Source organism: Paenibacillus sp. Leaf72, from assembly GCF_001422685.1.
Lineage (GTDB): Bacteria > Bacillota > Bacilli > Paenibacillales > Paenibacillaceae > Pristimantibacillus.
The window spans coordinates 1-115,343 of sequence record NZ_LMLV01000005.1 but is presented as its reverse complement, the minus strand read 5'-3'; the positions used below and the strand labels follow the sequence as shown (position 1 = coordinate 115,343).

Below are 115,343 nucleotides of genomic sequence, written 5' to 3'. Positions count from 1 at the left end.
AGTAATGACGCTGTTGCTTGAGCTATTGATGATCGTCCCTGCGTTATTACCAACCAGACCCCCTACCGAGGTAGGATCGGTGAAAGAAAGGAGACCGCTTGCCTTGCTATCCGTAACGGTTGCACTCGATGCGGTGTAGCCGACCAAACCTCCGACATGCGCATTATTTCCTGTAGCCGTAATATTGAAATCGGCCAGCGTCATATTTTTCAGTAAAGCCCCGCTACCTAATTCTGAAAACAAGCCCACAAAGATATCCGCTGAATTCATATTCAGATTATAAATGCCAAAACCATTGCCGTCATAAATACCGCGAAAAGCCCCGAGCGGCGTCCAATTTCCAGTCAAGTGAATATCCCCTGTCTGCTGAAAATAAGCTCCTGCTCCCGGAATATTGACGTTGCTTAATTCCGCCGCGCTTGACACTTTATAGGGATTCGCAAGCGTGCCGTCTCCCCCTGAGAAATTCACCGTATCTTCGGCCGCATACACGACTTGGGGCATCCCCGTCGTCAGCAGCATGCCTGAGAGCATACTGATGACGATAAGCATAACCGCCGCTCTGTTCCATACTCTTTTATCCATTTTATGGCCTCCCGATTGCTTTTTTCTGTTTGTTAAAGAACGCGCCAAGAAATCAGCATCTTAATAGCGACGCCTTAGCGTATCCATATAATTATACTAAGATCCAATAAAAGAATAATAAAAGAATTTAGGGATAAAATGCGAAAAACCGCGGAGCACTAGGCTTTCGCGGTTTTTGTTTAATGGGGGATATTTTATTATTGGCGCTTCCCAGGCCAAATCCCCCCCATTATTTTCTTCTATAGAACTTTTCCCAATCGTAAATAATTTCTACGAGTGAAAATTTCGACTGGTATCGTTCATTTTTTTCCCATTCCCTAATTGCTTGTTTTCTTGTTTGATAAATTTAGCAGCTTGGCGTTTTGCCCAACGCGTTTCTGGAGTCGTATGATCGCTATTGACGCCCGCCATTTCCCCTGGAGCCTGCGTCCGATTGGGTTATCGCTTGAGCGGTAATGGCCTCGCATGAGGCAAGCACCAGGGAGCAGCTGAGCATAACGATAATTAAAGCAAAGCCATATCTTGTACTGCGCATCTTTAGCTCACCTCTTCCAGCTTATAATCGTTATCGGAGGAAATATTTTTTCCACCCATACTCATAAAAATCCTTAAAGCCCATGTAGGATAACACAATCAGCAATGGATACACGGGGTAGATATATCGGGACTTGATTTCCCATAACAAATAAAACCCGATGAATCCTAAAATGACGAGAATTAAAGAGGTTTCTTCGAATCGCTTGCCTTTAATTCCACCAAGCAATCGGATGAAAATCCCGACATACATTAGAAAGCTCATCACATACAGCATCCAAAGCAGCGCCGTTCTATAATTTGAATCAGCTTTAAACAAGTCCGTCGCCCATGTCGTATAGCTGTAGCGCTCCAGATTAAAGCTCCTTCTCCCTCCTGTATCGGACGAGCCATCGTTGCCCATGCCGTACCGCTCCATCTGGTACGTTCCTTCCGTCCACGTCCAGACGATCTTTTTAAAATACATTTCTGTTAAATCGCCTATACTCGCCTCGGAAAGCTTATTGCTAATCGACTCCTTAAACAGCACTACACTGTCCGCCTTATTATAGCCCGCGTCTCTTTGATAAATATTGTAGCTTTGCCGGCTGTCCCAAAACCCAAACGTGTTTTTGTTGATGCCCATATTCAGCCACATGTAGACAGGCGCAGAATTTTCAATGACCGATTCATTTACGACATTCGTCGCCTGCAATACCGCATTTTGCGTCCAAGCTGGAACATTAAACAGCGCCGCCATTAGGAGCATCGAGGCGATAGCCTTCTTCACTCCGATTTTCCTTATGTTGAAAATAAGGCTAAGCAGCACAGCGATCAGAAAAATAACGCCGATGCTTCTGAAATAGTTGCCAATGGCCAGCAAAATGGCAGCGAGGATGATCGTCTTAATCGATCTGGTTCGGATAAACCTCACAGAGAAATACAAAGCGCTGGTCAGAAAAGCGGTAGCGATCACATCGTTATAAATAAAATTGCTCATAAACAGTGCCGGAATATAGGTCGCGCCAAACACTAGAACGCCATAGTCATTTTCCTTGTACTTGGCATTCAGCTCTCTATAGAGCAAGTAAATCATTAGTGTAGTAACGAGCGTAAACATAATGTTAAAGATTTTGATGACCAAATAATTATCTGGAAATAGCTGCAGCAGTGTTTTTAAGTATAGGACGATGGAAAAGTTAAACGGAAACATATACAGATATCCGCCGGTCTGAAAGGTGGAATAATCCTTTTGATACAGCATATTCATCGCCAGAGAAAGCACCGTCTCGGAATCATCCGTAGGCAGGCGGGGAAACAGGAAAATGATCGCGATTTGGAGCGCACACGAAAGCAGCAGCGTGGCAGGAATAACGATTTTCCAGCTGTAATTGTTCAGCTTCAAGCAAAGCTTGTATAGAAAGATGCTTAAGGCGAGGACTGTCCCGATGATCAAAATAAATAAAACCAGCTGCTGCTTTCCCAAGTGTGGCGTATCGCCGTATTCGTAAAAATGATATTCCGCCCTCACAAAAAACGACGACGCGATAAAAAGTCCGATAAAACAAGCAAGCATCACATACAATATTTTTTGAATGCCCTTAACCATGGACAACCTCCTTTACAGCATGAATATAGAAGCATTATAAGTCCCTAATCTGAAAATCTCATGAATAGACAAAATAAAGACGCTCCAGGGGCAAGCTCCCGGGGCGTCTTGTTTGGCAGGTGTATGGAATTTGATTTGTGTTTCGAATTCGAATAATCGTTATTAATAAACTTCATAGATGAGCTCGCTTTCCATTTCAAGCTTATGATTAAAAGCCGCGTAAATGTATAGCTGCCCCGCTGGACTGTCGCCAGCATCGTAGCCTAAACGAAAAGTGCGGTCTCCGGCAAACTCCAGCCCGGACAAAACGAGCTCATTCACATCCTCATCAGGATGCATGCCGGCAATCAAACCCAGCGTGCTATCACATAGCTCCTCTAAATGCTCCCACGCTTTTTTTATAATGGGCGACAGCCGTTTCATGTCCGCTTTGGTGGCGACAGCCACACTTATGGCAAGCTCTTTCTCCTTATATAGAAGCGTGGTGGAATAGGATGTAAGCGAGACGTCGTATACGAAGGTTCCAACTCCTTTGATCGTGTGATCGGGCTCGACAATGAGATTGCTCGAATAATCCAGCCGCGCAAGCTTTGGATTATGGCTCGTATCCAGCTTCGAGATTTTATTTTCCGAGCAATAAAGCTCGGCTAAAAGCGCATTATGGCTAATATCCAAGTCTTTAATATGATTATTGAAGCATCTTAAGCTTTGCAGCGCTGGATTGTGGGTTACATCCAATTCCGTAAGATGATTGTTGTTGCAGCGAATTTCAAGCAGGCTCGGACAGTCCTTTACGTTCAAGCTTATTAAATAATTGTTTCCGCAATCAAGGCGTGAAAGCTGTATATTTTGATCCAAATTTATATTAAAAAGGGCATTGTAGCCGCAGTTTAGCTCCTCTAGCTTCGTGTTCTGATTGATTTGCAATTCCGAGAGGATATTCCAATAACAGTCCAGCTTGACGAGCATGGCGTTGCGGCTAATATCCAGCTCCCGAATTCGGTTGAACCCGCAATCCAGAACTTCCAGCTTCCTATTGCTCGTCAAATTCAAGGCATGAATCTCATTTTTGTTGCAGTTAAGCTTTCTCAGATTTAGATTGCTGCTGATATCTAGCTCCATCAGGTTATTGTATGAGCAATCCAGCTCTTCAAGAGACGTAAAATGTTCAATGCCCTTCAGACTTGAATATGTTTGGCTTGCGAGCTGCAGCGATACGATTTGCTCCACATCGCTCGTCTGAATCCATTCGCGATTTTCACAATAATTTTCTAAAATATATGTTTTGAATCGTTCATCTATAAAATCTTCTGTAATATTCATAGCGCTCCTCCTTGAGGCAAAATCCTAATGAATGTAGTCGATTAGTGGCTGCCAAAACTCCAATAGACAGACTAAATCTATCATAGCATAAATTTGGATATTTCCATTCCCAAAACTCGACAAAACCCGTCATTTGCTCCTTCTTCTCTACCATTTACAACGGTATTTTAATAGGATATATTGGAATGGTTAGAAATGTTAGCGCTAACATTAAGTGAGAGGGGATTGATGCGGACCGCTTCGAAAGGCTTAGTTTGTATCTAACTTAAGCTTTAAAATAATCCTTTTTTGAGAGGACGGACCTTTTATGAAAAAACTAAGCGCAAAATTATTCGTACTTGTTTTGGCAATGTCTCTTATGTTCAGCATGACGGCATCGGCCAGTGCTAATGTCGTAGCCTATGGAATGACCTATTCCGATACGCTCACAGCTGGGCAAACCTCTGCCTATTTTCTTTCTAATGCTAAAACATCTGGTACAAGCGTTAAGGTAACAGCATCGACAGCAAATGCCATTCAACTGCATTACTACTGGACCTACAACAATACAACATTGGACCTTGGCACATACGTCGTAAACAGCACAAATTACAATGGTGGTGCGGCTTACTACAGCCCTGGCACTTTGACTACAGTAGTAGAGCGCGTTCCAGGATCGACGACTCCTTTACCTTCCGTATCTTACTCCATTACTTTCAATTAATCGCATAAGTTAATAATCCATTTTTTGAGAGGACGGACCATTTATGAAAAAACGAAGCGCAAAATTATTCGTACTTGTTTTGGCAATGTCTCTTATGTTCAGCATGACGGCATCGGCCAACCCTACTATCATAGCCTATGGAATTACCAATTCCTATACGCTCACAGCTGGTCAAAGCTATACCTACATTCTCCCTAATGCTAAAACATCTGGATCAAGCGTTAAGGTAACGGCAACGGCAGCAAATGCCATTCAACTGCATTACTACTGGAGCTACAACAATACAACACAGGACCTTGGCACATCCATCGTAAACAGCACAAATTACAATGGCGGCTCGGGCTACTACAGCCCTGGCACTCTCATTACAGTAGTAGAGCGCGTTCCAGGATCGACGACTGCTTATCCTTCCGTATATTACTCTATTACTTTCAACTAATCGCACAAGTTAGCCATCCATTTTGGGAGAGGACGGACTATTTATGAAAAAACGGAGCACAAAACTATTTGTTCTCGTTTTGGCAATGTCTCTTATGTTCAGCATGACGGCAGCGGCTAATCCTGCTATCGTCGGCTACGGCGGTCTCTATTATAATACCCTTGCTGCTACTCAATCCTATGCCTACATCCTCCCTAATGCTAAAACTACAGGTACAAGTGTCACCGTCACTACAGCCGTTCCTAATGCACTTCAACTGCATTACTACTGGAGCTACAACAATACGACGCTCGATCTAGGAACGACCATCGTTAACAGCACCTATTACAACAGCGGTTCGGCCTACTATAACCCTGGCACTCTAATCACAGTAGTAGAGCGCGTTCCAGGATCGACAACAGCCTATCCGTCCGTATCCTATAGCATTACCTTCAAATAATAGGATTGGACATCGTCATCATTTCTAATTATGCTTGACTTTGTCATTGTAAAATATGGAGTCATACAAATGAACAAGAACACGCGGATACCATTGGGTACCTGCGTGTTCTTGTTTCCCACTCCATGTTCTCTAAATACCATTGTAAATAGAGCTATATCAAACCTCTCCTTTTTTAAGGTGTTGCTCGTATCCTCTGGACTCAAGTCTATCATTTAGGCTCTAAATGATTTCCCCCTTCCAATCAACAACGATTAATCGCTCCTTCTTGTGAAAACACCATTCAATAATTGTCTTTACTAATTCTGGTGTGATAATCGTATCCTCCCAGATTGGAGTCTGTACCCTCATCCAGCCTTGCCAACCGGATCTATCTAATCCTTCAAATTCCCGTCCCTTAATAACGATGTGGGGTGTTTTGGGATTCTTGGACTGACCGACTTCATATGAAACGATCCACTTTTTATCATCTGAAACGATATTTAGCTTTATTTGCCCACAATCGTCATAGTCCGGCTGGACATACCAATAAAATAATCTGGCGTTACATACAATCTTTCTTCTACCTTTTTTATTAATGCCCATTAATCACGCTCCTGTTATTCATGATTTGCTCATAAAGACCTTGCTTCATAGAATACCTCTGATTATTTATAATGAATCTCTTAAGTACTTTTCTTCACCTTTTCAATATGCTCTGCCCTACTATTTAAATCGGTAATGTTTAACCTTCTTACTTTCTCGTAGATAGTTTGTACGCTTTCCTTCGTCACATTCGCTGTCGGATTCTCGGCTTTTAGTCGATTTAATTTCCGGTTAATAAACTCAGATAATTCCACATCATATACAATCAGCTCGTCAGAATGAATTTTGCGCAGCTCGGGATCAATGCTGAATCGACATCTCATGGTAAAAGAAATCACTGAAATATATCTCAATGTTCCATATTCCTCTAAATGCGATTCCAATGCTTTCATATGCCCGTAGTTTTGTCTAAGAGGATTATACATTTTGAAACGATTGCTCACGCTCCAGTGCGTATCATTCCGCCCGCCCTTAATCTCCCCGTTATAGTTTTTCGTTTCAATGACGAATAGTCCATAGGGAGAAATAACGAGATGATCCACCTGGGAATAACCTGAGCGTGACTTAGGATTAGAGATTAGCAAATCACTTAAATACTTGCAGTCTTTTGGCAACTGATCCAATTGAATATTTATTTTATGCTCGCCTAATTCGCCAATACGAGTCGCTTCTATCTTTTTTCGCTGCGGTGGTTTAGACGATTTTCTAGGTACAACGGGCTTTTCAGACGACTTCTTTTTAAAAAAAGCCAAAAACTTATTTAACATTGTACAGCTCCTCTTATATATGACTCTCGGAAATTGACTTTAGGCTTTAAATCATCGATATCCAAGATATGTACATCACTTTATTTCGAAGCGCTAATCCCATTTTTAAAATTCCATTTATATGTATTATATCATCTTGCCTATACAAAGTTTTGTTTGCCTCCTTATACTGTGAGAGATTCTCAATAAGAAAACTGGAGAACGCCTAGAGTGACTCGTAATGTCCATGGAAGCGGTCTAAGCTTTTTAGCGAGTTCAGATGCAAGCTTGTATTAGGAGCAAAAAAAGAGAGGCTCGATACCCCTCTTTACGATTTACTTCAATACATCCCTATTTTATTGTCCTGCTCCACTAGCTGCGCCCTAATTGATTAACCTCTGCTCGGCACAACATCTGAAGTCATCCTCGATTCCCGGCTGGAATCTGTTTTCCCAGCTTCCTGCATTACAAGTAATCCAATTAACAAGGACACAACGCCGATAATGATCAGCAGCGCCCCCAATTCCTGACCGTAGGCTGTTAGCTCCCCCTCGCGAAAAGCCATCCCGCGGATGAGGCGGTTAAGCCAGTTCAAAGGCAATGCCCATGCGAAAATTTGAAAAGGCTCTGGAAACGCAAGCGGAGTCAGCTGAATTCCCGTAGCAAGAAACGATGGATACAACACCAAGCTGGTTCGTAAACTGATTTTGGACTGGTCTTTGGCAGAATAGCCAATCAACATTCCCACGAGTGACAAAGCAAAGGCATAAACAAGCAAGGGGATGATAAAAACATAGGGCTCCGCTTCAAACCGCATGGCCCCCACCTGTTTTAATAATCCATAGCACAGGAGCAGGGATAGGGAGCTCAGAACAGCGTAAGGTACACTGCGCATCCACAGCTGCAAAGGCGACTTTCCGTTGGCGAAGAGCTTTCCCTCCTGACGCAGGCGAGGTACAATCGAGCCAGCAGCACTTGTTGTAATCATTAAAACGACTATATTTACAAAGCCAAGCACCATAAAGCCGACATAGCTTGTGGTCGGATTAAACAGCATACGCTGCTGAAGGGACAACGGTGAGACGAGCCCTTTGGACGTTTCGGCATCCATCCCTTTTTGCAGCAGACGGGTCATGGAAACGGTCGTATTTTCCGTTACGATGACTTCCTGAATCGCGGTTCGGATGCCCGTTAGCCCGGAGGGCATCGTATTATCCATTAAAATGCCGATATTCGTTGATATTCCCTGCAGCTGATGCTGCTCCAACTGTTTGGGAAGCATGATGACCGCTACAGCCTGCTCATTAGCCAGCAATGCTTCTGGGGCCATACGGCTGGCGTACACGTTAGTGACTTTCATGTATGGGGAAGCATTTATTTTGGAAATGATCTGCCGGGAATATGCACTGTGATCCTCATCAATGACGACAATAGGCGATTCACTGATCTGGTTCTGCGAAAACATTAATCCAAAAAAGATGGCCGCAATTATCGGACCGATAAAGATCATGCGAGCATACTTGCTGCCCGCTACGTGCTTCCACTCGTCAATCAGCGAATTCATCAAGTCTCACCTCCGCGGTCATGCCCGGAAGCAAATCAGCATTTGATTCCATAGCTATTCGAACAAGGAACATGCTTAAATCAGCTTGCCCTTTCTCACGACTCATACGCAGGTTGGCAAATTGAGGCGCAGCTGCAATGGAAGCTACAACACCATCGATCTGAACTTGACGCTCCACATATGGAAAATGAACCTCTACCCTTTTATTGACCTCAAGCTTATCCATTTCACTTTCCTGAATGTATAGATCTGTATAGAAGGTATTCTTTTGCAAAATCGCAACTGGCATGCCTTGTGCCAGCTGTTCCCCCGGCTTTACAGCGACTCTGCTGATCAATCCGTCATCCGGCGCAAGCACATCGATTTCCCCTTCGCCAGCTGATTTAACCTTAAAGAGCACATCTCCCTGTTTTACGGAATCGCCTACAGTTGCATTAACCTTTACAATCATCCCTGGACTCTTGTCATAGAATAGGGTCGTTTGCTCCGCCTCAAGCACACCTTGCTTCCTGCTCTCAGCCTGACTGACAGCATCCTTTCCTTTCATCGCAAGAAGCGAACCTCCCACGATAAGCACCATCGCAATCCCGATATAAAAACCTGCTTTTATTTTCATTGTTGTATCTCTCCCATTTCAATTGTCGATATGCGGTTAAATCTGCTGCTCTTTTTTCCTCATCCACATTTTTGTGACCGCGTTTTCGGCAGCCTCCATAATCACTTCTCCCAATGTAGGATGGGGGTGAATCGTCATAGCCAAGTCTTCCACGGCTGCCCCCATCTCGATCGCAAGGGCAAGCTCCGATATAAGGGTGGATGCCTCCACTCCAACGATTTGCGCACCAATGACGATTCCTGAAATCGGGTCCGCCACCACTTTGACGAAACCTTCCGTTTCCTTCAATGCCAATGCTCTTCCGTTGATTGCGAAAGGGGCTTTACCGACAACAATCGGGATGGCTTTTGCCTTTGCCTCCGTTTCACTTAAGCCCACACTAGCCAGCTCTGGATTGGAAAAGACGACGAGCGGAATCGCTTTATAATCGACCTCGGAGGCATAGCCTGCAATCGCTTCGGCCGCAACTTTCGCTTCATAGGAAGCCTTGTGTGCGAGCGCCGGACCAGCCGTAATATCTCCAATTGCAAAAATATGCGGGATAGCCGTTCTGCACTGTTTATCCGTACTGATCAGTCCTCTGCTTGTCACTGGCAGGCCGATGCGATTCAGCCCTAACTCGCCGTCTGTATTTGGTTTTCTGCCGACAGTGACTAATGCATATTCCGCTGTAACCTGATGCTGCTCTTGATTTTTAGAATAATGAAGCGTAATGCTCGCGGAATTCTGTACCATTTTCCCCGCCGTCGCACCCGTTACGATATTTATCCCATCAGCCTTCAACTGCTTGACAACAGGGGCAGCAAGCTCCGCCTCGAATCCCGGCAGCACTTGTTCTCCTCCCTCCAAAATCGTCACCTTTGTGCCAAATTTGGCATACATCTGCCCAAGCTCAATCCCGATATATCCACCGCCGATGACCACTAAGCTAGCAGGAACCTCTGGGAGTGAAAGAGCCTCTGTGGAAGACAGCATACGCCCGCCGAACGGAAAGGCTTGCAGCTCAATCGGACGAGACCCCGTTGCCAGTATGGCGTACTTGAAAGAGATGAGCTGCTCCTGTCCAGCTTGTTTGATAAGTGCTGTATGTTCATCAACGAAACGAGCTTCCCCCTCCAAAATGCTCACATCGGCAGTCTTTAATAGATAACTAACTCCGCCTGCCTGCTTGTTCACAATTCCCTGCTTGAAAAGCTGAGCATTCTTAAATGACGCTGCCGCATCTGCATGATAGAACTCTTGGAGCAAATCATGGCGATGTGATTCTGCGATCAACGCTTTGGATGGAATGCAGCCAACATGCGTGCATACTCCCCCAAGCTGACTGCGTTCAACAATTGCCGTCTTCATTCCAAGCTGTGAACAGCGCAGCGCCGCCACATAACCTCCCGGACCTGATCCAATGACTAACGTTTCTACCGATTCAAGCTTACTCATATCGTGATACCTCCTATTGAAGTTGCCTCTCTAAATATGATGATCGTAATATATTATAATCATCATATTTTAAAAACGTCAACAGCCGCGTTTAGCCTTTTTGGAGCTAACCGCTAGCTTATCGCTAAATTGACAGGCTTAATTATGACGATTATAATATTTTAAAGGATGGCATGATGAAGTTAATGATGATGTTATGGGGTGATTACAATGCCGTATCCCAAAGGCCATAAGCTTAAAGTAAGGAATAAGATCGTTGAAAGTGCTGCCCAGGCTTTTCGCACCAATGGTATCCACGATGTAAGTGTTCCGTTCATTATGAAGGGGGCCGGATTGACCCATGGAGGGTTTTATTCGCATTTTGACAATAAAGAGCAGCTGGTCGCCGAAGCGTGCCAGTATGCCATTAGCGATACGATCGCACTGCTGCAGAACATCGCTGATCAGGAGCTTCAAAATCCCAAAATCAATACGGTCATTGATTATTATTTAAGTCCGTACCATCGCGACAAAACGGAGATGGGCTGCATTCTTCCTGCCCTTTCCAGCGAAATATCCCGTTCCTCCGAAGAGGTTCGGCAAGTATTCACCATTGAATTGGAGCGGATGATTGCTTTTATCTCCAATCTGGCGGAAATCGACCTAACCAAAGGCAGCGCCCTGCTGAGCACTATGGTCGGCTCCCTTGCTCTTGCACGTTCTGTTCACAATCCTGAAATGAGCGACAGCCTTCTCTCGGCAGGCAAACAGTATGCCAAAGCGTTGGTTATGGCCTAGACTTGTCCAAGCTGCTAAGCACAAAAAAAACACGCCCATAAATGGCGTGTTTTTTTGTTCAAGTAGTTGCTCCCGGCATTGAGGCGCACGGAAGCACTTAGACTCCAATTGGGAGCTTACCCTTTTACCCCGCCTACCATCATGCCTTTGACAAAATATTTCTGCAGGAAAGGATACACCATAATAATCGGCACCGAGGCAACAATCGTCATCGTAGCACGAACGGCCATAGGCGTAACCATATTTTGCTGTGCTCCGCTGGCTCCTTGAATCATCCCATCCATGCTCGATGTTCCGGTGGTCGTATTGGAGTTTTGCAGAATTTTCTGCAGTTCATATTGCAAGGTGCTTAAATTGCTGTCTGATGAATTATATAGAAATACGTCGAACCACGAATTCCATTGGTATACCCCGGAAAATAAAGCTACCGTTGCAAGCACGGGTACCGTTAACGGTAAAATAATACTGAAAAAGGTTCTGTAATCTCCTGCACCGTCAATTTTTCCCGATTCAAGGATGCTTTCCGGAAGATTCTCAATAAAGGAACGAATGATGATCAGGTTGAACACGCCAATGATTCCCGGAAGAATGTATACCCAGAAGCTTCCAATCATCCCCATATCTCTCATTAGGAGATAATTTGGAATTAGGCCGCCGTTAAAATACATAGTCATAATAAAGGCCACCGTGATGAATTTGCGGAGCACATATTCCTGTCTGCTGAGCGTAAAAGCCAGCATGGCCGAGCAGAAGACGGTTACGACAGTTCCTATGACCGTTCGCAGGACTGATATGAGAGTCGCATGAAAAATAGTCGCCTCTCTAAAAATGTAGCTATAGTTAGCGATTGTCCACTCTCGTGGCAGCAGGTATATTCCGCCTTTTATTGAATCCTGTGCACTGTTGAGAGAAACCGCAAGTACGTTCAAAAATGGATAGAGAGTAATAATCATCAAAAAAATCATGAAGCTGTAGTTGCAAATGACAAACAAGCGGTCACCGGTGGAAGAGCTCATTCGATGCTTAATCCGTTTATTCTTTTTGACAGCTACGATTTCCATTCGTGCTCCTCCTTTTCTAATACAGCCTGGCTTCTCCCATGCGTTTCGCGGCGTTATTCGCTATAAACAATAGGATGAAGCTGACCACGGTTTTGAACATGCCTGCTGCAATAGAAAGAGAGAAATTGCTCTGCGCAATCCCGTATTTCAGCACGAATATATCTATGTTCTCGGAATAGTCAACATTCATGCCGTTGCCCAGCAAATACTGTGGTTCGAATCCCGACTCCAGCAAATAACCGATATTCATAATTAGCAGTATGATTACAACAGATTTAATACCAGGCAATGTAATATAGATCATTTTCTTGAATCGATTCGCACCGTCAATCTCTGCAGCTTCATATTGCGTAGGATCAATCGTCGTCATTGCCGCCAGATACACAATTGTATTCCATCCTATGTCTTTCCAGATAGAGCTTGCTCCGAAGATGGTCCAGAAATACTCTGGAATGCCTAAGAACAAAATTTCATTGCCGCGATCAATAAATCCCAACCCGACTAACAATTGGTTGATTGTTCCGTCCGGCGACAAGGTCGTTTGGATAATGCTCGCTGCTACCACCCAGGATATAAAGTGTGGCAAATAACTCACGGTCTGAACGACGCGTTTAAAGGCGATATTGCGTATTTCATTTAGCAGCAAAGCAAGTGTAATCGCTGTGATGAAGCCAAAAATCAAATTAATCGAGCTCATAGCCAGCGTATTGCGGAGAACTCTGAGAAATCGGTCATCCCCAAACAAAAATTTAAAATGCTCAAACCCAATCCACGCTTGATCCATAAATTTTTTAGCCGGCTTATAATCCTGGAAAGCGATGGTCCAGCCCCATAGCGGTAAATATTTAAATATAATCAGCCATATTAAAAAGGGAACAGACATGATGGCGAGGGCACGCTGTTGAAACAGCTTTTTAAAGAAATGCCTGATTCGGTTCTCGTATTTATTTCCCTTGGATTGGGAAATGGCCAATACCGTATTTTTGTCCACCTGTATTCTCTCCTTCCAAAACCACACGGGTAAAGCAAACATTCAGAAAGGCCAGCCTCAACCGATGCAGTCTGGCCTTTCTCATAAAAGGGATTACTGGTTCGCCATCGCAACCTTCTGCTTCACTTGCTCCGTTGTCCATTTCTCATAGCCCGCAGTGTCCAGCTTGCCGAATTCCTTCATATACTCCTCCCATACAGCATCAAATTTATCCGGAGTTGCCATTACCATTTTCGGGAAGTATTTCTTCGTCATTTCATCCTTGCTTGCTTCCCATAGCTGTTCCGGTGAGTTTTGCTCCTTCGCAAATCCCCAGGCAGGAAAGTAAGGACGGCTGATCGGCTCAGCGTACAACTGGCTATAGGTTTGCACCCCATACTTCTCCAGAATGAATTTATCCTTCTCCGTCAGTGTCATTTGGAAAACCTCTGGCTGGCTGGCAACATTTCGCGCATTTCCGTTAGCCAGTGTAGAGGTAGCATTATACATTGGCCAGTTCCAGCTGTAATATTTGAAGCCAAAGCTCTCTCTGAACGTCTCATCAATTTTGTCAATTTGCTCTTGAGTTCGATAGTAGCGGCCTTCTTCATTTACTTCATAGGTTTCGCCCTTGATTCCCCATGACAACAGCGTCTGATTCTCTTCTGTCAGCATATTGTCAAAGTACTGGATGATTCGGACCGGGTCCTTGGCGCTGACCGTAATCCCGATTCCGCGGTTGGTTACTAGTCCGCCCGGAGGGTCCAGATAAGCATCCGGGGTATTTTCATCAAAGGTAATGGGCAGCGGGAAGTAATTATATCCGTCCAGGGAAGGATCCTTTCTTGCCGCATCCTTCAGGACATTAAGCGCATTATCTACCTGCCAGCGGTAATCGAAAAAGCCGAGTACCTTATGGGAAGTTAATTTGGCGATATACTGGTCGTAGTTGTCCACAAAGGACGCTTTGTCAAAAAGTCCATTTGCATTCAGTTTATTTAATTCTTTCAACCACCTCTTAGTAGCGTCAGAACCAGCATACGTTTTTGCTTCCCAAGTGCTGGTATCTACAGTAACGTTGCCGTCATTCGGGTAACCCATAAGGTGCATAGGCGGATTGGAGGTGGCAAAAAAACGCCAGTCATGTGTAAGTGATACTAATCCAGTCAAATTTTCGTCCTTATGCTTATCTCGGTAATTCGTGATTAGCTCGACGTACTGATCCAAAGTTTTGATCTTGGGATATCCGGCTTCCTCCAGCACACGACGCTGCACCCAGAAAGCTGCTCCGGCTTCCGGCTCAGGAATAAAATCGTTCACTTGCGCAGCAATAGGGAGGAAATAGATTTTTCCATCTTTAGCTTTCATTTGATTCAGCGATTTTCCATAAACCCGCTTGATATTCGGACCGTATTGCTCAATGAGATCATCGAGCGGTATAAAAGCGCCTGCATTCAGCACTTCTTCTATTGCTGCATCCGGGATTAGCACATCAGGGTAATCGTTAGCGGCAATCATCGTTCCAATCTTTGTATTTAAGTCGCCGACTACAAACTCCAGCTTGAAATTCACGCCGGTTTGATCCTCAAGGAGCTTGCCGATTGTAGTTTGATTGGTATTGCCATCCTTCGAACCGGCTACCCCGTTGAAAATTTTAAATGTTACTTTATCCTGCTTGGCTCCTGTAGTTGCATTGCCACTCTGCTCCGCCGTTCCTGTATTCTCCTTCGTATTATTGTTGCCAGAGCAAGCTGTAATCACAGATAATGATAATACTGCTGTTAAACAGAGAAGCCAAATTCTATTGATTTTGTTCATTGCTTTTACTCCCCCTTTTATATGAATGGTGTGTTACTCCCTTAGTATAAAAGCGTTTTCATTTCATCGTTACCCTTTAAATTATGGTTTATTCTTTGAAAACTATGGATTCGATGGAATTTTCAGCACGATTCGTGTTCCTTCACCAGGGCGGCTGTGTACTTCAAATACAATTCGGTCGCCATAAAGCATTTTGCCCCTGTAAATTACATTCTGTATCCCAATCCGGTCGCCAATAAGTTCTTCCGCCTTAAGGTAGTCATACAGCCTGCTGACCAGCTTCCCGTTCATGCCGATTCCGTTGTCTTTGACTGAGAAAACGACAAAATCCTCCTCAATTCCAATCCGGATATCAATTCTCCCGCCTTTTTTCAGCGGTTCAATCCCATGAATGCTAGCGTTCTCCACAAAGGGAAGAAACACCATCTTCGGGATTACACAGGCACGGGCTTCAGGCTCCACCTCGACATGGTATTTCAATTTGTCTTCGAAACGATATTTCTGTATTTCTAAAAAACACATGATAAAACCCAGTTCCTCCTCCACCGTTACCCATTCCTTATTCCAGGTTAAAGAGCTGCGTAAAATCATCGCCATACTTTGAATCATTTTGGCTGTCTCCTTCTCATGCTTAAGCAGACTTCGCATCCGTATCGTCTCCAGCGCATTGAACAGGAAATGGGGATTAATCTGACTTTGAAGAGCATTCAGCTGCGCCTTCCGCCGTTCCAGCTCAAGTGATTTTTTCTGGATAGCCGTCATATACACATCGTTAATTAATGTCTTAATCTGCATAATCATATTGTTGAATTCGAGTGTCAGCTGACCGATTTCATCACGGGCTTCCCCATAATTGATCATCTGAAAATTCTGTGTTTTTACTTTCTTCATATGCTTTAGGATTTCAATAATCCGTACGTTAATAGACCTTGTAATAATTAAGATGATTATAGTAGGAAAAATCATCATCACGCATCCGGACCAAACAATGAAATAGCGTGACTTCAACTCCTCCTTAATAATCTCATGCTCATTAATGGTACCCACGACCTTCCAGCCGCGCAGATAACTGATGCTGCCATATCCCTTCTCAAATTGAATGAGATTATCCGATTTCAGGGAGCTGTACAGATGCTTGGTATTCGCCTGCCAGTCGATTGCCCGGTTGGTTGTGTATTCTATTCGGTCTCCTGGACTCAGCAGGTACATATCTCCCTTTACATTCAAATTAGAAAAAATCTCCATGATATCAATCGTCTTGAAATCAAGTTTAATGAGCTTCTCCTTGGCCATCCGATCCGCAAAATAATCCATTCGCCGGAGCAGCGAAAAAGATTGAAATTGGCCCTCCGGGTCTTCGATGCGAACGAATACAGGCTGGGATGACGCATCCTTCAGCCAAAGCTTATACCATGCTTCTTCACGAACCTCATCGGATAATATGCCGATATTTCCTGAATTCAAAAGCGTGGGATTGTCTACATATATCGTTTTGTTCTGAAGAGAAGAAGAGAACGGAGAGTAATTGTTCAGAATCGATCTTAAATAGAGATCATAGGCCTCTACATAGTCTTCCGTATGCGTGAAATTCATATTTAACACTTCATTGGTTTTGTAATCCGCATAAAAAAAGGAGGATAACCCTACACCTTGATCAACCATTAACTGGAACTCATTTTTAATTTGCTCCACGGCACGGTCAATATCATTGATTCTTTGTTCTTTTACATTCTCGGTAATGATATTATAAAAAATCGCATTCGTCAGAATGATTGGAGCAATGACACCAAGGAAATATACCAAAAACATTTTGTTCCTCAACCGGATATTATTCAGAAAATGCATAGCTTCCCCTTCCCCCTCCTCGCTTTAGCGCTTGCCGATTCGGCTTCTATATTCCGTAGGGGTCATCTGTCCCAGCTTTTCAAATTGGGTCACGAAATAATCCGCATTTTTGAAGCCCACCTGCTCGGCAATTTCATAGATCCGCATGTCGGTCTGTCTTAGAAGCTTCTTGGCTTCCGTAATACGCAGCTGGAGCAAGTAGTCATTGAAATACATCCCATAGTTTTTTTTGAATATTTGTCCGAGATAGGCAGAACTCATGTAAAACTGATTAGCCATACTTTTCAGATTGAGATTTTCATGAAAATTTTTATCTACATAACACTTAATCTTATAAAGCCCGCCACTTCCATAGCTTTGATAGAGACTCTGAATCAACCTGGCAGCCTCCAGCGCAAAGGCTTCAAACAAGGCCCGGAGCTCGCTAAATGTGATGTTATGATCCTGCCAGTTCATGATAGGCATAAGACTTGCCAGCCGCTTTTCATCGCCTTCCATACTTCTAATCGTATTCAGCACACTGTGGACACATTGAATCGTGGCCGCTTTTATAGCTTCCTGCGATACAGCCTTTTCTGCAAACTCCGCAAACATCCGGTCGATAACCAAAACAAGCTTTTGCTCGTTGTTCTCTTCAATGGCTTCAATGATTGTACGGTACACCTCGTCCTTGATATGGACATAACGGAGATCCTTATCGGCAATATCGGAATGCAGCAGGATTCGCTGGGTGTGCCTGAAGTATTTATATTGCACGGTCTCCTTAGCGCTGACGTAAGAATGCTTCAATAGCATGAAGGAGCTTACCGTTCTGCCCACATAGGCTTGAAGGTCTAAGGAGAACAGATTACTGAGCTGAAGCAGACAATCTGCCATGAAGCTCCGGGCATCACCATTATGTCCTCTTAAGTAGAGATCAGGTATAATAAATCCGAATGCGCGCCGATGCTCGTGCACAATCGGGGTTTCCGAACAAAGCTGCTGAACCGATTGCTGGATTGCATTTTTGAATTCTGCCTTAGGAGGCATAAGCCTGTCTCCCCACGGAAACACATTATTAATTTCCAGCAATACGTACATAAACTCCTTCGCTCCCATTCCAGTCCAATGCTTTTCCCAGACCTCAAGAGCATCGTCCTTGGCTTCACCACGAATGAGCGTCTCAATCAGTTTCTCTTCCTCGTGAATAATAAGCCTCTCTTTTAGCTGTTTCTGTGCAGAAAACTTGTCGCGATATTTATGAAGCGCTTTCACAATTTCGTTCTCATTAATAGGCTTAAGCACATAATCCAGTACATCGTACCGAACCGCCTGCTGGGCGTAACGGAAGTCATTATAACCGCTGATAATAATAAATTCGGTTTCAAGCTTCGCCTCCGTTACGGCTTGAATTAGCCCGATTCCGTCTAAAATTGGCATACGGATATCCGTAATGACAAGATGCGGCTGCTGCTTGCAGATAAGATCCAGAGCGTCTTCTCCGTTGTCTGCCTCACCTATCACCTCAAAACCACTGCTTGCCCAATCCACCATTTCAATCAAGCCCTTGCGGACAAATAATTCATCGTCGACAATAATGATTCCGTACATCGTAATCTCACTCCCTTACTGAAGCTCATTCCAATTAGATACTAACTATAGAATATAATTTTCAAAAAGAATATCGTGAGTTTTCCATCGACTACTTGCTCAAAATCTTCCTCTATAGGTCGGAACATTTTCATATATGTACAGAATGAGCAGAACATAAAGCAAGACTGGGGTTATTATATCAGAGCGTACTAGGAGCACATAGTCTTTACATAAGAGAAGCAAAGGAAAGCAAAGGGTCATCTTTCCTTCCCTTTGCTTCAAAAATCGTGGCTTGCCAGGCTCTATACACTTGCGAACTTCGGCCTGATTCTGCCTAATATATGGTATCCACTTTCCGATTTTATTGGGCCCGGCTCACACGAAAACCCTGATCCGGGCCAATCCCATTTGCCTCAAACTTTCCCCGATAAGATAACTCGTTGTTTCTGACGTCGCCGATCCAACCGCCGCCCTTTACAACCCGGAAAGAACCACTCTCGCTATCCAAGTCCCCATCTCCGTACCAGTTCCAGCACCATTCCCTTACATTACCTGACATATCGTAAAGGCCTAGCTCATTGGGTTTATGGGCACCGACAGATTTTGTTTTATTTTTGTTGCTTTCTATAATAGTCCAGTTCCATTCTCCTGATAAGTATTTGTCTCCAGCGTTTTTCCAATACCAAGCTACTTCATCTACATTATTGCTCCCGCTGTAGGTGTAACTGTTGCTCACCTGGCCTCCACCTGCGGCGTATTCCCACTCCGCTTCCGTCGGCAATCGGTAACCACTCGCTCCCTCATTGATCGTTACTGTCCATTTTAGATTATCGTGATCACTCTTATTATTCGGATCTTTTTTATTTTTGTCTATCTCGTAATACGGTTTCAGGCCCTCTTTTATACTTCGTTTATTACAGTATTCAACAACATCATACCAACTTACCATTTCTACCGGTAAATTGTCGCCCTTGAAGCCCGAGGGGTTGCTTCCCATAACCTCAACCCACTCTTTTTGAGTTACCTCATATTTGTCGATATAAAAGCTCGATATAGTTACACTTTTTCCATAAAAGTTGGACTTCGTATTCACAAAAATCCCACCTTCTACAAAGACAAGATTATCATTGTTTTTATTGTTTTCATTATTTTCATTGTTTTCGGTCTTCTCAGCCTTCTCGGTCTTTTCAGGCATTTCTTGCGAGCAAGCAATGACTACCAATAATATTGCTGGCAAAAGGAAAATAAATCGTTTTCTCATTACTATTTCTCCTTTAAACGAATAGGAAAAGGATGCAGGCAAATATCTATTGTTGAAATAGATAAGGCCGCCAGCTGTGAGACCGGCAGGCCTTAGCAAGCAATATTTATAATGAAATGATGCCTGTTACCACACCGTTACATTAGAGCTGCCGCTGCTTTGATACCCCTCTGTCGCAAATACCTGGTAAGTCCAGCTGCTCCCCAGATACATTCCTTTACTTTGCCATGCATTAACGTGGTTGCTGAACGTGATCGCGGAGTTGACCCCAGTTGCTCTCTTCGACTGGCGGACACTCCAATACTGAGGGAAGGTTTGTGTACCGTCGATGGATGGCGCGTTGTATCGCATAGTCGTATAAATGTCATATGTGCCTCCGTCGCTGGACACGGTTCCTTTATACGTTCCGGTAGGACGATACGTGCCCCAACTGTCAACGACGTAATATTCAATTAGCGAGTTTCTTGTCCACCCGTAGAGAGTCAAATATCCATTGCCAGACGGCGCCCAGACGCCGGCATTATAGTTAACTGTCCGGTTTGGCGATCCGTTAATCCAGCCTTTTCCAACAACGAAATTCCCGACATTTGACCATGTAACACTATAATTGCCGCCGGATCCATTGACAGCATTTACTGTTCCGCCGCCATCAGTCCAATTTTGCCAATAGTCTGTCGCTGCACTTGAGGTTGCCGAAAACAAGCCCAAGCTCATAGAAGCTGCAAGGCATACCGTCAAAATTTTCTTATTCAGCTTTAATTTGAACATAAGATACCTCCTCATTTTTTATCGTTATTTGCCTATGTGTTATGGTTTCTTCTCTATGCAGCACAACACTTATCCTGTGTCATGTCTCGCCATCATCTTACTATCACCTCCTTCTTAAGGTAAATTATAGCAAGTAAGCGCATACATTAATACATTGTAAATTATAGGTTTTCCCTTCATTTTCTAAGCTTATTATTAACTGAGCAGGCTGTGTCGCCGATTACAGATCTGACCTCCATGCCCGTTGCCTTGCTTTTCTCGGTCGCCATGGCTATATGCGTTTTGTATCAAAAAAAAAAGGAGTCGGCACTTTAATGCCCTCCTTTTGCACCGTAAAACTACATTACTAGCCTCCCGATTTTTTGCGACGTTTCCAGTCCTGATAACGCTCCGTAATGATCGGCTCGATGATGTGATAGTTTTCAATCGAATCTTCTACATGGTAGATTGTCGGCAAGCCGGCCGCCAATCCATTTGTGAAATCAACGGCCGTATAGATGTCGTTTTGGATATTAAGATATTCGCGGGCAAACGCATCTGCCTCATCCGACAATTCGTTCGAGCTAAGCACGCCATCCCAGTTTTTACGATAAAATTGAGCTCCGGTCATCTCATCCCTTTTGACAAGCTCAATTTCCGCTGCATCTTCTTTGCGGCTTCGTTTGCTGAGCAGATCATTTTTGATTATCCAAGCTATGAACATGCCCGACGGAACGTAAGCTTGGTGGTGCTCCAACTCTTGCGGAAAATCGCCATCGTAATGCCATTTCGCTTTGTCGTAGACGTATTTTTCTTTTTCTGCGATCTGAAATAAAATATCTCGCGGTTCTTCCACAAAACCTTTATCCCTCAGTTCATCAGCCAATTCGTTCAGTCGATCGATCGCTTCCTGTTTGACGGGATACGGCTCGTATGTCGGGTTCATCGTCTTCTTGTCGGGATACAGCCGGCCTTTAATGATATTAAGAATATAAACTTCTATTCCTTCCGTAATCGTTAAATGCCGATAGTCTTTAAACGTCTTTCCCTGTTTGGTTAAAACCAGCTCGATCTTGCTCACCTTATCGATCACCTCATCATATTTCAGGTTGCTTCCTTGTCACAAAATGCTCAACCTTATTGACTCTTCCTATATCAATCCTACCTGCAACCCCCTGAAAACATCTATTCCTGTGGAAACATGGCATGTTTTTCAGAGCCTTCTAAATACCCTTGATTCTCAAATATGTTCCAAATTTCTTCTCTTTGGAGCGTCCAATATGTGCCGATTTCCTATCTCTCCTATTTTTTAAAATATGGTGATGACGAATTCCTCGAAGGTGGCTTCCTCTCTTGGATTGATGGATAAATTATCATCATGCCATATTTCAACAATAGCCCAATTATCCGTTATTAAAAAACCTACGGCATCTCCAGCAAAATTATCCCCAAACAATAACACATCCTTCAGTTCTGGATGCGAGTCCTCGTCGTAAAGATGGCCTAAAATTTCGTCCACCTCAACCAAACCGCTATAAAAATTAAAATCGTTACGGTTAACTGTCCCATAGCCAACTTCCCTTAGGAACGCAATATAATCTTCGGGGATGCCTTCTACTTCTAGCTCTCTTTTTATTTCAGCTTCAGATAAAGCTTCAAAGCTATGACTTGAGGCATTATCTCTAATTAGACTCTTAATGTTGTTATATCTCATAGGCTTATAGCTACCCCCTATAATTAGTTTTATTTATGAATCCATGTTGTAAAATAAGCATACCAATTCCCACCAAATTAATATATAAATAAGTCGGAAAATGAAAAAAAGAACCTCCTGTCCAGGAAGTTCCCCGATTACTATTTTGTTAATTCGAAATCTAATACCAATTCACTCGTGTGACCGAGAAAATGATAGTTATAGCTTCCGATTAATTTTTCCAGCTCTCCTGTGCCGTTAATGATTTGAGCGGGGCTATCAAGAGTACCGTTATCAAACATACCGTTTTCACAAGCTGTAAACGTTCCATAATGTCCATCGTAATGACCTTCAAAGTGCAGGAACCCCGCAATTTTGGATTTGGCCTTTTCAGCATCCTCCATATGACTATCTAAGTAATACAGCAAATATTCTAAAGTTGCTTTCCCTTCCAAAATACCTTTAATTTCGTATTCAACTTTTGCAGTATTAACGGGGAAGTTGCTAAGATTATTTTCAATGGGTTGTTCCTCCCACTTTGTTACAGTAAAAATGGCTGTTTTCATATCATCACTCTTTCCTCAAAATAGTATCATTAAAATTAGTTTGAAATTGAGACAAGACAATTCTTATATCTTCACAGAATGGCATTCATCAACTCATAGAAATACTTGGATTCCTGCGTCTTATTTAGACTATACCAGGCATCTAATGTTTCTGATGAAAACACATCGAGCGCTCTCAAGACATGTACAGAAAACTCCAATGGTGCTATACCAGATGCAGTGATCAGTTTTCCATCCGTTACAGCTGGCTCCATATTGTAATATTTTTCGCCCGTATAATTGGGACAGATCATTTTAAGATACTCCAAATCATTGCTTGTATGCCAGCGTGAATCCAACAGCCCCGTCTGGGCAAGTCCAATTGTAGCCCCACAAATCGCTGCCACTAATGTCCCTGCCTTTAAACACCTTTCCGCCGTTTCTAAAATGGGTTGGTGAAAGGTTTCTGTCCAGGTGTCTCCACCGGGTAAAATCAATGTATCCGTGCTTTCGATGCTGCACTCATCCAGTCTGATGTCTGGCCGTATTTTCAATCCGCCCATTGTCGTTACAGGCGTCTTGTCCATTCCCACAGTAATGATTTTGGATGGAGCCAGCCCTTTTTTATAATATCTTCCCGAGTTCAGTTCGGCAGTTAAATAACCGATTTCCCAGTCTGACATCGTGTCAAACACATAAAGATAGACCGTATTCGTCATTTGCAAGTTCCCCTTATTTTACAAGTCATCAAGGAATACCACCCATCCATGCATCGGCAATCCATGATTATCCTCATTATAAAATAGCTTCACTGACAGCTGCTGTCAGTGAAGCTATTAAAGCCGATAATATTCCATTAACTCCGACGCAACAGCAACAAGCCTGTCCTTCAAACTCTGTGGTTCGATGACTTTAATGGATTTCGCATAGGATAGCAGAAAATAAGGGACATGTGTCTGAATGGATGTTTCCTCAAGTAAGAAGATGGCTTGATTGGCTGTCCGCTCTTGCAGATGATGCCCCAAAAACCAATGCAAGCATAAGTCATCCAATGCCTCTGATCTGCCTTCAATCATTAAAGAAATCAACCCAGCCTTACCCACTAAATCCGGCAATAGATTTTGCATAAAAAATTCACGGGCCGAAAAAGCTTCGGGACGCTTAAAAAGAAGGGGAGTCCGCTTGATTTGCACAATCCGATCTGCCCGGAAGCTGCGAATCTCCTTCCTTAGATGGCAAAATCCAACCGTATACCATTTATGGTTCCAGTTAACCATTCCATAGGGGGCTATCACCCTGTTCTTAGGTTGATCTTCACGGCCTGTGCGATAATCGATTTCTACAGCGTATTCATTTGCTACAGCCTGCTCCAATTCCGCCAATATCGGCTGAACCGAAGGGTAGCCTCTGCGGTTTATCACTTCAAAACCGGCTAACTGGCGGCTAAGCATACTTTCCTGCTCCTCATTTGAATACATTCTCAATTTGGAGGTCGCATTGCCTAATGCCTCGCTTAAAGGGTATCCGGCCTCTTTGGCAAAAGCAGCCGCATGAAGGAGCGCCTTTTTCTCTTCCATATCAAATAGCAGAGGGGATCTGATAAATTGATTGAGCAAGCGATACCCGCCATTATGACCTGTGTCGGATATGATCGGCACTCCACTGGCACATAATGCATCTATATACCGATAAACGGTCCTTATATTTATTTCCAGTTTTTCAGCTATTTGTTTTGCCGTCATTTTCACGCCCGAATTCAGCATCCAGAGAATGGCCAGCATATTATCGTTTTTTGGCATAACAGGAACCCTCAGTTTCTATATAAATCTCAAAATAGTCTTACCATGCACCCCACATGTGCGGAGTACCACAACCCAATCAAAAAACTGCACCTCTGTCCGTTTCTTAATTAAAAGTATGGTGGAGCTAGGCGGAATCGAAGCGCCAACTAATCTAAGCCCCCGTGCTTATTCTAACTTCAAGTATTCATTTTTTTCTTGGGGAGTGTAACCAACCAGTTCGTCCTCCCATCATTGTTAGTTGCACAGCCCTAAATACTATTTCAGATCCTCTTTGATCTTATATCTGATGGCTATAAATGAAAATATAACTATAAAAACAATCGACACGCTAGCTACATGAACAAGATCATTTATATTATCAAAATCTCTTGCGCTTAAGATCGTATTAACTATTAAGAAAGAGGACAAATGAACGTCATCAATGATGGATTCCAAGACAGTTACAATCATTCCAAAAACATTCAACGATAGAACAAATCCAGCTACAATACTAGCAATCAAGCTTTTACTAATAATGGAGATGCATAAGATTACAATTGAAAATGCCCAATGAAGTAAAAATTGGCCGATCAACAATTTCGCAAAATAACCCCCATCTCCAATCATTGCATGGTTAAAGAAAATTGATCTTCCGATCATATCCGCAGCGATCATGACAATAAATGTAAGCAAAGTGAATAAGCCTGCAATTAATATTTTTGAAATAACAGTGTACATCCGCGCACGCTTCATCGAAATGTAATTTTTATAAAACCCAGAGTTATGTTCACTCATATAGAAGTAAACAACGAATACAGCAATATAAATCAGCGGCCACAATGGGATTTGAGACATCATGACTTGGATGAACTGACTTTCGTTCATCGAGCTGATCAGCATAACCCCACTTTCTCCGGGCTGCTCGTATTTTCCCAACATAAATATACCGAATATTTGAAAAGCAAAAAAAATTAACAGTAATATATAAATCATTTTATTTGATTTAAAACGGTGAAAGTCCATTTTGAGAATATTAATCACGGCTCCCACCCTCACTTTCTATCCGCGCCAAAAAATATTGTTCTAGGCTTTGTTTATGCTTGATAATCGAATGAACAGTTATGCCGCTTTCAACTAAGGTCTTGATGATATGTTGGTTCTCAAGATGAGCATCATATACATACACCACACGCTCACTAATGACTTTGTAATGATTAATATGCAATTTTTGTTCTAAGATGGGAACAGCCGAGCTTGCTTTATCCACTTCTATTTCAATACGATCTTCGCATTGAAGCAGCAGTTGCTCCCTTGAATGGTGTTCGATGATTTCTCCTTGATGTACGATTGCATATTGCGTCGCTACTTTCGACAACTCTTCCAAAATGTGACTTGAAATAATGATGGTCATTCCCGTTTTATTCAATTCCAAAATCATGTTTCTAATCTCAGAAATTCCTTGCGGGTCCAAACCGTTGATCGGTTCATCCAAAATCAAGACATCTGGGCTTCCAATTAATGCAGCTGCAATTCCAAGCCTTTGCTTCATGCCCATTGAATAATTTTTCACCTTGGTCTTGTTCGAACCTTCCAATCCGACAAGCTTCAGCAGCTTGTTAATATGCTCTTTCCGATTAGTCAATCCATAAGAGATCGCGATTAATTCCAAATTTTCATAGGCAGTATGATGGGGATATAACCCTGGATTTTCAATGAGTACGCCTATTCGTTCAAAATAAGGGTGATTATCCTTCACTGGACGATCAAATAATTTAATTTCTCCTGAAGTCGGGGATATCAATCCAGCAATCATCTTTAGCAAGGTGGATTTTCCTGCTCCATTTTGGCCTATCAAACCGAAGATTTCACCTTTGCCTATTTTAAACTCTACCTTACGCACTGCTGTTTTCCCTTTAAATTGTTTGGTTAATTGACTTACTTCAATAATTGCTTCAGCCATATTCGCACCTCCTTGTCAATAAAATAACAAAAAGAAGCTAACATATCGTCAATAAAAGATTAAGAAAGTTCAAAGAAGATTAGGGCCGGTTTAAGGCACTCCCTATGGTGCCAGCCTGAAACCAATGCCCCAAATGGTGTCAATATAAGCCTCCTCGTCAACCCTTTTGATTTTATTGCGAATATTGCTAATGTGAACGGTAATGGTTTTGTCCTCACCTATGTATATATCTTCCCATGCAAGCTCATACAGATCCTGCTTTGTAAACACTCGGGTAGGATTCTTAAGCAGCAGCTCAAGGATCTTGTATTCCTGTCTTGTAAGTTTCAAATCAGCTTGATTGACGCTAGCGTTCATCGTTCCGCTATCTAAAAGTAGATTTTTATGTCGATAGCGAGTGGCAGAATCCGTTCGGGAGGTTCGTTTGACATGTACATTGACTCGGGCAAGCAATTCCTCCACCTCAAACGGTTTCGTGACATAATCAGCGGCTCCCAACTTAAACAGATTTAATTTATTATCCAATTTGTCCTTGGCCGATAGAACTATAACTGGTGTGTCAGAGCTTAATTCTATTCTTAGCCGATGCATAAAATCTTCCCCCGAGAAGCCAGGAAGCATGAGGTCCAAAATAATAAGCTGATACTCGTGATGAGTGACGTTCATGATTCCCTCACTGCCAGAATACGCTTGCGTGCATTGAAACTTCTCTTTTCGAAGCACATCATAAATAATATTGTTGATATGCACGTCGTCCTCGACAATTAGAATTTTGGGGTGGTTCGTGTCATTGTACACGTCAACTCTCCTTTACGATTTTCTTAAAAGCTAAGCTGATGCAAAACTGCTCATCGTTCAGGTCAGCTTGCACATAACCATTCATTTTCTCCATCAGTGATTTCACGATAAAAAGTCCCAGTCCTGAAGATTGGTTCGTACGCGACGGATCTGCTTTGTAAAAGCGAGTAAATATGTTGTCAAGGCTCAGCAGATGATTTCGCTTCAGTACATTGGAAAAATGAAACAAAACCTCGTCCTGCTTCTCCTCATAACGAATGCTTAGAGCACCTTCACTGTGCATAAAGTAATTTTTGATCACATTCTCAAATACTCTTTCCAACGCACTTTCATTTCCCACTATAAATAGCGGTGCTTCCACCATGCAGATGTTTGGTTCATAGCCACATCGCAAAAAATCGTCGATAAAGGTAAACAGACGTTTATTTAACACTTTTATCACATCAACTGGCTCAAGCTCCAAGATGTAATCTGGGTTTTTCAGTTTCGTATATAGGAACAGCTCGTCAACAAGTGTAATAATCTGTTTCATTCTAGTCTGTGCCAGACTAACATACTCTGTTTTTTCTTTAAGATACTCGGATCGTTCCGCCAATTGCAGATAGCCGTCAAGTGAAGTCAGCGGGGTTCGTATATCGTGGGACAAGCTCATAATGGTCGCGTGAATTTCTTCCTTTTGTTCGATAAAATCTTGCTTCAACTTTCGTTGATCACGAAGCATTGCATTACATAAATCGATTAACCGATGAATTTCTTTTGGCTTAATTTGTGTTTGTATCATTTTGAATGAATGATGGTCTGATATAAAAGATAATTGGTTGCCGATATCCTTAATTTGGTTTTTGTAATACACAAGGTAAACGGATTGAATGATTAAAGCAGCCAGTATGACGATTAAAACAATATAAAACATAGAATCACTTCCTTTCTGACACTTGAACCATCTCGTTCTCCTGTATTTCAACTCTCTAACTCTTGGAAATTTGTACTTGAAGACTATATTCAATAATTTATAATTATATCCTTCAATAACGGTCTATTTCGACAACATTCAAATTTATACACTAGTTATTGTCTCAAGAAGGTACCATTAAAGCAATAAACCACATAATAATAGTTTATACAGTACATGTAGCCCAGACAGTATACTGCCGGGCTTCAACTTGCAGGAAAATGTGGCTCTTAGCTGCTAAATTCTTACCAACAACACACAGCACTCCACATGACTTGAGTGTCAGTCACTGTACCTTAGTTCGCGATTGATATCTGGTTTGCTAGAGGACATATTCCATTTGACGGTCATAAGGCTCGTATTCGGCTAACTTCTTATCAATCTCTACGGCATCGATGCATCCGACATTCGTGTAGAACAATTGGGACTCCTCTGATGAATGCGCCGAAATATACAGTTTCCGCGCTCCCATTGCTCTAGCCTTGTCAGCGCATCGCTCAAACAGCTTCTTTCCTATTCCCTTACTTCGATGCTCGTAGGAGACATGGATCTGCATCGTATTCTCCTCGCTTTTACGCTTTTTAACCGAACTTCATAACACCCTGAAACAAAGTGCTTAGAACTAAACATATTTATTGTATAGGAATCAAGTGCATGAAAAAAGAGGGATCATCCACTCATACATCTCCCATTTATTTGTCTACATCCCGTAATCATACCATGATTCCTAACATAGTTTATTGGCAGAATGACTTGTATTTGCTCCAGAAAAATAAGAAATCCTGCCATCATCCAGCAGGAAGCTTGATAGATGGCAGGATATTCTAAGGAATGGCTGCTTAAATCAGATCCGATTTTTGCAATAATCTCTGGATGATAGTTGCAACCTCGGCTCGGGTCATGTTCCCCTTCGGAGCAAGTAAAGCCCCGTTTCTTCCAAATACAAGGCCAGCCTGCACATTGTCCGCAACGCTGCTTTGTGCCCATGCGGCTACTTTCGCTGCATCTTCAAACGGACGAAGGGCATTGTCTGCCGATTGCTCGAGCAGCGTGTCCTTCAGCCCAGTTATCGCCATCGCCTTGGATAGAATAACCATTGCTTGTTCTCTCGTAATTTTGTCATTCGGCCGGAACGTGCCGTCTTCAAAGCCGCTAATAAGCCGGTATGAATACGCCGTATTGACCGCGCTGCTATACCAATCGGACGACAACACATCCGAGAATGGTGTTGCTCCATTTTCCAGCTTGAGTCCTAATCCGCGAACGATGATCGCTGCAAATTCGGCGCGGGTAATTTCCAGATCAGGACTGAACATCCCGTTGCCCGTTCCGTCGACAACCATCCGGGACCCCATGTCGTTAACGGCATTTTTCGCCCAATGATTTATCATATCGCTAAATTCGAGCGGATGCCATACGACCGCATACTCGCTGTTGGTCAAGCTATTGATTTGAGCCTCATATTTCCCGTTCATATTTCGGATTTTAGTCGGCACATGGCGTACGGAGCCATCCGGCTCAACGACAACTCCTGTCGTAATCTTGCCCGGATCAACGCCATCCGGAATCGCAATCGTTCTCTCCACATAAGCGTCAAAATTCGTTACTTCGAAGATCTTATCTCCATATGCAGCTCTCACCGTAAAGCTCAGCGGCTGGCCGACAAGGGTGAATTGGCCTTTGGCTGCTGCGTTCTCCACAAGCTTCAACGTATCCGTTGTCGGGATGGCAATTTCAATCTGCACTTTAATGTCTTGCAAGGCTATTAATTCGCCAACCTGCTTGGATATAGCATCGATATTGATTTGGCCTGCTGGAAGCGTGTATGTTGCATTTTCGGTTTTGAACACCAGAACAGCTTGCTTGTCCTCCATGTTTTTCACCATTTGGCCATTCAGCTCTCCAACGAAGATGTCGGATTTTTGGTCAATCGGAATCGTGACTATGGCATGCTGCCCTTCCGCAGCAAGTCTCTCATCCAGTTTTTTCTGATCCACAATCACCGTTATTTCGGTTTGATTGTTTCGCTTTGTAACCGTAGCGGTACCCGCATTCTCAACTTTCCCGTTAACCAGAATATTCACACCGTTGTTTGCAGTGTTCGTATTGCCCGATGTCGATGGAGCAGAAGGCTGAGATGGCGTATTTGATGCTGTTGGAATGACTGTATTCGATTCCGCAGAAGCAGCGCTCCTGCCCGCATCATTAATCGCTTTTACCGTAAAGGTGTAGCTTGTTCCATTCGTCAAGCCTGTGAGCGTAATTGGACTTGCTCCTCCGATCACGCTGATATTTCCCGGTGAAGCGGTCACTTCATATCCTGTAATCGCACTTCCGCCATTATCAGCAGGAGCCGTAAAGGTTACGACAGCTTGTCCGTTGCCCGCCACTGCGGATACGTTAGCTGGCACTCCCGGGATGGTTGATGAAGTCGCGCTTGTTTGGTTCGACGCCCCGCTCAAGCCGCCTACGTTTTCTGATTTTACTACAAAGTAATAGGTCGTACCGTTGACCAAATTTTGTGCGCTGTAAGTAGGTGATGTGACAATCGCCACTTCAACGAGGTTATTTGGGTTAGGATCCGTTGCCATGTAAACACGGTATTGGACTGCGTCCGATACTGCACCCCAGTTCAACGTAACTTGACGGTCGCCGCCGACGGCCACAAGATTTTGCGGATTTTCGGGAGCATTCGGCAAGTTCACAACTTGCGTGACGTTAAATATTACAGGTGTCATATGATCCGCAGTTACGGTTACCGTTGCCGTGTAGGTGCCTGCTGGCAAGCCATCTTTTGCATGAATGTCAAAGCTTGTTGATGCGCTGCTTGTTAAAGTAGAATCTGGCTGTGTCACTACAAAATCATCAGCGTTTGCGCCACTAAGCGCTGTCGACAGGTTCAATAAATCTCCAGTTCCAGTATTCATGACTGGAATGGTTTTAGTCTCTTGGGTACCTGATTCGTATCCCTGAACTAGTGCAGCTAACGTTTGATCCGTGATTGCAGCGATTGAATAGGAAGCTGCTGCTGTGACGGTAATCGTCGATGTTCCTGTTTTGCTGTTATCTATCGTTGATGTTGCCGTGATTGTGTAATCGCCAGGCGTGGCATCCTGTGCGACGGTTACATTCCCCGTGCTGTCTACCGACACCTTGTTGTTCACGTCATCGCTTATCCAAGTGACCGTCGTCGCCGCTCCTCCTACTGCATCTACCGTAGCTGTTAGCTGCTCGCTTCCTCCTTGTACGACGCTTGCGGTGCTTGGACTCACGGTTACGCTGTTGATGGCTTGCGCTACTGTGACGGTAATCGTCGCTGTTCCTTTTTTGCTGCTATCTTCCGTCGACGTTGCCGTGATCGTGTAATCGCCTAGCGCTGCATCGGGTGCGACCGTTACATTCCCTGTGCTGTCTACTTCCACCTTGTTGTTCACGTCATCGCTTATCCAGGTGACCGTCGTCGCCGCTCCTCCCACTGCATCTACTGATGCTGTGAGCTGCTTGCTTCCTCCTCGCTCGACGCTTGCGCTATTCGGGCTCACGCTTACACTGTTAATGGCTGGTGCGGCCGTGACGGTAATCGTCGACGTTCCTTTTTTGCTGCCATCCACCGTCGACGTTGCCGTGATCGTGTAATCGCCCGGCACAGCATCCGCTGCTACGGTTACATTCCCCGTACTGTCTACTTCCACCTTGTTGCTCGAGTCATTGCTTGTCCAAGTGACCGTCATCGCTGCTCCTCCCACTGCATCTACTGATGCTGTGAGCTGCTTGCTCTCTCCTTGCACAACGCTTGCAGTGCTTGGACTCACGCTTACGCTGTTAACTGCTGGTGCGGCCGTTACGGTAATTGTCGACGTTCCTTTTTTACTGCTATTCACCGTCGACGTTGCCGTTATTGTGTAATCACCGGGCGCTGCATTCGCTGCTACGGTTACATTCCCCGTGCTGTTCACCGTCACCTTGCTCGCATCGCTGCTCGTCCAAGTCACCGTCGTCGCTGCTCCTCCTACTGCATCCACCGCAGCCGTAAGCTGTCTGCTTCCTCCTTGCACAACACTTGCGGTGCTTGGGCTCACGCTTACGTTGTTGATAGCCGGCGCCACTGTGACGGTAATCGTCGACGTTCCTTTTTTGCTGCTATCCACCGTCGACGTTGCTGTGATTGTGTAATCACCCGGCGCGGCATCCGCTGCTACGGTTACATTCCCCGTGCTGTTCACCATGACCTTGCTCGAGTCGCTGCTCGTCCAAGTCACCGTCGTCGCTGCTCCACCTGCTGCATCCACTGTAGCCGTGAGCTGTCTGCTTCCTCCTTGCACAACGCTTGCGGTGCTTGGACTCACAGTTACGCTATTAATTGTCGGAGGCACAGGTGGCATATAACTGGACGTCCGAATTTGAACAACCGATCCGTTCGTCTCCTGCCACCCAACATATAAAACATTGTTTAACGCTGCTGCCGCAGGATATTGTGCAGCTCTCGAGACATTTACATTCAAACCATTGACTCCGTTTCCATCTACGCTCGTCCAACTCGTACCGTCATACTTTTTGACCCGGATTTGAAAAGCCGTTCCATTGTATTCCGACCACGCTGCATATAAAGCGTTATCGAGTGCCGTTAACACAACATAGTTTGCTCTGTAATCAGTCTGCTTGTTTATACCATACGTCCCGTTGCCGTCCACACTCGTCCAAGTGCTTCCGTCATATTTCTTGACTCGAATTTGATTATCATTCGTTCCGACAATTTCGTCCCACGCCAAATATAAGGCGTTGTTGAATACAGCCAATGAGTGATTGGCTCCGGTTTTTGCCCCATTTACATTCAGACCGGTCGTACCTCCACCATCAATCGACGTCCAATTCGTCCCATCATATTTTTTGGCGCGAATTTGAACAGCGCTTCCGTTGGTCTCCTGCCACGCCAAATATAAAGAACCATTGTATTCAGCCATTTTAGGAACAGCCGCTCCCAATGAAGTATTTGCGTTCAAACCGTTCACACCGCCGCCGTCAGCGCTTGTCCAAGCGGTGCCGTCATACCTCTTGACCCGGATTTGATTTGCGTTGTTGTCGTTAACTTCATTCCACGCTGCATACAGATTATTGTCATGTACAAACAATGAAGGGTATGATGCACCTCTTGAGGCATTGATGTTTAGCCCATTTGAGTCGCCATCAACGCTCGTCCAGCTCGCACCATTATATTTCTTGACCTTTATTTGATTAATGGTGGAGACTGAGTTTCTTTCAACCCACGCGACATATAATTCATCCTCAAAAACAGCCATAGCAGAGGTAATCGCCGCTTTGGAAGGATCTACATTCACTCCATTTGCCCCGTTACCGTCGACGCTCGTCCAGCTCGTGCCGTTATATTTCTTAACACGTATTTGGCTCGCCGTTCCATTCGTTTCCTGCCATGCTTCATATACTTCGTTATTGAATACAGCTAATGCCGTGTAGTTGCCATCTCTTACAGGGTTCACGTTCAAGCCATTCGTACCGCCGCCATCCACCGGCGACCAGCCGGCTGCTGCCCAAGCCGTACCTCCGCTTGCTAGAAGCGGCATTAAAAGCATAACGGCAAGTAAAAGATGTACCGTTTTTCGGATTTTATCGTTATTTCTACGCTTATTCATTACTGGGACCAATCTTCATCTTCCTCTCCGCATTTTCATTCTGTCACATAGCCCACATTATCTAGCTCAGCATATAGGAAATCACCTTAAAAAAACCTTAAAAATCGACAATTTTCTACATCAAGCATAAACGGCTGTCGCCGTCCTCTGGCGGCAAAGCTGATGTTTCGCGATGAAATAAGCCCAGTATAAGTGTAGAATTTATACTGGGCTTATATTCAAAAAAACAGGCCTCATCGTAAAACGATGAGAGCCTGTTGCGAGATCCTATAGCGTTAAGCGGAACAGCCTGTTAAACCCGCGAGGCAGGGATGCATATGATGACTTTCGTGCCGCGACCTAGTTCGCTTTCCAGTTCTAACGAAATCCCGTATTCATATTTCAAGCGCTTGTTAATATTCCGCAAGCCGACCCCCTGCGGCTCATCCGGCTCGGCTCGTTCAAGCAGCCTCTTCAATCGTTCAGGCGCGATCCCTGCTCCATCATCGGCTACAACAAAGTGCCAATTCCCATCCAACTTTTCCACCGTCACTGTCACTGTGCCGCCTTCAATTCGATCGCCAATGCCATGACGGATTGCATTTTCTACAAGCGGCTGCAACAAAAGCGGCGGCATTTGCAAGCTATAGGCAGCTTCCTCAATTACATATTCGAAGCGAATACGCTCTTTGAAGCGAGCTCGTTCAATCTCCACATACGTCCGAATGAGACTAAACTCTTCTGAAAAACCTATGCGTTCCTCCGCGTTGCTGAACCGAAAGCTGCCCCGCAAGTAATCGGCCAGATCAACAATCATCTTCCGCGCGCGCTCCACATCCGTATAGCTTGATGCCACAATACTATTCAGCACATTATATAAAAAATGCGGTTTGATCTGCGATTGTAAAAACGCCACTTCTAGGTTAACTGCCCGGCCCAGCGATTCCTTCATGGCGAGCAAGCTGCCGATTCTTGCCTTAAGCTCCTCGAGATCAAACGGCTTCGGCAAATAATCGTTCGCCCCCGCTTGGAAGGCTGCCACCTTATCTTGAGGCTGATAAGCTGCCGTCACCATTAGAACGGGCAGCTCCAGCAGCGAGTATCGTTTACGAATCTCCTGACACACTTCGTAGCCGGACATGCCCGGCATCATTAGATCGAGGATAACGAGATCGATCCTGCCCGATTGATCCAGCTGTTCCAGCGCCTCATACCCGTTCTTGACCGCGATGACGTGATAGTCGAGAGCTTGAAGTGCGTCTATTAAAACTTTTAAGTTCACATACTGATCGTCGACGATTAGAACCGTATGCTTCCCGCTCAGACTGGAATAGTACGGCGTAACGAAGGAATAATCGGGTTCCTTGAGCATAGCCTGGGGATTTGAATCGGATGAGGGCCATGTTGCTTCTCCCCGCTCTTCGGCAATCGGAAGCGTGAATGTAAAGGTCGAACCGACTCCCGGCGTGGAAACAACCACAATAGTTCCTTGTTGCAGCTCAACCAGCTGCTTCGCAATTGGCAGCCCTAATCCAAAGCCGCGATGCTGTGCTCCCTCAAGTGATTTGAATGGTTCAAAAATAAATGGAAGGTCTTGCGGCTCAATGCCTTCTCCTGTATCCTGCACCGAAATTTCGAGCCTTCCTCCCCGCTCTCTTCCGGTAATGATGATCTCCCCGTTTTTTGTATGCTTAATCGCATTATCCAGCAAATTTCCGATAATTTGACTCAAGCGGATTTCATCGGCAAAAGCAGAAGGCAGCTGCGCCGGCACATGGTTCACAAGCCCAATCTGGTTTTCCGTGCACAAATAGGAATAAAAGCGCACTTGCACCTCCGCTACCGAACGAACGTCGATCGGTACCGGAACCACTCTCATTTCACCCTGCTTCAGCTTGGATAAGTCCAAGATGTCATAAACGAGCTGCGAAAGCTTCCTTGTAATGTCGGTAATCAACTGAAGCTTTTCCCGTTGTTCCGCATTTGGCGGATGCACGGCATCGCTTAACATGGACTGAGAAATATTCATTACACCGTGAAGCGGTGTCTTGAATTCATGCGAGGTTCGAGCGAGAAAATCATCCTTTTGCTTGTCCGCTTGCAGCAATTGCCCGGACAGCTCCTCAATTTTTTGGAAAGCGTTCGAGAAACGGAGCGACATCAGCAAGGCGAGCATCAGCAAAACAAGAAAAGGCTCAATCGGAGGAAGCAAATAGATCGGCACGCCAAAATAAATATTCATATTCTGGTTCAGCACTAGCGCATTCAATGCCATTGCCGCTACGGCTAAATACCCGCTGCCCGCTACTTTGTGTAGTGCCGTATATACGAATACATACGTGGCGTACAGCAACGAAATCGTAACATAAAGCGACGTCAATTGGCGAAAAGGTCCTGTTGAAAGCTGAGAGGCGAAGCCCATATTAAGCAAGGCAAGGATCACCCCGAGAACCAGCCCGCCTTGATTGAGCCATTTAAAGCAGTAGGGCCGGAAAGCAATATATATATAAAGGAAAAATCCTAGACTACCACCAACAGACGCGACCATTTGAATACGGAAATAAAGCCAGAACGGCAATGGGCCAACCGCATTGAATAGCACTCTTTCGCCGCTGATACTTGTAAATATGGCGATACATAGGCACACTGCGCCAAATACTGCAAGTGACAAATCACTTCTTCTCTGGGAAAACAATCCAATAAAATACAATCCAATAATCAGGAAGGCAGTTAACGAAACCCAATCATGAGCAGTCGCCTGATCGCGAAGTTCGGCAATTTGCTCAGCCTTGCCTAAGAGAAGGGATTCACCGATCCCGCTGCCAACCCGGAATTCGTAGTTGGCTACCTGTACCAGAATTTCATTCCACCCTGGCTGCAGTGTGAAATAGCTTACATATGGTTTATTAAGTGCTTTGTAATGCTCTTGCTCAGCGGGATTCCCGCTTGATCCGACGATTTCGCCGTTAACAATGAGCCGACTGGAAATTAGGATCGACGCTGTTTTCAAGCCGTAGACTGCACCTGCATCATCCATCTGAAGCTGCAAGCGATAGGTCGCCATGCCAAGGGTGTCCATCTGCTTTGACCATGATCCAGGAACCTGAATCAGCGCCGGTGACAAATCCCCCGTAGCGGCAGAAGGGAGAGCAGGCTGAGGAGTGAGCAATTGATTCGGATAAAATCCCCACTGTCCGTCCAGCCGAACGACCCCATCCTCCTCGAATTTCCATGCGGTCAAGTCCATGACCCCATTTACGGCCGCTGGCATAGGCTTCTGATACATAGAGGAGTAAGTCAACAACATCACGTAGGTTGCAAGCAATAGAGATAAGGTGATGAGGGCCGCGGAAACTTTTTTTCTCATTCTGCTTGCCGCTCTGTCTTGTCTTTCGTTTTCTCAATTAACCGCAATGTCTCTTCCTCCAGCTCAGCTCCCAATTGCAGGCGCACCGCTTGTTCCAATTGCAGGCAGACACGATACGCCTCATTCCGATCGCCAATCTTCAGATGCAGCTTGATCAGCTCACGTCCGTCAATCTCGGAATCAGGGGCCAGCGACAATAGGTTTTGCAAGCTGTCCATCGCAAGCGTACGATTGCCCTGACTTTGAAAATACGCATGCCATTTACGAAGCACGCGTACATACGAGGCCTTGATCTCGAGCTGTCTGGCAGTGGCCCAACCGAAATCGCAGGCTTCCAAATATTCGCCTTTGTACATCTGGTTCATTTTATCGTAAGACCTTTCATCCATTTCCTCTTCAGCTTCAGCCAATGTGCTGCTCAGCAGCTGCTCAAATTCCATTACATCGACCGTTACCCCGTCCAATGCAGCGCCGAACCCTTGATCTGCTTTCATAATATGTATCGGAATATGATGCTCCGCCAAGCTTTTCCGTAAATAGGACAGGCACGTATACAAATAAGTTTTCGCCTTATTCAGATCGTAGCCTGGCCATATGGCCTCAATGATCGATGCGGTATTCACAGTCTTTCCGGCATAATGGATCAAAAACGCACAGAGCTCCCGCTCCTTCTTCGTTTTCCATGTCAGCCCTTTGTTCATGTCACCCGGCAATACTAACTGGAAGCCTCCTAGACATTTGACGGTTGGGGTCATGCTTGCTCTTTGGCGTGCCTGAAAAACGGACTCGGATAAAGATTGTTTAATGCGCGCAACCGCGTTCTGCAATCTTTCTATTGTAAATGGCTTCAGCAGATAGTCGGTCGATTGAATTTCAAAGGCTTCGACCGCATATTCTGCATATGCCGTTGTGAATACGATCGGCATATGCGGGAACATGCTCCTGACTATTCTGGCAGCTTCCGTGCCCTTCATTCCAGGCATCTGATTATCTAGGAAGACGGCATCTACGGGAGTATAACTTAAAGCCTCAATTGCTTGAAGCGGATTTATATATCTTCCTGCTACCTGAACACTCCCGATTTGTCCGAGCAAAATGCCCAACAAATCCAGCGCATCTTCTTCATCATCAATGAGCATTACACGAATCATCGGTTCTTGTCTCCTTAAACATTTTTGCAAATATCCTTTTCTGCACGGAGAACACTAACTCAAATAGGCACAATAAAGATGGAGTTGAATGAGTTATATATTTTTAAAATGTACTAAGCCGTAATTCATAAAAATACTGCACAATGGGATGCTTTAGCTTTATTTTATCGGTCATGTTTAACATTCGTTTTTTTCCAACGCGTCTGTCCACCAAAGCTAAAACATTCAATAAAATATCATGGCTCTCTATGCTTTCCTCTATAGAAGTGGATAAAAACTTATTAGCTGCAACGATAAAATTTGATTTACTTAGTGAGGCTTGTGCCGACATAAGCTCCTTTGCATATTCTGTTATTTTTCTGCTTCTCGCAATTACGATTAGACGATCCTCCGGGACGGTGCCCTTGGTATCTTTTCTGACTGCTTCCATTTCTTCATGGCTGATCGGAATTTGGATAGCTGAATCATTTTTAATTTCCAGCTCCGTCTGATACCATCTGATTGGGTTAGTTGTATCACTCATATTAAGCACGTTCTTTTTATCTACCGCAATATAACAAAGACCTGCTTTATCAGGCAAATATCGATAGCTGGTTGAACGGTATTCGACCCTTCCATTTAACGCTGGACAGAGAAAACTCTCCAGATTTTGTTTCATTTTGCTCCAGGACATGTAATCCTCCTATGTTCTCTATTAATAACTGCCTCTTAAGGCAGTGGCAGTCTTTCTATCATCTATCATACAATAAGCAATCCTCAATCCTCTATGTTCAAATAAAAAAACCTCCACTGCTACGGGAGGAGATTAACATAATTCTTGCTATCAACGTGGTTTGCCTTGCAAACCATCCTAATGTTGACGGAAGAATTTAAAGTTGCCAAGGCAGGAGAAAATTACAAAGCAAGTTAAGCCTGATGCCTGCCACTTAATTTTCAACTCTAATCATTATAGCAAGCAATCATTTAGACATCTATTTATACGCGAGTAAATGTTCACACTTCCCTACTAAATTAAAAGAAGAACAGCCCATAGAGTACAGGTGTTCTTCTCACTTTAAGTATCTTTTTTTATTACCGGCAAATACATACCTAATCGGTTTCTGTTCATCCATGAGAGGCATCCAAATTCGCAATCGGGACAATATCTCCATTGTTGTATTCCTTAACAATTTGGCCTTCCGATGTTTTATATACAATATATGTGTCGTTAGCTTTTGCATCCAGCTTAGCGCGATCTCCTGTGAGCTTAATAAGTTTCTCTAGATCATTAAATTTATCCATGGGTTTCCCCTTCCTTGATATCCTTTAAAGCAACTGGCTAAATGTGGGGAGAGGTCAACCTATTCCTTGCTATCTAATGTAAAAAACAATCGCCCTTCACCTGCAAGGCTAGACCCTTAACCAGCCCCGGAACCCTCTAGCGCCATAATAGGATTCTGCTCCATTGTGATACAAGAAAATCGTGTTATAGCGACGATCACAAAAAACAGCACCGCCGAGCTCTCTAATATTAGCGGGTGTTTTCACCCAACTGGACGTTTTTAAATCGAATTTTCCAAGCTCCTGCAGCTGCCGATACTGTTCTTCTGTTAGAAGCTCAATACCCATGTCTCCTGCCATTTCCATCGCACTATTTTGCGGCTTATGCTCTTTGCGTGACTCCAGAGCTTCACGATCGTAGCAAATGCTTCTTCGACCTTTAGGACTTTCCGCCGAACAATCATAAAAAATGAACTCGCCCGTCTCTTTGTCATAATCAACAACATCCGGTTCACCACCGGTCCTCTCCATTTCATGAAGCGACCATAGCTTTTCGGTTTGAGCTTCAAGCTTTGCTTGTACATTAGCCCATTCAAGAACTTTATGCCGATCCCTATTTTTATCAAAACGGGCTTTCAAGGCTTTAAGTAATTCCTCACGCTGCTCCGTAGATAGCTCCTTTGCAGGGCTGTTTGGACTCGTTGTCATCTTCATTTCTCCCTTCAACCCATATCGAGCTTGCGCATCAGCTTTGGCCGAGACATCAAGGATTTTCGTAATAGGAGGATGCGAATTTTTAATTGGGCAATCCTGTTGTTATGCCTCCGCCCTTACATGTGCTTCTTCCTTTCATTTGACATTCGATGCGCGATTTCCTGCCTCTCCTCCCGTTTCGCATCAAGGCCTCAACTCTCGCTTTTCCGTTGAGACCTGAGACAAGCCGTGCTTTATCAGCACCTTACGTATTTGCGCTTGAAGCCGATCTGCCCTTTATCGACAGCCTTCTGAATATTGCCAGCTGCGTCGAGCTGCTTGCTCTTGGACTTCGCATCCGTCACCTCCACAGGCCCGATAGCTGCGGCGGTTTCGACCGCCTTGGCATGCAGCGGCTCATAGGATACCGCTGTCGTATAGACGAAATAATTCATGGCATATTTGGTGCGCTCAGGAGCATCGTGAATCGTATCGCGGACCGTTGCCAGCATCCCAGCCAGCTTGTTCTCGGAGAATTCACTGTCCGGGCGGCTGCCAAGCAGCCAGCAATAGCAGCTCCAGCCTGCCGACATGCGCAGCTCCTCGCCGCTTGAAATCCATTTATCGGCCACCTCTTGTGCAATATCCGTTTCCGCCAGCGTTACCGCTACGACGTAATCAGACAGCATAAAGAAATAGGCAGCGTCCAGCCAGCGATCGAAGTCAGCCTCCGTCATCGCCTTAGGCTCCGCAATAACGCCGGCAAAATACATTGCGTCGTAATTTCCGGTCGCATAAAGCTGCTCGGCCAGCGGCTGATTTTTTTTCGTTTTCCGGGCAATCGGCTTCATCGCACCTGTCGCCACGCCAAACAACGGCTCATGAGCTCCATTGGAAACATATATTTTTTTGGTGCGCTCCTTGCCGAGAGTTTCAAGCTCCTGCATAACCTCTTCTACATTCATCCGAATCCCTGCCTTCTGCTCTATAGTAAAGTTTGCTACGCTATCGTCTCTTCCTATTCAGCATCCCCGCTATACCCCTGTTTTAATATGGAACGCAGCTAGTCCAATGACTGAAATGAAGTTTTATTCGTGCTTCCTCTATTATAGATGCAAAAAGCGAAACCAGCCAAAGTCGAAGTTGCTGCCCGGCAGGAAGATGAAGGTCACTTTTTGCAGCCCTGTTATCTGCTCCAATTCAAATGTCCGCTCTTCGTATCCCTCCGATTTCTCGAATTCGACGAGCTGATTGCTTTCGCCGTTCTCGCCAGCGAATCGAATATGGATCGTATTTTTGTCAATTGGCGAGCTCCCATTGATGACTAGCTTCGAAGCGCCTTCACCCGCAAAATCCATATGTGCAAATTCGAGTGAAACATTATTGCCGATGCCTTCCACACACTCATCTGCGAAGGTAAAGGTATCGCCATAAATCCGATCGCAGGAGGCTGCCGCATTTTGTTCGAAAGCCCTATTCTGGCGTTCAAAAGAAAATCCTTTAATATGCACCTTCTGGCGAAGCACGAAGCAAATCGACGTAATGCCGCGAAGCCTCTTGGTCAGACGATAGGTTTCTTCCTGATAGACGTTCCACTTGGACGGCTTCTGATAAATGACGTCGGCAACTAAGCTGCTTCCCTCCACACCGGGCATCCCTTCCCAAATTTGCAGCGCATACTCCTCGCTGGACAAGGCGAAGATCGGCATCGTAATGGTATCGGAGCCATAAGGGCCGAAGTCGATATCGTGGAAGCCTACTTGCGTCTCGCCATCCCGGCTTGTCGCTACACCTCTTTCGTTGCCGTTCCCAACCTCGCCTTTACTGTAATCGTAAAGCCCAGCCGAGATGAAGCCATATGGATCCTTGTAAGCAGTTCCGAGACCTGCTGCCTTAAACTCCAGCTGGGAAATCAGCTTCGTCTTGTCCGTGCCGTTCTTACTCGTACAACGAAGACGGAAGGCACCGTCGCCGATAGCGGATATTTTCGCCTCAAGCCCATTCGCTTCGACCTTGGCAATATTTGAATCAATCCCTTCGTCCGTTACGGCACGCCATTCCACGTCTCGATACGACGTATTTTCCGGCCATAGCTTAGCTCGAACAACAATTTCCTTGGTCGATTCATCTATAATTTGACCAGAGTCGCTAATCATTTCGATTTTACGAAGCGGCGTTTCTTCATCCGTTCCCGTCACGCATGCTAGCTCTTGATTGCTCGTATTTGCTGAAATACCTTTCAAGCTTACATCGTTCACATCGTTCATCTCGCTTGCAGGGTACGACTCGAATTCCGCCACCTGAGCTTGCATCCCCTTGGAGGACACCTCGATTCGGATTTTCCCTGGCTCAAGCGTCGACCCGATGATTGCCATCAGCTTGCCGCTGAATAATCTTCTGCTTGTTCCCTTATACGGATCAAAATCCGTGCTGTCGCCATTATCAAGCCCCAGCAGGCGGCCTGCGCCAGTCACCTCTACGTGAACACGATTGTTCGCATTGTCTACCGAATGCCCCTGATCATCCAGCATACCAATTTCCACAAAAACCAAATCTGTACCGTTCGCCGTCAGCACCGCTTTATCAGCCTCAAGACGAAGCTTTGTCGCATCCCCAAACGATGTCCGAACATCGGTCGCGATCACGTTGCCCTGCTCGTCATAAGCGATGGCCTTCATTTCCCCTTCCGCATAAGGCACCTTCCACCAGCCAACAAGCTCCGTTCCATGCTCGTGATCAATATCGTAAGCTCCAATCGTATCCCCATTAAACTGCAATTCAATCTTCGGGGCATTCGAACAAACCCTGACATCAATCATTTGCCCCGCATTAAAATCCCAATAGGGGAAGAGATGCACCATCGGCTTCGTTTTATAATCTGTCCAAGCGGCCTGATAGATATAATAGAAATCCTTCGGGAAGGTAGCCGTATCGATCTGGCCGAAATAAGCGTTTTTCGTATGATAAGGTGTTGGCTCCCCGATATAATCGAATCCAGTCCACAAAAACTGGCCAAGCGAAAACGGCGTATCCCGCTCCGCCAAAATACAAGCCTCCGCCGACTTGGCTCCCCAGCTTGTCGAGCTGTTCCCCAGGGCCGAGCATTGCTCATCATCGTCGGCAAGGATTGATTTTTCGAATGGGAAATGATAAATCCCCCTGCTCTGGACGACCGATGCGGTCTCGCTGCCGTAGATGATCCAATCCGGATGCTCCTCATGATGCTTGTGATAATATTTTTCCGCATAATTATAGCCAGCAACCTTTACGATATCGGCGCATTTCTGCGCATTTTCCCAAGGCATATAATTCGAGCCAATCGTAACCCGGGCATTCTGCTTCGGATCGAACTCCAATACATAGTCCATGAGCATTCTGGTCATTTCCTGCCCTCGCTCGTCCGCATGCGTATCGTAAATCTCGTTCCCAATGCTCCACATGAGAAGGCTTGGATGATTCCGGTCCCGGAGCACCCAGCTTTTCACATCAGCATACGCCCAATCCTTGAAAAATCTTGCGTTATCGTAAGCCGTCTTGGATCGCTCCCACATATCGAACGCTTCCGTTACGACGAATAATCCCATCTCATCCGCCAAATCCATCAGTTCTGGAGCTGGCATATTATGCGCTGTGCGAATGGCGTTCACGCCCATCTCCTTCAGCAGCTCAAATCTTCTTCGCAGCGCATAGATGTTGAACGCTGCTCCTAAAGCACCAAAGTCATGATGCTCGCAAACCCCATTCAATTTCAGCTTTTTCCCGTTGACCTGAAGCCCCTGCTGTGAATCAAGAACGATGCTCCGGAAGCCCAGAGGCTGCGTGAGCATCTCCAATTCTTCACCTTCATCTTCGTAGCGCTCTTCCCCGCCCAATTCCGGCAATTGTCGCTGCATTCGCGTGACGATCTGATACAAATTCGGTTCGTCCGTGCTCCATAAGAGAGGATCATTTACGGTTAACGTTTGGCTATTTTTCGTAACAACGCCGCGTCCAGCTTCTATCCGCTCCGAAGTGGCTGCGACCGTCCTTCCTTGGAAGAGGATATCATGCGACAGCAGCACATCTTCTTCAATATGTACGTCTGTGTCCACTTCCACCAGCCAGCTGCCACCGCTGCCGCCATCTTGCAGCTTGGTTGCAACATAAACACCGCCCGTCACAATGTGATTGTTGCCCCGCTCCTTGAGCCAGACGTTGCGGTAGATGCCCGCTCCCGAATACCAGCGGCTGTTCGGGCTCTGGTGCACCACTTTCACGACGATTTCATTTTCCCCATCGATGACCGCAGCCGTGATATTGTGCTCGAAGGAAGCATAGCCGTTTTTCCATTCGCCTACAGGCTGGCCGTTTACGTATACGGTAGAATCCATGTACACGCCGTCAAAGCAGAGCAAGAGCTCACGATCACTCCGCGACCTTATAAACGTCTTGCGATACCAGCCAATACTATTCTCGTAAAGCGCCAATGTATTATAAATCAACCAATCATGAGGAAGATCCACCGGTTCAAAGCAAAGTCCGGCATGCTCGGCAACGTCCAGAGCGCTTTTGGCAAATTCCCATCCATCGTTGAAAAGTGTTTTCATATTCATCGTCGAACAGCTCACTTTCATAGGTTTTGAGATAGACATGGTAATGGCTCAAGGTGAAACGGCTGTCGCCGTCCTTGGAGGAGCGGCGCGTTTCATTCTGAGAAATATAGCGATAGGATAAAGAAAGGATACCCTTTCCTATATTTTTAAAAAAGGGCTAGGTGCAGCCTCCTTAGGAAGACTGCACACCGAGCCCTTTATTTTTAGCAATTAATAACCTAAGACGCTTTTCGTCTTCTGAAAAATATCATTTGCCATATCCGTATAGCGCGTGCTGCCATTCGCTTCAACCTGAGCCTTATAATTATCCCACTTGTCGAAGCTTTCTTGACCAAGGATAAACTTTAAGGTCATCGTCTTGACGTAATCCATAAGCGGCGTCGAGATTAATTTCATTTGTTCATTTTCCTCCGTAGTGGCCATGATCGATGGAGCCAGCTTGCGCTGCTCACGTGTATCCTGAACACGCTTCACGAAGTCCTGCTCACCTTCGGTCATCTTGGACATTCTCAGCTTCTCAGAGCCGCCATAGGCGAACATCCCTCCGGCAAAGCCGTAATCGACGTTCAGTTGCTTAGCTGCGCCTTCATTCATCCCGTTATAATAAATGTCTGGATTCAGCACGACCTTCCCTTCCGCATCAAGCGTATACGTCTCGCCTTCTACGCCCCATAGGCTGAGCATTTGACCTTCATTGGAGTACCAGAACCAGTCTATGAAACGAAGCATTTTAATAAAACCTTCCTCGCCCAAATCATCAAGCGCGTTCTGGCTGATCATAATGCCGTTTTCTAAACGGGAGGTCTCAACCTGGAGCTGTCCTTTTGGCCCGCCGGGCTGGGTAATCATATATAATTCGCTGTTCGGATCCTGCATTTTGCTCTTGAAATCAGCCAATACCTGATAGATCCCGCTTATCACGTAAGTGTCGCCTTTGAAAAATTTAGCTTTTGCCACATCGTCTTCTTGTGTAAAGGTTTCAGGGTCCATAATGCCTTCGGTAACCAGCTTATTAAAATAACCAAGATACTCTTTAAAGTCATCCGAGCTATCGGCAAATGAGAACTGCTGCTTGTCGTGGTCATAGCTCAGACCGTTAGACAATGCCCATCCTCCGGTAACGCCATATTGCACGCCGGTAATGCCCAGAGCCGATTCGCCCTTGAATTGATCGGAGATGACATATTTTGCACCCGTATGCTCTTTAACCTTCTTCATTGCTGCGTAGAAATCCTCGTACGTCCAATTTCCTTGCTGGCCCTCGACGTCAACTCCCGCCGCTTCGAACACGTCTTTGCGTATAATATAGGAATAACCGCCGCCAGCGATCTCCCACATGCCTGGAAGGACATAATATTTTCCGTCTTCCTTCAGCTTGGCCTTCAAATCCTCTTCCATTCCCCAGTCTTTCACGGCTTTCATATAGTTCGGCATGTATTGCACCCAATCACTGACGGGTACAATTTGGCCTGTTGCCACGAAAGCGGATTCATCATACGTCTTAGGAATAATATAAGGCGCATCGCCACTATTTACCAGCAAAGACTTCTGATTTTCATATTCGGTTCTAGCTGTAATCGACAAATCGAAGGTCACATTCGTTTTTTCCTGAATCGCGCTCCACAGTCTCCAGTCCTTTTTATAAGGGTAATTCTCATGGTCGCTGTACATCATGGAGTAGGACACCGCTTCATTGGAGTGGAACGTCTGGTCTTCCCCAAAGGTATAATCCTTAGCTTCGCCTGCTGCTGACTCGGTCGTGCCTGCCCCGTTCGAGGCTGCGGGCTTGTTATTGCCGCCCGAAGTTCCTTCGCTTCCAGACGTGCATGCCGTCATAAACACGAGCAGCAGCGCCAGCAAACCCATTACAACTGATTTACCAAATTTCATCGTTTTGCCTCCCCTTATTGGTTCGAGCTTTTTTTTATATATAACGGAAACGCCTGAAGCGCTCCCCATTATATCGCTTAACCTTTAACAGCCCCAATCATCATCCCCTGCACAAAATACCGCTGTACAAACGGATAGATGCAAATAATAGGCAGCGAGGTCAGGACCATAGCTGTCGATTTGACGCTTGCCGCAATTTGGCTCATCTGCTCGGAAGTAGCCCCGATTTCAGTCGGACTGACCGCGTTGTCGATAATTTGCTTCAAATACAAGGCAACCGGCCATTTTTCCTTCGACTGCAAATAGAGGGATGGTCCGAACCAGTTGTTCCACATACCGACGATAACGAACAGCATAATCGTAACGAGAATCGGCTTGGATAATGGAAGAATAATTCTTGTGAAAATGCCGAACACGCCTAAGCCATCGACGCGCCCCGCCTCCTCCAACTCACTGGGCAAGCCAGCGAAAAATGTCTTCATCAAAATCACATTGAACGCGCTGATCGCCCCTGGAATGACGATGGCCCAGATCGTATCTCTCATTTCTAACGTTTTCGCAATTAGAATGTAGTTAGGAATGAGGCCGCCGCCAAAATACATCGTGAACAGCACGAATGGAATAAAAAACTTATTGAGGCGCAGCTTTTCTTTGGAAAGCGGATAAGACATAACAGCCGTCGCAGCCACCGCGATAAACGTGCCAATGACCGAATAAACAATCGTATTCCAGTAGTAACGGAAGAAGTCAGGCTTGCTTAAGATGACCTCGTAGGTTTTGGTCGTAAATTCCACCGGAAAGATCGTCACCTTGCCCGCATAAATGGCGGCTTCCGAGCTGAAGGACTGGGCCACGAGATAGACGAAGGGATATAAGGTAAAAATGACAACCAGAATCATAAATAGTCCGTTTAAGATGTTAAAAGTGCTAAAGCCCGAGGTTCGTTTCACTTGAACGGCTCCTTTCTACCACAAGCTGGATTTCGTCGTCCGCTTCGATACTGCATTTGCGGTCGTCACTAAAATTAAACCAATGATGCCTTCGAACAGCCCTACCGCCGTCGCATAACTAAAGTTGCCGCCGGTAATACCCATTCGGTAAACATAGGTGGAGATGACGTCCGCCGTTTCATAGGTTAGCGGATTGTACAAAAGCAAGATTTTCTCGAAATTCGACCCTAGAATGCTGCCGATATCCAAAATCAAGAGCACCATAATGGTTGGCAAAATGCCAGGAATCGTGACGTGCATCGCGAGTCTTAAACGGCTGGCACCATCGATTTTCGCCGCTTCGTAAAGTGCGGGATTAATGCCGGTCATTGCCGCCAAATACAGGATCGTTCCCCAGCCTAGACTTTGCCAGACGCCAGAGGTGACGTAGATCGCCGGAAACCATTCGGGCAAGGAGATAAATGAAATTTGCTCAAAGCCAAATGAGTTCAACACGCTGTTGATCGGTCCCGTTAAGGAAACGATCTCCTTCACCATCCCCGCCACGATGACCATGGATATAAAATGGGGAAGATACGATACCGTCTGCACAAACTTCTTCCACTTGACCCTCCGCAATTCGTTCAGCAGCAGCGCGAATATCAACGTAATCGGAAATTTTACGAGCAGATAGCTCACGCTGAGGTTCAGGTCATTGAAGAAGGCTCTCCAGAACGTCGGGTCCTTCATAAACATTTCGAAATAAGTGAACCCGACCCATTCCGAGCCCAAAATATTCGGCCCGCCCCTATACTTCCGGAAGGCAATAATGTTCCCAAGCATCGGCGCATACTTGAAAATGAGGAAGTAGATTACCGGTATAATAAGGAACGAATACAGCTTCCATTCCTTTTTCACATGTTTCCAAAGCGGCGTTGGATCTACAGCCTTGGCTCGTGCATGAGCTGCCACTAGCGTCATCCCTTCCTTATGAGAAATTCTACTTTGTGTGTTATGTAAATGAATCTTTATACAGCTTGATGCTGTTCGTCTATCTGCCCTCCCTAAACGCAAACCCCCGAAACGTTATTCGGCGAACCGTTCGAATGATCTTTTCAGCTTCGTAACCGCTTTCACTAATTGGAGCAACAATGGATGGCGTGTGTACCTTGCAGCTCGCTATCTTCACCTGCACATTATGAACCTCCGAAGCTTATGTGCTCCCCGTTCGGTCACTCCATCAATTTATCGAAACCGCCCCCGATCATCAATGTTCAATAACCAAAAAGGATGCCCAATTACGGAAAATAGACGATTTACAATTTGAAACGGATTGACCGTTTCCCGAATTTTGGAGTTGTGACATGGAAAAAGACGACTTCCGGGTGTTTGGAAGTCGTCTTTTATTCTGTTTACCTAACTTCAAAGGAAAACTTATATTGAATAAACATTCAATATAATGCATAATTATAAAATCATAATACAAATAAACATTTGAGGGGAAATAGAATGACATTTACATGCGAATCCAGTAATCTGGATGATTATTTAGAAGAAACTACAGAGGTTGATTATGGTCATTTTTCGATAAAAGATTTAGCGGCGGAACTATATAGTCAATCATTAAATGAAATGGATTATGTTAAAACGGCCTTTGAATTTGTTCGTGATCACATCTCTCATTCAGTGGATATTCAAAGTTCTCGCATTACATGCAGAGCATCCGAAGTCCTTTTCTTCAAAGAAGGAATTTGTTATGCAAAATCGAACCTTTTGTGTGCATTATTAAGGTGCCAAGGAATACCGGGTGGATTCTGTTACCAACGTCTAACCTTGGGAGATACACCTGATACGGGTCACGTTATCCATGCGTTAAACGCTGTTTTTCTTAGGTCAATTGGAAAATGGATTCGTTTAGATGCACGTGGGAATAAATTGGGGGTAGATGCTCAGTTCTCACTAGAAGAAGAAAAATTGGCTTTTCCAATACGTGAAATATACGATGAAATCGATTATCCGGTAATTTACACGAAGCCCAACACAAAAACAATCAACTCATTACTTCAAAATACAGATTGTACTACCATGTATCTACATGATTTGCCTTCAAGCTTGTAGGAGCAGCTTCTATACAGCAACAAAAATATGACCGCCTATACCTAAATCGCGGTCATATTTTTGTTCAAGAATCAACATTAAGCCATTCCATTCATCCCTTGCTCCAGCATCTCAACAAACTTAATATCGGCTGGCGCGAAGCTATACCCTTTCAGCTCCTCACGACGAACCCAGCAATAGTCATCATGATCGACTAAAATAATTTCACCGCTCACGTACTTGGCTTTATACGCGATTAGCCGGATATGAGTAGTACCATAATAATGGTCGTTCACACCAAACCATTCCTGAGGAAGGATTTCAATCTGCATCTCTTCCAACAGCTCTCTGCGGAGACAGGACTGCGCCGATTCTCCCTGCTCGATTTTCCCGCCAGGAAACTCCCATAGACCTTCCTGCGATTTTCCTTTTTTGCGCCGAGCGATTAAGAGCTGATTCTGTTCATTGCTTATAATTGCCGCAGCCACCTCGAGCATTCCAATCACATCCTCCTAAACAATAGCTTTATTCGCTGCCGGCACTAAGGCAGGAGGCATTTCCTTCTTCAAGCGCCACACAAAGCTCATTGGCTTATTTCCTTCATGTCTAACATACTCCGCTTCCCCTAGAAACATAAACGGCGACGTAAAGTTATGCTCTTCCTTGTATTCCCGAACGAATAAGGCAATGCGATGGCCAAGCTGCTTATGATGAATATATCTTTGAGCGGTTTTCGTCTCCTCCGAGATGCGGCTCTGTGTCTGCCAATGGAACAATCGCTCGTTGATCGCATAGTCTTCGTACAGGGTGGACGGCGAGAAATCCTTATCTGATTTATTGAGCGTAATAAAGAAAATATCCGTGCTCTTGTCCTCCAAATACTTCACGCCTTCACGGAAGCTTGGCGCCTTATCTTCGTTCCAAACCCCAAAAGCGGCTAATATTTGATTGGTCGAATACCTGCAATGCAAATCCAATGGACACGCGTATGGAAAAGCATTGGACTCGTCAACAAAGTTTATATGCTTCTCATTATAGGATAAAATATCAATGATTTCTTCCCGGAAGGCTGGGCAGGAAATAATGAATTGAATACCCTGCTCCATACTTGTAAAGCCTTGTTTGTTCGGCTCAGATGAGTAGAACGTGTAGTAGAAAAGATTCAGCATAAGCTGCTCTTCGTCTGTAGCCACGCTTTTTTCACCGGATAGGAACGCAATGAGGAATTTTAATAGCCTACGCGAGTTAAGGCTTAGCAAGGCAGGCAATCGTTTGACTAAATAATCCTCCTGCTCCATTTCAAACGCATCTAGAACCTCTGCTTCCACCATCAAGCCTCGAAAGGAACGTTTTCCTGTTCTCCCGCCATAAAGCTCCTGCAAGGTCATCCCATGGTAATGGACAAAATTCTCAAGGCTCAGCTCCAGTCCTGTGTCCCCTTCAAAATACTTCAGCTTATAAATCAGGCTTCGTCTATTTATCGTTGCCTGCTTCAAATTTTGTAGAATAAAGGTTTTGGCCAGCTTCTCTAGCTGAATAAAGCTGCCCTTCGGGAGACTCGAAAACCCATGCTCGACATAATGCTGGACAGAATGCTTCGTTTTTCCCAAAATCGCTCGAAACTTATCTTGAAAATTGTAGTCCTTATGCGATTGGCCAATAAAATCAAGAACCGTCAAGCATTCCTTCCCTTCCGCCAAGCGGAGGCCCCTGCCTAATTGCTGCAAAAATACCGTCAGACTTTCCGTCGGACGCAGGAACAAAACCGTATTCACTTCTGGTATATCGACACCCTCATTGTAGAGGTCTACGACAAAAATCATTTTCAGCTCGCCATTTACGAGCTTATGCTTGACTTGATTCCGGTCCTGTTCACTTGAACCGCCATGCAACGCTTGCGCTGGAATACCGGCTTCATTAAAGACTTTAGCCATATAAAGCGCATGGTTAACCCCTACACAAAACCCAAGACCCTTCACATCGTCTACATCGGTCACATATTTTTTCAAGCTGTTAATGATTTGTGTGGCTCGAATTTTGTTGTTCGTATATAGGTTTTCAAGCTCTTGCAGATCGTAGCCTCGTCTTGACCATTTCACTTGAGATAGGTCCACATGATCGCTCACCCCAAAATATTGAAAGGGACTAAGCAATTTCCGGTCAATCGCATCCGTTAGACGAATTTCAGCAGCAATCGTATCGTCAAAATAATGCAGAACATCCTTGCCATCCATCCGTTCAGGCGTTGCCGTTAAGCCCAGTAAAATGCTCGGTCGGTAATGGGCCAAAAGCTTCTGATAGGTTGGCGCCGCAGCATGGTGAAACTCATCCACAATAATAAAATCGTAGTAGTCCGCTGTTGTATGCTCCGTTAACTTAAGCGTATTAAAGCTTTGAATACTGATAAAAAGGTGATCAATAGACCCAGCCTGATGACTCCCGACATGCAGCTCACCAAAGTTCAAGTCCTTCAGAACAAAGCGAAACGTGTCCAGGCTTTGCTTCAAAATCTCTTCACGATGTGCCACGAATAAAAGCCTGGCTCGGGCGTTACGCTGAGTAAAACGTCGGTAGTCAAAAGCAGAAATGACCGTTTTGCCTACACCTGTAGCTGCGACGAGCAAATTTTTCGACCTGCCGTATAACGTCCTCTCCGCTTCCAACTGCTCGAGGATTTCCTTCTGATAATCGTAAGGCATAATATTGAAAGCAAAATACATCGGTTCTTGATTCGAATCATTTTTATCCCGTTTTCCAAGTGCTTGCTTTAGTTGGTCTTCATGCTCCGGATCGTTAGCTGAATAGCTGGTAAACTCACGATCATTCCAATAGCTCTCGAAGGTCGCTTCGATTTTTTTCAGAACGTCGTAGGAATCCTTCTCCGTCACCTTCAAATTCCACTCTAGTCCACTTGTAAGCGCCGGATTTGAAAGATTGGATGAACCGACATAAGCGGTCGTAAATCCCGTATCCCTTTTGAAAACATAAGCTTTGGCATGCAATCTTGTACGACTGCTATCATAGGAGATTTTAATTTCCGTATTAGGCAGCTTGCTTAGCTCCATAACCGCTTTGAAATCTGTCGCTTCCATATAGGTAGTCGTAATTACCCGCAATTGCCCGCCTCGTGCGGTAAATTGCTCAAGCTGCTCCATGAGACAACGAAGCCCACTCCACTTAATAAAAGAAACGAGAAATTCAATGCGATCCGCCGTTACAATTTCCTGCTTTAATTCGTTTAGCATATTGGGCTCGGCATGGGAGCCTGTGAAAAGCGAGCTTTGGGATAGTGGCGTCGTTGGCCGCACAATCTTATCATTTTTGATTGCGCGATGAGAATTTAGCTTGGCATACACGTAGGTAAGGATTTCCCCTTGCTCGTGCAGCTCCAGCTCCTCATAATCCTGATGATCGAGGCTATTTCTGAGTGAGGCTATCATCTCATTGCACGCTCGAACCTGCGCTAGTACCGCTTCCTCGTCGCTGCTCGAGCTCTCACGCACCAGCTTTAAGGCTCTGCGAATGACCGTCGCGATATAATTGGAAAGCAGCTTCCGAGCTTCCTCCGGATCAAGCGGCTCCTTGCCAATATCATAGGCGGACGGATCTAATGCCCCCAGCTGCCTCAACGTTCCGTTATTAATGATCTGTTCATAAAGACCTTGCTTCATGGAACACCTCTGTGTGTTTAAAATCAGTCATTAAGCATGGATTTTCTAACTTATATTTCTTGAGGTTCTCAGATAAAAACTAAATTAGTCCATGAACATAGTTGAACATATAGATATGTCTATGGCAGGTGCATCTAACCCTACAAATTTAAAATTTATTACACAAAAATCATACATGTAGGATACAAATGTAAACTGCTCATACGTTTTAAACTCAGTATCTCCAAATATTTTCACTACATCATCAATAAGTACCGATTCATCACAACATATTCCGATTCTATAAATTAAATCATCTATAATTTCAAGTTCCATATTATTAAATGAATAAATGGGATACCCCGTATCGTCTATTATTCTAATATCTTCAAATCTAGATTCATCAAATTTACTGCCTAGGGGAACCCCTTCGAACGCCCTATCTTTCAATACATCTTTAATTTTATATAAAAATTCATACTTTTTCTCCACTTTGTCCTCCGCTATCAATAAAATCTGAGTTCTACAATAATCATACCAATATCCACCAAAATAGTATATCCGTGAGTCGAAGAATGTAGAAAAAAAGAACCTCCTGTACAGGAAGTTCTCCACTTTGTTATTTGATTAAAAGCTCAGCACAATTATCCCGATATAATTTTATTATGTACTCCTCATGCATCGTCCAGGGGCAACGTCCCCGTCCATATCTTTTCACATCATATTCACATCAGGTTTATGGCAATCAAAACGACGCCGACTTCACATATTACTTAACTGATACTCTTTCATGTCTAGCTTCCCGATATAGGTAATATACGGTTTGTCATATCGAAAACTAAGTACGGGAACATCCGTTAGCTTACGGATGGTCGAGTCATGTAAATTCATAGCATATAGTTTTTGTTGCTCCTTGCGGTTTACGTATATTAATTCACTCTCCGTCAAAATAAACTCCCTCGTAATTAGATCGGTGATTGTTGTCATGGTGTCCGTCTTGGTATCATACTTAACGATTTGGGACTTCTCATCAACATAATAGATTGTCCGGCCGTCAAATGCGAGGCTTCTTAATACAGGAATTTGGAGAAGAACACGCATATCTCCTGTTAGTCGGTTAATTTGCCGAATTTCGGTTTGTCCATCAGTTTGCCCTATGAGGTAAAGACTAGATTCATCCAAAAAGAAGGCGCTCACGGTGAGGTAAAAACTTGCAACATATGCATTCCCTTTCACGAGCCCCAGCACAGTGCCCTTATCGGCACTTAGCTTCTTTTCGAAAATAATTTTTTCATTAAACCTCGTTGTATCCACTCCAATAACCGAAAACCGAGTAGCACCTTCTCTGAGACCTGATTTTTCATAATCAAATTTCATATAGTAGACATCCGTGCCATCCCCAAAAATGGCTCCCGCTATTCGAGTTAATGAGGTCAGAGGATCACGGACAAGTTTACGTTGTTCTCCGCTTGTTTGATCCTCAAATACAATTTGATTATTCCCAAGCTCAATTTCCTTTGGATCCATATAAAATCGATGCTTATTATTTTGAAAGGACTGCTTAGAAGCGTAGTTATAAGTAACACCTGCCATGGCACCATTAGAAGAACTACAGCCAACAAGCATGGAGACCACCATCCAAAGAATGAGTAACGTAGGCAGCAGTCTCTTCCCTCTATATTTTCGCTGTTTTACAATCCACACATTGGATCGCTTACGCAGGGTTACAAAGAGCATGACTACGCTAAGACTAACTGTAATGGCAAAAACAATGCTCCATGCTGTAAATGAAACCTCTCGGAAAATCATATCCATCTGATCATCCCACGAATTACGCTTAAATTCGTTCCCGCGAAAATAGCCAGTTGATACCATGAACCCAAGTGGCCCTGGCAAGAAATATTTGGTGGATTCCAGCTGCAGTCCATAGTAAGGTAGTAGCACTACTGCCGTGCATGAAAACAATGTAATCGCATATTTCTTAAAGCAAACCGAAGCAAATAGAATCAATATAGCAAAACATAGGCTTCCAAATAGTTTACCTGCCGTAATCCACAAAAAGGATTGAAGCAATGTAACATCTTTGATCGACGTGCCAAAGTAGGACAAGCTTTCTAAGGGATAATGACCATTATCTAAGCCATATTTGAAATCGTAGAAGCCATATCGTAAACCGGCACTCAGAAGACAGAGAAGACTAACCATCACGAGCACCTGGCTGATTTTACATAACGTATGAGTTCTTGATCCTTTTTTGACGGTAAGAAGGAGCGCATCCATCTTACTTTCAAACTCGTAACAAAACATCGGTGTAACTAGAAGCAAAACCAACAACACAAACAGGATATCAAGACTATCATTGGAGAGTAATCCATCCCAGCCATTGGTATAAAGAAAATAACGATTGTCTGGAATTTCACGCACATAGACGTACTGATTGTAAGCCAGTTGAAAGCCTTTTTCGTTCTTCAGAATACTCGCCAGTGAATCGGAATGGGTAAGGAACTCTTGTTCTTCCAACTCACCATCATAGAAATTATCACTTATTCTTTGTAAGGCAACCTTCGCATCCGAAATTTTGGCCGCTTCATTTGCAAAAAAATGCTCGGTTTCTACTGAGTAGGGACCCTGAACCTGATTTAGGTAGAACTGATATTGCGAACGATTCATCTCAACATCCGGGTTAGCAGGCTTATCCAAAATCACCATTGATGCAATACTCAAGATGAAATACAAACCGATAAATAAAAAACCCTTATGCTGGAAAAGCATTTTTTTCATTTCATACTTCCAGATGGACACGTTTCTCTCCCCCCTTCCTCAGAGCATTCTTCCTCACAACAATTAAAATGCCGCTAAGAAGCAGTACTCCCCAGGCAGTCGTTATCAATAAGGCAGCGATATAACTTGGAAGGGAAAAGCCCGCCATAGAAACAAACTCTATTTTTCGAAACAATTCTCGATTAACCAACAATACAAATGGGTTTATGACTTTGATCCAAATACGCCCCGAGCCCATATAAACTTCCTCCAAGTAAATACAAACAAACGAAACAGATAAACCGATAATAAATGGAATAAGTGCATTTCGGAACAAATTCGACATGAACAAAAATGCCAAGGCAAACACAAGCATTCCCGCTGTTTTGACAAGTGCTGATAGTATAGCGTATTGCCCCAAACTCACGTTTAGTGCAGCGTGGATAAAATCTTCAAGCATGTACAAAGGAGAAGAAGCTGCATCCCATGAGTCGAATATCGTAGAAAATGCAACAAAATCTATTAACCAAAACCACAAGGAAACACCAGACACAAATAAGGCAGAGGCTATAAGTTTTGCCCTAATTGACGCGCCTCCTCCTGCCTTAGTCGTAAGGAGCAAAATATCCATTTCTGTTTCCTTATCATACAGAAAAACACTCATTAATCCGTACAAGCAAATCAACAACACTAGTAAACCTGAAAAATCATACCCAACATAATATTGATACATTTCCGTGTAGGCAAAACTCGTGATTGAACGTCCTTGAAAAAGCTCCGCAATAGCTGCATTCTTACTACTCTCGTATGTGTTACCCAACGATTCATAAAACGCTATATTTTCATTTGCCGCGCTAACGACACCTTGGGCGTACGCTTTGTAATCGTATGCATACTTCATCGGTTGGACGTAGTTGAAACGAAAGAAGTTCCAATCCTCGTAGACATTGGACAAGTAGGTATCTGGAGTACGATACTCTGTACTGGTCGTCCGTTCGGCTACCTGTTGATCAAGCGGCCAATAAATATCCATAAGCTTCTCTATTTTCTCGTTCTTAATCGTTCCACCGAAATCAGCGTACTTCTCCCAATACAACTCTTTCCAGCCCGGGTTTGTAAACAATGAGCTTCCTTCGTACACGCTGTATATTTTGACGACATTCAGGACAGAAAAAAGCAGCACTGCTGCAATCATGGACCTCTTCAGAAAATGCTTACGCCATTCAAAGCCAATCAGCCTCACCATTGTTCGCCATCTCCGATATAGTACAGAAAAACATCCTCCAAATTGGCCTGTACGCTCACTGCATGAACATCGGGTTTCTCATCATCTATAACCCGCAGAAGGATATTATCCTGCTCCCGCAGCATATTGCTGATTCTAAGCCGCTGAATCTTCTCATCCAAAGTTTTGTCTGTTGCCGCTACATGCCATACTTTTCCCTTCAAACTTTCCACAAGCGCTTGAGGCGTATCCTGTTTGAGCAAATGTCCGTCTTTGAGCAAAATAACCTGGTTTGCGATAAACTCGATATCGGAAACAATGTGGGTAGCAAGCAAAACGATTCGATTCTCAGAGAACTTGGTAATGAGATTGCGGAAGCGAATTCGTTCCTGAGGATCAAGTCCCGCTGTCGGTTCATCCAAAATCAAAATATCTGGATCGCCCAACATCGCTTGCGCAATTCCGACTCTCTGGCGCATCCCTCCAGACAAAGCGCCAATTTTTGTACTCGCTGCGCTGCTTAAATTGACAATCTCCAGCAAGTCCTTCGCTCGTTTCTCCCCTTGATGCAGAGGAATCTCCTTCAATACGCACATATATTTCAAAAAGTCCATCACTTCAAAGTTTTTATAGAAGTGTGGGAACTGCGGCAAGTAACCAATATGGGATAAAAATTGGATACCTAATTTTCTTGCGTCCACATCATTGATAAGCACCTGCCCTTTATCACTTTTCAGAATGCCAACAAAAATATTAATTAGCGTTGTTTTCCCAGCGCCGTTGGTTCCCAATAGACCATAAACGCCATTTTCCAACTCTGCGGAAAAATTCTGTAGTGCATATTTACCTTTATATTGTTTCGAAATCTCTTTAAATGTTACTTTCACAGGCTGCTCACTCCTCTTAAAACTGGCCGATCACAACTTTTGTTTGAATTTCAGGGTTCTTTGCGCCTACCAATACGATATAAACCCGTCTCTCATCCAGTATTTTAACGATTGGATCTTGAGCCATATAACGCATATCTCCATCGCTTGAGATTCGTTGCTCATCTTCAAGCTTGCCTGTATTCGCATCATATATCCGAACTTTCCAATCGCTCTGATCTGCGAGCGTTGTCGCGAAATAGCTTCCCCTATCTGATCCCGAAACAAATCGACTTTCGCCTGCTTCGATCATGGAAAGAAACCTCGTTTTACCGCTAGGCATATTCATAACCAACAGCTTTCCCGAAGGAATAGTAAAATCTAGATCCTCAGCAAAAAATACAAACTCGTTGTAGTCGATTAACTCTCTGCATGTATAAGACTCAAATTTTTGGTTTGTCAATTTGCTACCATCCAAATGAACTGTGCCGCAAGTAGAAAAGGAAGGTTTGCCGTCGATAGGGGGAACATCAAAGCTTTGCGCCGTAAAGACCAAGTCCTTGTCCCCATTCGTAAATCCAATTTGTTCAAATGCAACAACACCTGAACGCTCCTTAAGATCAGTAAGCTCCGCTTGCTTTAAATCGATGAGCGTTGTTTGTTGACTCATATTGAAATCATACAGATATAGTCCGTTATTCGTAGCATAGGCTACTCGTTTACCATCTGCCGAGAACGCGATGGACTCAGGGGAAACAATCCGTTCATTCTCTTTTAATAGAGAACTGAAATTGAATTCTGATTGTTTAACTAGATCGGGTTCGTAAAAGATAGCGCTGTATGTAATGTCGCCGCCCGATGTTCCCCCACCGCCCCCGCTGCTATTGTTTCCGAAATCGGCAGCAACTCGAATAGCTTCATAGCCATCCTCTACCTTTCGTATTGATTGAATTCCTTCATCCGAAGTTTCCGCTGTAATGCGACCGGTATCTAAGTCATACAGATATAGCTTGTTCGCCGATATCAACACATGGTCTTCGTCAGCATAATGGACGTTCCTGATATGTCCCTGTATCCCTTCCAAGAGTAATTCCAATGGAGGAGATGATTCGGTGGGATTTATAGGGAGCGTCTCATGAAAAGACGGAGCAGCTTCAGCAGCAGCATTCACAGGTGTAGGATTCAATTCTGCCTGTGTGCATCCCACGATAAGCAAAGAGAAAATCATGGTCACAATCAAAAGCTTCATTCGCATCATACATGTTTCTCCCATCACCTATATAGTAGCAAAGAAGGGGTCTTCATTAATACAACGACATCATCAGGAAAATCATTTGCATTAATAGGAACAGAGACCACATAAAAAGTACTGAAATCCTCTAGTTTCTCTAGCTCTATATCGGCGTCAATAACCGCTATATTGCCCTTGGTCAACTCCGTTTCAAAGGATACACCATCCTCGGCTGCCAACGCTCGATGATTAATATAAAACGTGTTACGATATCTCATTCCGGGATGACCAAATAGATTGAAGGTCACATGGAGCGTTCCGCTTTTCTGTATCTGAAAGTGGTCTTGTCGCATTGCCCCATCTATATATAAACCGCCATACACATTTTTGTCCAATTTATCAATGTCTACGGTTTCCACAATACTATGCTTATCCAATAGCTCTTGTGTCATTGGCTCCGTTGACAGTTGAACATGATTTAAACCCCCTTGTTGTGCATAAGGAGCAAAATCAACAGATTCTGCATCTTTCTTGAAAATTAGCGGTCTGCCTGCCTCCAAAGTCGTTTGATAGCCTCCATAGGAGCTTGTTGTTTTCATGTCAGGTATAAAACTTGGATTATATAGGCTAGCGATACTGAGTTGCAAAGTATCCCCTTGTTTTCCTGTGACCGGAGTAAATACAAAAGCGAACGGCGTCTCTTTGTCATCATCCTTCAATTCAAGGAGATGCATATACTGATACGGAGAGTCACTCTCGTCCAATTTGTAGGGTTGAGCCTTTCCATCAACAAAAATAAAAAATCCAACATTTTTTGCTGTACCGGAAGCACGTACAGAGTATTCGATTTTCAATTCGCCGCCATTGTATTCCAGAGGAAGAACCCTTCCGTTTACATCAAGCTGACGATTAATGAAACCATGACCGATACTACCAAGAACGGTGGTTTGCGGTTTATTTTTCTCAAATGGATTTTGGGTTGCATCTACAGTATCATTAGGTTCCTCAATTTTGTTCAGGGAGCATCCCCCCGCGAAGATTGCAAGTGTCATCATGATTAGGAACGCCATGCGTTTGAATCCTAATAATTTTTTCACCGTGTTGTCATCCCCCTCTTGATTTCCGGCTCCATATCAAAATTAGTGCTTGACGATCTGTCAAGCACTAATCTCTGTTTTGTGCTCTATCTCCACGTCATAAACATTTCACCATGAAGCAGGCATTATTCACTTTTACGTATGTGTTACGGTGTAAGCAGCATAAGCGGAATACGTATTACCGCCCTGTATACCATGCGTCCCATAAAAAGCGTATGCGCCTGGATATAAGTCATCACCTCGACCAATCCCCCCAGTACCTCTGAGACCGTTCTATGAAAATGTGTGAAGTGTTGTTCCGCTAATATTCTGTTGTGAGCCGACAATGGTCGGATATGCATTATCAGGATTGTTAGCAACATTGGTATACCACATGGCATACGCATTTCCAGATACATACTCCAATGTACCGGTTAGTGATCCATAACCCGTTGCCGGAACGATAGACGTATTCGTACCTGCATACGCATTTACAGCAAACGCCAAGCATGCAACAGAAGCAATAATACCAACAATGGATTTTTTAGCTAATTTCATTGTGAATCCTCCTCGTATGAAATTTAGCATGTCAATAATAAACGCATTGACTAGAATGTCTCTTGCGCTCCTCTCGTGTCCTTTTGTGTTTTCATTATTGGCTGCTTACTATATAAACGCATCATTATGATAAAATCTGACATGAATTTATAAAATTTTACAACGATGAGATTATGTGAAATGAAAATCAAAGAGCAATTAGCAGTATTTTACGTCTAGTCTCTTAGTTAACTAAAAAAGCGCTTCAAGCCGATTTTTTTCGGGTTGTAGCGCTTTTTTCTTTTGGAACCATGCTCGTCTTTCTATTTCATTGATCGCGCAATCTTCAGTGCCTGTTCTTCACTTAGCTTCCCAAGAAGATCGTTTATGCTAACTTCTTTTATTGTTCTAGATGCTTCATTTAAATAATTGTTCCACCCCGTGCTATCAGTAGTAAGCTTCTTTTCAGTAATAAAGATAAATTATTAGGTACATGCTCTGGTGCACGAATTTTGTAATCTAATTTGTTACGAGCTGTTTCAAGGGTTGTTTCCTTTGCCTGAACGCTTTCTCCTGACAAAGTGGATGTAATTGAATGGTTATCATGCCCAGACTCGCTTCCTAAAGCATCAGGAGGGGGCAATGTCTCAGCACCTTCAGTATTCTTTGGACGGTTTTCTCCAAATAGGAGATTAACCAGTCCCTGTTTAGCGTCTTTCACCATTACAAATAAACTTTGCATAGAGGCATAGCTCTCCTTTGGGGAGGTGGCAAACGTTCCAAGAATAAGTGAGAAGCCTGCTATTGCAATTCCAATTTTAAAAACTCTTTTACGGTAGGATCGTTTTTGCTGCTGAATTATTCTGGTCTGCATCCGTCTCCATGCTGTTTCTCCATCTGGGATATCAATTGAAGAATGCATATCATTGATTGCGGATGCTAATAGATCATTTTTATTGTCTACTCGATTATTAGACTTCATGGTTCTCACCCCATTTTCCTTTGAACAGATTAGCTAATGACTTTTTGGCTCTTTCTAAACGTTTACCTAATGCATGTTCATTAATGTTTAACTCCTTAGCAATTTCTTTATAAGACATGTACTCTATATAACGCATGACTAAAATAATTCGTTGATTAAGTGTAAGTTCATTAAGAGCTTCAAGCAGTAGTTCGTTCTGTAGTGTTTTTTCAACTATTTCGCTTGTTGGATTCAACAACTCACTGTTCTCATAAATAATAACGGACTCAAGGTCAAAAACCAGATGGTACTTTTTATTTTTTCTAATAAAATCTATGGCGGTTCTGCGTGTAACTTGCATGAGCCATGCCTTTATGTTGGAATCCGCTTTTGTTTTAGGGCCAAACTCCATAGCCTTAATAAAGCCTTCCTGTATGACATCTTCCGTAAATGCGTGGTCGTGGAGCATAAGGTAAATGTATCGATATACAAATTCTCTATAGGTCATAAACAATTTACGTTGAGTTAATTCGTCTAGCTCACGAACATTACTGCGAAATAGCCCCAGTATGAGCTCATCCATTTTCGCTTCCTCCCTCTTAGGTCTAATTATTCCAGAAAGTCAGAAATAGCTACTCTACTGTACATCGAATATTTATAACAATCCTGACCCTTGTAAGGCGCAGGATTTCAAGAGTAAAAAAGGGACTTCGCCCCAGTTTGTCGAAAATTGTGGTAACGACACCAACAATATCGAACAAGCACGAATAGGGAGAAGTCATTCTTACATATTCTCCAAAAAATTCTATTTCCCTCTGAGGAGCTGGAAATGATTGAAATCCAAATGCTTTCTCACTATAACGTCAAACCATTTATAATATACTTCCTGCACACTTTTCGTAACTTCTCAAAAAGGGGAATCCCCTTCGCTGGCAAATAATGCGATTACCTTAATCATTTCATTTCCTCCCTTCAACGCAAAAAAGCCGACTGCGCTGAATTTCAGGGCAATCGACTTACAAAGGATATCTATATGAAAAGAGAGCTTTCCATCGGATAAACCAGGGGTTTTTCCAATGTCCATTCTAAGGGGGCACCTCAGTTCTACCATTCTTACTATAGTGTCGTTGTTGCCAGTCTAGTCTGGATATAAGCTTGAAGAGCTTGATCCCTACAGTAGATATAACAGCCCTTCATTCCTCTGGACATTAGGATTTTGTAGATGTTCTTGATGAGGGCATTGAGCCTGGCCGGATCGTTCTTCAAGCCCTTTTTCCCTGTAACATCTTTATAGTCCTTGAAATCAGAAAACAAAGTCCCTGTATCAGCATCATATCTTAAATCGTTTCCTATAATGACGCCGACATACTCAAACTCCAGCCCTTGCGTCGTATGAACGCAGCCTATCTGATCAATTCCATCAGGATGGATGGCCCATGATTCACGAATGGCATATCCGTTCCATGGCATTTTAAAGCCATGCTCCTCCAAAATAACATCTTCAATCTGTCCATTCGTATTCCCTAGTTTCGGACCTGTCCAGCTCCATGCATAACCGGCTAACAGACGTGCTTTATGACCGTTAGCTTGTTTATCTTTAATAAGCTCATACAAACGATGCGGTGAATCTACAATGCGAAAATCAAAAACCGCCTTATCCCACCCGTTAAAATTCCCCGTCTGTCTAATGTCTAGAACATCATCAACCCAGTTTAAATAACCCTCTGCTCCAGCGCATCGGAATTGAGCATGCAAAGAATACTCATGGTATTCTGCTCCTAGCTCCTTGCTAATTCTCTTGATTTCATCAACCGTACCGATATCATCTGGCCTAATTCTTTGCATATCGTCAATGAAAAATACGCTAGTTTTTGTACTTTTAATAATGTCTTCTATCTGATTCACACCTTTATACATATAGGCGCCTTTGCCCTTCAGACGATGTGCTTCATCTACGATCAAAACGTCAAACGCATCAACATCCGCCCCAACAAAGCTGCCCGATCCTAGAAATAAGCTCTTCGTTCTCGTCTTCGATCTGGAGCTTTGCTTCGTCAACATTTCCACCATGACATTTCGAAAAGAGGAATTAGGCGCCACAAATTTCACATTCAAGCTGTTGCGCAGCAAGCCTCCAAGCGAGTTCATAGAAATAACGGATTTCCCCGTGCCTGGTCCGCCTTTTATGACGATCGTCCTCTTTTTGTCTTGTTTCTTTGCAAGGGTTACGATGGTCTCGTAAGCAACCTTCTGCTCATCAAGCAGCACAAAATCTGAATTGCCATCAAATAAAGCGCTTATATGGTCAATCAACGCTTTGGAAGGTGTTATTTTCCCATTTTCAATATTATAAAGGAGCTCCATTCCTTTGCCTTTGCCGACATATTTAAAAATAAACTCTTGCAGCTTCTTCGTTTCATGAGACAAAAATAAAGGAGCCTCCGCAATCATTTTCTCGTACTGTTTGGATTTGAGGGGTTCAGGATTTTTTTCTTGGTAATTATGCAAGAAAGCAACAGAATGTGCGTTCACATCCTGACTATGTACGGCTGCATTCATATCAACGATATACTGTCTATAAGACCATGCTTGGTAGGATGGATGCGTGGTTTCTCTCACCCCACCATTTAATGATGTCTTGACGATATCTTCTTTCTCTGTCGACCACGCTTCTTCCCATTGCTTAAGCTCAACAATAATGAAGTTTTGATTCTGCTTATCATCCTGTCCTGCAATGAGGAAGTCGATCCGTTTACTTGTAGCCGGAATATTGTATTCAATTAACACCCCACAGTCGTCAGCAACCTTCGAATTCCGAATGATCCGTTCCATGAACTGCATGGAATTATTCCAAGAACGCCGTTCCGAAATCGCAGGCTTCCTCCCTAGCTTTTCAACAAACGCAGCCTCGATCCTATTAGTAATTTTATTGTCATCCACTGCCTCTTTAAAGTCAGCAACAGAGCTACTGTATATAATCATTAGGCACCTTCTTATGTAGTAATGCTAGCATCCTGCCTTAAATCAAAAACTAAACGAATCTTGCGTAGGAATTTTTCTTTCCAAATTCTTTTGCTGGTATAATTCGACAAAATGAGGCAAGACTCCTTTTTATGCGACAGGTTCTTGAGGATGGACATCTATTGAAATGTAGCATTTGCAGTATTTTCTTACCCAACCATGAAAAAAGCTGAAAGGAAGTCAGTTAATAGACTGACTTCCTTTCAGCAGAATTCCCTTTTTAGAGAGTCTGTAAAATATTCTGTGTAAACTCTCAAACCCTATTACAATAGAAGAAAGGCTGGTTTGAGAGGATGGCACCGATGGCGAGATTCAATAAGGAACAAGTGAAGGCATTTNTTCTGTGTAAACTCTCAAACCCTATTACAATAGAAGAAAGGCTGGTTTGAGAGGATGGCACCGATGGCGAGATTCAATAAGGAACAAGTGAAGGCATTTGTGAAGGAAAACAACCTCAAAACGATGGAAGATGTGCAGTCGGCATTGAAGGAGCTATTTGCAGAGACGYTGCAATCCATGCTAGAGGCTGAGCTCGACACGGAGCTGGGCTATGAGAAGCATGATGTGAAAAGCAAARCGACACGCAATAGCCGAAACGGGAAAACGAAAAAGACAGTAACAAGTGAATACGGCGAGGTGGAGATTGCCGTCCCTCGCGATCGTCATGGCGAGTTTGAGCCCGTGATTGTGAAGAAGCATCAGTCCACCGTGACCGGTATTGAGGACCAAATCATCGCGATGTACGCGAAAGGTGTCAGTACGAGGGATATCCAAGACCATCTCCATCATCTATACGGGATAGACGTCTCTCCCACGATGATTTCAAACGTGACGAACAAAATCGTCCCCCTCATTAAAGAATGGCAGAATCGGCCGTTGCAAGGCATCTACGCAGTCGTATTTATGGATGCAATTCATTACAAAGTGAAACAAGACGGCGCCATTGTGAATAAGGCAGCCTACATGGTCATTGGCATCGATTTAGATGAAAACAAGGACGTATTAGGCATGTGGATTGGGGAGCACGAGTCCGCTAAATTTTGGCTCAGTGTATTAAACGAGCTTAAAAACCGTGGTGTACAGGACATTCTGATCACCTGTGTGGATAACCTCACGGGCTTCTCTCATATGGAGCGTGACCGGGAACGGACTATTNCGGAGTAATGATTTTGTTGAGACATGGTTCAAGTTCCTGGCATGTGGATTGGGGAGCACGAGTCCGCTAAATTTTGGCTCAGTGTATTAAACGAGCTTAAAAACCGTGGTGTACAGGACATTCTGATCACCTGTGTGGATAACCTCACGGGCTTCTCTCAGGCGATCTCCGCCTGCTATCCGAATGCCGAGATTCAGAAATGCATCATTCACCAAATCCGTAACTCCATCCGTTACGTCTCGTACAAGGATCTAAAAAAGGTAACGGCTGACTTAAAGCCGATCTACAAAGCGGTCACTGAAGAAGCAGCCTTACTCGAATTAGATCGCTTTGAAGAACAATGGGGAAGCAAATACCAGCTCATGGTGCGCTCTTGGCGTACCAACTGGGATGAACTCGCCACCTATTTTAAATATCCACCTGAGATTCGTAAACTCATTTATACGACCAATATGATTGAGAGCTACCACCGTCAGCTTCGGAAAGTGACAAAGGGAAAAAGCATTTTCCCCACCGACGAGTCATGATCAGCCCGACTATGAGCGTAGATAGCACNACCTGAGATTCGTAAACTCATTTATACGACCAATATGATTGAGAGCTACCACCGTCAGCTTCGGAAAGTGACAAAGGGAAAAAGCATTTTCCCCACCGATGAGTCCCTCCTCAAAATGCTTTATTTGGCTACGATGGACGTTACCCGAAAGTGGACAGGACGTGTGCAGAATTGGGGACAAATGCTCCTCCAGCTCTCCGTCTTTTTCCCTGAACGGATCGGTCAGCACCTCCGTTAATTTTTGCTTCAAGAGCGTTGTAGAGTAGAAGAGCGCCTTTCCTTATAGGATTGTACGCTCCCCCCTCGCAGAACCGTGCTTGCGCTATTTACGCACACGGCTCCTCATCAGAAGATTCACACGAGAACCCTACTGTTAAACACGCTCGAATATATTTTCGGTCTCGGTAATGGTTTTGCTTTCATTAGCAATAGAAACTTGTCCCAAGTATAGCTATTTCGTTGACTTCTCCGATTCATCCATTTAAATAGCAGCTTCATTGTGCTGTACCAATAACTCGACAGCATGGGGCCATTGTCGGTGATACCGNATCCCGCTCCAATGACGACACAGGTCAACGTTTCCATTACAACCACTCAAGTATAGCTATTTCGTTGACTTCTCCGATTCATCCATTTAAATAGCAGCTTCATTGTGCTGTACCAATAACTCGACAGCATGGGGCCATTGTCGGTGATACCGTAGTATCTGTAGTGCCCCGTGAGTTTGGCTTTAAGCTGTTCGAGTAGCGATTGAACAGGAAGGGTCCGGTTTGTCTTTATCCATGCCTTCATTCGTTGAACAGCTGAATGGAATTTCTTCCTGCTCGTTCTTCTCTTCACTCTAAACTTCCCATTCCTGCTTTTTCCACAGTAGTGAGTAAAGCCCAGGAAGTCGAACGTTTCCGGCTTGCCTGTTCTACTGTTCTTCCTGTTTTGTTCAGCGAATTGACCAAACTCTATGATTTTGCTTTTATCTGGAGCGATCTGCAAGTTGAACTTTTCCAGCCTCTCCTGCAATTGTAGATAGAAGTTTCTAGCCTCGCCTTCGGATTGGAAACAGCATACAAAATCATCCGCATATCGAGCCATATGCGACTGGCCTCTATACTGCTTCTTCATTTGCTTTTATCTGGAGCGATCTGCAAGTTGAACTTTTCCAGCCTCTCCTGCAATTGTAGATAGAAGTTTCTAGCCTCGCCTTCGGATTGGAAACAGCATACAAAATCATCCGCATATCGAACCATATGCGACTGGCCTCTATACTGCTTCTTCATTCGTTTTTCAAACCATAGATCGAGTACATAATGCAAGTAGACATTCGCCAGTACCGGAGAAATAATTCCGMCCTGCGGCGTGCCTTGTTCGGTTTGCCGACGAGTTCCCTCTTCCATTATTCCCGCCTTAAGCATGCGCTCAATCAGTTGCAACAGTTTGCGATCCTTGATTCGAACCTTCAGGCATTTCATCATCCATTTATGGTCTACGTGATCGAAGAACCCNCTTAAGCATGCGCTCAATCAGTTGCAACAGTTTGCGATCCTTGATTCGAACCTTCAGGCATTTCATCATCCATTTATGGTCTACGTGATCGAAGAACCCTGCTACATCTGCATCCACAATCCAGTTCGTTTTCTTGGTCATGATGGTCGTATTTAGCTGCCTAAGTGCATCATGACAGCCACGTCCGGGGCGAAATCCGAATGAAGATTCCAAAAAGTCCTGTTCGTATATCGCGGACAGGATTTTACTTATGGCTAGCTGCACCATCTTATCTTCGTATGCTGGAATGCCTAGCGGCCTCATCTTATGGCTTCCGGGCTTCAGAATATACACACGTCTGACCGGTTGCGGTTTGTACGCCATCCTACGCAGGGAGTGATGGAGATTCTTTATATTCACGCTTAGATTCTCCTCGTACTTCGCTTTCGTTACCTCGTCCACTCCGACGGCCTTGTTCCCGTTTAACTCCCGGTGACACATAAATAACGCTTCTTCGTCCAGCAGATGGATCAGACTTGTGAATATCTCTTTGGGCTCTTCTTTGGCTAATTGTGCTATCTTAACAAGTTTCGTTTCCAATTCGTTTCCACCTCTGCGTGTGGCAATTGTGTCCTTCGTCAAGACCTTCTGATGTGGCTGCCTTTTCTCCACTGCCATTACGTAGCTTCTTTGATACTACTCAGCCATCCGACTCCCTATCTCTCATTTGCTTTCCTTGCTTGATTTTCGCTTGTACGGCATACCCACTGATTTGAGGAAGAGATAGGGTCTCCCGGGTTGCCGCTCATTCTCGATCTGTAACGTGCCAAGCTCTAAGACCCCGGAGCGCCCGTTCAAGCTCACCTTATCGCTTGAACGGATTCTGCCTTCTGCATGTGTAACTACATCGGCCTGTCTCCACGTATTTTCGGGGCTCAATCACTTCAGCTTGCGCTTTCGGCCCGTTATATTGCCGTTNGATTCTGCCTTCTGCATGTGTAACTACATCGGCCTGTCTCCACGTATTTTCGGGGCTCAATCACTTCAGCTTGCGCTTTCGGCCCGTTATATTGCCGTTCTACGCTTAAAACCAACCGTTACCGCTTAGCCTCCAAGAACTAGCTACAGGACTGCTGGTTAGGCTTTATCCTGATGGGACTCCCACCCACTAGAATGAACGACCTTGCCCGGCCGCACTACACAAANTTAGCCTCCAAGAACTAGCTACAGGACTGCTGGTTAGGCTTTATCCTGATGGGACTCCCACCCACTAGAATGAACGACCTTGCCCGGCCGCACTACACAAACTATTTTACAGACTCGTTATCTGCTGTTAGTTGGCGTAACGACATCTGAAATGTTGCTCGCTGAAGAGCGCCGTACAACGAATCGACGCCTGCCTAAAAATTCGCACTTGGGTCCTTCACTATCAAAACCTCTGCAGATTACTTAACAGTAATTTTTCTAGAGTGCCTTTTATTAAACTTGACTGTCCGTTAGCTTAATGAGGCTGAGGTAGTCTGATACTTTATTTTATTTGGATAGCATTTCGTTCTATATAAAGAAAATCCCGATGATTTAATATTAATCGAGACTGCTTCAGCAATTACATATTTTTATCACTTGGTCAACATTTATAGTATTGGTTTCACATACTTTTAACAAGTTCCACACAATTATTTCATTTCGATAGATAAAAAAACTGAGGCTGCCCCCACCGTACACACTTTTCAAAGCATGCTAAAAAGACCCTGATATGTTTATCAAGATCCCGTATTTCTAATAACACAACCTATTATCCCAATTTATAATAATATTCTGGATCAAGCAGCATATAATCCTCTAAAGCAAGGATTTTTAAGTGAATTGTATTTCCCAATTATTAATCTATTCCTTTTTCCCACATCTTTCAGGTTCCCACTTGTATCCCCTGTAAGACCCTTCATTTCGATGACCTGAAAAGGATGAATGCCTTTATCAACCTTCAGGAAATCTAAATCATAAACCGCATAGTTGGATCTGCCCTTCTTCATGATTATTACATGAATGCGCTCATCCACCAGCTGGAGCATGTCTTGATCACCTGTAAGAACATAGACATGTCCAAGATCACTAAAACGTTTCGATACCGTCCCGATGCAATCATCTGCTTCGTAGCCCTCCAGTCCAATGTTTGGTATTTGAAGAGCAGCAACAACATCCTTTACCAAAGAGAACTGTGGAATTAAATCTTCAGGTGCGCTTGGCCTGTTTGCTTTATAATTTGAATACAAGTCAGATCGAAAAGTTTTACTTCCCATATCCCAACAGCATACGACATGCGTCGGCTGAAATTGATTTACTGCATCAAAGAAATACTGAAAAAAACCAAAGATGGCATTTGTGGGAGTTCCATCTTCCAAACGCCTAGCGCTATACGATTGAGCAAAATAAGCTCTAAAAAGAAGAGCCATTCCGTCAACAATTAGAACTTTATTTTCGTTCATTTACATGCTCATCCTTTATGTCTATTATCAACTTTAATCACTAATTCTCAGTTCTCCATGCCTACTTTCTAGGCTTTCTCTTCTACGTTGTTGAACGTTGATGCACACGCGCTTCACCGCGAATGAAACGGCCAATGCGCTCCGCTGCCTCAAGCAGCCGTGCCTCATCCACCACAAGCGCCAGACGCACATAACCTTCGCCCTCGCTGCCGAATGCTTCGCCTGGAATGACCGCCACACCCGTCTGTTCCAGCAGTTCACGGGCAATCAGACGCGAGGTCCAAGGCCCATCCGGATGCGTCCACTCCATAGCCGGCAGCGCTGCCCAAATAAACATCGTCGCTTTAGGCTTCTCCACCTGCCAGCCTCCTGCACGAAGCGCTTCGATGAAAACATCGCGGCGGCGCTCATACAGCTGTCCTACTTTAGGAGGAGCCGCCTTGGACATCGCTTCTTTAAGCGCCGCAACGCCTGCTTCCTGCACAGCAGCAAAGATGCCATAATCAATATTATCCTTCAGCTCGCGCAGTGCGCCAACCGCTTCCCGGTTGCCTGTCACAAAGCCGATGCGGCAGCCTGCCATATTAAAGCTCTTTGATAAAGAGTGAATTTCAATCGCGCGCTCCATCGCCCCATCGACAGCAAGAATGCTAGGCGGCTCAAAGCCGTCAAACGCCATTTCAGAATAGGCGGCATCGTTTATTACGAGCACATCGTATTTGCGAGCTTTGTCCAGCACCTTGTCAAACAGCGCCATATCGGCTACAGCAGATACCGGATTCCCTGGATAATTGAGCAAAATAAACCTAGCACGGCGCCATTCCTCTTCCGTAATAGCCTTCACATCCGGCAAAAATCCACCCGCTGCCGTGAGCGGATAAAAAATCGGCTTTACGCCGGCAATCGCAAGCGACCCTGCATATATCGGATAGCCCGGGTTCGGCAGCAGCACCTCATCGCCCGAGTTGCAGACCGCCATCGCCAAATGAGCCAGCCCATCCTGCGAGCCCATTAAAGAAAGCATTTCCGACTCAGCATCTACTTGCACGCCAAAGCGAAACGCCATCCATTCTGCTGCTGTGCTGCGAAAAGCGTCGCTTCCCCGCGTGCCCATATAGCCATACTGATTCGGGCGAAGCGCAGCGTCGCCAAGTGCCTGCATAACAGCATCTGAAGGCGGCTTGTCCGGACTGCCGATATCTAAATCAATGACATCCATGCCTGAAGCTCTAGCCTGCTTCTTCCACTGAATGACCTCGGCAAAAATAGAAGAGCCCAGCTCGTCCAGCCGATTAGAACGCCACTTGCCTGTTGTCATCCTACGCTCACCCATTCCATTCCTGAACATATTGCTCTTCTTTAAAACCAACTGTCGCTTTCGTGCCATCCGTCGCAATCGGACGTTTGATCAGCATGCCGTTCGAAGCCAGCAAGGCAAGCTGCTCGTCCTCGTTCATGGAGCCAAGCTTGTCCTTGAGTCCAAGCTCGCGATATACGTCGCCGGAGGTATTAAAAAACTTCTTCAGCTCCAATCCGCTGAGCTTGACCAGCTCTTTAAGCTGCTCCGCTGTCGGCGTCTCCTCCACAATATGCTTCAGCTCCAGCTTATGGCCTTTCGCCTGCAGCGATTTCACCGCATTGCGGCATGTTCCGCATTTGGGATATTGATAGACGGTAATCGTCCCCGCTTGCCATGTATTTGCACTCATTCACGTTCTCCTCCATTGCTTAAACCAATCATATAATAGAGTAACTTAGCCGCATCCTGTTTCACTTATTTGTTTATTTATTTGTTTATCTATTTGTTTCTTTCTTTATTTATTTATTAAGTTGCTCCAGGCTCGCTTTCTTGCTTTTGCTCCAGCAATTGCTTCAACAGCTTGAGCTGCTCTGGCAGTTCAGCGCGCCACTCCATCCATTGCCCCGTCATCGGGTGCGTCAGGCCCAGCATCTCCGCATGCAGAGCTTGCCTGCCGGCTGCCTGCTCCCACGCTGCGCAAAGCTCGCCTGCTTCTGGCGGCAGCCCATACATCGCATCGCCGATCAACGGGCAGCCGATATATTTCATATGCACGCGAATTTGATGCGTGCGTCCCGTCTCCAGCCGCAGCCGTACGAGCGAAGCAGCGCCATCTCCGTACTCCGCCGCAATCTCATAATGAGTGACCGAGAGATAGCCATCCGGCGTCACAATACGGACATGCGGCGAATCTGGATCACGGTCAATCGGCTCATTAATCGTACCTGCCCGCTCGGGCGGAACACCATATACGAAAGCCGCATAACGCTTCGTAATCGCATCTGCTTGGAGCTGGTCGGATAATTGCTGGTGAATATACGGACTCTTCGCAACGACAACAAGTCCAGAGGTATCCTCATCCAAGCGATTTACCGGACGGAAACGCACCTTCTCGCCCCGTTCCCGCCAATGGTACACCACGCCATTGGCCAGCGTTCCCGTGTAATGCCCATGTGTTGGATGTACGACAATACCCGGCGGCTTATTGAGAATGAGCAAATGCTCATCCTCAAACACAATTTGGAGCGGGATCGGCTCCGGCAAAATATCTTCCGACGTCTCTTTCTCCATCCGAATGCGGATGATATCCCCTTCAACAACCGTCGCGGTCGTGTAAACACGCTGCTCATTGACCGTAATTCCATGCTCAGTCAGCTTAACCCGCGACAGAAGGCTGCGCGATACGCCAAGCCTTCGCTCCACCAGGGCGCGCACGGACATCCCCGCATCCTCCGCCCGCACGACGACCATCAGCGGCTTATAATAATTAGCATCTATATCCATTATTCCATCGGTATTCATCAAATCGCCCGCATCCATTATTTTTTCCGTTTCCGGAACACTTCCTTGCTTCTAACATATTCTGTATCCGGCACGCCGAGCTTGGCGTTCGCCACACGTGCAGCTGCAAAAAAGAAATCCGAGAGGCGGTTCAAATATTTCGTCACCTCGGGGTTAGCCGGATGATCAGCAGCCAGCGTCACGACGCGGCGCTCAGCCCGGCGGCATACGGTGCGGCATACGTGCAGCAGCGAAGAAAGCGGACTTCCCCCTGGCAAAATAAACCGAGTAATTTCCGGCGCCTCCGTAATGTATACATCAATAATCTGCTCCAGCCGTTCTGCCGGTTCCGGCGTCACTTTAAGCGGCGCTCCCGGCCTTGCATAAGCAAGGTCAGATCCGCAGTCGAACAGCTCCTGCTGAATATCGACCAGCAGCGCTGCCATCTCCGCAAGCTGCTCATGCTGTGCAGCCTCCGCAGCCGCCTGCCCAACGAAGCAGTTCAGCTCATCAATCGTGCCATAGGCTTCCACTCGAATATCATCCTTGCGGACACGCCCTCCAATTAATGCCGTTTCTCCACTATCTCCCGTACGCGTATATAATCTCATGGCTCAGCATTGCCCCTCTCATTACACTTCCGTCTGCTTTTAAAAAGCTACTATACACTATACCATAAACGGCCATTCCTGCCGAAGCATTCCCTGAGAATCTGCCCGTGTCCAGCACAAAAAAGCGGCATTCCAGCTCAAACTGGAATGCCGCCATTGCTCAAAAATAGCCGTGTAAAAATGCTGCAGAACACAGCTCTTCGAATTTCACGCTTAGCCCTGCTTCAGCTTGTGCACAAAGCCGCCAATGCGATCCAGCGCTTCGGCCAAATTTGAAACCGAGGTTGCATAGGAGCAGCGCAAATACCCTTCGCCGCCGAGGCCAAACACATCGCCCGGAACAGCGGCTACGCCGCCTTCCTCAAGCAGGCGTTCGGCAAATTTCTCGGATGAAAGCCCCATCGCCTTAACCGAGGGGAACGCATAAAACGCGCCCTCCGGCTCATGGCATTCCAGCCCGATATCGCGGAAGCCCTTCACAACAAGGCGGCGACGCTGGTTATAAGCATCAACCATCCGGTCTTTCTCTTCCAATCCTCGCGTCAACGCTTCTACACCAGCATATTGCGCCATGGCTGGAGCACACATGACCGTATATTGGTGAATTTTCAGCATTGCGGCGATGAGATCAGGATGTCCGCAAGCGTAGCCAAGCCGCCAGCCCGTCATCGCGAACGCCTTCGAGAAGCCGCTGACGAGAATGGTGCGGTCCCGCATACCCGGCATCGCCGAGAAGCTGCAATGCTTCGTTCCGTAAGTAAGCTCGGCATAAATCTCATCCGAGATGACAATGAGATCGTTATCCTCGACCACTTTGGCAATCGGAAGCCAATCCTCATAAGTCATAATGCCGCCCGTCGGATTGCTCGGATAACATAAAATTAACACCTTGGAACGCGGAGTAATAGCAGCCTGCAGCGATTCAGCCTTAAGCTTGAACTTGTCTTCAGCAAAAGTCTCAATACCTACAGGAACACCGCCGCCAAGCGCAGTTATAGGAGAATAGGAAATATAGCAAGGTTCCGGGATTAAAATTTCATCGCCTGGCACAATTAACGCCCGGAGCGCCAAATCAATCGCTTCACTGCCGCCAACGGTGACGAGAATTTCATTTGCTGGATCGTACGGTGTCTGGAACTGATCATTCAAATATTGGCCGATCGCTTCGCGCAGAGCAGGCAGGCCCGCATTTGACGTATACTGCGTCTTGCCTCTTTCCAGCGAATAAACAGCCGCTTCACGAACATGCCATGGCGTAATAAAATCCGGCTCGCCAACACCAAGCGTAATGACATCTTTGCGGGTATTGACCAAATCAAAAAAACGACGAATACCCGATGGTTTAATATTTTGGACAGAAGGGGTCAAATAGTCCGTCATCGCTTGACGCTTCACCTTCGTCCGTACCAGCTCTTCCTCTTCTTTAATCATCACATTCACCTCTTACGGCGAAATCATCAAACGATCGTCACCCTCATGCTCCTCGAAGATAATTCCATCCTGTTTATATTTTTTCAAAATAAAGTTCGTCTTTGTCGACAATACAGCATCGATTGGGGACAGCTTATTCGATACGAAGGAGGCAACCTCCTTCAAGTTTTTCCCTTCGATCTCAACGAGCAGATCATAGGCTCCGGACATCAAATATACGGATTTCACTTCCGGATATAAGTAAATGCGCTCGGCTATGCCTTCGAAGCCACGTCCCCGCTCAGGTGTAATTTGCACCTCAATCAGCGCCGTTACCTTCTCGTCATCTACCTTGCTCCAGTTCACAATAGTCGCGTATTTGACAATAATATGATTATGTTCAAGCTCGGCTATTGCCTGCTTTACTTCCTCAGCGGGAGCACCTAGCAAAGTGGCGATTAATTCCGCGTCACGTCTGGCGTCTTCCTTGAGCAGCTCCAATACTTTGAGTTGCAATTCGTTCATCATATACTCCTTCCAGCAAACCTGAAGTTATTACCCTTCATATTACAACGAATCCGGGCTTCCTGCAAAGAAAAAAACAAAAGACCCCGAAGGGTCTTTACATGTAGTAGGGCTGATGGGAATTTTGCTGGTTGTGCTGTTGCTGCTGTTGCACCATATGGCCGTATCCTGCTTGCATCGCATGCGACTGGCTGCCCATACGCTGCTGCAAAAACTGCGATGTTTTTTGCTGGGTTTGCTGGTACTCCTTCAACTGCTTGTCGATCTCCTGTCTGAGCACAGGCGATGCGGTGTTGTACATATTTTGCGACTGCATCACTTGATATAGCTCGCCCTGCATTTTCAGCGTGCTGTTCAGCAGGTTCGTAAACATTTGGCGGATGGATGGACAGGCAGCCTCTGTGGCCGCCGTCGCGTATTCGCGGGTTACCCGTTTCAAGTCGCTAAGTACCGTGTAGGCCAGATCCTCTTCTGGCAAAAACGATTGCGCATATTGCTGTTGCATCTCTTTTTCCTCCTTATGTCTGCTTGCCAAATATGCTTATTGCTGAGGCTGGGTCGGCGCCATGCTTTGATGCTGCTGAAGCATGTGCATCAATGTCTGATAATGCTGCTGATGCGTATTGAGCATTTGCGAGCATGCCTGACGAAGCTGCTGGGTGCTTGCACCTACAGATACGGCTGAGCATTGCTTAATCAGCAAATCCTCGTTGGACATCGAATCGGCTATATACTCGAGTTCTTTCGCGGTCATTGGCTGTAACATCGAATTTCCTCCTCCTTAACTTTTCTATGATTGAATACATGTTCGCGAGCGAAGTTCATAGCTCCGCTCGGCTGACCGAATGTCAACCCTTACGTATTATGGATCAGTCTCCCACTAATTATGTATGGGTAGACCACCTTAATTTACAACGCCGTCCACTAGGCTTATCTTCGTGCTTGTCCACAACGTCGTTTAATCACGCAAAAGGGCCTATCCCCTCTTCGCAAGGTCAATAGGCACTTTCACCTTCATCATATAGCTTACGGAAGACAGAACGAACCTTTAAGGCAAATGAACGGTTTTCACATGGTCAAAATGTAAAAATACCGAAGCGCCGCTCGCGGTGGACAGCTCAAGCATGCTTTGATCAATCGCTTTAAGAACGCCCGTTTTATTTGAGTTTTCTCCCAAATCGAGCACGACGAATTCACCCATCAGCTTGCGCAGCTGCTGATCGAACGTTCGCGACAAAGTGACGGGGGATGGCCTTAATGGAAACTGCTCGGGAGTCAGCTTGTATGGCGTGACATCGGGGTTGTAGGGAATTAAATATTTCAGATGGTGCAAAGACACCATAACCGTGTGGTAAATCGGGGAATAAAACACGAAATAATCATTCATAACTGTCGTAACGTAACCATGGATCGATTGATTCCCGGTAATGTACAGCTCGGAAAACATCCCTTTGGCATTCATCAAAATTTTGCGGTAGGATACCGTTTCATTGTAGGCTTCAAAGGGCAGCTCCGGCACCTCGAATGGGTCATACTTGTGATTGGACAGACGCAGCTGCTGCAAATGAATGAGCGGAACATAAATAAATTGCAAACCCGTATGCAGCACTAAAATATCTTGCCCGAATTCAATCAGCTTGCCGCGAATAGCCGCAACCTTTCCCGATATGTCCAGCTCTACTTGCTGGTCAAGCAGCGGATGGCGATTTTTCATAGTGTCTCTCTCCTTTCTGCCGACTTTTTTAAATGAATACCGGGCTTCGGCATCAAGTGCCTGACCCGGCATTCCACTAGCGCCTAATGCATGGTGATGTTCCCACTAAACGCTAATTTCTTTTGCCTGAGCGGTTTCCGTTTTTGTTTCCGCTTTTATTGTTGTTTTTGCGGTTTTTGTTTCCTCCGCTGTTCGATCCACCTGTACGGTTTTTATTTCCTCCGTTGTTCGTTCCACCTGTGCGGTTCTTGTTTCCTCCGCTGTTCGATCCACCTGTGCGGTTTTTATTTCCTCCGTTGTTCGATCCGCCTGTGCGGTTATTATTTCCTCCCGAACGGTCGCCACGGGATGTGTTTTGTCCAAGCAGCTTAATTGTTTTAATGTGGAACAATTGAATTTGAACAACTTCACGGTTTACGACCAGCAGCAAGGATGTGCTGCCAACTTCGGCGATAAAGCCTTCGATTTTCTCCGGGCCGCCCCAGTTGATTTGCACAAACTTTTGGTTGAGCGCACGGATTACGCCGATGAAGCTGGAAGCATGAATATATTGGGGAGTGCGGCCTTTGCTTTTGTCGCTAGGGAAATCCGTAATGCTCTTCACATGGCTCGTGCTCACATAAACAATGCCTTCCTTTGTCCAAAGCACTAGATAGTCATTTTTCACGGCAACGAGCGTACCTTGGAGGGATTCTGGACCACCACGGTTGATTTTCACATATTGTCCAACGAGGCCGTCAAGAAATGATTTAGTACCATTTTCTTTGGAGCTTTTGTGTTTGTTGCTTTTGTGTTTGTTGCTTTTGTGTTTGTTGCATTTGTGTTGATTGCTTTTATGGTGTTGGTTCATGTTGCCCGAGTTGCGATCCTGTTCTCCACCTACAAAGTTGCTGCAATAATTCATAGTAAAATCCCTCCAAATGTTTAATGAGCTGTGCTAGATTTACATACAATCTTAAAAGTTATTGACCCTGTCCCTGCTTGCTGTTTCCACCTTGGCCTGAGTAGCGAGCATCCCTCCAGTGCTTGATGCCGTTCATCTGTCATGGGAGACGATTTATAATACATTTATATGTATCCCTCATATAAGAGGTACTAGATTAATAACTATTTATTTAAGGCATAAGCATATAACTAGAAAAGTTTCATAGAGTCGCTGCTCCAGCAGTAGCAAAACACCCCGCGGCAGAATAAGGTAAATCAGCAAAAGCCTATCTGAGGACGATAGGCTGATCTGCCCGCAGGAGGTGGAAGCCCTATGTCAACCCAAACGCTGCCGATTCGTGAAATTACGATTGAACCTGATCATTTGCAGGAACTGCAGGAGGATTCCTGGAGCCATACGTTCCAGCCCGTTCAGCTAGAGATGAATGGAATATCTAGAGAAGCCACTTTTGGCTATCGCGGCGGTCATACGAGGAACTATTTTAAAAAATCCTATGAAGTCAGAACGACAACCGGCTTGACGCTGCATTGGAACGCCGAGTTTGATGATCCTTCGATGATTCGCAATGCGCTGTCCTTCCAGTTTTTCAATCAGATTGGCGTGCCATCGCCGCGTACCCGGCACATTTGGCTCGTCATTAATGGCGCCCCTCAAGGCGTCTATTTAGAGATTGAATCCGTTGATCCCAGATTTTTTCGCAGAAGAGGCATTGGCTGCCGCGCCATTATATATGCGGTCAATGACAGCGCAAACTTCAGCCTGATTGATCCCATTACGGAGCGACGGAAGGAGTCTCTTTTTGACGGCTATGAACTCGTATCCGGACTTGCGGCCTCCGAGCTGCGCCTAATCCGCTTCGTCAGCGGCATTAACCGCAAGCACACATCCCGCCTGCAATGGAGCACTTGGACGTCAAGGCGCCTAGATGTCGATCAATATTTGCTCTGGCTCGCGGGAGCTGTGCTTACGGGAAACTATGATGGCTTCGATCAGAACTACGCGCTTTATGTACATGGGAAAACGGGAAAATACCGGATGATGCCTTGGGATTATGAAGGAACATGGGGAAGAAATTGCTACGGCAAGCCATGTGGAAGTGATCTGGTGCGGGTGGAAGGCTATAATACGCTGACGGACAAACTGCTGGCCATTCCGGCCTATAAACGCAAATACCGCTCCATCCTGCTCCGGCTGCTGCAAACAGCATTTACGGAGGAACAGGTGGAGCGGACGGTGCGCGCGATGTACAGCAAGCTGACGCCAGCCATTCAAGAGGATTACACGCGAAAAAGCAGCTTTGATACGTATTTGAGCGAGCCCAACTTCATATTGAATTATGTGAAGGAGAGACGCGCTCTTATTAGAAAGGCTTTAAAAAGCTGGAAGCTCACGAAGAAGACAGCTGATGTTGATGTTGCCGCCCTTAAAGTTAAAATTCATTAAAGCCGCTTTTAAAATAGCTCCATGCTTAAGTAACGCTCGCCTGTATCGGGAGCAATACAGAGCACTCTGCTGCCGGCTCCAAGGCGGCGAGCCACCTGAAAAGCCGCCCAAACGGCAGCTCCTGAAGAAGGGCCGAGCAGCAAGCCTTCCTGACGGGCCAGCGCCTTCATCATAGCGATTGCATCGTCATCCGTCGCCTGAATGATTTCATCATAGACGGAAACATTCAGTATAGCCGGCACAAAGCCGGGACTTGTGCCCACCAGCTTATGCGGCCCAGGCACTCCCCCGGACAATACGGGCGAACCCATAGGCTCAACGACGGCAATATGTAAATTCGGAAGCGCGGCTTTCAGCGTCTCACCGATTCCTGTAATGGTGCCGCCTGTTCCTGAGCAGGCAACAAAAGCATCGAGCCGCCCTTCCATCTGCTGCAATATCTCTATTGCTGTCGTACCCCGATGGGCATCGGGGTTTGCTTTATTTTCAAACTGATTCGGAATAAAGCTGCCTGGAATACTCTGCGCCAGCTCCTCCGCCTTGGCAATCGCACCAGGCATTCGCTCGGCTGCAGGCGTCAATACCACTTCCGCGCCATAGGCACGAAGCAGCTTAATGCGCTCCTGGGACATATTGTCCGGCATAATCAAAATGAGCTTATAGCCTTTAGCCGCCGCCCCCATGGCCAGTCCAATGCCCGTGTTTCCGCTAGTTGGCTCTATAATCGTGGAGCCCGGCTTAATATGGCCGCTAAGCTCTCCAGCTTGAATAAGGGAAGCTGCCGCCCGATCCTTAACGCTGCCGCTCGGATTAAAATATTCCAGCTTTACGAAAACATCTCCGCAGCCTTCCTCCGCCAAACGATTCAGCTTCACAACAGGCGTTTCACCTACTAAATCAATAATGCTTGATACGATTTTTGGCATAACTGTTAAACCCCCTGTTTCCCATGAATCATGATGTCTCTTGTTCCAACAATGGACGCATCATCCACCAGCCAATAACAGGTACCGAGCCGACTACGAACAGCAGCCAGACGACCGCAAGCGGAGAATGATTTTGCGTCAGCACGACCAAATAGCCGCTAAGCCCAAGCACCCGTCCAAGCGTCAGACCCGCTTCGCGCAAGACGATATATTCCTCGCGTTCTCCACCGCCGGACTGCGATTCCCCAATTAAATCAAATACTCTTGAAGTCATCGGTATAATGTAGAGCGGCATAAATATGGACGTCCCAATACCGAATAACAATAAATTCGTAAAATTCACCTCGTAAAATAGTGGCAATATGACAAGGCCATTCATGACAGTCCCAACTAGCATCGCCCGCTTGCGATTGCGCGGGGACAGCCGCTTGCCGACCAGCCAGAAGCTGATTAGGGCAACGAAAGAGGTTATGAGCGTAAAGCTGCCCAGCTTGGCCTCATTTTGCGTGGCGATATAGACGGTCAAGCCGACTAAAAAAAGAAACACACCTTCCCGTACGCCTTGAGCTACGACAGCTGGTAGCATTCTACGCCATGGATTGCCGGGAATGGCAAGCTGCTGAAAGCCATGCGTCCAGCTGTATCGCCTGCCGTCCTGCTTGCGTTTCTTCAACCAGAAGCTCAGCACAACCGAAATGGCCAGTATGACAAGCGATGCCGTAAAAATAATCTGATAGCCGCGCTCGCCGCTCATCGAGGTAATGAGCAAGCCCGATACCCACGGCGCCAAAATCCCCGCACCAGAGCCAAGCAGACCAGACCAGCCGTTGAAGCGGTCGCGATTGTCCGGCTCGGTAATTTCAAAATAAATGACATCAAATGCGACCCAAAATAAGCCCAGCGCTACCCCATTCAATAGGCCCAGCGGAATAATATAGCTCGCCGCCAGCTTGCCCAGCATGAGCACTGTGAAATAAAAAGCCCCCGACAGCACGATGCCTGTGCGGAGACTGTTCATTTTATTATATTCTTTAACCCATTTTCCCGCCAGCCAAAAGGTAATGCCGCATGTTAAATACTGGCTCATCGTAAACCAGCCGACCAGCATATAGGAGGAGCTGGCTTTCCATAAGTAGATGGGCACGAATGTTCCTGAGAGCGCAAGCGCGATGCCGAATAACGCTTGAACAGCCAGAAGCAATATAGCCTGGCGATCCAATACGCCGCCTGTAGGCGCTCTTCCCAGCATGGCTGGGCGGCCGAATGGTCCCAATTGCATCGACGTTTTCATGCGTGTTTTTGCCCCAGTACTGAATTCACCTTTGTTCTGTTTCATTTTTGTACCCCTTCCCCGGCTGCCGGCTGAATAGGCTTGCTTGCTTACTCGCCCGGCATGCTGCCCTGCATTTGTTTAGGTGCTATATAAGGTTCCCTACATGCGTCAGGTACATGCCGCTCATTTTGCTGGCATTTATAGGCTGGAGGTACAAGCATAAACGGCTGTCGCCGTCCTCTGGCGGCAAAGCTACCGTTTCGCGGGTGAAATATATGCCGTTTATAAGGGGGAAACTTATACCTGCTTATATTTCAAAAAAAAGCCGGAGCAAGTGCAGTGACCTCGACGAATCAGGTCAAAACCGCGTTGTCCGGCTGCTTGATATTAATCTTCGGAAGCGAGTGCCTTCAGCATTCCTTCTCGGTCATTGCCGCTTAGCTGAGTAGCGGTATGGAAGCATGATGGGCACACATATAGCTTGAGTTCAAATGGCGGCTGCAGCAGAGGCTGTCCCAGTGCCGGATGCAGCGTTGGCTCGAAGGAGCCTGCCGCTATAGCCATTTTGCCTGCTTCCAGCATATATTCACGGCAGGAAGGACATTCTGGCGCCTCTTCCTGCTCATTAATGATTTGCTGCACTTTGCCTTGCGCCCCAATCCAGTCGCGATGCGTTCTGCGGAAGCCGTCATCTGCCTCATCCCAATCGCTGCCCGCTTGCTGACCGCTGCCGTCTTCTTGCTCCCACTCCGGCTCTTCTTCATCATCCTCATCGCGGTCATTATCGACGCCGAATTGCAGCGTACGATAGCCATCCAACTCATTTTCACAATGCGGACAATGCTTTTCGGGACCGATTTCTTCATCCCATACAATTTCCGTCAAACACCATGGACATACCACTTGCTCTTCCATCCTTGATTGCCCCCCATTTAATTGTTGATTACGTAATAAACCCCGATGCTAAAAAACACAATGGCGAGCGCCAGCAATGTTCCCCATAAATATTTCATGTCGATCCTCCTGCATTCTAGCTCACAATGGCACCGCCAATGACATACGAAAGTGAAACGGAAATAATCATAGCAATCAAGCCAACAGCCCGGTTATCCCGCTCGATTTCATCATCGATACGAAATACCGGCGTTAAAAATTCAAATAGGAAATACGCGCCTAGCAAAATAAGGAAACCAAATGCGCCCCAAATCATGCTTTGGTAAATGGAGTCATTCGCTTCAATTGAAAATCTAAAAATATTGCATATCCCGAAAATTTTACCGCCTGTCGCCATTGCGACAGCAACGTTGCCGTTTTTAATTTCTTTCCAGCAGTTGTAACGGGTAACGAGTTCGAACACCCATAAAAAAACGAGAAGCGAGAGAACTACAATGGATATATAAAGCAGCATTGCCAGATAGGAATTGCCAAGCAGCACATCGACCTCATTGCTCATGCGTTACCCTCCTTTAACCGAATTGCGAAAATGATGCAGCGGCTGCGCCTTGCAGGCCGCAGCCAGCTAAATTAGTTCAGCTCAGCAACCGTAACGCCGGCTCCGCCTTCACCATAGTTGCCCAAGCGGTATTTTTTCACATGGCTGTGCTTGCGCAAATATTGCTGTATGCCAGATCGCAGCACGCCTGTTCCGTGTCCGTGAATAATATAAACCTGACCGATGCCGGAGAGGAACGATTCATCGAGAAATTGGTCGACCTCCATGAGTGCCTCCTCTAAATTCGAGCCTCTGAGGTCAAGCTCCATCTTCACATTTTCATCTCTGGAGCGTTTCACACTGGCTGCCTGCTTCGGCTGCTGCTTAAGCGGAGCAGCTGGCTTGATCAGCTCCATATCGGCAATGGCTACCTTCATCTTCATAATGCCCAGCTGAACGGTCGCATCCGCCCCATGCACCTCGATGATAAGCCCTTTCTGATTCAAGCTGTAGACCATAACCTCGTCTCCGGCTTCGATTTTGCGAACTGCCTTCTGTTGCCCGGCATTAGAAGGACGATTTTGCTTCTTGTGCAGCTCAGGCACCGCTTCATCCAGCTTGCGGCGGGCATCAATAAGCTTATGCTCCTTGACAGAAGCTCCTTCCTCCAAAGCCAGCTTGCGCAGCTCCGAAATAATTTTCTCGGCCTCTAGGCGTGCTTTTGCAACCGCCTCGCGCGCTTCCTCCTGGGCCTTCTCAAGCATTTTGTCGCGCTGCTCCTCGAACTTGCGCAGCTCCGCCTCATGCCGTCCACGCTGCTTCTCCATATCCTGCCTCAGCGACTGCGCCGTCTGGCGATCGCTTTCCGCATTCAATCGGTCGGCTTCGAGCGACGCGATCATATTTTCAACACGCTGATCCTCTTCGCTCACTTCACCGCGCGCATGATCGATGATCGTTTTGCTTAGGCCAAGCCGCTCTGCAATCGCAAAAGCGTTGCTTCGGCCTGGAACACCTACAAGCAGACGGTACGTTGGGCTTAGCGTAGCAATATCAAATTCCATGCTTGCGTTGATGACACCTTTGCGGTTGTATGCATATGCTTTAAGCTCGCTGTAGTGGGTCGTTGCAATAATACGGCTGCCCATGCTATGAATATGCTCCAGCATCGCAATGGCTAGTGCCGAGCCTTCAGCCGGGTCGGTGCCTGCGCCAAGCTCATCGAGCAGAACGAGGCTTTTCGCCGTCATGGATTTCAAAATGCGAATAATATTGACTAAATGGCTGGAAAACGTACTAAGGCTCTGCTCAATGCTTTGCTCGTCACCGATATCAGCATAAATAGCGTCAAATACGCAAAGCTGGCTGCCGTCCTCTACCGGAACGAACAAGCCGGACATGCTCATCAAGCTGAGCAAGCCTACTGTTTTGAGCGAGACGGTTTTACCGCCTGTATTCGGTCCCGTAACGATAATGGCTGTGTACGTATTGCCAAGCTCGACATCAATCGGCACGATTTTGTCCGCCGCAATGAGCGGGTGGCGCCCTCTTTTGATTTTCAGAAAGCCTCGATCATTCATGCGTGGCAGCGTCGCCTTCATCTCATGCCCAAGACGCGCCTTGGCAAAAGCAAAATCCAGCCTGCCCAGCAGCTCCTGGTTATACAATAAATCCTCAACATGCTCGGCCGCTTTCGCGGTCAGCATTTGCAAAATTTTCTCAATTTCACGCAGCTCTGCCGCTCTCAGCTCACGCAGCTTGTTGTTCATGACAACCGTTGCTTCCGGCTCAATAAACAGCGTAGCCCCCGAGCCAGACTGGTCATGCACTATGCCGCCAAAATGCGAGCGGTACTCCTGCTTCACCGGAATGACATAACGGTCGCTGCGCAGCGTAATAATAGCGTCCTGGAGCATTTTCTGCACCGAGGAAGAACGGATCATTTGCTCCAGCTTCTCGCGGATGCGCGATTCGCCTCCACGAAGCTCCCTGCGTATCGAAGCGAGCTGGACGCTCGCGCTGTCCATAACCTCACCTTGATCATCAATACAATCAAAGATCGCATCCTCAAGCTCCTTGTGCTCGCTGAGCTGGTCAGACGTTTCATGCAGCAAAGGAATCGGATCATCATCATGCAGATTTTCCAAATGACGTTTAACCCGCCTAGCCCCTCTGGACGTCGAAGCAATTTCCATAAGCTCCACCGGGTTCAGCGTTCCACCGATACGCGATCTGTGAAGCGAGCTGCTGATGTTGGTAATGCCGCCAAATGGCGGATTGCCCTTAAGACGGTCGGCCTTATAAGCCTCGTCCGTCGCTTGAAGCATCAGCTTAACCGTTTCCAAATCGGAGCTTGGAGCAAGCTTCTCCGCTTCGGCCTTGCCAAGCGAAGTCGCTGCGTGCTGTGTCAATTTATGTATAATTTTGTGAAATTCAAGTGTTGTTAATATTTTACTATCCAAGCGTAACACTCCTCTCGCCCTTATATTATAGCCGAATCGGCGCTTTGATGCACGACATGACGTTACCTTCCATACATGTTCCGGCGAAAACTGGCTACAATACGAAGGAATCACAATATCCAGCCTGGTCGACATGCAAAATCCGTTGATTTTTCACAGGCCGTAGTGAAGGATTTCAAATCAATTGAGGAGGTTGAATACATGAGCTTTTTAGGCCATGTTGTTCGGTTCATCGTAGCAGCTCTTGTGTTAATGCTTGTGGGCTTGATTGTGCCGCAGTTCAGCGTGGGCGGTTTTTGGAGCGCTTTAATGCTGGCTATCGTCATTGCCGTGCTGGGCTGGATTATCGAAGCGATTTTCGGCAAAAAGGTTACGCCATTTGGACGGGGCATCGTCGGCTTCATCGCCAGCGTCGTCGTCATCTGGATTGCCCAATTTATCGTCAGCGGCGTTTCGGTTACTTGGCTCGGTGCCATTCTGGCTGCGCTCGTGATCGGGATTATCGACTTGTTCATTCCCGTCAGCACGCCATATGAAGCCGGACGCTCCGATCATGACCGCCGCAGCAGCGACCATTAAAGCCTTAATCGTGATGCGTCGTTAGCGGAAGTCGTATGCTTGTCAGCCCTTGCCCGTCGCTCTCTAAAGCGATGGCCAAGGGCTTTTTCATCAAGCCATTCAACAATTTGTCACCTTCTGATGCTGTCAGTTTGGGGAAATTGGGTTACAATAAAAGCGATGCGGAAAATAATTCCGTGTCATAAAGCGTGTAAGCAGAAAGGGAGCCGAACAAGATGAAAAAGTGGATTTATCTTGCTGCCGTGATGTGCTTTGTTGCAATCATTGCCGCATGCGGGACAAGCGGAGGAGCAAGCGAAGCGGGCGGCGTTATAGATACAGATGCCAGTGCAGCGGAAGTCATTGTCAAAGCAAAGAGCTGGGAATTTGAGCAAACCGAATATAAGATCAAGCAGGGCGAGGCCGTTAACCTTAAGCTTGAATCAACGGATGGCGTCCATGGCATCCAAGTTACCAAAACCGATATTACGATTCCAAATAATAAATCCAAAACCATCTCGCTGAAAGCTGGCGAATATACCATCGTATGCAACGTGCCTTGTGGTACAGGCCATACTAAAATGCAAGCAAAGCTTATTGTTGAATAAATTTGCTTGGATTGGTGCTTGTTGCATCCAGCCGCCATGCGCTCATCATAATGAGAGTGCTGGCGGTTTTTGTTGTTTATGATGAATTATAATAAAATGCGGCTGTTTTTTAAACGATAACGTTTCTAACCATTCGGTCTAGCAGCGTCAAGTAAGAAACTAGTAATTTATACTTAATTATTGTCGGTTTTATGATCGAGAAGCGTCTGTTTTAAAGCATCGATCTGGCCAATAATAGAAATCGGATCGAAATAAAAATACGTCTTATAATCAACAGGAATCAGATTTCCATTTTTCACGGCAGGAAGACTTTTCCAAATTTGTCCATCTGTCAATTCCTTGAACTGCTCCTCCGTTGTTTCTGTGTAGGTCGATAAGAAAATATAATCTGTATTCGCGAGCTCAGCCAGCTTTTCTTCCGATATTTCCACGTACTGTGCTCCATTGTCCATGACGTTCTCCTGCACCCAATCTGGCGCCTTGAACTTCAGAGCATTGTAAATCACTTCTCCACCGCGGCCATAATTATCGCCCAAAACCGCTAGCGTCTTTCCATCTACCTCAAGCAGAACAGCTGTCGATCCTGGCTTAACAACGTCCTTCAGCTGATTTCTTGCTTTTTCGGCGTTGTGCTCATACTTTTCCAGCCATGCATCCGCTTCTTTGCTTTTGTTCAGCAGCTCTCCCATTTGCTTTACTTCTTCACGAACATTTTTTGTAGAGCCGTACTCGATAAATAGCGTTGGCGCAATCTGAGAAAATTTATCGTAATGATCGGCGAGTGTATCATTAATAACGATGAGATCAGGCTCCATTTCAAGCACTTTCTCTGGTGAAGCTGGGGAGCCGATGTCCATTATTGCGGCTTCCTGCTCCTTCAGGAAGGGACTGCCCATCCACCACTCTTTGCTGCCTCCAATAGGCTGAATGCCAAGAGCAAGCAGTGTACCATGATAGTAACCGGCAATAACTCGCTTCGGATGAAGAGGGACCTCAACATCTCCCTTGATAGTCTTGACGGTTTTTGTCGCAGCTTCATCCGTTTGTGTGCTGTTGTCTCTTGGCAATTCTGAGGCGGCAGTTGATGAGGCCGTCGTATTAGATGTACTTGGGGTATTCGAAATGGAATTACCGCCACACGCGCTAAGTATGAACATGACGCAGATGAGCGTACCGATAGATGGGGAAATTTTTTTTGCCAAAACCAACATTGAAACAGCCTCCTAATTGAAATTGATTATCATTCGATCAAATGATAACAATTCTCGGCAGCTAACGTCCATATACAAACATGACGAAAAATTAGTCCGAATGTGCGGAAAATAACCTTACAATCTCCTCGAGCTGATATTCCAGAGACAGCGTGTCATAACCATAAAACATCTCGCGATTCGGCGTATAGATGCGGCCGTTCCGGACGGCTTCAAGTTTACCCCACGCCCCATTATTCATCCAGGCCCGCTTATTCGGAAGCCCTTGCGAGCCGTAGTCGAATAAAATGATATGATCTGCGGAAAATGCCAGCAGCTCCTCTGAAGTGAATGCTTTGTTTGGAATATTCCTGTCTATCAGCTCGCGGCTAACGCTTGCAGGAGGCTTCAATCCTAGCTCCCCGTATAGAAGAATGCCTCCCATGCTCGTGGAACGGCCATAAATGTAGAGCTTGTCTGACACGATCTTCATTATCGCTACAGTCTCGTCGCGTCCGATGAAAGAAGTCATTTTTCTTCTCCCTTCAACTATTTTCTGCTCGAATCGGGCTACCCAAGCTTCTCCCTCGCTCCGCTTCCCGACCGCCTCTGCCAGCAGGAAGAACGGCCCGCGCCAATTGTCGTCCAAATCAGGTATTTCGCACACAGAGCTAATTTCCCTTAGCCGTTCTGAATATGCGGTCTGCTCCCCGGCCAAAATGAGGTCGGGCCCAGCCTGAGCCAGCTTGCGCAATGTTTCTTTGCCCATGTGTCCCACCACCTCAAGAGCAGTCAAATCCATACCCTTGGCATGGGCTTCCTTCATCCATGGTTCAATTAGGCCGATTGCAGGAATGACACCTAGCGTCAACATGCATGAGGTCACGTAGGACGACAATGCTGCATATATTTTAGGCTTGGATCGGTAGGATGAAGGCGCCAGCCCAGTCATTTGTTTAAACTTGCGGCTAAAATAATATTCGCTTTGAAAACCGACCAACTTTGCAATCTCGCCTATACTCCTCAGAGGAGAAAGCTGCAGCAGCTGTTGGGATTTTCGAATTCTCATCCGGCACAAATAATCCAAAAAGCTTTGGCCTGTTTCCTGCTTGAACACACGCGAAAAATATTCAGGGCTAATGCCAATCATTGCCGCAAGCCGATCTCGCGTTAGCTTCTCCTCATAATGATTACGAATATATTGAATGGCGTTATCTATCCAACGACTCCCATCTTCTTCATCTTTCAGAACCGATTGTTCATTAAACACTAAGCTCAGCAATTGATAAAATATAAGCTGGCTTCTAAGCGGGTTATGCAAGCTTTTCAGGGAGGTCGCTTCATGCAGTTCTACTCCTAGCTGTAAAGCACGCTCTGGGGCAAGGAGCGGCATCTCCCCGCCAATCCAATGCGCAACAGCTGCGCGGCCGTATACACTTTCGCTCTCTAAGCTGCCTGCATCATCAATTGGGGCAATCGCGATAAAGGTTATCCGGTCCAGCAGCAGCGTCTCCTCATAAGGATTGTTGACATGCATGCCACTACCCGCTGGCCAATAGAAAGCCGTTCCAGCCTTGAGAAAAATTTTTTTGCCGCCCATATGTATCTCACCGCGCCCCTCGCGAACGAGCAGCAGCATGTCCGTGCTGGCAACATTCCATTCCATAGGTGATTGAGGCGCATAAGTAAAGGCAACGATTTCTTGAAAAACAAACGTTGCCGAGGAAGCGACGCTAACGCTCCCGACACTCAGCTGCCCTTGTACGGAAAGGGCTGTTCGATTCCGCAGCTCAGCCTTGACTCTCAATACTTCCTCGCTGCTCAGCACTCCCAGATATTTCTCCGTTCGATGCTTCCTCCGTCCGAATTCGTCGCGGTAGGTTGAAACGATCCGAAAGTACTCGTAAGTTTTTCCGTTTTTGCTAATCGTTTGTTTTTTAAGAAACATAGTAAGGCTCCTTGCGCTCTATAATTTAGGGACTAACTGAGGGACTAACTTTACTTTATCATATTCGATGCACTTCTAATTCATCTCGATGTATTCACGGCTTTTACGATAATGGACTGAAATATCATTTTTCTTTTGCTACCCTGTAAGAAAAATTGATAACTGCCGCACTTTCCCTTCCCGCTTCCCTTTGATAAGATGGTCATTATAGCTAAAAGTTAGCGCTTACGAAGTTTTTCTCGCAAAAGCCGAAGGGAGAGATACGATGAGCCTTTTAAATGGGCGTGTGGCAATTGTAAGCGGCGCAGGCAGTGGGCTCGGAAGGGCCGCTTCTCTATCGTTTGCAAAAGAAGGCGCAGAGGTCGTGTTGCTGGGCCGGCGATTGAACAAGCTCCAAGAAACCTTTGAGGCGATTAAAGAGGCTACCGGACGGGAAGCGCTTGTTATACCTACAGATGTCACCGATGAACAGCAAATTAAGCAAGCGGTTATACTAGCTGTCGGCAAGTGGGGCAAAATTGACATTTTGCTCAATAATGCTGCCGTGCTGGAGTCTGGACATGTTATTGAGTTGACTTCTGAAAACTGGCATACGCAGGTTGCTACTAATTTGACAGGACCCTTTTATTTATCAAGAGCTGTCATTCCATATATGCGGGCAGAACGCTATGGTCGCATTATTAATATAACATCGGGCCTTTCCTGGAACGGTGCCGGAGGTTATGGCGCTTACAGCGCGGCCAAAGCCGGGCTTGAATCGCTAACCCGGACACTTGCTGATGAAGAACATGAATATGGCATTCTCATTAATTTGTACAACCCTGGCACGCTTCGCACCGAAATGCATGCCACGGGCAAGGACCCGGCAGTCGTCACACCAGATTTGCTGCGTCTCGCAAGCCTGCCCCGCGGCGGTCCAACAGGCAGTACGGTCAGCTATGGCTAATCGGGCGAGCCGATATATATCAAAATCCCTTGAATGAAGCACGGGCAATTGGCTCGCTGCTTTATTCAAGGGATTTTTTTGCGCCTCCTCAGCGCAGCAATATGCGAAAAAATCCGTTTATCATCGCAGTTCCGGGGGACCGGGCGAGATAAACGGATTTTTTGAGTAAAGCTAGCTTTGCTCGATTAGTTCAATCCATTCATTGTATTCGTTTTGCAGCAAGGAGTATTCGTGCGCCAGCTTGCCATGCTCGATCGTAAGCTTCTCGTGCTCTGCCCGCAGCTGCTCTGTCGTTTGGACGGCTTCAGACCACTCCAGCTCAAGCTGCTGCCTGCGTTGATCAACTTGCTCACTCTGCTGGGCTGCCGCAGCGGCTTGCGCCAAAGCGGCCTCCAGTTGCCCCTTCAGATGCTCCTCGCCAGCTTGTCGCTCGGACTCTTCCGCAATCATCCGGTTTAATTCATCTGTCAATTGCTCAGAACGCTTGCGTTCTTGCTCCATTTGCTCATCCAGTTCCTGCTGTTTGTGTAGTAAAATGTCGAGCTGCTGAGCCGCGATACGCTCACGTGCCGCAATCAATTCAAGCTGCTCCGTAAGCTCCTGCTCGTGCCGAGCCAGCTGTCCCAGCTTTTCATCCAGCTCCAGCTCGTGAAACTCTGCCCGCTCTACTTTCTCCTGAAGCTCCTGCAGCTTGCTTTGCCATGAAGCCTGCTCATCCTTATGCTGCTGTTCCACTTTCAGCTCGCGTTCACGGTATTGCTCGTCGAACTGCTGCTTCTGCTGCTCAATTAACCTAGCATATTCAGCCTGCTTCTCATGAAGCTGCGATCTTAGCTCCGAGCAATCACGTTCCAGCTGCTCCGACTGCTCCATTTGTTCAAGCTTCAACAGCTCCAGCTGATCGGCAAAATCCTGCTTGAGCTGGTTCGCTGCATCATCCCGCTGCTGCTCCAGCATAGCAAGCTGCCGCTGATGCTCCTGTGCCAGCTCCGCATGAACAGCTTCGCTTTCCCGCTGCTTCGCTTCGAGTGCTTGCTCCAGCTCACGAAGCTTAAGCGTAAGCTCTCCTCGAGCTGCTTCGCCCTCACGCTGCTTGGCCTCCAGTGCTTGCTTCTGCTCACGAAGCTGCAGCTCCAGCGCTTCACGCTCTTCTTCGAACTGAATTTCTTGCTCCAGCTGTTTTTCTTCCGCATTCTTTTTCCATTCTTCATGAAGCTGGACTTGGGCCGCAAGCTGTTGTTCAAATGCTGTAAGCCGCTCCTGATACTGCTGCTCCTGCTCGTTTCTAGCCTGCTCATAGTGAGCTTGATGATCTTGCTGCAGCTGCTGAAGCTTGCTAAGCTCTTCCTGCAGCTCCATAACACGCAGTTCAGCCTCATCCGCTTTAGCCGCTTCATTCGCCAAATACTTAGCCTGCTCAGCGATTTGCGCTTCGGCTTCCTTCAATCTATTGCCTAGCTGCGCACGCGTTTCGGCATGCTGCTCATTAATGACATGCAGCTCGTCCAGCTGCTGGCGAATTTCGCCAAGCTCGGCGTCACGCTCCTGGCGCTCCTGCTCTAGTACTGCAAGGGAGGAGCGTAACGCTTCTTCCTGCTCCATAGCTTGCAATAAGTGGTCATCTGCCACGGAAATACGCTGTTCAAGCGCAGCTTTTTCCTTGACAGCTGCTTCTTGAAGCTCGGCAACAGCTGTTTGCAGCTTAGCCCGCTCTTCTTCCCAATTTTTATATCGCAAAGCGAGGTCAGCCTTCAAGGCTTGCTCCTGCTCCGTTAACTCTTTCATATGTGCGGAAACCAGCTTCTCGACATTAGCCGATGCTTCTGCAAGCAAGCGCTGCTCATGCTCGTCAAGCTGCTGCTGCTGCTGTTCAGCCGTATTAGACAGCTCCAGCTTCCATTCCTCTTCACGCTGTTCAAGCTTCGCCTGCCAGCCCTGCTCAAGCTGCTTCACACGCTCAGCTAGCTGATGTGCAGCAAGCTCAATCGCTTGGGCTTTAGCTGCACGCTCCGCTGACAATGCCGCTTCCGCTTCTTCAAGCAGCTCTGCCGCAGTTGCCTGCTCGCGTTGCAGTTCTACTTGAGCTGAAGCTTCCAGCTCCGCTAGCTTCGCTGCCGCTTCCGCACGTTCACGTTCGACGAGAGCTTGCGCGGCCGCCTCGGCTTCGGCGAGCTTCGCAGTTGCTTCCGCTTGCTCGCGTGCAAGTCCCTCTTCTGCGGCGCTTTTCGCTTCTACAAGCTTCAATGCTGCATCAGCCTGCTCACGCTCCATTCGCTCCTGTAAAGCTTTCTTGACTTCAGCAAGCTTAGCCGCCGCTTCCGCACGTTCGCGCTCCAGCTGCTCTTGTGCAGATGCTTCTGCCTCTGTCAACAGCTCAGTCGCTGCTGCGCGCTCTTGCTCCAGCGCCTCTTCCGCTGCTGCTTTCGCTTCCAGCAGCTTCGCTTCGGCTTCTAACCGTTCGCTCACCACACGCTCCTCGGCAGCATGTACTGCCGCTTCTGCTGCTGCCAGCTTGGCTGCCGCTTCCTCACGCTCGCGCTTCAGCATCTCTTCCGCTACGCTCTGCGCCTCTGCGAGCTTCGCAGCAGCGGCTTCGCGCTCCCGCGCAACCTCTCTTGCCGCGATGCTTCTTGCTTCGGTTGCTTTTGCTTCGGCTTCTGCCAGTTTAGCGGCTGCTTCGGCACGTTCACGCTCCAACTGCTCCTGCGCAGACGCTTCCGCCTCCGTCAACAGCTCCGTCGCTGCCGCGCGTTCCTGCTCCAGCTCCGCTTTTGCTTCCAGCAGCTTGGCTTCCGCCTCTGCCTGCTCGCGTTCCAGCTCCGCCTTCGCAGCCGCTTCGGCCGCCGCTAAGCCTGCTGCCGCTTCCGCGCGCGCCTCTGCAAGCGCTGCTTCCGCTCCGCTCCGCAATTCCGCCTGCTTCACGGCGGCTGCCTCGCGCTCCTGCGCAAGCTGCTCCTCGGCGATCAATTCCGCCTCGATCAGCTTTTCCTCTACTTCCGCTATTTTCGCTGCAGTCTCGGAAATTTTCGCTTCCGCTTCGGTCAGCTTCGCCGCCGCTTCAGCTCTCTCGCGCGCAAGCTTCGCATCTGCTCCACTCTGCGCTTCCGCGAGGCTCGCTGCCGCTGCTTCACGCTCACGAACAAGCTGCTCCTGTGCAGACGCTTCCGCTTCGGTCAGCTTTTCAACCACTTCCGCGAGCCGCTCTGCCGCTTCGGCACGCTCGCGCTCCAACTGCTCCTCGGCGATAATTTCCGCCTCGATCAGCTTTTCGGCTGCTTCCGCACGCTCACGCTCAAGTGCCTCATCCGCTGCACTCTTCGCCTCCGCCAGCTTTGCTTCTGCTTCCGCACGCTCCCGCGCAAGCGCCTCATCCGCTGCACTCTTCGCCTCCGCCAGCTTTGCTTCTGCTTCCGCACGCTCCAGTTCAAGCGCCTCATCCGCCGCACTCTTCGCCTCTGCCAGCTTCGCTTCTGCTTCCGCTCGTTCCCGCGCAAGCGCCTCATCCGCCGCACTTTTCACATCCGCCAGCTTTGCTTCTAATACGCCAAGCTTCGCTTCCGCTTCCGCACGCTCTCGCTCAAGCGCCTCATCCGCCGCACTCTTCGTCTCCGCCAGCTTCGCCTCTAATACGTCAAGCTTCGCTTTTGCTTCTGCACGCTCACGCTCCAACAGCTCTTCCGCAACGATTTCCGCTTCGATCAGCTTTTCGGCTGCTTCCGCCAGCTTCGCAGCCGCCTCAACGCGCTCGCGCGCCACTTGCTCCTCGGCAGCTGCCTCGGCTTCCGCAAGCTTTTCCGCTGCACTGGCCTGCTCACGCGCAAGCGCGCCTTCTAGCGTAAGCTTCTGGGCAGCAAGCGTCTCCGATGCTTCCTCGCGCTGACGCGCAAGCGCTTCCGATGCTTCCTGCTGCTGCGCTGCAAGCCGCTCATCCGCTTCTGCCAGCATATCCTTCAGCTGATTTTCCGCTACTGCGAGCGCATGCATCAGTTCCTCGGCAGCTTTCTTCTTCGCCTGCTCCAGCTCGGATTCAAAAACCTCCTGCAGCTCCTGCAGATCGATTTCCGCCTTTACCTGCAAAGCCTGATACTCCTCGCGCAAGCTTGCCATCATCCCTTGGAGCTCTCCAAGCTGCTCGGCAAGCACTAGCCGCTTCGCCTCAGCGTCATGCAGCGACTCATTATCGCGGCGCAGGCGGAACACTTCCTCGGTCATCTGCACAGCTGCAAGCACTGCAATTCTTGGCAGGTCCAGCTGTGGATAACCTTTGGCAATTTTGTTCATGCTATCATCTATCATTCCGGCAATACGCCGCATATATTCTGAGTTGGAATGGCCCTTCAAACGATATTGATGCCCATATATATCAACGGTTACTACAGTTTGCTCAGTATCCATAAAACATTATCCTCCTATAGGTGTTTCTCGCTCCCTTATCAATCAGCAGGATTGTTTCCCCAATCCTTATATATAGAAGAACATATCACATAGAGTCTTATATTATAGTTGCATTATATCAAGGTGAAACGGCTGTCGCTATCCTTTGGCGGCGCGGCGCGTTTCATTCCGAGAAATATAGAGAAAGGATGGATACATCATATCCTTTCCTATATTTCAAGGTGAAACGGCTGTCGCTATCCTTTGGCGGCGCGGTGCGTTTCATTCCGAGAAATATAGAGAAGGGATGGACACATCATATCCTTTCCTATATTTCAAGGTGAAACGGCTGTCGCTATCCTTTGGCGGCGCGGCGCGTTTCATTCCGAGAAATATAGAGAAGGGATGGACACATCATATACCTTCTCTATATTTCAAAAATAACTGTAAACGACTGCTTCTGTCTCAGACATAAAGCTTGACCCATCTTTATAGTTCAACCCAAAATGCAGCACTGACTCCCAAGCAGATCTCTATCCATGTTTCGACTAACAAAAAGAACAAGTTTTGATGACAAAACGACACGGTCTTCCACTCTGGAAAAAACGCCCAAAAGCCTGCTCCAGCTTAAAAAACAAAGCAAAAAGCCGTATCGATAGTCCACAAGGAACTATTTCGATACGGCGTGGAAGGTTTCCTGCCTATTTTCTTAATTCTGCTTTAAAAGATTGTTCTAATCCAGCAACGACCTTGCCATGCAGCTCGGTCACTTCTTCATCGGTCAGCGTGCGTTCTGCATGACGGTATACAAGAGAGAGCGCTACGCTCTTTTTGCCTGCTCCCAGCTTCTCGCCTGTGAACACGTCGAACACGCGTACGGACTCAAGCAGCTCGCCAGCCGTTTGCCATGCGAGGGCAGTCAGTTCGCCTGCAGGAACTTCCATATCCAGCACGACAGCAATATCACGCTGCATCGCAGGATAACGCGGCAGCGCCTTGTAGACGATTTCGTCGCCAGCCAGCTGATAAAGCGGTGCAAGCTCGATTTCCAGCACATACGTATCTGCCAGGTCGCTCTCGAGCTGCAGCGTTGGGTGAAGCTGACCAACGTAGCCGATCACTTCTGTGCCATGCTCGGTTTCCAGTTGAACAGCCGCCGTTCTTCCCGGGTGAAAATGCTCCGGCTGCGCCGCGGCATAACTCACCTTATCGGCAATGCCGAGTACAGCAAATACAGTTTCCAGAACTCCCTTTGCATCATAAAAATCAACAGCAGAAGCTTTGCGGTTCCACTGCGGCTCTACACGGTTTCCAGTCAGCAATGCCGCAAAGCGATGCTTCTCCTGAGGAAGACGCGTCAGCTTCTCTTCTTCTGTATGGAATACGCTGCCGATTTCAAAAATGACAGCCGATTCATTTTTGCGATTGCGGTTATAGGCTGCTGTTTCCAGCAATTGCGCGATCAGCGTCGTCCGCAGCACGCTGCGCTCCTCGCTCATCGGCATCGACAGCTTCACAGCCTTCGTCGCTTCACCCGACAAGGCAGGGAACAGCTGTGTCCGTTCAGGTCCTGTGAACGAATAGCTGATGACTTCATGCAGGCCAGCATCCGTCAGACGCTTGCGCAGCTCGCGGCGAATCGCTTGCGGCTTCGTCAGCGCCCCTGGCGTTACATCTCCGAAAATCGGTGTAGTCGGAATGTTGTCATATCCGTAAAGGCGGGCAACCTCCTCAATCAAATCTACATCATACGAAATGTCGCCTCGGCGCGATGGCACTTCCACTTGGAATACGTCATCTTCACTAACGCTATAGCCGAAGCTTAGACGATTCAGAATCGTTTGCACTTCAAGGCTGGAAAGCGAGGTCCCTAGGTAGCGGTTGATTTTAGCCAAAGCTACTTCAACAACCTGCTGCTTCGCTGGAGCTGTCGTCACTTCCACGATGCCCTCCGTAGCGAGTCCGCCTGCAAGCTCCGTAATCAACGCAGCTGCGCGGTTCAACGCCGGAATAACGCGGCCCGGGTCCACTTCCTTCTCGAAGCGAATGCTGGATTCTGAGCGAAGGCCGAATTGGCGCGATGTTTTGCGAACCGTTCCACCATCAAATCTGGCCGATTCCAGCAAAATATTAACCGTATCGCCCGTTACCTCCGAATTGGCTCCACCCATAACGCCCGCAAGCGCGATTGGCTTCTCGCCGTCTGTAATGACGAGCATTTGCGGCTCAAGGCGGCGCTCTTGGCCATCGAGCGTAAGCATCGTTTCGCCTTCATGCGCCAAACGCACGTCGATTCGTCCGCTTTTCACTTGATCTGCATCAAAGGCGTGAAGCGGCTGGCCATACTCCAGCAACACAAAGTTCGTTACGTCAACGACATTGTTGATTGGACGAATACTTGCGGCAATAAGGCGATTTTGCAGCCATAGCGGAGACTCGCCAATTTTCACGCCTTTAATGTAACGCGCACTGTAGTGGAAGCACTGCTCAGGAGCGCTGATCGTCACTTGTACATGGCTCTCTGTACGCTCGGAAGCGTGAGCAATTGCCGGCTCAGGAATACGCACCTCGCGTCCAGTCAATGCGCCAATTTCATACGCCGTGCCGATTACACTGAGGCAATCCGAACGGTTCGGCGTCAAATCCAGCTCCAGCACCTCATCGTTCAGCCCAAGCACGTCAGCGATTGGCGTTCCAATTACCGTTTGCGGCGGCAATACGAGTATGCCTTCCTGCTGCTCCTTCGGAAGCAGCTTGTCATTAATGCCAAGCTCTTTCGCCGAGCAGATCATGCCCTGCGATTCTACGCCGCGCAGCTTTGCGCGCTTAATATGCAAATCGCCAGGCAGCTTTGCTCCAACGGTAGCGACTGGAACGAGCTGTCCCGCATCGACATTTTTGGCTCCGCATACGATTTGCAGCTCTTCGCCTGTGCCTACATCTACTTTGCACACGTTCAGCTTATCCGCATCCGGATGCTTCTCGCGCGATTTGACATAGCCGACAACGACGCCTGTCACTCCCTTGTTGCGGGATTCCACCTCGTCGATCTCAATGCCTCCGCGCGTCATTTTTTCGGCAAGCTCTGCGCCCGTAAAGCCAGATAAATCAACATATTCATTCAACCATTGATACGAAATTTTCATCGCTTTGCTCCCCTTCCTTTCCTGCTACATTTTCGCGAATTGTTGTAAAAACCGAAGATCGTTCGTATAGAAATGACGAATATCGTCAATGCCGTATTTCAGCAGCGCAATGCGCTCTACACCCATGCCGAAGGCGAATCCGCTCACTTCGTTCGGGTCGTAGCCGCCCATCTCCAGTACGCGCGGGTGCACCATGCCGCAGCCGAGAATTTCCAGCCAGCCCGTCTGCTTGCACATCCGGCAGCCATGTCCGCCGCATTGCGCACAGCTTACGTCAACCTCCGCGCTTGGCTCCGTGAATGGGAAGAAGCTTGGACGAAGACGGATTTGCGTTTGCGAGCCGAACATTTGCTGGGCAAATTGCAGCAGCGTGCCTTTCAGATCGCTCATGCGAATGTTAGGCGCAATGACAAGACCTTCAATTTGATTGAACTGGAAGGAATGCGTCGCATCGTCATCATCGCGGCGGTATACTTTGCCTGGACAAATAACTTTGATCGGCTTGCCTTTCATCGCTTGCATCGTTCTCACTTGAACCGGGGATGTTTGCGTACGCATCAAAATATCGTCGGTAATGTAAAACGAATCCTGCATATCGCGCGCCGGATGGTTTTTCGGCAGGTTCAATGCCTCGAAGTTGTAATAATCCGTCTCTACTTCTGGGCCTTCCGCAATCGTATAGCCGAGCCCGATGAAAATATCTTCAATTTCCTGGGCTACCTTGTTTAGCGGATGTACGGCTCCAGTTGGCAATGCTTTACCCGGCAGCGTCACATCGATCGTCTCGCCGCGCAAGCGCGCTTCCGTCTCCGCTTGCTGGAATACCGCCTGCTTCTCTTCAATAACGGCTTCAATCGCCGTACGCACGTCATTGCCGACTTGGCCGATAATCGGACGCTCCTCGGCGCTAAGTCCGCCCATGCCGCGCAAAATTTCGGTTAGTGCGCCTTTTTTCCCTAAATATTTTACCCGCAGGTCGTTAAGCACTTGCGGATTGTCTACCTGCTGCAGCTCCTGCAGCGCTTCGCCGCGCAAAGCCTCCAAACGTTCCTTCATCTGATGCTCGCCTCCTCATTCTTTTGAACAAACAAAAAAGGCCCCTTCTTCCCGCAAGGGACGAAAGAACCGTGGTACCACCCTAATTCGAACAATCTGCTTATTCCCTCTCTGTACGGACAGGGATAGCACTAGCTTGCTCCTCAATCCCGTTAACGGCGGGAACCGAAACATTCCTACTTGCGGGCATGCAGCACCTGCTGGCGCCACGCCGGGTTCAGAAGTCTGCTCAGGAGTGAACTTCAGACAGCCTGTTTTCACGAAAGACGCTCTCAATCCATGGCGACTTCTCCCTGTGTGAAGGCACTGCTTACTTTTCTCCGTCTCAGCATTTCAACTCATATGATAACAATATCTTTTACATTATAAGCAAATGAATGGCGGGATGCAATAACTGGCTTGCGATTTGCCCGAGTTATGCTCCCGAAATCGGAATTTTGCCTTTGGTAAAGCTGACGCTATCCGCCTTCCATATGCCATTCACCTTGATTATTTTAGTGCCTCGCATAATGAATTCCGTTTCCCAAGCATCATGGCCAATGTCCAGCGATTGAAGAAAGCTTCCTGTTGTTTTGGTTCTATAGCTGCCAGACGTTACTGGATCTTTAAACGTATAATTATACTCTAGGCCTTTATTTTGAATAATGACATTAATGAGTCGGTCGGTAAAATAAGGCTTGAAATAAGTGCGAATCTGCTTCACGGATGATACATCGGCTGCTTCGTTTAATTTATCAGACAGCTGCTTCAGGCGGGCTGCCGATGCTTTTTCAGCGGCCAAAAGCTTAACCGGCTCCACATATACAACAAGCTGCTTCCCTTCGAATGTAATCGTTGCGACTTGGCCATATGAATTCCAGTCTACACTTGCACCCAGCATTTGGCTGACGAACCGCAGAGGAACATAGGTCGTGTTGTTGATTAATTGCGCCGGTACGTCGAGCTCCGTTTCAGCTTGATTGACAAGCACCTTTTTTGAGTTAATCGTAAGAAGCATTTCAATATCGTCTTTTTGGATTTCAATCGTTTGAAGCTTCTGGCTCCACTCTACAGCAGCCCCCATATTTTGTGCAACATCGCGCAGCGGAATAAGCATCCGGTTGTCCTTCAATTTTCCATTCGTAAGCTCTATAGGCCGATCAGCCGCAAAAACAGGTGCCGAAAGGGCTGGAAGAGCCAGCAGTGCCGCTGCCATTAAGCCCAACGCGAATTTTTTCAACATCATCATAACCTCCGTCATCAAAAAGTAGCGGTTGTCTTATCTCTGTAAATTATTTAGACGTGGAGCATCTAAAAAAGTTACTTAGCTAGCAAAAAAGCGCCATCTTTGAAAGATGGCGCCGCCTGCTTCAAGCAGCCGCTATTCTAATAAAGTCTGCTTGACAAATTGATTGAATTTCCTGAACTGCTCGATTTCGCGCTCATGTGTCACTTTGAAATCCGATGCTTTTTTCGAGCGGCTTTTCAGCGTAATTTCCAGCCCTTCAAGCTGCAAATAATAGCGGGTGCCGATATGATAATGACGGCCTTCATAGAGACAGGATGCTCCGAGATAGTTTTGCAGCCATTCAGCTTTATCCGGCTGCTTGTCCCAGTTGTCCGTCAGCCAAGCATACAAATCAGGCTGGAAACTGGCGAGCATGCCGCTGTATCCGCCGCCACCCAATTGCATTACTTCAAGTACATGAGGATTGTTCGCTACAAATATGTTAAGCGGAGTGCCTTCCGCTGCCTTGATTTTCGCTTTAATTTGCTCCAGATTGTTGCTGCATTCCTTCATAAAAGTAAATCTGCCCGTCTCTGCACACCATTTGACAAGCTCTGGCGACAATAGGCGGTGATAAGGAATTGGACATTCATAAAGCCCAAAGGTCACATCAGGGAACGTCTCCAAAATCGTTTGCGCACGTTTTTTCCAAGCTTCTTCATCTTCATCCTCGGCAGCCAGACGGTTCGTTACGAGTACGAAGGCATCCACGCCCGTTGCTGAAATTTGCCTAATCTCCTCAAGCTGCTGCTGAAAGGACTCCGAAATGTGGCCTGAAGCCACGACAGGCACTCTTCCCGCCGTCTTTTCCTGCACGAAGCGCGCTACCGCTACCCTTTCCTCCAAAGAGAGATGAAGCATTTCACTGGACAAGCAAACCGCAAACAACCCATGCACGCCATTGTCTATGTACCAATTAATCAGCTGTTCCAGAGCCGGATAATCAACCTCATTATCCTTGGTAAACGGTGTAAGCATAACGGGCCAGACGCCTTTCGGTGCTTGCTTCACTTGCATTTAAACCCCGCCCTTCACATTTTGATCCCCTACATGTTACAACAGATATATAGGCTTTGAAACCGCTTTAACTTATTTGCACTGATATTTAAACAACACCTCTGAAAATATATTATTTTTAAACAAAGGCTATGTTAAATTCTAATGTTGATTTATGACCATAAGAAAACCGCCTTTGCGAAAAGGCGGTTAATTGAGCTAACGTCTCCCGTTTAGCGTAATCACCTTAAGTGACAAGGTCATCTTACCGTCTGGTAAACGAGACCTATGGCTCCAGAATCAAAGGTCTTGTTTTCGATTAGCTTAAGATTGATCTTCTCCTTGAGACCTTGGAATAACGGCAATCCCTTACCGATCAGGACGGGAGAAACCGTAATTTTATATTCATCAATTAAATCAAGCTGCATAAGGTGGTGTGCGAACCTAGGGCTACCGAGGATGACCATCTCCTTGCCTGGCTGCTGTTTGAGGTTATTGATCTCTTCCTCGACATCTTCTTTCACGAGTCTGGAATTATTCCATTCGACTTTCTCCAGCGTCGTGGAAAAAACGATTTTGGCTGTCTTTTCGATCCACTCGGCATGATTCCGTTCATGCTGCGAAGCTGATGGGTTCGAAGGCACAGATGGCCAGTAACTGTGCATCATCTGATAAGTCCCACGCCCCCAAATGACAGTGTCGGCAGTATTCAGAATTTCTTTCGCGTGTTTCTCCAAATCAGCATCGTAGGAAACCCAGCCAATGTCCATTTCACCATTCGGCCCTTCTACAAAACCGTCAAGCGATGTGTGCAGAAATAGAACGAGTTTTCTCATTTTCAGTTCTCCTTTGTTCATGAGGGATATCTACATTATACATTTACTACATTATTAAGGTTTAACAAAGCCTAAACAAAAGCAACGAAAAACAGCTCCGTCCATCTTTACGATGAGCAAGGAGCTGTTTTTAGACTCGCCTATTGTTGAATAATGGCTTCGGCCTCTATTTCGACCAATAATAGCGGATCAATGAGTGCTTTGACTTCTACCATCGTGGATGCTGGTTGAATCGTGCGGAAAAACTCGCCATGCGCCTTGCCGATTTCTTCCCATTTTGAAATGTCGGTAACGAACATTCTTGTCCGCACAACATCGGACATGCTCGCCCCTAGTTCAGCCAAAGCTTTCTCGATCGTTTGCAGCACAAACCGAGCTTGCTCGTATGGATCTCCTTTGCCTACTACTTCGCCATCTTTCATCGCCGTCGTTCCTGCGACCTCAATCCGGTTGCCAACACGAATGGCGCGGCAGTAGCCGACAAGCGGCTCCCATGGAGAACCTGTAAATACCTGTTTTCTGCTCAACCTGCTCACTCTCCCCACATTATCATTTGTGCTTCCTTTTAATCGTTGTCTTCATGCTAACTGTCGCTTAAAGGCTCCGTTGCTATTTCCACACAAGTTCCTTGGTCCCGCTCGCTCTTTACACGAAGCGTCCAGCCCATCTGCTTTGCTCGTTCACGCATCATGCGAATGCCATAGCGGCCTTTCGCCTCCAACTGCTCGGCGTCTGCCCCTCGCCCTGTATCCGCTACGATACAATGAAAGCTGCCCAGTGCTCCGCCTTCAAGCGGATAACAGGCGATGCTCACATGCGCCTCATGTGTATGCTTGCGAATATTCATCAGCGCCTCGCGCACAATTGCCATCAGCTCAACCTTCTCTTTGTCCGACAGCGCATGCTCAGACAATTGCCAATTAACTTCAGCAGTATAGCCCCCAGCTTCCCGCAGCTCCTCGGCAAGGGAATGAATGGCTGCTCGCCAAGGCCCTTCAGCAGGACTTGCAGCTGTTGACGATTTCAAGTTGGCAATGGACTGGCGAACATCCTCATACACGTGCCGGACTGTTCCACGAATTTGTTCAGTCGTCTGACGAACACCCTCCGGTGTATGGGCGTGCTCCAAGCTATCCAGCTTCACGGAAAGCAGAAACAACGACTGCGAAATGCCATCATGCAGCTCACGCGCCAGCTTCTCGCGCTGCTCAAATGAAGATTTCGACAGCCGTTCGCGCTGCAGCGCATCCTGCATTAGCTCTAAACGCTTGAACAAACCGCGCAGCAGCGTCAGTGTAACTAGAAACACGAGCACAGGAGCAAGCACATTGCCCAAATCCATTGAAATGTATGGCAGCAGGAACGCATGCCGGACATATTCCCAAAGCCCAATTATAAGTGTTGGAATCCACAAGATCAACCATTTCAACCATCGATATGACACTCGCTACCGCTCCCAGCTTGCATTAATAGTTTTCAAAATCGATGCTTTCTTCCACCTTTTCCCCACTCTTATCGACCACTTGCAGCTCGGCCGTCCATTTCCCGGGGAATGGGATGTCCATTTGCTCTGCATGGTACGACGTTCTCACAAAACCAGGAAACGATTCATACGACTTATCCTCAAAAATCGCCAGCGGCACCTCAAGTGGCGCAAGCTGCTGTCTGTCACGCGAATGCAGCACCAGCTTTACTTCAGAAGGCTCTCCCAGCTGCTCCGGCAGCCATATTTTCACCTCGAATTGATTCGTTCCTGGCTCATTAGGCGTTATATTAACGGTAAAATGTCGCGTTTCCCCCATCTTATGAAATCGGACTGGCGTATTGTCTGGTAGTGGGCTCATATAGGTGAACACGCCGACAATGAGCGTGATCACCAGCATTAAGCCTGCATCCACTTTCAGCATCAAGCCGTCTGGCAGCTCCCCCCGCCGAACACGGGCCCGAAGCAAAGCGCCTGTGACGATGACGAGCGCGACCAGCGCGATTTTCACAATTAGCCATATGCCCCAGCTTGTATAAAATAAATAGGACAGGCTTGGCAGCAGCAACAGCGTAATCGCCGCACCCGTAATGATAAGCAGCGCCATGGATATCCAAGCTGCTGTCGTGAAGCGTTCTGCAAACCGCCCTGCTTCCTTCCGATCAACAAACCATAAGCCCAGCAAAATCATCAAGCCCCCGCTCCATACAGCCGCACAAGCGAGATGGATAAAATCAAGCACGATGCCCAAATTCATATTCGACTGCAGCGCCGCCACATGGCCGCTCCAGCTCTCAATAGCAAGCAGCAGCAGCGCCCAGATGAGCTTGAACGTATCGCTTGCTTTGATAACAGCAAAGCCAAGAAGCGACAAGATAAGCAGCGCAAGCCAGGCTTGGCCGGTATTCGTTTCGGTGAACAGCCTCAACCATTCCGGCCCTCCGCCTCCGTAGCCTTCCATCAAGCTTCTCGCATTGGCGAATACATACAATAGGGAAGCCAGCAGCAGCGCCCGCATCATTGGCAGGCTCCATTGCTGCATTCGTTTGCGCTGTTCATCGCTTCCTGAGCGAATGCCACTGAACCACAGCATCATTCCGGCCGCCATCAGCAGCGCGGTGTAATACACAATTCTTGCTGTATAAAATAAGGCTGTGCTGACACTGAGTCCACTGTCGTGGCCGTGATCCATATTTTCCATCTGGTCATGTCCAACCTGCTCATGCGGATTAAAGCTTGCTGCCAGTGTTGGGAAAGCACCAGAAATCTGCTTAGGCTCTAAGATTCGAGCTGCATGTGCATCGGCTGGCATGAGGCCAACTAACAGCACAGCGCTAAACAGAAGCAAAGCCAGCACCGCATACAAAGATAATATTCTGACAGGTGAATGCGGTACAAGCTGTTTGCTCCGGGAGATTAATTTTAAAATCATGCTGCAATTCCCTTCCTTCAGTTATCCTCTTGTAACAGTTTACCTTACAAGACAGCAAAGGACAATTCACAAGGCACAGCTGAAACATTGTATAACCTACCCTTGGAGCGTGCATCATGAAGGAGAAGGAACGGCATCATATATGTACAATCAACTACGTACAGGAGGAGGAAATGCCTACATGGTGTTTAACAGCAGCTACACAATCGCTGATTTGAATCATAATGAGGATGCCCTTGCAGAAATAAAACAATTAGAGCAGCGGCTGTCCGACCAAACCGGAGCAGCCATTACTCTAATTGCTTATAACTATGAGCATGATATTACGGCTGAACGTACCGATTAATCATTTCAACTAGCAGATCGTTTAGCGGCTTCACCTCGTATTCCCCGGCAGCAGGCTCCAAGTGGCCGCCGCCTATTCCGCTGTCATCTGTCAGAAACAAGTACGTCCCTCCCGTCGCCACCGCCATAAAGCGCAGCAAATATTCCGTTTGTACATCTACACCGCTGGAGGCGACGGGAATTATACGGATGCCCTCGGCCGCTGCCGTTTGGATCAGCTCCTGAATTTCATTAACTACTTTAGTGTTATAATGCGGCGGAGCATCCAATACGAGGAACAACAGCCTTGCCCTCGCCTGGTCGCTCCAGTCATGTCCATGAATGGCATCGCGCAGCGCCGCATCCACCGCTTCGGGATAATCGCCGCCGCCATCAGCCTTTTCCGCTGCCAATTTCCGGACCACCTGATCGACATCCTTCGTAAACGGAAACGACTTCACCGTATAATCATCAAATTTATCCTTATAAAAGTTGGCACTGAGCCTTATATCCAATTGCTGGCCATGCTGCTCGCCTACCCTGCCGATTACATCCTTCAGCTCGGCCTCCAAATAGCGCAGCTCATCCTCCATTGAGCCTGTCGTATCCACAACAAACATAATATCGACTGAATTGGCGAGCTCAGCTTCGCCTCCAAAATCAACCTTGAGCGTGCCTTGCTCCGGCAGGCTAATCTGGTCTATGCTCTTTTGGTACTGGCCTGCCTGCACCTCGACTTTATAATGGCTTTGCTTATCGTTTTGTTCTTTGTTAAAAAGTCCGGCAAATAAATAAGCTTTTCCATCCGTATTTGTACGCGCTTCCCATTCTTGCTCACGCTGATTGTCACTTAGCTTCACAACAGCATCGGATACTGCACGCCCGCCTGATGTCACAACGACCTCAAGACGGTTAAAAGCGTGAAACGACCAATAGCGGGCATTGTCATCGCCCTCTTTGCTATTGAGTAAATTGCCGAAGCGCTGCCATGCGGCCAAATCATCCCATTCACCAGCTGTAAGCTGTCCTGCCTTCACTTCCGCCTGTTGCGAAGTATAACGCCTGTCTCCACTTTCTCTGCGTTCACTTTCAGGAGCAGGCTCCGTTGTTTCTCCTTTGCTTGGTGCTTGGTCCCCTCCGCTGTCTTCAGCATTTTTAGTTACAGTATCTTCCGTTGTGTTATCTCCTGTTGCTGTATCCCCCGGTTTCGTGGAATTACTCCGATCAGAGCCGTTATTCATGCTGCCAGAGCAAGCTGCTGCCAGCATGAAAGCGATAATGATGACCATTGTGCGAATTAAGATGAGTTTATTTGTATTTTGCATCTTAAATCCCCCTTCTATCTTTTTCCATTAGACGATTGCGGGGCAATGATTGTTGCATAAAAGCATATTCAACATTAAAATGATTAACAGGCTGCAGCGCTGGCTTGTCCAGACCATATGCGGCGTTTTTCTTAGGAGGATAAACGGATGGAAACGATAGCGTTAACCAATATTGAAATGACCTATCAGCAGGGGACTCGTCAGCTTACTTTTACAAATGCCGACTTATTTTTAGTGACAGACTTTGGCTCGGCTTTGTGGTACGTCGATGCGAACGGCATTGCAGATGCCGATGTATTGAAATGGTTCAATCAAAGCGAGGACATCCGAATTGAGCTGCGCGTCACCTCATTGGACAATCGCAAATTCGAAGGTACCGCTTATTTCCACCCCAATGAGAAGCATTATGCGGCAGCGATTCGCGGCGAAGGCGAATTGCGTCTTATAAATAACGAACAATAATCGTGGAAATATTGAAAAAAGGAGGAATTAACTGACATGTCTATTACTACACGTCTGGTTCAAAATCAGGAAGACCGGAATGCCGTATTTGAAGTACGGCGCAGCGTATTTGTTGACGAGCAGGGCGTCCCTGCTGCCAATGAATATGATGAATTTGAAGATACGGCCCAGCACCTGCTTGCCCTCAGCGATCAAGTGCCAGTAGGAGCAGGAAGAATACGAGTAGTGGGCGGTGCAGCCAAGCTGGAGCGCATTTGCATTTTGGCAGACTACCGCAAGCTTGGCATTGGTAAAATCATCGTCGAAGCGATGGAGCAAGCAGCCGCAGCCCAAGGACTTACCGCCGCCAAGCTAAATGCCCAAACCCATGCAGAAGGCTTCTACAGCAAACTGGGCTATCGCACGGTTTCGGAGATTTTTTTGGAGGAAGGCATGCCTCATGTCACGATGACCAAGCAGCTTGTACAGCAGGCCTAAAGCCCGTCAATCCAATACAAAAAGCCCTGGACAGCCGCCTTCCAACATGGACGGACTTTCCAGGGCTTTTCAATTGTATAGCTGCTGTAAGGCAGCTATTATTTGCTATGCGATAATTCTGGCGTTGTCATACGGTCATAGAAATCAACCGCTTTATCCTTGTCCTCGGAATCGCGAAGCGCCATTGCCGAACGCGGATGCTCGTCCAAAATACCAGTAATCATATAAGGAATAATGTAGCCCCACTCTTCCTTCTCACGAAGCGGAATCATGTATTTCTCAATCATATCGAGTACTGGGCGTGTTTTGTATCTTGGGTTTTGCAGTTGGGATACGAGCAGTTCTGTGTTGCAGTTGCCTGCTGCGCGGCCCATGCCATATACGGACGAATCAAGCAGCTCGACGCCGCCCTCAGCAGCAATAAGCGTATTAGCGAATGCTAGCTGCAAATTGTTGTGCATATGCGCGCCCAGACGTTTGTTTGGAAGATACTTGCGGAACTTTTCCGTCAAGTAGCTTACATCATTCGGCTTCAGGCTGCCGTAGGAATCGACGATGTACACAACATCAACAACGCTGTCATTGATCAATTCGAACGCTTCCAGCAGTTGGTTTTCCATTACATTCGACAAGGCCATAATGTTCAGCGTCGTCTCATAGCCACGGTCACTGAATAGTTTAACCAGCTCAAGACCCTTGTCCACATCTTTCGCATAACAAGCGACACGGATAAGATCAAGCAAGCTTTCGCTGCGTGGCAAAATATCGTTCTCGTCTACACGGCCTACGTCAACGAGTGCAGACAGCTTCGTAGTTCCTTTGTTAGGAATAACGGTTCTCAGAAACTCGTCATCCAGAAAACGCCAAGGACCGGCACTTTCTGCGCCTTTGAGCAGCTTTGGCGAGTTTTTATAGCCAATTTCCATATAATCAACGCCAGCATCGTTCAGGCTTTTGTACAAGTGCTGGACAAACTCTACGCTGAAATCCCAGTTGTTTACTAATCCGCCATCGCGAATAGTGCAATCGACGATTTTACAATGACTTGTTTTTGAATTCATGTAAAGGCTCCTTCTGACTGTACGTCGCTAATCTTTAACATCCATCATACTTGAAATGCCTATGAAACGCAAAAGAAATTTGCCCGTTTCTGACGTCATAAATCAGCCTTTTTAAGCACCAAGCAACTCTTCTGCTTTCGCCTGAAAACGTTCATGAAATTGCTTGACCGCCCGGATATCCATCTGCTGTCCATTGATCCGGTTGTAAACTTGCTCATCCGTCGTCGCCAGCACATCCAAAAACTGAGACACAATTTGAGCTGTTACCGTTTCCGGGTGCTCCTTCACCAGCTTTTGATAGCTCGCCTTGACCTCGCTGAGCAGCCGATACGTTTCCATATCGAATATGGGCGTATTATTGAGGCCATAAATATACATCGATAAGTAGCTGTTTAAATAAAGCTGCTCGATTTCCGGGCGCTCTGCTGAGTTTGGGTACGTCTTAATATAGTTTTCCGACAAAACGGCGCGATTAGCCAGCTTGTCCCACGTTATGATCAGTCCGGCATCCTTCGCTGATACCTCATTGGATTCTACCGCCCGCAAAAAAATATAATCGTTCATCTGCTGTGATACGTAATTTTTGTAAACCTTTTGCAATTCAAAATCAATGATCGGATAAATGGTGCCCTCTACCATAATCAGCTTGTAGCCGCCCATCAGCTTCGTAATAACAAGCTGCTTCACAGCGGCATCCTGAATTTCGGCGGCGTTGGAAGCCGTAATCGGCCATTGCTGCTGGAGCAGCACCTCCTGCACATTATTTTCAAAAAAAGCGTCCTGCGTTCGTTCTAGATCATTGTTATAATACGCATTCAGCTCGCGTATCATCGTATCCGCCCGCTCCTGTCCCGCTTTCGACATATTTTCGTTCAGGAATGAGACTATTTCGAACGGCTCCTTCGCATTTTGCACCGTCTGGCGGTATTGCTCCAGCAAATTGTCTTTCTCTTGGGGGACACCTTGAACAACTGGCGAAACCTGAGCCCCAGCATGGGAATCCCGTCGTTCCTCTGTATTTTTATTGTTGCCGCTGCAGCCTGCAATGAATAATGCAAAAATAAGAACTAAAACATTCCATCTATAGTTACGACTACGCACGTCGTTATTCACCTCAATCGTCATGTTCACCTGGCCCTCTCACCCTAATAGTATATGCCACATTATCGTCAATATCCAATAGACGCATGAACAGAGCGGAAGTTACGGCAAAAAAGCGCGGAAGCAGGCCTCCGCGCAAACTTTTTTTAAAACACAGCCGTATCCTTAACTTATCTTCAAAATATCTCCTGATCTTACAGCGCTTTGACCTGATTATCCTCATGCTGGGCTTCGGCCGAATAATGCCCTGACTTCACAACCTTTGTTGTCAAATACTTCTCATTGTAGACCGAGGTTTGGCCCCAAAGCGGAACACGGCGGGCAATGTGCATGCCAGCATCACGAAGCGCCTCCACTTTGCGCGGGTTGTTCGTAATAATCGATACGGGCTGCGAGCGAAGCAGCTTCAAGACTGCAATGGATTCGCTGTAATCGCGAGCGTCCTCGGCAAAGCCCAGCTCCAAGTTCGCATCAACCGTATCCAGTCCTTCTTCTTGAAGCAGGTAAGCCATTGCCTTGCTGAACAAGCCAATGCCACGGCCTTCATGATTGGCCAAATAAAATAAGGCACCCGTTCCATGCTCGGTAATCATTCGCATCGACTGCTTAAGCTGAAAGCCGCAATCACAGCGTTGGCTGCCAAAAATATCGCCCGTATGGCAAATGCTGTGCATGCGAATCAGCGCATCTTCGCCTTCGGCAAAATCGCCATAGACGAGCACGCTGGATTGCTGAAGCTCCGCATAATGCCCATTTGCCAGCTCGCTGTATAGATCTGCTTCGTCCTGCGCGCTATTTTTCTCACGCTTCAGCCAGCTGTACCACTGGAAAATCTTCGTCTCGCCATCAAGCTCAACCGGGAGCTGAATCGGTCCGACAACGTGGATATCGTATGAATCGCCTTCAATTGTTTTTATTTTGTCATTTATAATAGAACGAATGGATGGTTTAATCATTAGTGTGCACCTTCTTCATCTGTTTTTGATATAATAGGTTGAAAGGCTAAGCTTCATCTGCTATACATGCACCTTGCCTTATTAACAATCATAGGGGAACAAATTTTCGCTTACCATTAGTAACTAATTATATATTCGAAATTCCATTACGTCAAGTTATGAGCGTTCAAAAAGTTTGCTTGTATATAAATACTATTAAAGCTATACTTAATAGCAAGTTATAATGAGGTGATCTACATGGAGAAATCCGGGCTTTGTCCGCGCCTGCACAAAGGGATGGACATTATAAGCAAACGATGGACCGGCTTGATCATTTATCAGTTGCTGTCCGGGCCGCAGCGCTTCAGCTGCATTCAAGGCGCCCTTCCCATTAGCGGCAGACTGCTGTCTGAGCGGCTTAAGGATCTTGAAAATGAGGGCATTGTAAGCCGCGCCGTCTTTCCAGACATTCCAGTTCGCATCGAATATTCGCTCACCGAAAAGGGACACGCACTGGAGCCGGTCATTCGCGAATTGCAGCAATGGTCATCCAATTGGGTAGCGCCTATGTCCATATCCAAGTAAAAGGTTAACGAAGCAGCCTCGGCCCTCCATTGGGCCGGGGTTGTTTTGTGTTTTCGGAGTGGGGGACGCTTCGCGGATTTATAGCAATCTACTATTAACGTCTAGTACCCTCTATCAGTAGGCCACATATAAATATATTATTCGTATCTCCCCATGATAATTGTCCTCATATGCGTTATCACTAGAAAGGAGGAAACTCTATTGCTTACTGTCTTCATTATTTGCTCATCAGGCCTGTCCCTCTATTTCATTCTTAAGCCTCCTCCACCGATTAAACAGCCTACTATTCTAACCCTATCCTCTACGGCAACAGATAATCGCTATGACAGCATTAGCATAGAAACCGCTCAGCATACTGCTGCTGCCGCAAATGAATAACCCTTTGCTGCTTCACTATGAATTTAATCAAGAATTCGAGGTGATTAACATTTGATCTCGCTACCTTCCATTATCGTGTCCCTGTTTGCTTTCCTTTTCACTATTTTGCTCATTTTGTGGCGACCCAGAGGGCTGAATGAAGCCATTCCTGCTACGTTTGGCGCCATTCTCGTCCTATTGAGCGGAGTCGTCTCGTTGTCGGACCTAGCGCATATTAGCGCCACTGTAAGCGGAGCTGCCATCACTATTATGGCAACGATCGTCATGGCTATCGTGCTAGAAAGCTTCGGCTTTTTCATCTGGGCAGCCGAAGGGCTTGCTATTCGAGCACGAGGCTCAGGACTCAGGTTGTTCTGGTATGTAAACCTGATGTGTTTTCTGATGACGCTATTTTTCAACAATGACGGCAGCATTCTTATCACAACCCCGATTTTGCTCATTATGCTGCATCACATGGGACTGAAAAACCACCAAAAAATTCCATACCTACTCTCAGGAGCATTAATCGCTACCGCCTCCAGCGCTCCCATCGGAGTCAGCAATATTGTAAATCTGATTGCGCTGAAAATCGTCGGCATGGATTTGTACATGCATACCGTCATGATGTTTATCCCCGCTACACTTGGTCTGCTGCTGCTCACCTTGCTGCTATTCCTCTACTTTTACCATCAGCTTCCCCGGGAAGTGCCCCATACGATTTCAATCGTCCCTATTCACTCTGGCTACCATCCTTTACTCACTCCTGCCGGAAGCAAGCCTGCACAGCCCAAATACAGCAGCCGCTTTATGAAATCGATTCTGCTTTTCGTCTTCTCCGTTCGGCTCAGCTTATTTGCTGCATCCTATTTGCACATCCCCGTTGAGTGGGTCGCTGTTTTCGGCTCCTTGCTGCTCCTTTGTTGGCGCTGGATTTACCTGAAAATGCCACCGAACGACATTTTGCGTAAAATCCCCTGGCATATACTCATATTCGCCTTCGCCATGTATATCATTATTTATGGCCTGCACAACATTGGCCTGACGCAAGGACTCGTTCAGGTGTTCGAGCCACTCGTTACTGGCAGCCTGATGAATGCAAGCATTTTAATCGGAGGGCTCGTCTCCGCCATGTCTACACTCGTCAACAATCATCCCGCACTCATGATCGGCACGATCACGCTTACTGAAATGAACCTCGACCCGCTTACCCTCAAAATCGCCTACCTCGCCAGCGTCATTGGGAGCGATATTGGCTCACTCATTTTACCGATAGGCACGCTAGCCTCACTCATTTGGATGAATCTTGTGCAGAAATCCAAAGTAAAAATCAGTTGGATGGATTATGTCAAAGTAACGCTTGTCATCATTCCGCCTGTGCTGCTGTTTACCCTCACTCTTCTTGCTCTATGGGTTGGCTGGATTTTCCCAATGCACTAGCTCACAACAACGTATACATGAGCGGTCAGTCTACAAATAGGTGTTTTCTGATAAATCCGCAGCTATTTCTATGGCAAACGGGCGCTGCCACCAAATGACGGCAGCGCCCGTTTGCCTATAAGGCAGCAGTACTATTTATTTTATTTACTACTAAAAGGTTTACAATTGAGGAATAACGGTTTAATATATATCCCTAGCCGAATTCTAGCACTCTAATATTAAATCGCTTAATTTTTCAATTGAAAAAGCGGGGGAACCAACAACGTGGTTGAAGCGAAAGCTTGAATCGCAAGGGGTGAATCCGGTGCATCTCGCACTGGTAGGGCAGCTCACTGGCCCGAATCCGACAGCTAACTCCGTAAGCGAACGTGAGGAGAGATGAATATGATTGTCCTTCATGCGCCGGACGCTCCGCCTAAGGCGAAGCACGCAATGAAGCTTACGGTCAAACGCATTGAGCTGTTTGTCATTCCAGCACTCAATGTAGACGACGCCGGAAACCGTGCCTGCTTGCGGGTAACGACGGACAAAGGCATTGGCTTTGGCGAGACTTTTGTCGACGAGATGGAGCGCCCTAATGATTGGGGCCTGTGGTGCAGCGCGCTGAGCAGCTTTATCGGCACCTTGTCTATTACAGGACGGTCGCTTCGGAGCGAGCAAGCCGATCATCACAGTGTGTACAACCTATTCGATCATGCGATTCATCATCTCAAAAGCTGGACCGCAGAAATTGAACCGGACGACGGCGCTTCTGAGGAACCTATTTTACTTAGCCGCTCCTTATTCTACCTTTCTATTTTTTAGCTTATTTTAGATCACCATAACGTAAAGGAACCTTCCCCGCCATGTTTAAAATGTACCCTATAAGATGGACACTTTAAAAAGGTCATCTTGTAGGGTCTTTTTTGTGTACAATAAATAAAAAAACGAGCGGTGGTCGAAGCGGAT

Annotated in this window: 99 protein-coding genes, 3 pseudogenes and 1 riboswitch (1 of these 103 running past the window's edge); of the genes and pseudogenes, 18 read left to right on the top strand and 84 right to left on the bottom strand. The window is 46.4% G+C overall.

The annotated features are described in order from the left end of the window. From ASF12_RS12075 to ASF12_RS12065, 4 genes are all read right to left on the bottom strand, one after another. On the bottom strand, positions 1–585 hold the 5' portion of the coding sequence (locus ASF12_RS12075) for an Ig-like domain-containing protein (RefSeq protein WP_056034590.1). The gene continues 3,933 nt to the left of window position 1, outside the view; only the first 585 of its 4,518 coding nucleotides appear in the window; it begins with the start codon at positions 583–585; the stop codon falls past the left edge of the window. Between the two features lie 394 nt (positions 586–979). Continuing rightward, positions 980–1,120, bottom strand: coding sequence for a hypothetical protein (locus ASF12_RS34450; protein WP_155973113.1), 141 nt, complete (start codon positions 1,118–1,120; stop codon positions 980–982). A 30-nt stretch (positions 1,121–1,150) separates the two neighbouring features. Then, positions 1,151–2,707 (bottom strand): glycosyltransferase family 39 protein, encoded by a 1,557-nt coding sequence (locus ASF12_RS12070; RefSeq protein ID WP_056034587.1) that lies wholly within the window; start codon positions 2,705–2,707, stop codon positions 1,151–1,153. A gap of 162 nt (positions 2,708–2,869) precedes the next feature. Next, positions 2,870–4,030 carry a leucine-rich repeat domain-containing protein gene (locus ASF12_RS12065; RefSeq protein ID WP_056034584.1) on the bottom strand — a complete coding sequence of 387 codons (1,161 nt, stop codon included), beginning with the start codon at positions 4,028–4,030 and terminating at the stop codon, positions 2,870–2,872. A gap of 307 nt (positions 4,031–4,337) precedes the next feature. Here ASF12_RS12065 and ASF12_RS12060 point away from each other — a divergent pair, with 307 nt between their 5' ends. Genes ASF12_RS12060 through ASF12_RS12050 form a run of 3 tightly spaced genes read left to right on the top strand, consistent with a single transcriptional unit; the run spans position 4,338 to position 5,611 of the window. Continuing rightward, positions 4,338–4,733, top strand: coding sequence for a hypothetical protein (locus tag ASF12_RS12060; protein WP_056034581.1), 396 nt, complete (start codon positions 4,338–4,340; stop codon positions 4,731–4,733). A gap of 43 nt (positions 4,734–4,776) precedes the next feature. Next, a complete protein-coding gene (locus ASF12_RS12055) occupies positions 4,777–5,172 on the top strand; it encodes a hypothetical protein (protein ID WP_056034578.1) in 396 nt (131 codons plus the stop codon). Between the two features lie 43 nt (positions 5,173–5,215). Beyond that, the gene (locus tag ASF12_RS12050; RefSeq protein WP_056034575.1) at positions 5,216–5,611 is read left to right on the top strand and encodes a hypothetical protein; all 396 of its coding nucleotides are present in this window, start codon (positions 5,216–5,218) and stop codon (positions 5,609–5,611) included. Between the two features lie 222 nt (positions 5,612–5,833). Here ASF12_RS12050 and ASF12_RS12040 read toward each other — a convergent pair whose 3' ends face one another. The 5 genes from ASF12_RS12040 to lpdA all read right to left on the bottom strand — a co-directional run bounded on the left by ASF12_RS12040 (position 5,834) and on the right by lpdA (position 10,559). Further along, positions 5,834–6,196 (bottom strand): hypothetical protein, encoded by a 363-nt coding sequence (locus tag ASF12_RS12040; RefSeq protein ID WP_056034568.1) that lies wholly within the window; start codon positions 6,194–6,196, stop codon positions 5,834–5,836. Between the two features lie 80 nt (positions 6,197–6,276). After that, on the bottom strand, positions 6,277–6,963 hold the full coding sequence (locus tag ASF12_RS12035; protein ID WP_056034565.1) for a nuclease-related domain-containing protein: 687 nt from the start codon (positions 6,961–6,963) through the stop codon (positions 6,277–6,279). A 370-nt stretch (positions 6,964–7,333) separates the two neighbouring features. Next, positions 7,334–8,506 carry an ABC transporter permease gene (locus ASF12_RS12030; RefSeq protein ID WP_056034563.1) on the bottom strand — a complete coding sequence of 391 codons (1,173 nt, stop codon included), beginning with the start codon at positions 8,504–8,506 and terminating at the stop codon, positions 7,334–7,336. Continuing rightward, positions 8,490–9,122, bottom strand: a complete 633-nt coding sequence (locus ASF12_RS12025) for an HlyD family efflux transporter periplasmic adaptor subunit (RefSeq protein ID WP_056034559.1) — start codon at positions 9,120–9,122, stop codon at positions 8,490–8,492. Before ASF12_RS12025 ends, ASF12_RS12030 begins: the two co-directional genes overlap by 17 nt. Positions 9,123–9,158: 36 nt before the next feature. Further along, entirely contained in the window at positions 9,159–10,559 is a 1,401-nt protein-coding gene (gene lpdA / locus ASF12_RS12020) for a dihydrolipoyl dehydrogenase (protein WP_056034557.1), read from the bottom strand. A gap of 210 nt (positions 10,560–10,769) precedes the next feature. On the opposite strand from lpdA, the gene ASF12_RS12015 reads away from it, so the two are divergent. Beyond that, positions 10,770–11,336, top strand: a complete 567-nt coding sequence (locus ASF12_RS12015) for a TetR/AcrR family transcriptional regulator (RefSeq protein WP_056034553.1) — start codon at positions 10,770–10,772, stop codon at positions 11,334–11,336. A 116-nt stretch (positions 11,337–11,452) separates the two neighbouring features. On the opposite strand, the gene ASF12_RS12010 is transcribed toward ASF12_RS12015, so the two are convergent. From ASF12_RS12010 to ASF12_RS11880, 28 genes are all read right to left on the bottom strand, one after another. Next, entirely contained in the window at positions 11,453–12,397 is a 945-nt protein-coding gene (locus ASF12_RS12010; protein ID WP_442952529.1) for a carbohydrate ABC transporter permease, read from the bottom strand. A 16-nt stretch (positions 12,398–12,413) separates the two neighbouring features. Then, positions 12,414–13,388: an ABC transporter permease gene (locus ASF12_RS12005; RefSeq protein WP_235533132.1), complete on the bottom strand. Its 975-nt coding sequence runs from the start codon at positions 13,386–13,388 to the stop codon at positions 12,414–12,416. A gap of 93 nt (positions 13,389–13,481) precedes the next feature. Continuing rightward, complete coding sequence (locus ASF12_RS12000) at positions 13,482–15,185, bottom strand: hypothetical protein (RefSeq protein WP_056034550.1); 1,704 nt, start codon at positions 15,183–15,185, stop codon at positions 13,482–13,484. Positions 15,186–15,287: 102 nt separating this feature from the next. Then, on the bottom strand, positions 15,288–16,994 hold the full coding sequence (locus tag ASF12_RS11995) for a sensor histidine kinase (RefSeq protein ID WP_081418779.1): 1,707 nt from the start codon (positions 16,992–16,994) through the stop codon (positions 15,288–15,290). Positions 16,995–17,054: 60 nt separating this feature from the next. Then, on the bottom strand, positions 17,055–18,620 hold the full coding sequence (locus tag ASF12_RS11990; RefSeq protein ID WP_056034542.1) for a response regulator: 1,566 nt from the start codon (positions 18,618–18,620) through the stop codon (positions 17,055–17,057). A gap of 343 nt (positions 18,621–18,963) precedes the next feature. Next, positions 18,964–19,863 carry a formylglycine-generating enzyme family protein gene (locus ASF12_RS11985; RefSeq protein ID WP_056034540.1) on the bottom strand — a complete coding sequence of 300 codons (900 nt, stop codon included), beginning with the start codon at positions 19,861–19,863 and terminating at the stop codon, positions 18,964–18,966. A gap of 126 nt (positions 19,864–19,989) precedes the next feature. After that, complete coding sequence (locus ASF12_RS11980) at positions 19,990–20,631, bottom strand: glycoside hydrolase family 11 protein (protein ID WP_056034536.1); 642 nt, start codon at positions 20,629–20,631, stop codon at positions 19,990–19,992. A gap of 346 nt (positions 20,632–20,977) precedes the next feature. Then, complete coding sequence (locus tag ASF12_RS11975) at positions 20,978–21,691, bottom strand: DUF7832 domain-containing protein (RefSeq protein WP_056034532.1); 714 nt, start codon at positions 21,689–21,691, stop codon at positions 20,978–20,980. A gap of 228 nt (positions 21,692–21,919) precedes the next feature. Beyond that, positions 21,920–22,324 (bottom strand): SMI1/KNR4 family protein, encoded by a 405-nt coding sequence (locus tag ASF12_RS11970; RefSeq protein ID WP_056034528.1) that lies wholly within the window; start codon positions 22,322–22,324, stop codon positions 21,920–21,922. Positions 22,325–22,464: 140 nt separating this feature from the next. Further along, positions 22,465–22,869, bottom strand: coding sequence for a DUF3224 domain-containing protein (locus ASF12_RS11965; protein WP_056034526.1), 405 nt, complete (start codon positions 22,867–22,869; stop codon positions 22,465–22,467). A 71-nt stretch (positions 22,870–22,940) separates the two neighbouring features. After that, positions 22,941–23,567 carry a type 1 glutamine amidotransferase family protein gene (locus ASF12_RS11960; RefSeq protein WP_056034523.1) on the bottom strand — a complete coding sequence of 209 codons (627 nt, stop codon included), beginning with the start codon at positions 23,565–23,567 and terminating at the stop codon, positions 22,941–22,943. A gap of 117 nt (positions 23,568–23,684) precedes the next feature. Continuing rightward, entirely contained in the window at positions 23,685–24,647 is a 963-nt protein-coding gene (locus ASF12_RS11955; protein WP_056034519.1) for a helix-turn-helix transcriptional regulator, read from the bottom strand. Positions 24,648–24,905: 258 nt separating this feature from the next. Continuing rightward, on the bottom strand, positions 24,906–25,670 hold the full coding sequence (locus ASF12_RS11950) for an ABC transporter permease (protein ID WP_056034516.1): 765 nt from the start codon (positions 25,668–25,670) through the stop codon (positions 24,906–24,908). Then, the gene (locus ASF12_RS11945; RefSeq protein ID WP_056034513.1) at positions 25,663–26,589 is read right to left on the bottom strand and encodes an ABC transporter ATP-binding protein; all 927 of its coding nucleotides are present in this window, start codon (positions 26,587–26,589) and stop codon (positions 25,663–25,665) included. Before ASF12_RS11945 ends, ASF12_RS11950 begins: the two co-directional genes overlap by 8 nt. A gap of 102 nt (positions 26,590–26,691) precedes the next feature. Beyond that, on the bottom strand, positions 26,692–27,387 hold the full coding sequence (locus ASF12_RS11940) for a response regulator transcription factor (protein ID WP_056034511.1): 696 nt from the start codon (positions 27,385–27,387) through the stop codon (positions 26,692–26,694). 1 nt (position 27,388) lies between these two features. Beyond that, on the bottom strand, positions 27,389–28,300 hold the full coding sequence (locus ASF12_RS11935) for a sensor histidine kinase (protein WP_056034507.1): 912 nt from the start codon (positions 28,298–28,300) through the stop codon (positions 27,389–27,391). 361 nt (positions 28,301–28,661) lie between these two features. Further along, entirely contained in the window at positions 28,662–28,895 is a 234-nt protein-coding gene (locus ASF12_RS11930) for a GNAT family N-acetyltransferase (RefSeq protein ID WP_056034505.1), read from the bottom strand. A 283-nt stretch (positions 28,896–29,178) separates the two neighbouring features. Then, positions 29,179–33,987: an Ig-like domain-containing protein gene (locus ASF12_RS11925; RefSeq protein ID WP_155973110.1), complete on the bottom strand. Its 4,809-nt coding sequence runs from the start codon at positions 33,985–33,987 to the stop codon at positions 29,179–29,181. A 292-nt stretch (positions 33,988–34,279) separates the two neighbouring features. Then, positions 34,280–37,333: an ATP-binding protein gene (locus ASF12_RS11920; protein WP_056034500.1), complete on the bottom strand. Its 3,054-nt coding sequence runs from the start codon at positions 37,331–37,333 to the stop codon at positions 34,280–34,282. Then, positions 37,330–38,484: a response regulator gene (locus ASF12_RS11915; protein WP_056034498.1), complete on the bottom strand. Its 1,155-nt coding sequence runs from the start codon at positions 38,482–38,484 to the stop codon at positions 37,330–37,332. Before ASF12_RS11915 ends, ASF12_RS11920 begins: the two co-directional genes overlap by 4 nt. Positions 38,485–38,587: 103 nt before the next feature. Continuing rightward, positions 38,588–39,157: an SF0329 family protein gene (locus ASF12_RS11910; RefSeq protein ID WP_056034496.1), complete on the bottom strand. Its 570-nt coding sequence runs from the start codon at positions 39,155–39,157 to the stop codon at positions 38,588–38,590. Positions 39,158–39,588: 431 nt separating this feature from the next. Further along, the gene (locus tag ASF12_RS35195) at positions 39,589–39,765 is read right to left on the bottom strand and encodes a hypothetical protein (RefSeq protein WP_200931613.1); all 177 of its coding nucleotides are present in this window, start codon (positions 39,763–39,765) and stop codon (positions 39,589–39,591) included. Between the two features lie 108 nt (positions 39,766–39,873). Next, on the bottom strand, positions 39,874–40,452 hold the full coding sequence (locus tag ASF12_RS11905; protein WP_056034493.1) for a DUF4256 domain-containing protein: 579 nt from the start codon (positions 40,450–40,452) through the stop codon (positions 39,874–39,876). A gap of 242 nt (positions 40,453–40,694) precedes the next feature. Further along, positions 40,695–41,402: a DNA alkylation repair protein gene (locus ASF12_RS11900; protein WP_056034490.1), complete on the bottom strand. Its 708-nt coding sequence runs from the start codon at positions 41,400–41,402 to the stop codon at positions 40,695–40,697. Between the two features lie 141 nt (positions 41,403–41,543). After that, positions 41,544–45,029, bottom strand: a complete 3,486-nt coding sequence (locus ASF12_RS11895; RefSeq protein ID WP_056034483.1) for a glycoside hydrolase family 2 TIM barrel-domain containing protein — start codon at positions 45,027–45,029, stop codon at positions 41,544–41,546. A gap of 210 nt (positions 45,030–45,239) precedes the next feature. Then, complete coding sequence (locus ASF12_RS11890; protein ID WP_056034481.1) at positions 45,240–46,919, bottom strand: ABC transporter substrate-binding protein; 1,680 nt, start codon at positions 46,917–46,919, stop codon at positions 45,240–45,242. A gap of 77 nt (positions 46,920–46,996) precedes the next feature. Beyond that, entirely contained in the window at positions 46,997–47,869 is an 873-nt protein-coding gene (locus ASF12_RS11885) for a carbohydrate ABC transporter permease (RefSeq protein WP_056034476.1), read from the bottom strand. A gap of 15 nt (positions 47,870–47,884) precedes the next feature. Continuing rightward, a complete protein-coding gene (locus tag ASF12_RS11880; RefSeq protein WP_056034473.1) occupies positions 47,885–48,829 on the bottom strand; it encodes an ABC transporter permease in 945 nt (314 codons plus the stop codon). A 528-nt stretch (positions 48,830–49,357) separates the two neighbouring features. Between ASF12_RS11880 and ASF12_RS11875 the strand changes: the two genes are divergently transcribed. After that, positions 49,358–49,966 carry a transglutaminase-like domain-containing protein gene (locus tag ASF12_RS11875; protein WP_056034470.1) on the top strand — a complete coding sequence of 203 codons (609 nt, stop codon included), beginning with the start codon at positions 49,358–49,360 and terminating at the stop codon, positions 49,964–49,966. A 77-nt stretch (positions 49,967–50,043) separates the two neighbouring features. Here the strand turns inward: ASF12_RS11875 and mutT are convergent, their stop codons facing one another. From mutT to ASF12_RS11815, 13 genes are all read right to left on the bottom strand, one after another. Further along, the gene (gene mutT / locus ASF12_RS11870; RefSeq protein WP_056034467.1) at positions 50,044–50,442 is read right to left on the bottom strand and encodes an 8-oxo-dGTP diphosphatase MutT; all 399 of its coding nucleotides are present in this window, start codon (positions 50,440–50,442) and stop codon (positions 50,044–50,046) included. Positions 50,443–50,457: 15 nt separating this feature from the next. Continuing rightward, on the bottom strand, positions 50,458–53,616 hold the full coding sequence (locus tag ASF12_RS11865) for a DUF3427 domain-containing protein (RefSeq protein ID WP_056034464.1): 3,159 nt from the start codon (positions 53,614–53,616) through the stop codon (positions 50,458–50,460). Between the two features lie 84 nt (positions 53,617–53,700). Beyond that, on the bottom strand, positions 53,701–54,087 hold the full coding sequence (locus tag ASF12_RS11860) for a hypothetical protein (protein ID WP_056034461.1): 387 nt from the start codon (positions 54,085–54,087) through the stop codon (positions 53,701–53,703). A gap of 270 nt (positions 54,088–54,357) precedes the next feature. Beyond that, on the bottom strand, positions 54,358–56,397 hold the full coding sequence (locus ASF12_RS11855) for a DUF5050 domain-containing protein (protein ID WP_056034458.1): 2,040 nt from the start codon (positions 56,395–56,397) through the stop codon (positions 54,358–54,360). Next, positions 56,378–57,601 carry an ABC transporter permease gene (locus ASF12_RS11850; protein WP_056034455.1) on the bottom strand — a complete coding sequence of 408 codons (1,224 nt, stop codon included), beginning with the start codon at positions 57,599–57,601 and terminating at the stop codon, positions 56,378–56,380. The genes ASF12_RS11855 and ASF12_RS11850 overlap by 20 nt, the downstream gene beginning before the upstream one ends. After that, positions 57,595–58,467 (bottom strand): ABC transporter ATP-binding protein, encoded by an 873-nt coding sequence (locus tag ASF12_RS11845; protein WP_056034453.1) that lies wholly within the window; start codon positions 58,465–58,467, stop codon positions 57,595–57,597. The genes ASF12_RS11850 and ASF12_RS11845 overlap by 7 nt, the downstream gene beginning before the upstream one ends. Before the next feature lie 16 nt (positions 58,468–58,483). Then, positions 58,484–59,704 (bottom strand): hypothetical protein, encoded by a 1,221-nt coding sequence (locus tag ASF12_RS11840; RefSeq protein WP_056034450.1) that lies wholly within the window; start codon positions 59,702–59,704, stop codon positions 58,484–58,486. A 14-nt stretch (positions 59,705–59,718) separates the two neighbouring features. After that, a complete protein-coding gene (locus ASF12_RS11835) occupies positions 59,719–60,774 on the bottom strand; it encodes a hypothetical protein (RefSeq protein WP_056034447.1) in 1,056 nt (351 codons plus the stop codon). 273 nt (positions 60,775–61,047) lie between these two features. Continuing rightward, a complete protein-coding gene (locus ASF12_RS11830) occupies positions 61,048–61,311 on the bottom strand; it encodes a hypothetical protein (RefSeq protein WP_056034443.1) in 264 nt (87 codons plus the stop codon). A 400-nt stretch (positions 61,312–61,711) separates the two neighbouring features. Then, the gene (locus tag ASF12_RS11825; RefSeq protein WP_056034439.1) at positions 61,712–62,272 is read right to left on the bottom strand and encodes a hypothetical protein; all 561 of its coding nucleotides are present in this window, start codon (positions 62,270–62,272) and stop codon (positions 61,712–61,714) included. Next, positions 62,262–62,834, bottom strand: a complete 573-nt coding sequence (locus tag ASF12_RS11820) for an RNA polymerase sigma factor (RefSeq protein WP_056034437.1) — start codon at positions 62,832–62,834, stop codon at positions 62,262–62,264. The genes ASF12_RS11825 and ASF12_RS11820 overlap by 11 nt, the downstream gene beginning before the upstream one ends. A 324-nt stretch (positions 62,835–63,158) precedes the next feature. Further along, positions 63,159–63,335 (bottom strand): hypothetical protein, encoded by a 177-nt coding sequence (locus ASF12_RS34445; protein ID WP_155973107.1) that lies wholly within the window; start codon positions 63,333–63,335, stop codon positions 63,159–63,161. Between the two features lie 32 nt (positions 63,336–63,367). Then, positions 63,368–65,233, bottom strand: a complete 1,866-nt coding sequence (locus tag ASF12_RS11815) for a DUF2075 domain-containing protein (RefSeq protein WP_056034434.1) — start codon at positions 65,231–65,233, stop codon at positions 63,368–63,370. A 441-nt stretch (positions 65,234–65,674) separates the two neighbouring features. Between ASF12_RS11815 and ASF12_RS11810 the strand changes: the two are divergent. The 3 pseudogenes from ASF12_RS11810 to ASF12_RS36560 form a co-directional block, all read left to right on the top strand. Continuing rightward, positions 65,675–66,427, top strand: a pseudogene (locus tag ASF12_RS11810) (IS256 family transposase); the annotation flags it as partial. 33 nt (positions 66,428–66,460) lie between these two features. Continuing rightward, positions 66,461–66,983: pseudogene (locus tag ASF12_RS11805) on the top strand (IS256 family transposase); the annotation flags it as partial. 98 nt (positions 66,984–67,081) lie between these two features. Then, positions 67,082–67,222: pseudogene (locus ASF12_RS36560) on the top strand (IS256 family transposase); the annotation flags it as partial. A gap of 356 nt (positions 67,223–67,578) precedes the next feature. Here the strand turns inward: ASF12_RS36560 and ASF12_RS11800 are convergent. The 14 genes from ASF12_RS11800 to ASF12_RS11735 form a co-directional block, all read right to left on the bottom strand. Further along, positions 67,579–68,103, bottom strand: a complete 525-nt coding sequence (locus tag ASF12_RS11800) for a reverse transcriptase domain-containing protein (protein WP_081418770.1) — start codon at positions 68,101–68,103, stop codon at positions 67,579–67,581. Further along, entirely contained in the window at positions 68,100–68,450 is a 351-nt protein-coding gene (locus ASF12_RS34440) for a reverse transcriptase domain-containing protein (RefSeq protein WP_268795426.1), read from the bottom strand. Before ASF12_RS34440 ends, ASF12_RS11800 begins: the two co-directional genes overlap by 4 nt. 34 nt (positions 68,451–68,484) lie before the next feature. Beyond that, a partial coding sequence (locus ASF12_RS36155; RefSeq protein ID WP_155973119.1) for a reverse transcriptase domain-containing protein occupies positions 68,485–69,063 on the bottom strand: 579 nt, incomplete at its 3' end. 1,223 nt (positions 69,064–70,286) lie between these two features. Next, positions 70,287–70,949: a 5'-3' exonuclease gene (locus tag ASF12_RS11785; protein WP_081418769.1), complete on the bottom strand. Its 663-nt coding sequence runs from the start codon at positions 70,947–70,949 to the stop codon at positions 70,287–70,289. Between the two features lie 82 nt (positions 70,950–71,031). After that, positions 71,032–72,267, bottom strand: a complete 1,236-nt coding sequence (locus ASF12_RS11780; protein ID WP_056034426.1) for an aminotransferase class I/II-fold pyridoxal phosphate-dependent enzyme — start codon at positions 72,265–72,267, stop codon at positions 71,032–71,034. A gap of 7 nt (positions 72,268–72,274) precedes the next feature. Further along, positions 72,275–72,658: an arsenate reductase family protein gene (locus ASF12_RS11775; RefSeq protein ID WP_056034422.1), complete on the bottom strand. Its 384-nt coding sequence runs from the start codon at positions 72,656–72,658 to the stop codon at positions 72,275–72,277. A gap of 116 nt (positions 72,659–72,774) precedes the next feature. After that, a complete protein-coding gene (locus tag ASF12_RS11770; RefSeq protein ID WP_235533140.1) occupies positions 72,775–73,770 on the bottom strand; it encodes an RluA family pseudouridine synthase in 996 nt (331 codons plus the stop codon). Positions 73,771–73,787: 17 nt separating this feature from the next. Next, positions 73,788–74,360: a cob(I)yrinic acid a,c-diamide adenosyltransferase gene (locus ASF12_RS11765; RefSeq protein WP_056034420.1), complete on the bottom strand. Its 573-nt coding sequence runs from the start codon at positions 74,358–74,360 to the stop codon at positions 73,788–73,790. Positions 74,361–74,573: 213 nt separating this feature from the next. Beyond that, the gene (locus tag ASF12_RS11760; protein WP_056034417.1) at positions 74,574–75,791 is read right to left on the bottom strand and encodes an aminotransferase class I/II-fold pyridoxal phosphate-dependent enzyme; all 1,218 of its coding nucleotides are present in this window, start codon (positions 75,789–75,791) and stop codon (positions 74,574–74,576) included. Between the two features lie 12 nt (positions 75,792–75,803). Then, positions 75,804–76,295 carry an Lrp/AsnC family transcriptional regulator gene (locus ASF12_RS11755; RefSeq protein WP_056034414.1) on the bottom strand — a complete coding sequence of 164 codons (492 nt, stop codon included), beginning with the start codon at positions 76,293–76,295 and terminating at the stop codon, positions 75,804–75,806. 97 nt (positions 76,296–76,392) lie between these two features. Next, a complete protein-coding gene (locus ASF12_RS11750) occupies positions 76,393–76,800 on the bottom strand; it encodes a spore coat protein (protein WP_056034411.1) in 408 nt (135 codons plus the stop codon). Between the two features lie 36 nt (positions 76,801–76,836). Then, positions 76,837–77,061, bottom strand: a complete 225-nt coding sequence (locus ASF12_RS11745) for a hypothetical protein (protein WP_056034407.1) — start codon at positions 77,059–77,061, stop codon at positions 76,837–76,839. 282 nt (positions 77,062–77,343) lie between these two features. Beyond that, positions 77,344–78,009: a hypothetical protein gene (locus ASF12_RS11740; RefSeq protein WP_056034405.1), complete on the bottom strand. Its 666-nt coding sequence runs from the start codon at positions 78,007–78,009 to the stop codon at positions 77,344–77,346. Between the two features lie 112 nt (positions 78,010–78,121). Next, entirely contained in the window at positions 78,122–78,913 is a 792-nt protein-coding gene (locus ASF12_RS11735; protein ID WP_056034401.1) for a hypothetical protein, read from the bottom strand. 354 nt (positions 78,914–79,267) lie between these two features. Between ASF12_RS11735 and ASF12_RS11730 the strand changes: the two genes are divergently transcribed. Continuing rightward, positions 79,268–80,398, top strand: a complete 1,131-nt coding sequence (locus ASF12_RS11730; protein ID WP_056034396.1) for a CotH kinase family protein — start codon at positions 79,268–79,270, stop codon at positions 80,396–80,398. 8 nt (positions 80,399–80,406) lie between these two features. On the opposite strand, the gene cysK is transcribed toward ASF12_RS11730, so the two are convergent. The 5 genes from cysK to ASF12_RS11705 form a co-directional block, all read right to left on the bottom strand. After that, a complete protein-coding gene (cysK, locus tag ASF12_RS11725) occupies positions 80,407–81,324 on the bottom strand; it encodes a cysteine synthase A (RefSeq protein ID WP_056034394.1) in 918 nt (305 codons plus the stop codon). Positions 81,325–81,352: 28 nt separating this feature from the next. Then, on the bottom strand, positions 81,353–82,660 hold the full coding sequence (locus tag ASF12_RS11720) for an MFS transporter (RefSeq protein ID WP_235533131.1): 1,308 nt from the start codon (positions 82,658–82,660) through the stop codon (positions 81,353–81,355). Between the two features lie 324 nt (positions 82,661–82,984). Continuing rightward, positions 82,985–83,512 carry a hypothetical protein gene (locus tag ASF12_RS11715; RefSeq protein WP_056034390.1) on the bottom strand — a complete coding sequence of 176 codons (528 nt, stop codon included), beginning with the start codon at positions 83,510–83,512 and terminating at the stop codon, positions 82,985–82,987. A gap of 115 nt (positions 83,513–83,627) precedes the next feature. Beyond that, positions 83,628–84,050, bottom strand: coding sequence for a DUF350 domain-containing protein (locus ASF12_RS11710; RefSeq protein ID WP_056034386.1), 423 nt, complete (start codon positions 84,048–84,050; stop codon positions 83,628–83,630). Positions 84,051–84,121: 71 nt separating this feature from the next. Next, positions 84,122–86,491 carry an endonuclease MutS2 gene (locus ASF12_RS11705; RefSeq protein ID WP_056034383.1) on the bottom strand — a complete coding sequence of 790 codons (2,370 nt, stop codon included), beginning with the start codon at positions 86,489–86,491 and terminating at the stop codon, positions 84,122–84,124. Between the two features lie 201 nt (positions 86,492–86,692). On the opposite strand from ASF12_RS11705, the gene ASF12_RS11700 reads away from it, so the two are divergent. Beyond that, positions 86,693–87,070 carry a phage holin family protein gene (locus tag ASF12_RS11700; protein WP_056034380.1) on the top strand — a complete coding sequence of 126 codons (378 nt, stop codon included), beginning with the start codon at positions 86,693–86,695 and terminating at the stop codon, positions 87,068–87,070. Positions 87,071–87,285: 215 nt separating this feature from the next. Further along, complete coding sequence (locus tag ASF12_RS11695) at positions 87,286–87,657, top strand: cupredoxin domain-containing protein (RefSeq protein ID WP_056034378.1); 372 nt, start codon at positions 87,286–87,288, stop codon at positions 87,655–87,657. Positions 87,658–87,830: 173 nt separating this feature from the next. Here ASF12_RS11695 and ASF12_RS11690 read toward each other — a convergent pair whose 3' ends face one another. After that, complete coding sequence (locus ASF12_RS11690; RefSeq protein WP_056034375.1) at positions 87,831–88,868, bottom strand: ABC transporter substrate-binding protein; 1,038 nt, start codon at positions 88,866–88,868, stop codon at positions 87,831–87,833. Between the two features lie 91 nt (positions 88,869–88,959). Beyond that, the gene (locus tag ASF12_RS11685; RefSeq protein WP_056034373.1) at positions 88,960–90,795 is read right to left on the bottom strand and encodes a helix-turn-helix domain-containing protein; all 1,836 of its coding nucleotides are present in this window, start codon (positions 90,793–90,795) and stop codon (positions 88,960–88,962) included. A gap of 265 nt (positions 90,796–91,060) precedes the next feature. On the opposite strand from ASF12_RS11685, the gene ASF12_RS11680 reads away from it, so the two are divergent. Continuing rightward, positions 91,061–91,741 (top strand): SDR family NAD(P)-dependent oxidoreductase, encoded by a 681-nt coding sequence (locus tag ASF12_RS11680; RefSeq protein WP_056034370.1) that lies wholly within the window; start codon positions 91,061–91,063, stop codon positions 91,739–91,741. 171 nt (positions 91,742–91,912) lie between these two features. Here the strand turns inward: ASF12_RS11680 and ASF12_RS11675 are convergent, their stop codons facing one another. The 9 genes from ASF12_RS11675 to ASF12_RS11635 form a co-directional block, all read right to left on the bottom strand. Then, positions 91,913–96,136, bottom strand: coding sequence for a hypothetical protein (locus tag ASF12_RS11675; RefSeq protein ID WP_056034366.1), 4,224 nt, complete (start codon positions 96,134–96,136; stop codon positions 91,913–91,915). A 680-nt stretch (positions 96,137–96,816) separates the two neighbouring features. After that, complete coding sequence (gene pheT, locus ASF12_RS11670; RefSeq protein WP_056034363.1) at positions 96,817–99,261, bottom strand: phenylalanine--tRNA ligase subunit beta; 2,445 nt, start codon at positions 99,259–99,261, stop codon at positions 96,817–96,819. 24 nt (positions 99,262–99,285) lie between these two features. Further along, the gene (pheS, locus tag ASF12_RS11665) at positions 99,286–100,317 is read right to left on the bottom strand and encodes a phenylalanine--tRNA ligase subunit alpha (RefSeq protein ID WP_056034361.1); all 1,032 of its coding nucleotides are present in this window, start codon (positions 100,315–100,317) and stop codon (positions 99,286–99,288) included. 415 nt (positions 100,318–100,732) lie between these two features. Continuing rightward, a complete protein-coding gene (locus tag ASF12_RS11660) occupies positions 100,733–101,545 on the bottom strand; it encodes a copper amine oxidase N-terminal domain-containing protein (RefSeq protein WP_162241894.1) in 813 nt (270 codons plus the stop codon). A 132-nt stretch (positions 101,546–101,677) separates the two neighbouring features. Then, a complete protein-coding gene (locus ASF12_RS11655) occupies positions 101,678–102,601 on the bottom strand; it encodes a dihydrodipicolinate synthase family protein (protein WP_056034357.1) in 924 nt (307 codons plus the stop codon). Between the two features lie 239 nt (positions 102,602–102,840). Beyond that, positions 102,841–103,416 (bottom strand): dihydrofolate reductase family protein, encoded by a 576-nt coding sequence (locus tag ASF12_RS11650; protein WP_056034353.1) that lies wholly within the window; start codon positions 103,414–103,416, stop codon positions 102,841–102,843. A 140-nt stretch (positions 103,417–103,556) separates the two neighbouring features. After that, positions 103,557–103,943 carry a RidA family protein gene (locus ASF12_RS11645; protein WP_056034351.1) on the bottom strand — a complete coding sequence of 129 codons (387 nt, stop codon included), beginning with the start codon at positions 103,941–103,943 and terminating at the stop codon, positions 103,557–103,559. A 56-nt stretch (positions 103,944–103,999) separates the two neighbouring features. Then, the gene (locus ASF12_RS11640) at positions 104,000–104,860 is read right to left on the bottom strand and encodes a sensor histidine kinase (RefSeq protein WP_056034349.1); all 861 of its coding nucleotides are present in this window, start codon (positions 104,858–104,860) and stop codon (positions 104,000–104,002) included. Between the two features lie 22 nt (positions 104,861–104,882). Beyond that, on the bottom strand, positions 104,883–106,331 hold the full coding sequence (locus ASF12_RS11635; protein WP_056034346.1) for a copper resistance D family protein: 1,449 nt from the start codon (positions 106,329–106,331) through the stop codon (positions 104,883–104,885). Between the two features lie 181 nt (positions 106,332–106,512). Between ASF12_RS11635 and ASF12_RS34430 the strand changes: the two genes are divergently transcribed. Next, on the top strand, positions 106,513–106,677 hold the full coding sequence (locus ASF12_RS34430; protein WP_235533130.1) for a hypothetical protein: 165 nt from the start codon (positions 106,513–106,515) through the stop codon (positions 106,675–106,677). Here ASF12_RS34430 and ASF12_RS11630 read toward each other — a convergent pair. Next, positions 106,655–107,980: a VWA domain-containing protein gene (locus tag ASF12_RS11630; protein ID WP_056034343.1), complete on the bottom strand. Its 1,326-nt coding sequence runs from the start codon at positions 107,978–107,980 to the stop codon at positions 106,655–106,657. The genes ASF12_RS34430 and ASF12_RS11630 overlap by 23 nt on opposite strands. 147 nt (positions 107,981–108,127) lie before the next feature. Between ASF12_RS11630 and ASF12_RS11625 the strand changes: the two genes are divergently transcribed. Next, the gene (locus ASF12_RS11625; protein ID WP_056034340.1) at positions 108,128–108,442 is read left to right on the top strand and encodes a hypothetical protein; all 315 of its coding nucleotides are present in this window, start codon (positions 108,128–108,130) and stop codon (positions 108,440–108,442) included. Positions 108,443–108,484: 42 nt separating this feature from the next. Further along, entirely contained in the window at positions 108,485–108,919 is a 435-nt protein-coding gene (locus tag ASF12_RS11620) for a GNAT family N-acetyltransferase (RefSeq protein WP_235533138.1), read from the top strand. 98 nt (positions 108,920–109,017) lie between these two features. Here ASF12_RS11620 and ASF12_RS11615 read toward each other — a convergent pair whose 3' ends face one another. The 3 genes from ASF12_RS11615 to ASF12_RS11605 form a co-directional block, all read right to left on the bottom strand. Beyond that, positions 109,018–109,980, bottom strand: a complete 963-nt coding sequence (locus tag ASF12_RS11615) for an aldolase catalytic domain-containing protein (RefSeq protein WP_046233068.1) — start codon at positions 109,978–109,980, stop codon at positions 109,018–109,020. 111 nt (positions 109,981–110,091) lie between these two features. Further along, positions 110,092–111,111 carry a hypothetical protein gene (locus tag ASF12_RS11610; protein ID WP_155973097.1) on the bottom strand — a complete coding sequence of 340 codons (1,020 nt, stop codon included), beginning with the start codon at positions 111,109–111,111 and terminating at the stop codon, positions 110,092–110,094. A gap of 164 nt (positions 111,112–111,275) precedes the next feature. Continuing rightward, on the bottom strand, positions 111,276–112,037 hold the full coding sequence (locus ASF12_RS11605) for a GTP cyclohydrolase II (RefSeq protein WP_056034333.1): 762 nt from the start codon (positions 112,035–112,037) through the stop codon (positions 111,276–111,278). 237 nt (positions 112,038–112,274) lie between these two features. Between ASF12_RS11605 and ASF12_RS11600 the strand changes: the two genes are divergently transcribed. From ASF12_RS11600 to ASF12_RS11590, 3 genes are all read left to right on the top strand, one after another. Next, on the top strand, positions 112,275–112,601 hold the full coding sequence (locus ASF12_RS11600) for a winged helix-turn-helix transcriptional regulator (RefSeq protein WP_056034330.1): 327 nt from the start codon (positions 112,275–112,277) through the stop codon (positions 112,599–112,601). Positions 112,602–113,030: 429 nt separating this feature from the next. Next, entirely contained in the window at positions 113,031–114,395 is a 1,365-nt protein-coding gene (locus ASF12_RS11595; protein WP_056034327.1) for an arsenic transporter, read from the top strand. A gap of 214 nt (positions 114,396–114,609) precedes the next feature. Further along, a riboswitch (cyclic di-AMP (ydaO/yuaA leader) is annotated at positions 114,610–114,775 on the top strand. A 4-nt stretch (positions 114,776–114,779) separates the two neighbouring features. Next, positions 114,780–115,199, top strand: a complete 420-nt coding sequence (locus ASF12_RS11590; protein WP_056034324.1) for a hypothetical protein — start codon at positions 114,780–114,782, stop codon at positions 115,197–115,199. Positions 115,200–115,343: the final 144 nt, after the last annotated feature.

Bases quoted from the DNA above. Each gene is read 5' to 3' on its own strand.
- ASF12_RS34450 (WP_155973113.1), bottom strand. From the start codon at position 1,120: ATGCGCAGTACAAGATATGGCTTTGCTTTAATTATCGTTATGCTCAGC.
- ASF12_RS12070 (WP_056034587.1), bottom strand. From the start codon at position 2,707: ATGGTTAAGGGCATTCAAAAAATATTGTATGTGATGCTTGCTTGTTTT.
- ASF12_RS12065 (WP_056034584.1), bottom strand. From the start codon at position 4,030: ATGAATATTACAGAAGATTTTATAGATGAACGATTCAAAACATATATT.
- ASF12_RS12060 (WP_056034581.1), top strand. From the start codon at position 4,338: ATGAAAAAACTAAGCGCAAAATTATTCGTACTTGTTTTGGCAATGTCT.
- ASF12_RS12055 (WP_056034578.1), top strand. From the start codon at position 4,777: ATGAAAAAACGAAGCGCAAAATTATTCGTACTTGTTTTGGCAATGTCT.
- ASF12_RS12050 (WP_056034575.1), top strand. From the start codon at position 5,216: ATGAAAAAACGGAGCACAAAACTATTTGTTCTCGTTTTGGCAATGTCT.
- ASF12_RS12040 (WP_056034568.1), bottom strand. From the start codon at position 6,196: ATGGGCATTAATAAAAAAGGTAGAAGAAAGATTGTATGTAACGCCAGA.
- ASF12_RS12035 (WP_056034565.1), bottom strand. From the start codon at position 6,963: ATGTTAAATAAGTTTTTGGCTTTTTTTAAAAAGAAGTCGTCTGAAAAG.
- ASF12_RS12030 (WP_056034563.1), bottom strand. From the start codon at position 8,506: ATGAATTCGCTGATTGACGAGTGGAAGCACGTAGCGGGCAGCAAGTAT.
- ASF12_RS12025 (WP_056034559.1), bottom strand. From the start codon at position 9,122: ATGAAAATAAAAGCAGGTTTTTATATCGGGATTGCGATGGTGCTTATC.
- lpdA (WP_056034557.1), bottom strand. From the start codon at position 10,559: ATGAGTAAGCTTGAATCGGTAGAAACGTTAGTCATTGGATCAGGTCCG.
- ASF12_RS12015 (WP_056034553.1), top strand. From the start codon at position 10,770: ATGCCGTATCCCAAAGGCCATAAGCTTAAAGTAAGGAATAAGATCGTT.
- ASF12_RS12010 (WP_442952529.1), bottom strand. From the start codon at position 12,397: ATGGAAATCGTAGCTGTCAAAAAGAATAAACGGATTAAGCATCGAATG.
- ASF12_RS12000 (WP_056034550.1), bottom strand. From the start codon at position 15,185: ATGAACAAAATCAATAGAATTTGGCTTCTCTGTTTAACAGCAGTATTA.
- ASF12_RS11995 (WP_081418779.1), bottom strand. From the start codon at position 16,994: ATGTTTTTGGTATATTTCCTTGGTGTCATTGCTCCAATCATTCTGACG.
- ASF12_RS11990 (WP_056034542.1), bottom strand. From the start codon at position 18,620: ATGTACGGAATCATTATTGTCGACGATGAATTATTTGTCCGCAAGGGC.
- ASF12_RS11985 (WP_056034540.1), bottom strand. From the start codon at position 19,863: ATGAGAAAACGATTTATTTTCCTTTTGCCAGCAATATTATTGGTAGTC.
- ASF12_RS11980 (WP_056034536.1), bottom strand. From the start codon at position 20,631: ATGTTCAAATTAAAGCTGAATAAGAAAATTTTGACGGTATGCCTTGCA.
- ASF12_RS11970 (WP_056034528.1), bottom strand. From the start codon at position 22,324: ATGAGATATAACAACATTAAGAGTCTAATTAGAGATAATGCCTCAAGT.
- ASF12_RS11965 (WP_056034526.1), bottom strand. From the start codon at position 22,869: ATGAAAACAGCCATTTTTACTGTAACAAAGTGGGAGGAACAACCCATT.
- ASF12_RS11960 (WP_056034523.1), bottom strand. From the start codon at position 23,567: ATGACGAATACGGTCTATCTTTATGTGTTTGACACGATGTCAGACTGG.
- ASF12_RS11955 (WP_056034519.1), bottom strand. From the start codon at position 24,647: ATGCCAAAAAACGATAATATGCTGGCCATTCTCTGGATGCTGAATTCG.
- ASF12_RS11945 (WP_056034513.1), bottom strand. From the start codon at position 26,589: ATGGCTGAAGCAATTATTGAAGTAAGTCAATTAACCAAACAATTTAAA.
- ASF12_RS11935 (WP_056034507.1), bottom strand. From the start codon at position 28,300: ATGTTTTATATTGTTTTAATCGTCATACTGGCTGCTTTAATCATTCAA.
- ASF12_RS11930 (WP_056034505.1), bottom strand. From the start codon at position 28,895: ATGCAGATCCATGTCTCCTACGAGCATCGAAGTAAGGGAATAGGAAAG.
- ASF12_RS11925 (WP_155973110.1), bottom strand. From the start codon at position 33,987: ATGAATAAGCGTAGAAATAACGATAAAATCCGAAAAACGGTACATCTT.
- ASF12_RS11920 (WP_056034500.1), bottom strand. From the start codon at position 37,333: ATGAGAAAAAAAGTTTCCGCGGCCCTCATCACCTTATCTCTATTGCTT.
- ASF12_RS11915 (WP_056034498.1), bottom strand. From the start codon at position 38,484: ATGATTCGTGTAATGCTCATTGATGATGAAGAAGATGCGCTGGATTTG.
- ASF12_RS11910 (WP_056034496.1), bottom strand. From the start codon at position 39,157: ATGTCCTGGAGCAAAATGAAACAAAATCTGGAGAGTTTTCTCTGTCCA.
- ASF12_RS35195 (WP_200931613.1), bottom strand. From the start codon at position 39,765: ATGGATAAATTTAATGATCTAGAGAAACTTATTAAGCTCACAGGAGAT.
- ASF12_RS11905 (WP_056034493.1), bottom strand. From the start codon at position 40,452: ATGACAACGAGTCCAAACAGCCCTGCAAAGGAGCTATCTACGGAGCAG.
- ASF12_RS11900 (WP_056034490.1), bottom strand. From the start codon at position 41,402: ATGAATGTAGAAGAGGTTATGCAGGAGCTTGAAACTCTCGGCAAGGAG.
- ASF12_RS11895 (WP_056034483.1), bottom strand. From the start codon at position 45,029: ATGAATATGAAAACACTTTTCAACGATGGATGGGAATTTGCCAAAAGC.
- ASF12_RS11890 (WP_056034481.1), bottom strand. From the start codon at position 46,919: ATGAAATTTGGTAAATCAGTTGTAATGGGTTTGCTGGCGCTGCTGCTC.
- ASF12_RS11880 (WP_056034473.1), bottom strand. From the start codon at position 48,829: ATGACGCTAGTGGCAGCTCATGCACGAGCCAAGGCTGTAGATCCAACG.
- ASF12_RS11875 (WP_056034470.1), top strand. From the start codon at position 49,358: ATGACATTTACATGCGAATCCAGTAATCTGGATGATTATTTAGAAGAA.
- mutT (WP_056034467.1), bottom strand. From the start codon at position 50,442: ATGCTCGAGGTGGCTGCGGCAATTATAAGCAATGAACAGAATCAGCTC.
- ASF12_RS11865 (WP_056034464.1), bottom strand. From the start codon at position 53,616: ATGAAGCAAGGTCTTTATGAACAGATCATTAATAACGGAACGTTGAGG.
- ASF12_RS11850 (WP_056034455.1), bottom strand. From the start codon at position 57,601: ATGGTGAGGCTGATTGGCTTTGAATGGCGTAAGCATTTTCTGAAGAGG.
- ASF12_RS11840 (WP_056034450.1), bottom strand. From the start codon at position 59,704: ATGATGCGAATGAAGCTTTTGATTGTGACCATGATTTTCTCTTTGCTT.
- ASF12_RS11830 (WP_056034443.1), bottom strand. From the start codon at position 61,311: ATGAAATTAGCTAAAAAATCCATTGTTGGTATTATTGCTTCTGTTGCA.
- ASF12_RS11825 (WP_056034439.1), bottom strand. From the start codon at position 62,272: ATGAAGTCTAATAATCGAGTAGACAATAAAAATGATCTATTAGCATCC.
- ASF12_RS11820 (WP_056034437.1), bottom strand. From the start codon at position 62,834: ATGGATGAGCTCATACTGGGGCTATTTCGCAGTAATGTTCGTGAGCTA.
- ASF12_RS34445 (WP_155973107.1), bottom strand. From the start codon at position 63,335: ATGGACATTGGAAAAACCCCTGGTTTATCCGATGGAAAGCTCTCTTTT.
- ASF12_RS11815 (WP_056034434.1), bottom strand. From the start codon at position 65,233: ATGATTATATACAGTAGCTCTGTTGCTGACTTTAAAGAGGCAGTGGAT.
- ASF12_RS11800 (WP_081418770.1), bottom strand. From the start codon at position 68,103: ATGAAGAAGCAGTATAGAGGCCAGTCGCATATGGCTCGATATGCGGAT.
- ASF12_RS11785 (WP_081418769.1), bottom strand. From the start codon at position 70,949: ATGAACGAAAATAAAGTTCTAATTGTTGACGGAATGGCTCTTCTTTTT.
- ASF12_RS11780 (WP_056034426.1), bottom strand. From the start codon at position 72,267: ATGACAACAGGCAAGTGGCGTTCTAATCGGCTGGACGAGCTGGGCTCT.
- ASF12_RS11775 (WP_056034422.1), bottom strand. From the start codon at position 72,658: ATGAGTGCAAATACATGGCAAGCGGGGACGATTACCGTCTATCAATAT.
- ASF12_RS11770 (WP_235533140.1), bottom strand. From the start codon at position 73,770: ATGAATACCGATGGAATAATGGATATAGATGCTAATTATTATAAGCCG.
- ASF12_RS11765 (WP_056034420.1), bottom strand. From the start codon at position 74,360: ATGAGATTATATACGCGTACGGGAGATAGTGGAGAAACGGCATTAATT.
- ASF12_RS11760 (WP_056034417.1), bottom strand. From the start codon at position 75,791: ATGATTAAAGAAGAGGAAGAGCTGGTACGGACGAAGGTGAAGCGTCAA.
- ASF12_RS11755 (WP_056034414.1), bottom strand. From the start codon at position 76,295: ATGAACGAATTGCAACTCAAAGTATTGGAGCTGCTCAAGGAAGACGCC.
- ASF12_RS11750 (WP_056034411.1), bottom strand. From the start codon at position 76,800: ATGCAACAGCAATATGCGCAATCGTTTTTGCCAGAAGAGGATCTGGCC.
- ASF12_RS11745 (WP_056034407.1), bottom strand. From the start codon at position 77,061: ATGTTACAGCCAATGACCGCGAAAGAACTCGAGTATATAGCCGATTCG.
- ASF12_RS11740 (WP_056034405.1), bottom strand. From the start codon at position 78,009: ATGAAAAATCGCCATCCGCTGCTTGACCAGCAAGTAGAGCTGGACATA.
- ASF12_RS11735 (WP_056034401.1), bottom strand. From the start codon at position 78,913: ATGAATTATTGCAGCAACTTTGTAGGTGGAGAACAGGATCGCAACTCG.
- ASF12_RS11730 (WP_056034396.1), top strand. From the start codon at position 79,268: ATGTCAACCCAAACGCTGCCGATTCGTGAAATTACGATTGAACCTGAT.
- cysK (WP_056034394.1), bottom strand. From the start codon at position 81,324: ATGCCAAAAATCGTATCAAGCATTATTGATTTAGTAGGTGAAACGCCT.
- ASF12_RS11720 (WP_235533131.1), bottom strand. From the start codon at position 82,660: ATGAAACAGAACAAAGGTGAATTCAGTACTGGGGCAAAAACACGCATG.
- ASF12_RS11715 (WP_056034390.1), bottom strand. From the start codon at position 83,512: ATGGAAGAGCAAGTGGTATGTCCATGGTGTTTGACGGAAATTGTATGG.
- ASF12_RS11710 (WP_056034386.1), bottom strand. From the start codon at position 84,050: ATGAGCAATGAGGTCGATGTGCTGCTTGGCAATTCCTATCTGGCAATG.
- ASF12_RS11700 (WP_056034380.1), top strand. From the start codon at position 86,693: ATGAGCTTTTTAGGCCATGTTGTTCGGTTCATCGTAGCAGCTCTTGTG.
- ASF12_RS11695 (WP_056034378.1), top strand. From the start codon at position 87,286: ATGAAAAAGTGGATTTATCTTGCTGCCGTGATGTGCTTTGTTGCAATC.
- ASF12_RS11690 (WP_056034375.1), bottom strand. From the start codon at position 88,868: ATGTTGGTTTTGGCAAAAAAAATTTCCCCATCTATCGGTACGCTCATC.
- ASF12_RS11685 (WP_056034373.1), bottom strand. From the start codon at position 90,795: ATGTTTCTTAAAAAACAAACGATTAGCAAAAACGGAAAAACTTACGAG.
- ASF12_RS11680 (WP_056034370.1), top strand. From the start codon at position 91,061: ATGAGCCTTTTAAATGGGCGTGTGGCAATTGTAAGCGGCGCAGGCAGT.
- ASF12_RS11675 (WP_056034366.1), bottom strand. From the start codon at position 96,136: ATGGATACTGAGCAAACTGTAGTAACCGTTGATATATATGGGCATCAA.
- pheT (WP_056034363.1), bottom strand. From the start codon at position 99,261: ATGAAAATTTCGTATCAATGGTTGAATGAATATGTTGATTTATCTGGC.
- pheS (WP_056034361.1), bottom strand. From the start codon at position 100,317: ATGAAGGAACGTTTGGAGGCTTTGCGCGGCGAAGCGCTGCAGGAGCTG.
- ASF12_RS11660 (WP_162241894.1), bottom strand. From the start codon at position 101,545: ATGATGATGTTGAAAAAATTCGCGTTGGGCTTAATGGCAGCGGCACTG.
- ASF12_RS11655 (WP_056034357.1), bottom strand. From the start codon at position 102,601: ATGCAAGTGAAGCAAGCACCGAAAGGCGTCTGGCCCGTTATGCTTACA.
- ASF12_RS11650 (WP_056034353.1), bottom strand. From the start codon at position 103,416: ATGAGAAAACTCGTTCTATTTCTGCACACATCGCTTGACGGTTTTGTA.
- ASF12_RS11635 (WP_056034346.1), bottom strand. From the start codon at position 106,331: ATGATTTTAAAATTAATCTCCCGGAGCAAACAGCTTGTACCGCATTCA.
- ASF12_RS34430 (WP_235533130.1), top strand. From the start codon at position 106,513: ATGGTGTTTAACAGCAGCTACACAATCGCTGATTTGAATCATAATGAG.
- ASF12_RS11630 (WP_056034343.1), bottom strand. From the start codon at position 107,980: ATGCAAAATACAAATAAACTCATCTTAATTCGCACAATGGTCATCATT.
- ASF12_RS11625 (WP_056034340.1), top strand. From the start codon at position 108,128: ATGGAAACGATAGCGTTAACCAATATTGAAATGACCTATCAGCAGGGG.
- ASF12_RS11615 (WP_046233068.1), bottom strand. From the start codon at position 109,980: ATGAATTCAAAAACAAGTCATTGTAAAATCGTCGATTGCACTATTCGC.
- ASF12_RS11605 (WP_056034333.1), bottom strand. From the start codon at position 112,037: ATGATTAAACCATCCATTCGTTCTATTATAAATGACAAAATAAAAACA.
- ASF12_RS11600 (WP_056034330.1), top strand. From the start codon at position 112,275: ATGGAGAAATCCGGGCTTTGTCCGCGCCTGCACAAAGGGATGGACATT.
- ASF12_RS11590 (WP_056034324.1), top strand. From the start codon at position 114,780: ATGATTGTCCTTCATGCGCCGGACGCTCCGCCTAAGGCGAAGCACGCA.